Source organism: Pasteurella canis (assembly GCF_900454865.1).
Lineage (GTDB): Bacteria > Pseudomonadota > Gammaproteobacteria > Enterobacterales > Pasteurellaceae > Pasteurella > Pasteurella canis.
On record NZ_UGTV01000015.1, the window covers coordinates 1,778,358 to 1,893,700 of the forward strand.

Annotated in this window: 105 protein-coding genes, 1 tRNA gene, 1 rRNA gene and 1 pseudogene (1 of these 108 only partly in view); 43 read left to right on the plus strand and 65 right to left on the minus strand. The window is 37.6% G+C overall.

All coding sequences use genetic code 11. The features are described from left to right. Positions 1-62 precede the first annotated feature (62 nt). From DYE19_RS08960 to DYE19_RS08980, 5 genes are all read right to left on the minus strand, one after another. Positions 63-138 (minus strand) — tRNA-Glu (locus DYE19_RS08960). 122 nt (positions 139-260) lie between these two features. Next, positions 261-1,802, minus strand: a 16S ribosomal RNA gene (locus tag DYE19_RS08965). Between the two features lie 477 nt (positions 1,803-2,279). After that, a complete protein-coding gene (gene hemG, locus DYE19_RS08970) occupies positions 2,280-2,792 on the minus strand; it encodes a menaquinone-dependent protoporphyrinogen IX dehydrogenase (protein ID WP_049214376.1) in 513 nt (170 codons plus the stop codon). Next, positions 2,792-4,243 (minus strand): TrkH family potassium uptake protein, encoded by a 1,452-nt coding sequence (locus tag DYE19_RS08975; RefSeq protein ID WP_115323310.1) that lies wholly within the window; start codon positions 4,241-4,243, stop codon positions 2,792-2,794. The genes hemG and DYE19_RS08975 overlap by 1 nt, the downstream gene beginning before the upstream one ends. A 3-nt stretch (positions 4,244-4,246) precedes the next feature. Continuing rightward, positions 4,247-4,855 (minus strand): YigZ family protein, encoded by a 609-nt coding sequence (locus tag DYE19_RS08980; RefSeq protein WP_115323311.1) that lies wholly within the window; start codon positions 4,853-4,855, stop codon positions 4,247-4,249. Positions 4,856-4,932: 77 nt separating this feature from the next. On the opposite strand from DYE19_RS08980, the gene tusA reads away from it, so the two are divergent. Further along, on the plus strand, positions 4,933-5,172 hold the full coding sequence (tusA, locus tag DYE19_RS08985) for a sulfurtransferase TusA (protein WP_115323312.1): 240 nt from the start codon (positions 4,933-4,935) through the stop codon (positions 5,170-5,172). 58 nt (positions 5,173-5,230) lie between these two features. Here the strand turns inward: tusA and DYE19_RS08990 are convergent, their stop codons facing one another. The 13 genes from DYE19_RS08990 to zapB all read right to left on the minus strand — a co-directional run bounded on the left by DYE19_RS08990 (position 5,231) and on the right by zapB (position 16,029). Continuing rightward, on the minus strand, positions 5,231-5,659 hold the full coding sequence (locus tag DYE19_RS08990; RefSeq protein ID WP_049214372.1) for a F0F1 ATP synthase subunit epsilon: 429 nt from the start codon (positions 5,657-5,659) through the stop codon (positions 5,231-5,233). Positions 5,660-5,699: 40 nt separating this feature from the next. Continuing rightward, complete coding sequence (gene atpD, locus DYE19_RS08995; RefSeq protein ID WP_049214371.1) at positions 5,700-7,073, minus strand: F0F1 ATP synthase subunit beta; 1,374 nt, start codon at positions 7,071-7,073, stop codon at positions 5,700-5,702. A 17-nt stretch (positions 7,074-7,090) separates the two neighbouring features. Next, the gene (gene atpG / locus DYE19_RS09000; protein WP_049214370.1) at positions 7,091-7,960 is read right to left on the minus strand and encodes a F0F1 ATP synthase subunit gamma; all 870 of its coding nucleotides are present in this window, start codon (positions 7,958-7,960) and stop codon (positions 7,091-7,093) included. A 25-nt stretch (positions 7,961-7,985) separates the two neighbouring features. After that, entirely contained in the window at positions 7,986-9,527 is a 1,542-nt protein-coding gene (gene atpA, locus DYE19_RS09005; protein WP_049214369.1) for a F0F1 ATP synthase subunit alpha, read from the minus strand. Between the two features lie 12 nt (positions 9,528-9,539). Then, positions 9,540-10,073, minus strand: coding sequence for a F0F1 ATP synthase subunit delta (gene atpH / locus DYE19_RS09010; RefSeq protein WP_115323313.1), 534 nt, complete (start codon positions 10,071-10,073; stop codon positions 9,540-9,542). Between the two features lie 13 nt (positions 10,074-10,086). Further along, positions 10,087-10,557, minus strand: a complete 471-nt coding sequence (atpF, locus tag DYE19_RS09015) for a F0F1 ATP synthase subunit B (RefSeq protein WP_115323314.1) — start codon at positions 10,555-10,557, stop codon at positions 10,087-10,089. Positions 10,558-10,633: 76 nt separating this feature from the next. After that, positions 10,634-10,888 (minus strand): F0F1 ATP synthase subunit C, encoded by a 255-nt coding sequence (atpE, locus tag DYE19_RS09020; protein WP_049214366.1) that lies wholly within the window; start codon positions 10,886-10,888, stop codon positions 10,634-10,636. A 56-nt stretch (positions 10,889-10,944) separates the two neighbouring features. Continuing rightward, positions 10,945-11,739 carry a F0F1 ATP synthase subunit A gene (atpB, locus tag DYE19_RS09025; protein WP_115323315.1) on the minus strand — a complete coding sequence of 265 codons (795 nt, stop codon included), beginning with the start codon at positions 11,737-11,739 and terminating at the stop codon, positions 10,945-10,947. Positions 11,740-11,772: 33 nt separating this feature from the next. After that, positions 11,773-12,159, minus strand: coding sequence for an ATP synthase subunit I (locus DYE19_RS09030; protein WP_049214364.1), 387 nt, complete (start codon positions 12,157-12,159; stop codon positions 11,773-11,775). 138 nt (positions 12,160-12,297) lie between these two features. Next, positions 12,298-12,930: a 16S rRNA (guanine(527)-N(7))-methyltransferase RsmG gene (gene rsmG / locus DYE19_RS09035; protein WP_115323316.1), complete on the minus strand. Its 633-nt coding sequence runs from the start codon at positions 12,928-12,930 to the stop codon at positions 12,298-12,300. Next, positions 12,930-14,819, minus strand: coding sequence for a tRNA uridine-5-carboxymethylaminomethyl(34) synthesis enzyme MnmG (gene mnmG / locus DYE19_RS09040; RefSeq protein WP_115323317.1), 1,890 nt, complete (start codon positions 14,817-14,819; stop codon positions 12,930-12,932). The genes rsmG and mnmG overlap by 1 nt, the downstream gene beginning before the upstream one ends. Before the next feature lie 493 nt (positions 14,820-15,312). Then, positions 15,313-15,756 carry an FMN-binding protein MioC gene (gene mioC, locus DYE19_RS09045; RefSeq protein WP_115323318.1) on the minus strand — a complete coding sequence of 148 codons (444 nt, stop codon included), beginning with the start codon at positions 15,754-15,756 and terminating at the stop codon, positions 15,313-15,315. A gap of 54 nt (positions 15,757-15,810) precedes the next feature. Then, the gene (gene zapB / locus DYE19_RS09050; protein WP_049214360.1) at positions 15,811-16,029 is read right to left on the minus strand and encodes a cell division protein ZapB; all 219 of its coding nucleotides are present in this window, start codon (positions 16,027-16,029) and stop codon (positions 15,811-15,813) included. Positions 16,030-16,243: 214 nt separating this feature from the next. Between zapB and glpX the strand changes: the two genes are divergently transcribed. Beyond that, positions 16,244-17,257 carry a class II fructose-bisphosphatase gene (glpX, locus tag DYE19_RS09055; protein WP_115323319.1) on the plus strand — a complete coding sequence of 338 codons (1,014 nt, stop codon included), beginning with the start codon at positions 16,244-16,246 and terminating at the stop codon, positions 17,255-17,257. Between the two features lie 63 nt (positions 17,258-17,320). Here glpX and DYE19_RS09060 read toward each other — a convergent pair whose 3' ends face one another. Genes DYE19_RS09060 through DYE19_RS09085 form a run of 6 tightly spaced genes read right to left on the minus strand, consistent with a single transcriptional unit; the run spans position 17,321 to position 22,497 of the window. Continuing rightward, positions 17,321-17,614 (minus strand): ArsR/SmtB family transcription factor, encoded by a 294-nt coding sequence (locus DYE19_RS09060; protein ID WP_115322274.1) that lies wholly within the window; start codon positions 17,612-17,614, stop codon positions 17,321-17,323. Between the two features lie 8 nt (positions 17,615-17,622). Then, on the minus strand, positions 17,623-19,278 hold the full coding sequence (locus tag DYE19_RS09065) for a SulP family inorganic anion transporter (RefSeq protein WP_115322275.1): 1,656 nt from the start codon (positions 19,276-19,278) through the stop codon (positions 17,623-17,625). Between the two features lie 54 nt (positions 19,279-19,332). Further along, positions 19,333-19,857 carry a rhodanese family protein gene (locus DYE19_RS09070; RefSeq protein WP_049214356.1) on the minus strand — a complete coding sequence of 175 codons (525 nt, stop codon included), beginning with the start codon at positions 19,855-19,857 and terminating at the stop codon, positions 19,333-19,335. 18 nt (positions 19,858-19,875) lie between these two features. Continuing rightward, positions 19,876-20,757 carry an MBL fold metallo-hydrolase gene (locus DYE19_RS09075; RefSeq protein ID WP_115323320.1) on the minus strand — a complete coding sequence of 294 codons (882 nt, stop codon included), beginning with the start codon at positions 20,755-20,757 and terminating at the stop codon, positions 19,876-19,878. A 21-nt stretch (positions 20,758-20,778) separates the two neighbouring features. Beyond that, the gene (locus tag DYE19_RS09080; protein WP_049214354.1) at positions 20,779-21,135 is read right to left on the minus strand and encodes a DUF5368 family protein; all 357 of its coding nucleotides are present in this window, start codon (positions 21,133-21,135) and stop codon (positions 20,779-20,781) included. Positions 21,136-21,147: 12 nt separating this feature from the next. Next, positions 21,148-22,497: an NAD(P)/FAD-dependent oxidoreductase gene (locus DYE19_RS09085; protein WP_115323321.1), complete on the minus strand. Its 1,350-nt coding sequence runs from the start codon at positions 22,495-22,497 to the stop codon at positions 21,148-21,150. Positions 22,498-22,788: 291 nt separating this feature from the next. Between DYE19_RS09085 and gyrB the strand changes: the two genes are divergently transcribed. The 10 genes from gyrB to DYE19_RS09135 all read left to right on the plus strand — a co-directional run bounded on the left by gyrB (position 22,789) and on the right by DYE19_RS09135 (position 32,920). After that, positions 22,789-25,209, plus strand: coding sequence for a DNA topoisomerase (ATP-hydrolyzing) subunit B (gene gyrB, locus DYE19_RS09090; protein ID WP_115323322.1), 2,421 nt, complete (start codon positions 22,789-22,791; stop codon positions 25,207-25,209). 68 nt (positions 25,210-25,277) lie between these two features. Next, the gene (locus DYE19_RS09095; protein WP_115323323.1) at positions 25,278-26,135 is read left to right on the plus strand and encodes a DMT family transporter; all 858 of its coding nucleotides are present in this window, start codon (positions 25,278-25,280) and stop codon (positions 26,133-26,135) included. A gap of 143 nt (positions 26,136-26,278) precedes the next feature. Next, positions 26,279-28,042 (plus strand): ABC transporter ATP-binding protein/permease, encoded by a 1,764-nt coding sequence (locus DYE19_RS09100; RefSeq protein WP_115323324.1) that lies wholly within the window; start codon positions 26,279-26,281, stop codon positions 28,040-28,042. Continuing rightward, positions 28,035-29,693: a thiol reductant ABC exporter subunit CydC gene (gene cydC / locus DYE19_RS09105; RefSeq protein ID WP_005763903.1), complete on the plus strand. Its 1,659-nt coding sequence runs from the start codon at positions 28,035-28,037 to the stop codon at positions 29,691-29,693. The genes DYE19_RS09100 and cydC overlap by 8 nt, the downstream gene beginning before the upstream one ends. A gap of 176 nt (positions 29,694-29,869) precedes the next feature. Further along, positions 29,870-30,367, plus strand: coding sequence for a YbhB/YbcL family Raf kinase inhibitor-like protein (locus DYE19_RS09110; protein ID WP_049214348.1), 498 nt, complete (start codon positions 29,870-29,872; stop codon positions 30,365-30,367). Between the two features lie 137 nt (positions 30,368-30,504). Further along, positions 30,505-30,870 carry a DUF596 domain-containing protein gene (locus tag DYE19_RS09115; RefSeq protein WP_115323325.1) on the plus strand — a complete coding sequence of 122 codons (366 nt, stop codon included), beginning with the start codon at positions 30,505-30,507 and terminating at the stop codon, positions 30,868-30,870. Between the two features lie 85 nt (positions 30,871-30,955). Then, positions 30,956-31,321: a DUF596 domain-containing protein gene (locus tag DYE19_RS09120; RefSeq protein WP_049215862.1), complete on the plus strand. Its 366-nt coding sequence runs from the start codon at positions 30,956-30,958 to the stop codon at positions 31,319-31,321. Positions 31,322-31,553: 232 nt separating this feature from the next. Next, a complete protein-coding gene (locus tag DYE19_RS09125) occupies positions 31,554-31,895 on the plus strand; it encodes a DUF596 domain-containing protein (protein WP_255313150.1) in 342 nt (113 codons plus the stop codon). A gap of 232 nt (positions 31,896-32,127) precedes the next feature. Then, positions 32,128-32,469, plus strand: coding sequence for a DUF596 domain-containing protein (locus DYE19_RS09130; protein WP_228402687.1), 342 nt, complete (start codon positions 32,128-32,130; stop codon positions 32,467-32,469). 85 nt (positions 32,470-32,554) lie between these two features. Beyond that, on the plus strand, positions 32,555-32,920 hold the full coding sequence (locus DYE19_RS09135) for a DUF596 domain-containing protein (protein ID WP_115323328.1): 366 nt from the start codon (positions 32,555-32,557) through the stop codon (positions 32,918-32,920). A gap of 153 nt (positions 32,921-33,073) precedes the next feature. Here DYE19_RS09135 and DYE19_RS09140 read toward each other — a convergent pair whose 3' ends face one another. Next, complete coding sequence (locus DYE19_RS09140; RefSeq protein ID WP_049215860.1) at positions 33,074-34,813, minus strand: DUF4153 domain-containing protein; 1,740 nt, start codon at positions 34,811-34,813, stop codon at positions 33,074-33,076. A 136-nt stretch (positions 34,814-34,949) separates the two neighbouring features. Beyond that, positions 34,950-35,117, minus strand: a pseudogene (locus DYE19_RS09145) (maltose operon protein MalM); the annotation flags it as partial. A 309-nt stretch (positions 35,118-35,426) separates the two neighbouring features. Here DYE19_RS09145 and DYE19_RS09150 point away from each other — a divergent pair. Further along, a complete protein-coding gene (locus tag DYE19_RS09150) occupies positions 35,427-37,382 on the plus strand; it encodes a site-specific recombinase (protein ID WP_115323329.1) in 1,956 nt (651 codons plus the stop codon). A 68-nt stretch (positions 37,383-37,450) separates the two neighbouring features. On the opposite strand, the gene DYE19_RS09155 is transcribed toward DYE19_RS09150, so the two are convergent. The 3 genes from DYE19_RS09155 to DYE19_RS09165 all read right to left on the minus strand — a co-directional run bounded on the left by DYE19_RS09155 (position 37,451) and on the right by DYE19_RS09165 (position 39,461). Continuing rightward, positions 37,451-37,840: a RidA family protein gene (locus DYE19_RS09155; protein ID WP_049215857.1), complete on the minus strand. Its 390-nt coding sequence runs from the start codon at positions 37,838-37,840 to the stop codon at positions 37,451-37,453. A 61-nt stretch (positions 37,841-37,901) separates the two neighbouring features. Further along, positions 37,902-38,483, minus strand: a complete 582-nt coding sequence (locus DYE19_RS09160) for an aminotransferase class IV family protein (RefSeq protein ID WP_115323330.1) — start codon at positions 38,481-38,483, stop codon at positions 37,902-37,904. A 3-nt stretch (positions 38,484-38,486) separates the two neighbouring features. After that, positions 38,487-39,461, minus strand: a complete 975-nt coding sequence (locus DYE19_RS09165) for an aminodeoxychorismate synthase component I (RefSeq protein ID WP_115323331.1) — start codon at positions 39,459-39,461, stop codon at positions 38,487-38,489. A 107-nt stretch (positions 39,462-39,568) separates the two neighbouring features. Here DYE19_RS09165 and DYE19_RS09170 point away from each other — a divergent pair, with 107 nt between their 5' ends. Next, positions 39,569-40,135: an anthranilate synthase component II gene (locus tag DYE19_RS09170; RefSeq protein ID WP_115323605.1), complete on the plus strand. Its 567-nt coding sequence runs from the start codon at positions 39,569-39,571 to the stop codon at positions 40,133-40,135. Positions 40,136-40,179: 44 nt separating this feature from the next. Here DYE19_RS09170 and DYE19_RS09175 read toward each other — a convergent pair whose 3' ends face one another. The 4 genes from DYE19_RS09175 to DYE19_RS09190 form a co-directional block, all read right to left on the minus strand. Then, positions 40,180-41,190, minus strand: coding sequence for a YeiH family putative sulfate export transporter (locus tag DYE19_RS09175; protein WP_115323332.1), 1,011 nt, complete (start codon positions 41,188-41,190; stop codon positions 40,180-40,182). Positions 41,191-41,341: 151 nt separating this feature from the next. Then, positions 41,342-42,604, minus strand: a complete 1,263-nt coding sequence (locus DYE19_RS09180) for a sigma-54-dependent transcriptional regulator (RefSeq protein ID WP_115323333.1) — start codon at positions 42,602-42,604, stop codon at positions 41,342-41,344. After that, positions 42,597-44,579: a sensor histidine kinase gene (locus tag DYE19_RS09185; RefSeq protein WP_115323334.1), complete on the minus strand. Its 1,983-nt coding sequence runs from the start codon at positions 44,577-44,579 to the stop codon at positions 42,597-42,599. Before DYE19_RS09185 ends, DYE19_RS09180 begins: the two co-directional genes overlap by 8 nt. Beyond that, entirely contained in the window at positions 44,576-45,808 is a 1,233-nt protein-coding gene (locus DYE19_RS09190; protein ID WP_174694527.1) for an ABC transporter substrate-binding protein, read from the minus strand. The genes DYE19_RS09185 and DYE19_RS09190 overlap by 4 nt, the downstream gene beginning before the upstream one ends. A 375-nt stretch (positions 45,809-46,183) precedes the next feature. Here DYE19_RS09190 and DYE19_RS09195 point away from each other — a divergent pair, with 375 nt between their 5' ends. Genes DYE19_RS09195 through DYE19_RS09210 form a run of 4 tightly spaced genes read left to right on the plus strand, consistent with a single transcriptional unit; the run spans position 46,184 to position 51,056 of the window. Continuing rightward, complete coding sequence (locus tag DYE19_RS09195) at positions 46,184-47,173, plus strand: ABC transporter substrate-binding protein (RefSeq protein WP_115323335.1); 990 nt, start codon at positions 46,184-46,186, stop codon at positions 47,171-47,173. Positions 47,174-47,187: 14 nt separating this feature from the next. After that, complete coding sequence (locus DYE19_RS09200) at positions 47,188-48,276, plus strand: ABC transporter ATP-binding protein (protein ID WP_115323336.1); 1,089 nt, start codon at positions 47,188-47,190, stop codon at positions 48,274-48,276. Positions 48,277-48,278: 2 nt separating this feature from the next. Next, positions 48,279-49,976 (plus strand): ABC transporter permease, encoded by a 1,698-nt coding sequence (locus DYE19_RS09205; protein WP_115323337.1) that lies wholly within the window; start codon positions 48,279-48,281, stop codon positions 49,974-49,976. 21 nt (positions 49,977-49,997) lie between these two features. After that, on the plus strand, positions 49,998-51,056 hold the full coding sequence (locus tag DYE19_RS09210; RefSeq protein ID WP_115323338.1) for an ABC transporter ATP-binding protein: 1,059 nt from the start codon (positions 49,998-50,000) through the stop codon (positions 51,054-51,056). A gap of 122 nt (positions 51,057-51,178) precedes the next feature. Here the strand turns inward: DYE19_RS09210 and adhE are convergent, their stop codons facing one another. Further along, positions 51,179-53,803 (minus strand): bifunctional acetaldehyde-CoA/alcohol dehydrogenase, encoded by a 2,625-nt coding sequence (gene adhE, locus DYE19_RS09215; RefSeq protein WP_049215876.1) that lies wholly within the window; start codon positions 53,801-53,803, stop codon positions 51,179-51,181. A 248-nt stretch (positions 53,804-54,051) separates the two neighbouring features. On the opposite strand from adhE, the gene DYE19_RS09220 reads away from it, so the two are divergent. Together DYE19_RS09220 and DYE19_RS09225 are read left to right on the plus strand one after the other, a co-directional pair. Further along, positions 54,052-54,615: an acetate uptake transporter gene (locus DYE19_RS09220; protein ID WP_049215833.1), complete on the plus strand. Its 564-nt coding sequence runs from the start codon at positions 54,052-54,054 to the stop codon at positions 54,613-54,615. Between the two features lie 245 nt (positions 54,616-54,860). Then, positions 54,861-55,670 carry an alpha/beta hydrolase gene (locus DYE19_RS09225; protein WP_049215832.1) on the plus strand — a complete coding sequence of 270 codons (810 nt, stop codon included), beginning with the start codon at positions 54,861-54,863 and terminating at the stop codon, positions 55,668-55,670. Between the two features lie 28 nt (positions 55,671-55,698). On the opposite strand, the gene greB is transcribed toward DYE19_RS09225, so the two are convergent. After that, entirely contained in the window at positions 55,699-56,175 is a 477-nt protein-coding gene (greB, locus tag DYE19_RS09230; protein ID WP_049215830.1) for a transcription elongation factor GreB, read from the minus strand. Positions 56,176-56,343: 168 nt separating this feature from the next. Between greB and DYE19_RS09235 the strand changes: the two genes are divergently transcribed. Together DYE19_RS09235 and yqfB are read left to right on the plus strand one after the other, a co-directional pair. Further along, positions 56,344-58,659: a Tex family protein gene (locus tag DYE19_RS09235; RefSeq protein WP_115323339.1), complete on the plus strand. Its 2,316-nt coding sequence runs from the start codon at positions 56,344-56,346 to the stop codon at positions 58,657-58,659. A 10-nt stretch (positions 58,660-58,669) separates the two neighbouring features. Next, positions 58,670-58,984, plus strand: a complete 315-nt coding sequence (yqfB, locus tag DYE19_RS09240) for a N(4)-acetylcytidine aminohydrolase (RefSeq protein ID WP_115323340.1) — start codon at positions 58,670-58,672, stop codon at positions 58,982-58,984. Between the two features lie 317 nt (positions 58,985-59,301). On the opposite strand, the gene DYE19_RS09245 is transcribed toward yqfB, so the two are convergent. The 7 genes from DYE19_RS09245 to glpT all read right to left on the minus strand — a co-directional run bounded on the left by DYE19_RS09245 (position 59,302) and on the right by glpT (position 67,901). After that, positions 59,302-60,885 (minus strand): MFS transporter, encoded by a 1,584-nt coding sequence (locus DYE19_RS09245; protein ID WP_115323341.1) that lies wholly within the window; start codon positions 60,883-60,885, stop codon positions 59,302-59,304. Between the two features lie 82 nt (positions 60,886-60,967). Next, the gene (locus DYE19_RS09250) at positions 60,968-62,863 is read right to left on the minus strand and encodes an amidohydrolase (RefSeq protein WP_115323342.1); all 1,896 of its coding nucleotides are present in this window, start codon (positions 62,861-62,863) and stop codon (positions 60,968-60,970) included. Then, positions 62,844-63,125: a DUF1427 family protein gene (locus DYE19_RS09255; protein WP_115323343.1), complete on the minus strand. Its 282-nt coding sequence runs from the start codon at positions 63,123-63,125 to the stop codon at positions 62,844-62,846. Before DYE19_RS09255 ends, DYE19_RS09250 begins: the two co-directional genes overlap by 20 nt. 88 nt (positions 63,126-63,213) lie before the next feature. Next, positions 63,214-63,900 carry a hydrolase gene (locus tag DYE19_RS09260; RefSeq protein ID WP_115323344.1) on the minus strand — a complete coding sequence of 229 codons (687 nt, stop codon included), beginning with the start codon at positions 63,898-63,900 and terminating at the stop codon, positions 63,214-63,216. A 436-nt stretch (positions 63,901-64,336) separates the two neighbouring features. Then, positions 64,337-65,413: a glycerophosphodiester phosphodiesterase gene (gene glpQ, locus DYE19_RS09265; protein ID WP_115323345.1), complete on the minus strand. Its 1,077-nt coding sequence runs from the start codon at positions 65,411-65,413 to the stop codon at positions 64,337-64,339. A 27-nt stretch (positions 65,414-65,440) separates the two neighbouring features. Further along, complete coding sequence (locus DYE19_RS09270; RefSeq protein ID WP_115323346.1) at positions 65,441-66,367, minus strand: YncE family protein; 927 nt, start codon at positions 66,365-66,367, stop codon at positions 65,441-65,443. A gap of 88 nt (positions 66,368-66,455) precedes the next feature. Then, entirely contained in the window at positions 66,456-67,901 is a 1,446-nt protein-coding gene (glpT, locus tag DYE19_RS09275) for a glycerol-3-phosphate transporter (protein WP_049215811.1), read from the minus strand. Between the two features lie 293 nt (positions 67,902-68,194). On the opposite strand from glpT, the gene glpA reads away from it, so the two are divergent. Genes glpA through glpC form a run of 3 tightly spaced genes read left to right on the plus strand, consistent with a single transcriptional unit; the run spans position 68,195 to position 72,442 of the window. Beyond that, positions 68,195-69,886: an anaerobic glycerol-3-phosphate dehydrogenase subunit A gene (gene glpA, locus DYE19_RS09280; protein ID WP_115323347.1), complete on the plus strand. Its 1,692-nt coding sequence runs from the start codon at positions 68,195-68,197 to the stop codon at positions 69,884-69,886. Next, positions 69,876-71,162: a glycerol-3-phosphate dehydrogenase subunit GlpB gene (glpB, locus tag DYE19_RS09285; protein WP_049215874.1), complete on the plus strand. Its 1,287-nt coding sequence runs from the start codon at positions 69,876-69,878 to the stop codon at positions 71,160-71,162. The genes glpA and glpB overlap by 11 nt, the downstream gene beginning before the upstream one ends. After that, the gene (glpC, locus tag DYE19_RS09290; protein WP_115323348.1) at positions 71,159-72,442 is read left to right on the plus strand and encodes an anaerobic glycerol-3-phosphate dehydrogenase subunit GlpC; all 1,284 of its coding nucleotides are present in this window, start codon (positions 71,159-71,161) and stop codon (positions 72,440-72,442) included. Before glpB ends, glpC begins: the two co-directional genes overlap by 4 nt. A gap of 61 nt (positions 72,443-72,503) precedes the next feature. Here the strand turns inward: glpC and DYE19_RS09295 are convergent, their stop codons facing one another. The 3 genes from DYE19_RS09295 to DYE19_RS09305 all read right to left on the minus strand — a co-directional run bounded on the left by DYE19_RS09295 (position 72,504) and on the right by DYE19_RS09305 (position 74,668). Further along, positions 72,504-73,262, minus strand: coding sequence for a DeoR/GlpR family transcriptional regulator (locus DYE19_RS09295; protein WP_049215805.1), 759 nt, complete (start codon positions 73,260-73,262; stop codon positions 72,504-72,506). Positions 73,263-73,324: 62 nt separating this feature from the next. Beyond that, positions 73,325-73,789, minus strand: coding sequence for a rhomboid family intramembrane serine protease (locus DYE19_RS09300; protein WP_115323349.1), 465 nt, complete (start codon positions 73,787-73,789; stop codon positions 73,325-73,327). Positions 73,790-73,966: 177 nt separating this feature from the next. After that, positions 73,967-74,668 carry a YadA-like family protein gene (locus DYE19_RS09305; RefSeq protein WP_115323350.1) on the minus strand — a complete coding sequence of 234 codons (702 nt, stop codon included), beginning with the start codon at positions 74,666-74,668 and terminating at the stop codon, positions 73,967-73,969. Positions 74,669-74,779: 111 nt separating this feature from the next. Between DYE19_RS09305 and DYE19_RS09310 the strand changes: the two genes are divergently transcribed. Continuing rightward, positions 74,780-75,091, plus strand: coding sequence for a DUF5389 domain-containing protein (locus DYE19_RS09310; protein WP_115323351.1), 312 nt, complete (start codon positions 74,780-74,782; stop codon positions 75,089-75,091). On the opposite strand, the gene glpE is transcribed toward DYE19_RS09310, so the two are convergent. Further along, on the minus strand, positions 75,088-75,411 hold the full coding sequence (glpE, locus tag DYE19_RS09315) for a thiosulfate sulfurtransferase GlpE (RefSeq protein WP_115323352.1): 324 nt from the start codon (positions 75,409-75,411) through the stop codon (positions 75,088-75,090). The genes DYE19_RS09310 and glpE overlap by 4 nt on opposite strands. Before the next feature lie 182 nt (positions 75,412-75,593). Between glpE and DYE19_RS09320 the strand changes: the two genes are divergently transcribed. Then, positions 75,594-77,093: a helicase HerA-like C-terminal domain-containing protein gene (locus DYE19_RS09320; protein WP_115323353.1), complete on the plus strand. Its 1,500-nt coding sequence runs from the start codon at positions 75,594-75,596 to the stop codon at positions 77,091-77,093. A 102-nt stretch (positions 77,094-77,195) separates the two neighbouring features. Here DYE19_RS09320 and DYE19_RS09325 read toward each other — a convergent pair whose 3' ends face one another. Then, positions 77,196-78,509 carry an anaerobic C4-dicarboxylate transporter gene (locus DYE19_RS09325; protein ID WP_049215870.1) on the minus strand — a complete coding sequence of 438 codons (1,314 nt, stop codon included), beginning with the start codon at positions 78,507-78,509 and terminating at the stop codon, positions 77,196-77,198. 218 nt (positions 78,510-78,727) lie between these two features. Here DYE19_RS09325 and DYE19_RS09330 point away from each other — a divergent pair, with 218 nt between their 5' ends. From DYE19_RS09330 to DYE19_RS09355, 6 genes are all read left to right on the plus strand, one after another. Next, positions 78,728-79,168, plus strand: a complete 441-nt coding sequence (locus DYE19_RS09330; RefSeq protein WP_049215798.1) for a rhodanese-like domain-containing protein — start codon at positions 78,728-78,730, stop codon at positions 79,166-79,168. A 27-nt stretch (positions 79,169-79,195) separates the two neighbouring features. Then, positions 79,196-79,708, plus strand: coding sequence for a protein-export chaperone SecB (secB, locus tag DYE19_RS09335; RefSeq protein ID WP_049215797.1), 513 nt, complete (start codon positions 79,196-79,198; stop codon positions 79,706-79,708). Between the two features lie 106 nt (positions 79,709-79,814). Then, positions 79,815-80,828, plus strand: a complete 1,014-nt coding sequence (gpsA, locus tag DYE19_RS09340; protein ID WP_049215795.1) for an NAD(P)H-dependent glycerol-3-phosphate dehydrogenase — start codon at positions 79,815-79,817, stop codon at positions 80,826-80,828. Between the two features lie 27 nt (positions 80,829-80,855). Next, positions 80,856-81,641 (plus strand): serine O-acetyltransferase, encoded by a 786-nt coding sequence (gene cysE, locus DYE19_RS09345; RefSeq protein ID WP_049215793.1) that lies wholly within the window; start codon positions 80,856-80,858, stop codon positions 81,639-81,641. Positions 81,642-81,704: 63 nt separating this feature from the next. Further along, on the plus strand, positions 81,705-82,520 hold the full coding sequence (locus DYE19_RS09350) for a shikimate 5-dehydrogenase (RefSeq protein ID WP_115323354.1): 816 nt from the start codon (positions 81,705-81,707) through the stop codon (positions 82,518-82,520). 207 nt (positions 82,521-82,727) lie between these two features. Next, a complete protein-coding gene (locus DYE19_RS09355) occupies positions 82,728-85,178 on the plus strand; it encodes a TonB-dependent receptor (protein WP_115323355.1) in 2,451 nt (816 codons plus the stop codon). Positions 85,179-85,259: 81 nt separating this feature from the next. Here DYE19_RS09355 and recQ read toward each other — a convergent pair whose 3' ends face one another. Genes recQ through cyaY form a run of 3 tightly spaced genes read right to left on the minus strand, consistent with a single transcriptional unit; the run spans position 85,260 to position 88,323 of the window. Continuing rightward, entirely contained in the window at positions 85,260-87,155 is a 1,896-nt protein-coding gene (recQ, locus tag DYE19_RS09360; protein WP_115323356.1) for a DNA helicase RecQ, read from the minus strand. Continuing rightward, entirely contained in the window at positions 87,145-88,005 is an 861-nt protein-coding gene (gene pldA / locus DYE19_RS09365; RefSeq protein WP_082303079.1) for a phospholipase A, read from the minus strand. Before pldA ends, recQ begins: the two co-directional genes overlap by 11 nt. A 9-nt stretch (positions 88,006-88,014) precedes the next feature. Next, positions 88,015-88,323, minus strand: coding sequence for an iron donor protein CyaY (gene cyaY / locus DYE19_RS09370; RefSeq protein ID WP_115323357.1), 309 nt, complete (start codon positions 88,321-88,323; stop codon positions 88,015-88,017). A gap of 122 nt (positions 88,324-88,445) precedes the next feature. Between cyaY and lptM the strand changes: the two genes are divergently transcribed. Together lptM and lysA are read left to right on the plus strand one after the other, a co-directional pair. After that, positions 88,446-88,562, plus strand: coding sequence for an LPS translocon maturation chaperone LptM (lptM, locus tag DYE19_RS09375; RefSeq protein ID WP_115323358.1), 117 nt, complete (start codon positions 88,446-88,448; stop codon positions 88,560-88,562). Positions 88,563-88,572: 10 nt separating this feature from the next. After that, the gene (gene lysA / locus DYE19_RS09380) at positions 88,573-89,823 is read left to right on the plus strand and encodes a diaminopimelate decarboxylase (RefSeq protein ID WP_049215785.1); all 1,251 of its coding nucleotides are present in this window, start codon (positions 88,573-88,575) and stop codon (positions 89,821-89,823) included. Positions 89,824-89,892: 69 nt separating this feature from the next. On the opposite strand, the gene DYE19_RS09385 is transcribed toward lysA, so the two are convergent. The 3 genes from DYE19_RS09385 to DYE19_RS09395 are packed head-to-tail and all read right to left on the minus strand — an operon-like array spanning position 89,893 to position 93,298. Beyond that, the gene (locus tag DYE19_RS09385) at positions 89,893-91,197 is read right to left on the minus strand and encodes a sodium ion-translocating decarboxylase subunit beta (RefSeq protein WP_049215784.1); all 1,305 of its coding nucleotides are present in this window, start codon (positions 91,195-91,197) and stop codon (positions 89,893-89,895) included. A gap of 10 nt (positions 91,198-91,207) precedes the next feature. Then, a complete protein-coding gene (oadA, locus tag DYE19_RS09390) occupies positions 91,208-93,025 on the minus strand; it encodes a sodium-extruding oxaloacetate decarboxylase subunit alpha (protein WP_115323359.1) in 1,818 nt (605 codons plus the stop codon). Positions 93,026-93,043: 18 nt separating this feature from the next. Then, complete coding sequence (locus DYE19_RS09395; RefSeq protein ID WP_115323360.1) at positions 93,044-93,298, minus strand: oxaloacetate decarboxylase subunit gamma; 255 nt, start codon at positions 93,296-93,298, stop codon at positions 93,044-93,046. Positions 93,299-93,699: 401 nt separating this feature from the next. Here DYE19_RS09395 and tnaC point away from each other — a divergent pair, with 401 nt between their 5' ends. From tnaC to DYE19_RS09410, 3 genes are all read left to right on the plus strand, one after another. Further along, a complete protein-coding gene (tnaC, locus tag DYE19_RS11560; protein WP_223668404.1) occupies positions 93,700-93,777 on the plus strand; it encodes a tryptophanase leader peptide in 78 nt (25 codons plus the stop codon). 94 nt (positions 93,778-93,871) lie between these two features. Continuing rightward, entirely contained in the window at positions 93,872-95,287 is a 1,416-nt protein-coding gene (tnaA, locus tag DYE19_RS09405; RefSeq protein ID WP_049215778.1) for a tryptophanase, read from the plus strand. Between the two features lie 70 nt (positions 95,288-95,357). Next, entirely contained in the window at positions 95,358-96,584 is a 1,227-nt protein-coding gene (locus tag DYE19_RS09410) for an aromatic amino acid transporter (protein WP_049215776.1), read from the plus strand. Between the two features lie 161 nt (positions 96,585-96,745). On the opposite strand, the gene murP is transcribed toward DYE19_RS09410, so the two are convergent. Both murP and murQ read right to left on the minus strand, forming a co-directional pair. Beyond that, entirely contained in the window at positions 96,746-98,176 is a 1,431-nt protein-coding gene (murP, locus tag DYE19_RS09415) for a PTS N-acetylmuramic acid transporter subunit IIBC (protein ID WP_049215775.1), read from the minus strand. A 23-nt stretch (positions 98,177-98,199) separates the two neighbouring features. After that, the gene (gene murQ, locus DYE19_RS09420) at positions 98,200-99,105 is read right to left on the minus strand and encodes an N-acetylmuramic acid 6-phosphate etherase (protein ID WP_115323361.1); all 906 of its coding nucleotides are present in this window, start codon (positions 99,103-99,105) and stop codon (positions 98,200-98,202) included. Between the two features lie 117 nt (positions 99,106-99,222). Between murQ and DYE19_RS09425 the strand changes: the two genes are divergently transcribed. Next, positions 99,223-100,083 (plus strand): MurR/RpiR family transcriptional regulator, encoded by an 861-nt coding sequence (locus tag DYE19_RS09425; RefSeq protein WP_115323362.1) that lies wholly within the window; start codon positions 99,223-99,225, stop codon positions 100,081-100,083. Positions 100,084-100,135: 52 nt separating this feature from the next. Here the strand turns inward: DYE19_RS09425 and DYE19_RS09430 are convergent, their stop codons facing one another. Beyond that, positions 100,136-100,753 (minus strand): MarC family protein, encoded by a 618-nt coding sequence (locus DYE19_RS09430; RefSeq protein ID WP_049215769.1) that lies wholly within the window; start codon positions 100,751-100,753, stop codon positions 100,136-100,138. A gap of 72 nt (positions 100,754-100,825) precedes the next feature. Here DYE19_RS09430 and DYE19_RS09435 point away from each other — a divergent pair, with 72 nt between their 5' ends. Beyond that, the gene (locus DYE19_RS09435; protein WP_115323363.1) at positions 100,826-102,751 is read left to right on the plus strand and encodes an ABC transporter ATP-binding protein; all 1,926 of its coding nucleotides are present in this window, start codon (positions 100,826-100,828) and stop codon (positions 102,749-102,751) included. Between the two features lie 56 nt (positions 102,752-102,807). On the opposite strand, the gene DYE19_RS09440 is transcribed toward DYE19_RS09435, so the two are convergent. The 9 genes from DYE19_RS09440 to narQ form a co-directional block, all read right to left on the minus strand. After that, positions 102,808-103,422, minus strand: coding sequence for a hypothetical protein (locus tag DYE19_RS09440; RefSeq protein WP_115322273.1), 615 nt, complete (start codon positions 103,420-103,422; stop codon positions 102,808-102,810). Positions 103,423-103,513: 91 nt separating this feature from the next. Further along, positions 103,514-104,728, minus strand: a complete 1,215-nt coding sequence (locus DYE19_RS09445; protein ID WP_115323364.1) for an aromatic amino acid transporter — start codon at positions 104,726-104,728, stop codon at positions 103,514-103,516. Between the two features lie 225 nt (positions 104,729-104,953). Further along, complete coding sequence (rpoH, locus tag DYE19_RS09450; protein WP_049215762.1) at positions 104,954-105,799, minus strand: RNA polymerase sigma factor RpoH; 846 nt, start codon at positions 105,797-105,799, stop codon at positions 104,954-104,956. A 240-nt stretch (positions 105,800-106,039) separates the two neighbouring features. After that, complete coding sequence (locus DYE19_RS09455) at positions 106,040-107,365, minus strand: SLC13 family permease (protein WP_408581988.1); 1,326 nt, start codon at positions 107,363-107,365, stop codon at positions 106,040-106,042. 550 nt (positions 107,366-107,915) lie between these two features. Continuing rightward, positions 107,916-108,875, minus strand: coding sequence for a dicarboxylate transporter/tellurite-resistance protein TehA (gene tehA / locus DYE19_RS09460; RefSeq protein WP_115323366.1), 960 nt, complete (start codon positions 108,873-108,875; stop codon positions 107,916-107,918). Beyond that, complete coding sequence (locus DYE19_RS09465; RefSeq protein WP_049215757.1) at positions 108,872-109,183, minus strand: DUF2322 family protein; 312 nt, start codon at positions 109,181-109,183, stop codon at positions 108,872-108,874. The genes tehA and DYE19_RS09465 overlap by 4 nt, the downstream gene beginning before the upstream one ends. 11 nt (positions 109,184-109,194) lie before the next feature. Continuing rightward, positions 109,195-110,220 (minus strand): UDP-N-acetylmuramate dehydrogenase, encoded by a 1,026-nt coding sequence (murB, locus tag DYE19_RS09470; RefSeq protein ID WP_115323367.1) that lies wholly within the window; start codon positions 110,218-110,220, stop codon positions 109,195-109,197. Between the two features lie 11 nt (positions 110,221-110,231). Continuing rightward, positions 110,232-110,849, minus strand: coding sequence for a Type 1 glutamine amidotransferase-like domain-containing protein (locus DYE19_RS09475; protein WP_115323368.1), 618 nt, complete (start codon positions 110,847-110,849; stop codon positions 110,232-110,234). Position 110,850: 1 nt separating this feature from the next. Beyond that, positions 110,851-112,554 carry a nitrate/nitrite two-component system sensor histidine kinase NarQ gene (narQ, locus tag DYE19_RS09480; RefSeq protein WP_115323369.1) on the minus strand — a complete coding sequence of 568 codons (1,704 nt, stop codon included), beginning with the start codon at positions 112,552-112,554 and terminating at the stop codon, positions 110,851-110,853. Between the two features lie 194 nt (positions 112,555-112,748). Here narQ and napF point away from each other — a divergent pair, with 194 nt between their 5' ends. The 3 genes in view from napF to napA are tightly spaced (at most 44 nt apart) and all read left to right on the plus strand, a layout consistent with a single transcriptional unit that may run on beyond the window. Then, positions 112,749-113,294: a ferredoxin-type protein NapF gene (napF, locus tag DYE19_RS09485; RefSeq protein ID WP_115323370.1), complete on the plus strand. Its 546-nt coding sequence runs from the start codon at positions 112,749-112,751 to the stop codon at positions 113,292-113,294. Continuing rightward, on the plus strand, positions 113,287-113,559 hold the full coding sequence (locus DYE19_RS09490; RefSeq protein ID WP_049215748.1) for a chaperone NapD: 273 nt from the start codon (positions 113,287-113,289) through the stop codon (positions 113,557-113,559). The genes napF and DYE19_RS09490 overlap by 8 nt, the downstream gene beginning before the upstream one ends. A 44-nt stretch (positions 113,560-113,603) precedes the next feature. Next, a protein-coding gene (napA, locus tag DYE19_RS09495; protein WP_115323607.1) for a nitrate reductase catalytic subunit NapA crosses the window boundary here: on the plus strand, positions 113,604-115,343 show its 5' portion. 747 nt of this gene lie beyond the right edge of the window; the window shows 1,740 of its 2,487 coding nt (coding positions 1-1,740); the start codon lies at positions 113,604-113,606; its stop codon lies off the right edge, out of view.

A 115,343-nucleotide genomic window follows, 5' to 3' on the forward strand; every position in this document is an offset into this window, starting at 1 on the left:
CAGTTTTTCAGCTTGTTTCCAATTTTTTAAAGAACTAATAGACAATAAAAATCATCTTCAGATGGCGTCCCCACGGGGATTCGAACCCCGGTTACCGCCGTGAAAGGGCGATGTCCTAGGCCTCTAGACGATGGGGACAACATTTAAAGATGCTTTCCGCTTTGCCATTACTTATCAATTTTATCTTGATAACCTTTACCTTCTTTTTACACAATTCATCAAACAATCTGTGTGAACACTTGCTGTCGTCCCATTTTAGGTAAGGAGGTGATCCAACCGCAGGTTCCCCTACGGTTACCTTGTTACGACTTCACCCCAGTCATGAATCATACCGTGGTGAACGCCCTCGTTTCCGTTAAGCTATCCACTTCTGGTACAACCCACTCCCATGGTGTGACGGGCGGTGTGTACAAGGCCCGGGAACGTATTCACCGCAACATTCTGATTTGCGATTACTAGCGATTCCGACTTCATGGAGTCGAGTTGCAGACTCCAATCCGGACTTAGATGCACTTTCTGAGATTCGCTCAACGTCGCCGTCTCGCCGCCCTCTGTATGCACCATTGTAGCACGTGTGTAGCCCTACTCGTAAGGGCCATGATGACTTGACGTCATCCCCACCTTCCTCCAGTTTGTCACTGGCAGTCTCCTTTGAGTTCCCGACCAAATCGCTGGCAACAAAGGATAAGGGTTGCGCTCGTTGCGGGACTTAACCCAACATTTCACAACACGAGCTGACGACAGCCATGCAGCACCTGTCTCTAAGTTCCCGAAGGCACAAGCTCATCTCTGAGCTCTTCTTAGGATGTCAAGAGTAGGTAAGGTTCTTCGCGTTGCATCGAATTAAACCACATGCTCCACCGCTTGTGCGGGCCCCCGTCAATTCATTTGAGTTTTAACCTTGCGGCCGTACTCCCCAGGCGGTCGATTTATCACGTTAGCTTCGGGCACCAAACATAAAGTCCAATCCCCAAATCGACAGCGTTTACAGCGTGGACTACCAGGGTATCTAATCCTGTTTGCTCCCCACGCTTTCGCACATGAGCGTCAGTACATTCCCAAGGGGCTGCCTTCGCCTTCGGTATTCCTCCACATCTCTACGCATTTCACCGCTACACGTGGAATTCTACCCCTCCCTAAAGTACTCTAGACTCCCAGTCTGAAATGCAGTTCCCAAGTTAAGCTCGGGGATTTCACATCTCACTTAAAAGTCCGCCTGCGTGCCCTTTACGCCCAGTTATTCCGATTAACGCTCGCACCCTCCGTATTACCGCGGCTGCTGGCACGGAGTTAGCCGGTGCTTCTTCTGTAATTAACGTCAATGATATTATCTATTCAATAATACCCCTTCCTCATCACCGAAAGAACTTTACAACCCGAAGGCCTTCTTCATTCACGCGGCATGGCTGCGTCAGGGTTCCCCCCATTGCGCAATATTCCCCACTGCTGCCTCCCGTAGGAGTCTGGGCCGTGTCTCAGTCCCAGTGTGGCTGGCCATCCTCTCAGACCAGCTAGAGATCGCAGGCTTGGTAGGCCTTTACCCCACCAACTACCTAATCCCACTTGGGCTCATCTTATGGCAAGTGGCCTTACGGTCCCACCCTTTCATCTCTCGATTATACGCGGTATTAGCTGCAGTTTCCCACAGTTATCCCCCTCCATAAGCCAGATTCCCAAGCATTACTCACCCGTCCGCCACTCGTCAGCAAAAAAAGCAAGCTTTCTTCCTGCTACCGTTCGACTTGCATGTGTTAAGCCTGCCGCCAGCGTTCAATCTGAGCCATGATCAAACTCTTCAATTCAAAGTTCAATCGCTCAATAAACTGCTTAGCTAAAGTTTACACTTCTATTTAATATTAAGCTCTTAATATTAAATCAGTATGAATTTTCAGTTATAAGCACCTATTAAGACTTCAATAATTAAAATTTTTTTCAAAATGAAATCAATCAACAAGTGCCCACACAGATTGTCTGATAAATTGTTAAAGAACGTTGCATTTAAGCAAGGCTGAAAATAATAATAAATTACAGATTCACTGTCAAGCAATTTTAAGTAGAAATATTAGAAATTTTTCCTAAAAACAACTACCTTTCACTATTCATTGCCTTCCTTGCTTTGCGGTCGTGCATTATAGGCTTTTATTTTTCTCTGGCAAGTCCTTTTTTGTTAAAGATATGAAATTTAAACACAACTGCTATTTTTTTAAGCAATGTTATTGACTATTTATTTCTCTATTAACTAATTTATTATATTTTTGCGAGACTAATCACTAGGTCAATTATTTCATCATATTGAATTGCTCTGCAAACAGTCTCACTTTATCCCAATCAGTATATTCAATTTCTTTTGTTGTATCAGTTTCACCACCTGTAATTTTCATAATAAACTGAATCATTATTCGATCAAAAAAATTATAACGAGGATAAAATAATGCACCAGCAAATACAGCTTTTAAAGTCGGTTGCCATTGATTACGTAAAAAAAACTTTCTCACATAAACATTCGTTTCTGGAGTATCTTTTCCTTTCTTACGTGCCGTTAAGTTTACACCAAAAAAAGCTGTTCTTTTTTTGTTTAAAAGCGCGGTTGATTTTTGAATAAAATTACTCAAGATTGAATTAAAATGGCCATAACGTATTGAGGCTCCAATAATAATATTATCAAAACTTTCTATTTGTATATTTTCTGTTAATGCTTTAACTCTTACTTCACCTTGTAAATGGGCGGCAATATATTCGGCGATTTTTTTAGTCTGTCCATCATGACTTGAATATAAAATTAATGTTTTCATTATTCTTTCCAAAATGCTGGGCTAAATAAAACAAGTAATGAAAAAATCTCTAATCGCCCACAAATCATGGCGAAAGTCAGTATCCACTTAGCATTATCTGGGATACTAACAAAATTACTACTAACTTGCCCTAAACCCGGTCCTAAATTATTTAAGCAAGCAACAACTGCATTGAAAGCATTAAAAATATCAACTCCACAAGCAATTACACCAAATAAACAGAGCACAAACACAAGAGCATAAGCAGAAAAAAATGCCCAAATCCCTTCTAAAACTCGTTCAGGTACAATATTGCGTCCTAATTTAATTGGATAAACTAAGTTTGGATGTACAAAACGCTTAATTTCTCGATTCCATTGTAATGATAAAATTAAAATTCTTACTGCTTTTAAACCGCCTCCTGTCGATCCAGCGCATCCCCCTACAAAAGAAGAAAAAAGTAAAAGTATAGGTATAAAAGAAGGCCAATGAGTAAAATCTGTCGTTGTATAACCCGTTGTAGTAGAAATAGATACTGCTTGAAAAGCAGCCTCCTCTAAGCTATTTTCATGACCACTCCACCAAAGAAAAAGAAAACAAATCACAATAAGTACGATTTGAAAACTCATAAAAAATTTAAATTCAGGATCACGTAAATATATTCTAAGCGATTTACCACGTTTCAATTCTGAAAATGCAGCAAAATGCAATGCATAATTACAAGCAGAAATAAGCAAAAACACAATGGTAATAATATTAATTATACTATTATTAAAATACCCCATACTTGCATCATGAGTAGAGAAGCCACCGATAGATACTGTTGAAAAACTATGACTAATTGCATCAAAAATTGACATACCTGCTAACCAATAGGCAAATGCACAAAAAATGGTAAGTGATGTATAGATAAACCATAAAATTTTTGCAGTCTCTGCTATACGTGGACGCATTTTTTGATCTTTCAATGGACCTGACATTTCAGCACGATATAATTGCATTCCTCCTATCCCTAAGAGAGGAATAATTGCAACAGCTAATACAATGATTCCCATACCACCCATCCATTGTAATAACTGACGATAAAATAGAATTGCTTTAGGTAAATTATCTAATCCAGTAATGTTTGTCGCTCCAGTTGTTGTTAAACCAGAAAAAGATTCAAAAAAAGCGCCAGATAAACTAAGTTCTGGCTTTTCGAAAAGCATAAAAGGTATAGCACCGAGGCTACCTAATACAATCCAAAAAGCGACAACAATGAAAAAACCATCACGAGAACGTAATTCCTCCTTATGATGATGACAAGACCACCACAATGATAAACCTACAATTGAACTCATTACAAAAGTTTGTACAAATGCTTTACCACCACCATCGCCATATAATAATGCAACAAAAGCAGGCGCTAACATAGTGATAGAAAAACACATAACTAGGATACCGATAATTCGGATAATCGATAATATTCGCACAAATTACTCTCTTTTTAATTGTAGTTGTCCACTTGAACGTTCTATTATTTCTTGTTCAAAGATATTTAGTTTATCATCTCTAATACCTAGCTCAAAATCTACCTTTTCGCTATACATTTGACCAATTACTAATATTTCATATTTTTCAAACAATAATTTCAACCAATTAATCTGCGTGTAATCAGACCTTAATTTATAATTTTTATACTGTACTTTTAATGTTGTTTCTAAGTTTAGTAATGCTTGTTGAACACCGTTACTATAAGCTCTTACTAATCCACCAGTTCCTAATAGGACACCACCATAATAACGTACAATAACAGCACTTATCTCACCGATATCACTTCCTTGCAATACTGATAACATTGGTTTTCCTGCTGTACCAGCTGGCTCACCATCATCAGAAAAACCAAATTGTTGCGAATCTATTGGTGAACCGGCTACTGTTGCCCAACAATGATGACGAGCATTAGGATGTAGTTCTTTAATCTCTTGCCAAAATATTTTTGCTTCAGCAATACCTTCAGTATGACGTAAATAAGTAATAAAGCGGCTTTTTTTTATTTCTTCCTCAAAAACAACCGCACTTTTTGGAATGTTATATTCAATCATTCAATTTATTAAACTTTTAGGCTACCTGAGTTTGATGTATTATACCGCTTAAGTTTATTCAACAAACGATAAAATTCATGAATGAAATTACTGTTACTCAAACATTAGACACTTTAGGATTACGCTGTCCAGAACCTGTCATGTTAATAAGAAAACATATACGCTATTTAGAAAATGGAGATGTATTACTATTAATTGCAGATGATCCAGCAACAACAAGGGATATTCCAAGTTTTTGCCAATTTATGGAACATACTTTATTAAAAAGTGAAGTAGAAACAACTCCTTTTAAATATTGGGTAAAAAAAGGAAAATAGATATAAAAAATAAAAGACCACAAATAGGTGGTCTTTTATTTTTCAATGTTTGATTTAATTAGCGTTTATTTTTTACTAATTTTTCTGTCAATTCATAAGCACGTAGTTTCGCCAATTCTTTAGATAGTTTAGATGCCAACATTTCATAATTTGCATCACCATGACGAGAACGAATATTTTCTTCTGCACGTTTTTTCGCAGCTAAAATACGATCACCATCAAGTTCATCGCCTCGAATTGCTGTATCAGCTAATACAGTAACAATATTTGGCTGAACTTCTAAAAAACCACCTGAAACATAAACAACTTCTTCTTTACCATCTTCAAGAGTAAGTTTAACAATACCAGGCTTAATTGCAGTAAGTAATGGGGTATGACCTGCCAAAATACCAAGTTCACCTTCAATACCCGTTGCCTGAATACTCTTTACTAGACCAGAAAATATTTGTTGTTCCGCACTAACTACAGTTAAATTAAATACTGACATGTTTTCTCCTTCAAGCCTGGTTAGTTGCTTTCAGAAGCAATTATAATTTTGCTGCTTTTTCTAATACTTCATCAATGGTGCCTGCCATATAGAACGCTTGTTCTGGAATATGGTCATATTCACCCTCTAAAATACCTTTAAAGCCACGAATTGTTTCTTTCAATGGAACGTATTTACCTGGCGTACCGTTAAATACTTCCGCTACGAAGAACGGTTGTGATAAGAAACGTTCGATCTTACGTGCACGTGCCACTACTAATTTATCATCTTCTGATAATTCATCCATACCAAGAATTGCAATGATATCTTTCAATTCCTTATAGCGTTGTAATGTTGTTTGAACACCACGAGCTACATTGTAATGTTCTTCACCAACAACTAATGGATCCAATTGACGAGAAGTTGATTCTAACGGGTCAACTGCAGGATAAATACCTAATGATGCAATTTGACGACTTAATACGACTGTTGAGTCTAAGTGCGCAAATGTTGTTGCTGGAGACGGATCAGTTAAGTCATCAGCTGGTACATAAACCGCTTGAACAGAGGTAATAGAACCTGTTTTGGTCGAAGTAATACGTTCTTGAAGCACACCCATTTCTTCTGCTAAAGTTGGTTGGTAACCTACCGCAGATGGCATACGACCTAATAATGCTGATACCTCAGTACCTGCAAGGGTATAACGATAAATATTATCTACGAAAAATAATACATCTCTACCCTCGTCACGGAATTTTTCTGCCATAGTTAAACCTGTCAACGCTACACGTAAACGGTTACCTGGTGGCTCATTCATTTGCCCATAAACAAGAGAAACTTTATCTAATACATTAGAATCTTTCATTTCATGATAGAAATCGTTACCTTCACGTGTACGCTCACCTACCCCAGCAAAAACAGAATAACCTGAATGTTCAATCGCGATGTTACGAATTAATTCCATCATATTAACAGTTTTACCTACACCAGCACCACCGAATAGGCCAACTTTACCACCTTTTGCAAATGGACATACTAAGTCAATAACTTTAATACCCGTTTCCAAAAGTTCTGTACTATTAGATTGTTCTTCATAACTTGGTGGAGCACGGTGAATAGACCAATTTTCTTCCGCACCAATTGGACCTTGTTCATCAATTGGTTCACCTAATACATTCATAATACGGCCCAATGTTTTTGTCCCTACAGGTACAGAAATTGGACTATTCGTGTTGGTTACTGTTAAACCACGTTTTAAACCATCAGATGATCCCATTGCGATACAACGAACAATACCACCACCCAATTGTTGCTGAACTTCAAGGACTAAACCTGTTTCAACATTTAAGGCATCATATACTTTTGGTACTGCATCTTGTGGGAATTCAACGTCAATAACCGCACCGATGATTTGTACAATTTTTCCAGTTGCCATTACCGATCCTCTATTTGTTAAATTGCTGCTGCACCAGCAACAATTTCATTTAATTCATTTGTAATACTTGCCTGACGAGCTTTGTTATACACCAACTGTAAGTCATTGATTAAATTACCTGCATTATCAGTTGCTGCTTTCATTGCTACCATTCGAGCTGCCTGCTCAGAAGCCAAATTTTCTACTACCGTTTGATAAACTTGAGACTCTAAATAGCGAATAAGTAACGAATCAAGTAATACTTTCGCATCAGGCTCATATAAATATTCCCAAGCCTGTTGTTTTTCAGCTAATTTATCATCTTCTAATTCAGGTAAAGGTACAAGCTGTTGTAAAATTGGTTTTTGCGACATTGTATTAACAAACTTATTGTAAACAATATAAACCGCATCAACCTCACCTTCTTTATAGGCGTTAAACATACCATTTGCAACACCAAGCAATTCTTCAACTGATGGTGTATCTCCCATACCTGAAAGTTGACCTCTCACTTTCATACCAATAGATTGGAAAAAACTAATACCTTTAGATCCAATTAAACCTAGTTCTACACCTATATTTTGTTCTTTCCATTTTTTTATTTCGGTCATTGCAGTTTTAAATAAATTTACATTTAAACCGCCACATAAACCGCGATCAGTAGAAACAATTAAAATACCAACTTTTTTTATTTCACGTTCAATCAAAAACGGATGTTTGTAACCAATACTGGCTTTGGAGACATGACTGATCACATTACGTATTGCGACAGAATACGGACGTGAAGCAGACATACGTTCTTGCGTTTTACGCATTTTTGAGGCAGCAACCATTTCCATCGCTTTGGTAATTTTTTGTGTACTTTTTACACTCGCGATTTTGGTTCTTATCTCTTTAGCACCTGCCATCTTGTCTCTCCATTAAAGTGTTAACTTACCATGCACTATTTGCTTTGAAGCTATCCAAAATGTTTGTCAATGATTCTTTAATTTCATCATTGTAATTACCAGATTGGGTTAATTCGCGCATAAAATCTGCATAGTTATGGTTAGCATACTCTAAAAGAGCCGATTCAAATGAACCAATACGATCTAACTCGACTTCGTCTAAATAACCAAATTCCACTGCAAATAACACTAATGCTTGCTGCGCTACTGATAATGGAGAATATTGTTTTTGTTTCAATAATTCAGTCACTTTTTGACCATGAGACAATTGTTTGCGTGTTGCATCATCAAGATCAGAAGCAAATTGAGCAAAAGCAGCTAATTCACGATATTGAGCAAGCGCAGTACGAATACCACCAGCTAATTTTTTTACTACTTTAGTTTGTGCAGAACCACCTACACGAGATACAGAAATACCTGGGTTTACAGCTGGACGAATACCTGAGTTAAATAAGTTAGATTCTAAGAAAATCTGACCATCAGTAATCGAAATTACGTTTGTTGGAACGAATGCCGAAACATCACCAGCCTGAGTTTCAATAATAGGAAGAGCGGTTAAAGAACCTGTTTTTCCTTTCACTTCACCATGAGTAAAACGTTCAACATATTCTTCATTTACACGTGAAGCACGTTCAAGTAAACGAGAGTGTAAATAGAACACATCACCAGGGAAGGCTTCGCGACCAGGCGGTCTACGTAATAATAATGAAATTTGGCGATAAGCTACCGCTTGTTTTGACAGATCATCATAGACAATTAATGCATCTTCACCACGATCACGGAAATACTCACCCATTGCACAACCAGAATATGGTGCAAGGTATTGTAATGCTGCAGATTCAGATGCTGAAGCAACGACAACAATAGTATTTTGTAACGCACCATGCTCTTCTAATTTACGCACTACGTTAGCTATTGTTGAAGCTTTTTGACCGATAGCGACATAGATACATTTGATACCTGAATCACGTTGATTAATAATAGCATCAATCGCTAGTGCTGTTTTACCTGTTTGACGGTCACCGATAATTAATTCACGTTGACCACGACCTATTGGCACCATTGAGTCAACTGCTTTATAGCCAGTTTGAACTGGTTGATCAACTGATTTACGATCAATAACACCAGGTGCAATGACTTCAACAGGTGAAAAACCATCATTAACAATTTCACCTTTACCATCGATTGGTTCACCTAATGTATTTACTACACGACCTAATAAACCACGTCCGACAGGTACCTCTAGAATACGACCTGTACATTGGACTTCCATTCCTTCTGCTAAATCAGCATAAGGTCCCATTACTACTGCACCTACAGAATCTCTTTCAAGATTAAGTGCCATAGCATAACGATTACCTGGTAATGCAATCATTTCACCTTGCATTACTTCACTTAAACCATGAATACGGATAATACCGTCACTCACAGAAACGATTGTCCCAGTATTACGAGCTTCACTCACTACATCAAATTGGGCAATGCGTTTTTTAATCAATTCACTAATTTCTGTAGAATTTAGTTGCATCTTTTATTCCTCTTATAATTGCAGCTCATTTGCTAGACGAGCAAGTTGCCCACGACTACTGCCATCAATAACAAAATCATCTGTACGAATAATAACTCCAGCAATAAGTGAGCTATCTAAGCTACAATTTAATTTAACTTTACGAGCTAATCTTTTTTCCATTGCTGCGACAATTTTTTCAGATTGCGCTACATTTAATGGTTGAGCTGATATGACTTGAACTTCTACTATTTTTTGATGTTCTTCAACATAATGTTGAAATTCTTGATAAACCGCAGGAAGCACAATTAAACGCTTATTTTCAGCCATTAACCGAATAAGATTTTGCCCATATTGATCAAGCTGGTCGCCACAAATTGATATAACAGTATCAGCAAGCTTATTAGAAGAAAATGAACTATTCAAAAATGTTTGCATTGTTTCATCTTTAATTAACTCAGATGAAAATTTTAACATTTCTGCCCATTTTTCAACCGTACTTTGCTCTACTGCAAAATCAAAAGCTGCTTTGGCATAAGGGCGAGCTATTGTAGTTAATTCTGACATAAGCCCAACCTTCTTATAGTTCTGCAACTAATTTATCAATAATGTCATTGTTTGCCGCTTCATCAACTGTACGACCAACAATTTTCTCAGCACCAGCAATAGCAAGTGATGCAACTTTAACGCGTAATTCTTCTTGAACACGTTTGCGTTCAGCAGCCACTTCCGCATAGCCTTGTTCAATAATTTGAGCTTTAGCTGCTTCTGCCTCTGCTTTCACTTCTTCTAAAATTTCATTACGGCGTTTATTCGCTAAATCAATGATCTGCTGAGCACGTACTTTAGCATCTGTTATTTCTTGCTCTACTAAAGCCTTGGTATCAGCTTGTTCTTTTCTTGCTGCTTCAGCAGATGCAAGTGCATTTGCTATTGCACGCTGACGCTCTTCAATCGCTTTAATAATTGGTGGCCAAACAAATTTCATACAAAATGTAACGAAAATTGCAAAGGCAATAAGTTGACCAATCAGTGTTGCATTTAAATTCACAACCACTCCTCCCTAATAATTATTGTTTAGATTACTCGATATGAGTAATTATTTGCTGTTATTTGCAAACCAACAATTATTTTAATAATTCGATGAATGGGTTAGCGAAGATAAATAACAATGCAATACCTACAGCAATCATTGAAATCGCATCTAGAAGGCCTGCAACGATAAACATTTTAATTTGTAAGCTACCAGCTAACTCAGGTTGACGAGCTGATGACTCTAAAAATTTACCACCTAAGATAGCAAAACCTAATGCAGTACCTAATGCAGCAACAGCAAGAAGAATTGCAGATGCGATGATCGTTGTAGTAATTACAGTTTCCATAATTTTCTCCATAAGATTGAAATTTAGACCTAACGTCCAGTTTTGTTTATAAAAAATTAGTGTTCAGTTTTGTTATAACCCATACTCAAATAAACAACTGTTAACATCATAAAAATAAATGCTTGCAGTGTAATAACTAAGATATGGAAAATTGCCCAAACTAAATGCATGAAAACACCCATTGAATTTAAAGCAAAATTATTTGCCATATACATTACAGCAATCAAAATAAAAATAAGCTCACCTGCATACATATTACCGAAAAGACGGAATGCTAAGGAAACAGGTTTTGCTAATAATGTTACTGATTCAAGTGCTAAGTTAACTGGAATTAACAATGGATGATTAAATGGATGAAGCGTATATTCTTTTACAAAACCACTCATACCTTTCGATTTAATAGTATAGAAAATAATTAAAAAGAATACGCCAATAGAAAGACCTAATGTACCGCTGATATCTGCTGTAGGTACTGCTCTTAGATATTCAATACCAAATAAATGCGCTAACTGTGGTAAAAAATCAACTGGGATTAAGTCTATCGCATTCATAATGAATACCCAGCAGAAAATAGTTAATGCTAATGGACCAATTGTACTACGTGGACCTTGAAAATTTTCTTTTACAATCCCATCAACCCAATCAACCATAATCTCAACAAAACATTGCAATTTACTTGGTACATCAGAAGTAGCTTTTTTTGCTACACGTGAAAAAATAAAAAGAAAAATAATACCTGAAACAAGAGAGAAGAAAAGTGTATCTAAATGAACATGCCAAAAAGAATCGCCTGTTGTAAGGAACGATAAGTGGTGGCTAATATATCCAGCTGTTGTTAGTTCTGCTGCCATGATTATTCCTTTTAATAATATTTTGTGAAAATTCTATATTTTTACGTATTTATCAACCAAAAATGGAAGAATGTTATTCAATATAATCGCAATAAAATAACCGCTAAAAAATGCTATTGGCTGCATTGAGGAAAAAAATTTAAATGTTGCTATAATACAAACAATCGTCAATAGGAATTTAATCCCTTCCCCATAATAAAAATAAGTTATTTTATTAGAAAACTGTTGTTTTTTTCTAAAAAAAACTAAAAATACAAACACACAATATGGCAAGAAAATAGCCATCGCACCAAGATAAAAAGAAATAGCCGTTTGCCATTGCCAACTCATTAAAACTAATGCTGTTATTAGTAAAATAAAACATTCAGCAATAATTGAAATTTTATACTTTTTCTTTGCTTGGGCTATTACTCTAGACATTATCTATACTGCTATTCTTGGTAAATAGCTAAATCAAAACAAAATTATGCCAGATTATACGCTAGTTTCAATTCGATTAAAATTCAAAAAATGTGAAATTGATCACAAAATTATATTTTTTAAACATTTATTTAAATTTTACTTAACAATTACTAAATGCCTTTCCCCTACAAGGGTTGGTACTTGTAGTTCTATTACTTTTTCAACTGTGAATTTAGGGTCTAATTGAAGAACTTCTTCTTGATTGTAAATTCCTTTTAAAGCATAAAAATAACCTTGCTTATTTGGTAAATGTTGACACAAATCAGTCATATCTTTTAAGGAAGCAAATGCTCGACTTAATACACCATCAAATAATTGTTTTGGTTGATAGTCCTCAACACGACTCAGTACAGGTTCAACATTAATAATCCTTAACTCACGTAATGCATTACGAATAAAACTTATTCTTTTACCTAAACTATCCAACAGTACAAAATGTTTTTCTGGATTAATGATTGCCAAAGGTAATCCAGGCAAACCAGGTCCTGTACCCACATCAATAAAACGATTACCTTGTAAATGAGGACTCACAACTAAGCTATCTAAGATATGTTTAACTAACATATCCATTGGATCACGTACTGAAGTCAGGTTATAAGTTTTATTCCATTTATGTAAGAGTAAAACCAACTTTACTAATTGTACTTTCTGTTGATCGGTTATCGAAAGTGCGGTTTGTTTTAATAAAATTTCTAACTTATCAACTAATTTTTGTTCAAGATTAGACATTATTCACCCCGTTTTAACATACCCTGCTTTTTCAAGTTGACGAGTAAAATTGAAATTGCAGCTGGGGTAATGCCTGAAATACGCGAAGCTTGCCCAATAGATACTGGACGATGTTGTTCTAATTTCGCACGCACTTCATTAGATAAACCAGAAACGACTGAATAATCAAAATTTGCTGGAATTGTGGTATTTTCGTGGCGTTTTTGACGCTCAATTTCTTCTTGTTGATGTTCAATATAACCTTGGTATTTAATCGCAATTTCCACTTGTTCAACTGCTTCTTTATCTTCCATTGCAGGTTGGAATGGTGTAAGTGCGGTCAAAATTTGATAATTAATTTCAGGACGACGTAATAAGTCTTCACCACTTGCTTCACGGACTAATGGGCTACTTAGCACTTGATTTGCTTCTTCCAAATGTTCTGAACGTGGATGCAACCAAATTTGACGTAAACGTTGACGCTCTAATTCGATATTTTCCATTTTTTGATTAAATCTTGCCCAACGCTCTTCACTAATCAAACCTAATTTCTGTGCAATTGGTGTTAAACGACTATCTGCATTGTCTTCACGCAATAATAAGCGATATTCAGCACGCGAAGTGAACACTCGGTAAGGCTCTCTTGTACCTAAAGTACAAAGATCATCGACTAATACACCAACATAAGCCTGATCACGACGTGGGAACCAAGCATCTTTTTCTTGTACAAATAAACCAGCATTAATACCTGCTAACAAACCTTGTGCAGCGGCTTCTTCATAACCAGTTGTCCCGTTAATTTGACCAGCAAAGAATAAACCTGATATAGATTTAGTTTCTAAGGTTGGTTTGAGATCGCGTGGATCAAAATAATCATATTCAATTGCATAACCTGGTTTAACAATACGTGCTTTTTCCATCCCTTTCATTGAATTCACGATCTTCATCTGCACATCAAAAGGTAAACTAGTTGAGATCCCGTTTGGATAGATCTCATTACTAGTTAACCCCTCAGGTTCAAGATAGATCTGATGTGAATTGCGTTCAGAGAAACGCATAACTTTATCTTCGATCGATGGGCAATAACGTGGACCGATCCCTTCGATAATTCCTGCATACATTGGACTGCGATCCAAATTATTACGGATCACTTCGTGCGTTTGTTCATTAGTATGGGTAATAAAACAAGGAATTTGACGAGGGTGTTGATCTACTGATCCCATAAATGAAAATACAGGTAATTTTTCATCGCCGTGTTGTTTTGCTAAGATAGAAAAATCAATGGTTCTCGCATCAATACGTGGCGGTGTGCCTGTTTTTAAACGATCCACTCGTAAATTAAGATCGCGCAAACGTTCTGCAAGCATTACAGAAGCAGGATCGCCTGCACGACCACCTGTATAGTTTTCTAAACCAATGTGGATCTTACCTGATAAGAATGTACCCGCAGTTAAAATCGCAGCTTTTGCACGGAATTTCAAACCCATTTTGGTTTCAACACCTGAAACACGATCCCCTTCTAAAATAATATCAGTGACTTCTTGTTGGAAAATATCTAAGTTTTCTTGATTTTCTAAAGCAATACGTACTGCTTGACGATATAAAACACGGTCAGCTTGAGCTCGTGTCGCACGGACCGCTGGGCCTTTACTGCTGTTTAATGTGCGAAATTGGATTCCTGCTTGGTCAGCGGCTGTTGCCATTAATCCACCCATTGCATCAATTTCTCTGACTAAATGACCTTTACCAATACCACCAATTGCAGGATTACAAGACATTTGACCTAATGTATCTATATTATGGGTAAGAAGGAGTGTTTTTAGTCCCATACGTGCTGGCGCAAGTGCAGCTTCTGTTCCTGCATGGCCTCCGCCAATCACGATCACATCATAATTTTCAGTATAAAACATAATAACCTTTACTAATTTATCTTGTATTTTTCGATCTTTTGATCCTTTATTTTGCTGGTTGGCTATTCTACTGAAATTTACAGATCCTTAAAAGAAACATTTTATGATCTAGAATGAGTTAGGATCTGAAAAAAGGATCATACGTTAATGAAAATAAGATCTTTTTATATAAAGAGATCTTATTATTGCTATTATTAAGATCATTAGAATCTGTGATTAAGATCTTTTTCCTATTTAAAATGAATAAGTTAGATCTTATTTTATCCTGTTAAGATCTCTCTTTTTAAGGTTAAAAAACTTGTGTAAAAAAAGCAAAGTTATCCACAATATAAAAATAAATCAATTTTATTCATTGCATAAAAACAGATTTTATACAGTTTTAAACTGACTTATCCACAGTTATAACAATATTTGAGTGCTTAAATGACAAACAAAAAGAGAATAAAAAATGATATGCAAAAAACTTAGCATATCATTTTTATAGAGGAAAAAACTACAATTGATTGGTGAATTGAGGTAACCATTCTTCTGCGGTTTGTTCAGGATCGTTAATATGTAACATATCCATTCTTAAAGAATCACAAAGTTGTAAAGCCTCTTTAGCTAACAGTAATTGTTCAACTTTATTTACTGCATGACAGAAAGTGTCATAGTCAGAATTTCCTAACCCGATCACCGCAAATCGTAAACTTGTTAAAGGTTTTGAATGAAAAGCCAATTTTTCAAATAATGGCTTAATATTATCAGGTAATTCGCCCGCGCCGTGAGTTGAAGTGACAACTAACCAACATTTTTCATTGATAACGTCTTCAATACTTGGTCCGTGTTCTAATCGGACTTCATAGTCTTGTTGCTCAAGCACATCAGCAATATGTTCTGCGACATATTCTGCACCGCCTAGCGTGCTTCCCGTAATAATACAAATTTTGGGTTTCATTAATTCCTCCTAAAAATAAGGCTTAGAAAAACTAAGCCTCAATGAAAAAATCAATTATACGTTGTCAATTTTACCTAACAATGAACGTAAACGTTCTTGCCAGTTTTGGTGCTCACTCTTTAATTGCTCATTTTCGTTGCGTAATGCATCATAAGCTTGTTCTGATTGATTATTTTTTTCTTTTAATTCTTCTATTTCTAATTGAAGCAATTGAATAGTTTCAACTGCTTGTTTAATTTTTTCTTCTAGTTGATCTAAAATTTCTAAAGACATAAAAGCTTCCTCTACTATGTGATAAGTCTGGTTATTCTACTCTAGTTAACTTTGATTGTTAAACGGATGAATAAAATTTCCTTGCAACATTAACATAATTTCTAATTTCATTCGAAAAAATTATTATCATTTTTTTATTTTTAATTACGCAATCGATTGCTAAATGCTAAAATAGCGCTGAGTTTTGATCAACTAAAATAGAGGATAAATAAATATGAATAGAGCATTAGCCATTGAATTTTCAAGAGTCACTGAAGCAGCAGCATTAGCAGGATTTGCTTGGTTGGGGCGTGGTGATAAGGAAGCGGCAGATAATGCTGCAGTCCAAGCAATGCGTCTAATGTTAAATCAAATTGAAATGATAGGTGAGGTAGTTATTGGAGAAGGAGAAATTGATCAAGCACCTATGCTTTATATTGGTGAAAAAGTAGGTGTTGGTAAAGGTGAGGAAGTTTCTATTGCTGTTGATCCAATAGAAGGAACACGAATGACAGCTATGGGACAAGCTAACGCATTATCTGTACTTGCTGCAGGTGGTAAAAACACCTTTTTAAAAGCACCAGATATGTATATGGAAAAATTAGTTGTTGGTCCAGAAGTAAAGGGAATGATTGATTTAAGTTTACCTTTAGAACAAAATTTGCGCCGAGTTGCATCTAAAATGGGTAAACTTCTTTCTCAATTAACTGTGATTACATTAGATAAACCACGTCATCATGAAACAATCAAAAAAATGCAACAGTTAGGTGTGAAAGTACTTGCTATTCCTGATGGTGATGTTGCTGCTTCTATTTTATGTTGTTTACCTGATGGTGGGGTAGATATGTTGTATGGTATTGGTGGTGCGCCAGAAGGCGTGATTGCTGCGGCTGCAGTACGTGCTTTAGGCGGTGAAATGCAAGCGCGTTTATTACCTCGTCATCAGGTAAAAGGTAACACACCTGAAAATCAAGCGATTGCTGCAGATGAAATTCATCGTTGTCAGGCAATGGGAATTGAAGTTAATCAGGTATTAAAATTAGATGATTTGGTTCGTGATGATAACTTAGTTTTTTCCGCGACAGGTATTACAAATGGTGATTTATTGAAAGGAATTCATCGTAAAGGTAATTTAGCTACAACAGAAACCTTATTAATTCGTGGTCGTTCACGTACTATTCGTCGTATTCAATCTGTTCATTATTTAGATAGAAAAGATACTGCGCTTTATCGAATTATTGGTGCATAATTTATTTTTTTTTATAAAAAAGCACTATTTTTATAGTGCTTTTTTAATTTTTTCCAATATTAATTATTCTTTTTCACAGAAGAATTTATGAAGAAGATGCATTATTTCGAGTACTTTAGGATCAGCAATATAATATAATCTTTCTCTATGTCGTTTTTCACAATCAATTAATTTTTTTTCTCTTAATACAGAGAGTTGATTTGATACAGAGGCTTGAGGTAATCCTGTTAACTTAGTAATATCAGTTACATTGCGTTTTTGGTCTAGAATGCAACATAAAATCATTAGTCTATTAGGATTAGAGAATGATTTTAAAAAAGAGGTTGCTTCATCACATTTCGAGAATATTTCTTCCATTATTTTTACTATACTCCAGTATGGTTTTTATTTTCTGTATTCTTTTTATTTATTAAATAAGCATATTCGACTTTTCTAAAATGGGAATAAATTTGGCTATTTATATTAATTAAATAGAGTTTTTTATTTATTTTATTCATTTGGCTGTTAATTGAAATTAAACTTTTTAAACAAGATAGATCAAGGTAATTGACTTGTGATAAATCTAAAATAAAACAAACTATTTTTTTATCTTTATTTAAAATAGTATTAATTTTATTTTCTATATAATCAATGTTAGCAAAATATAAATTACCTTCAATTTTTAGAATAACACTCTCTTCTTTACAGCAGTCATATTGTTTGTATGATATGTCATTTTGATTAATTTGACTAATTTTAGGTTGGATAGTTCGATAAATATATGCTACCAAAGAGATAAGAATACCAGTTGCAAGCCCTATTTCCATTCCTTTAATCAGAGTTAAAATAATAGTTGTAAGCATAACTACTCCTTCCAGCTTATCGTAGCGAAAGGCTTGTTTTAGTGCTGAATAATCGATCATTGGGATAACTGCAATAATAATTGTCACAGATAGGATACTCAGTGGCATATAGTATAAAAAGTCGGAAAACCATAAAATGGTCATTAATGTACCGAATGCAGTAAAAATACTCGCTAATTGTGTTTGAGCACCAGCTTCTTCGTTGACAACAGAACGTGAAAATCCTCCCGTTACTGGCATTCCGCCACTTAATGCAACACCAATATTTGCTATACCTAAACCAAAGAGTTCTTGGTTAGCTTTGATTTGTTCATGTTTTTTTGTTGCTAATAATTTACCAATTGAAATGCTGCTGGCGAAGCTAACGAGACTAATTAAGAATGCGCCAGGTAAAAGTGCGTTGAGTTTTTCAAGAGAAATACTATTCCAGTGAATAAAATCAAATTTAGAGGGGATTTCTCCAACAATTTTGGTATTTTGAAAAAATAGCTGCCAGTACCATATGAAAAATGAAAGTAGCGCTATCACGATGACAGGTGAAAAGCGTCTTAGACTTTGTGAAAGCGTGTTATTTGATATATAACGTGAAAAATGCTTGATTGAATAAAGTAAGCCAAATCCAATGAGACTTAGACAAAATGTGATCCAATTAATATGTTGCAGATCGGCATATAAGGAAACAATAAGATCGTATAAGTTATCACCTTGTGCCTGAATGCCCAGTAAATGTTTAATTTGACTAAAGATAATAATAATTGCAGATGCAGTAGTAAATCCTATGTTGACAGGATTACTTAAGAAGTTAGCCAAAAATCCTAGACGTAAACTACTCATAATAATTAGGATTATGCCTGATAATAGTGCTAATAAAATTACAGTTGTCAAATAGTCTGCAGAGTTAGGGTCTGCATAAGAACTGGCAATGGAAGCGGTCATTAATGATGTAATAGCAATAGGGCCAACAGAAAGTGTTCGACTACTACCAAATAAAGCATATAAAAGCAGTGGTGCAATACTGGAATAAAGACCAATATACGGTGGAACACCTGCTAAAAGTGCATAAGAAAGTGATTGTGGCACTAGCATAAGGGTAACCACAATGGCAGCTAAAAAATCTTGTCTAAATAATGTAATATTATAGTGAGAAAGCCAATGTGTAATAGGCAGATAACGTAACATAGAGAATTAGATAAGAAGGAAGTAGAAGTCTTTTGACTTCTACTTTTTATATTTTTATTGACGATTCCAAGGCATAAATGCTAACAAACGTGCCATTCCACAGAATCCTGTTGTTCCTGCTAATAATAAACCTGCACCAACAAAAGCGCATAATCCATAAAACACAGGTGATACTTGCCAACCTAAAATTGCCCCGAGCAATGTTAAACCTCCTGCAGCAATTTGGACTTGTCTCATCATTTCTAAAGGTTGAGAACGATTGAGGCGAGTTGGCTGGTTGTTGGCCTTCCAAGCATCAATTCCACCTTCTAAAATAAATGCTTGTTTGCCAGAAGTCAGCGCAGAGAGCAAACTGCTTGCTTGCTGTGTGCGACGTCCAGAACGACAATGGAAAATAACCACATTCGCATTAGCGGCATTTCCTTTTAATCCTTGACTCTCCAGTTGTGATAATGGTTGAAGCTCTGCGGCTTCAATATTTTCTCTTAAATATTCATCAGGTTGTCTGATATCTACTAATACTGCACCTTGTTTGAGTTTTTCACATACTTCATTGGTGCTAATTGTTTGAATAGTCATTTATTTTTCCTATATAAGTTAAGATTTGAATAAATTAATTGGAACTTTGAGATAAACTTGACCATTATCTTCTGCTGGTGGTAATGATCCTGCTCGCATATTGACTTGCACAGAAGGAATGATCAGTTTCGGCATAGAAAGTGTTGTGTCGCGATCTTGTCGCATTTTAACAAATTGAGCTTGCTCAATCCCATTATGAATATGGATATTTTGCTCTTTTTGTGCTTTTACAGTAGTTTCATAACAATATTCTGTTCGACCTTGCGGTAAATAATCGTGACACAAGAACATACGTGTTTGTTCTGGTAAGGCAAGCAATTTTTGTACAGATTGATATAAGACATTTGCATCACCGCCAGGAAAATCACAACGGGCTGTACCATAGTCTGGCATGAATAATGTGTCTCCCACGAATACGGCATCACCAATTAAATAACTGACACAGGCAGGTGTATGACCAGGTGTGTGTATGACAGTTACATGAAGATGACCAATTGAAAATTCGTCACCATCACAGAATAATTGATTAAACTGACTGCCATCACGAGCAAATTCTGTTCCTGCATTAAAGGCTTTTCCGAATACATTTTGTACCGTAGTAATATGTTGTCCTATACCCGTTTTTCCACCTAATTTTTCTTGTAAATAAGGTGCTGCTGACAAATGATCTGCATGAACATGCGTTTCTAAAATCCATTCAACCTTCAATTTATGCTGTTTAACATAATCAATAAGGTTGTCGGCAGATTCTGTACTGATATAGCCTGCTGAATAATCTAAATCCAAGACTGAATCAATAACTGCACATGCCTGACTTTTTGGATCGCTTACAACATAACTGTAAGTATTTGTCGCTTTATCAAAAAAAGCTTTTACTTCAGGTGCAATGACGTTTTTCATTATCCTATCCAATCATTAATCTTATTTACAAGAACAGCGACCTACTTTTAAGAAACCTGCAATGGTATACAATAAAATGGCGCTCCCTAAGAATCCACCAATATAAGCTAAGATAACCAAGATCAGATCGATTGGTCCACCTAAATTGCTAATTGAAGATTCAGAAATTGAAAATAAAAAGAACAGTGCAATGACCCCACCAAATAAGCCTAAAAAGCTGCTACCTTTTAAACGGCAAGACACCACGCCTTTTTCTTTGATTAATAAATAAAAGAAAGAACCTAAGACCACCACTACAACGAAGAGAAGTGGCCAAAAGAATGAGCCTAACATAATTTGGGTTACCGCCCAGAGTGTATCAAATTGCATTTCTTTCATTGTTAATTCTCCTTAAGCTAATCCGCGTAACATGCCTAAATAAGTTGGTTTTAAACCTAATGTTTTAATTGCCCATGTTGCCCATAATTCTTCTAACGGTGCAATGATGCCAGGGAAAGATGGCGTCAAGTGATTGTTATAGTCAAATTCAATTAACATGCCTTTACCCAGTTGAGTAATCATTGGGCAAGAAGTGTAACCATTGTAAACTTCATCACAAGGTTTTCCCGCTAACTCGGCTAATAAATGTTCTACTGCAACAGGTACTTGCCATTTAACACTGGCTGCGGTTTTTCCTTTCGGTACACCTGCGACATCACCTACTGCAAACACGTTTTTATAACGGCGATGACGTAGATTGTGTTTTTCAACTTCAACCCAACCATCTGCTGCAAATCCGCCTTCTTGCCAAGCTAGTGGTGAGTTACGCACTGCATCGGGTGCTCTCATTGGAGGTACAACGTTAATAAAATCATAATTAACGTCGACTTTTCCTTCAGGGCTGTTAAATGTTGCAATACGTTTAGCAGGATCAATCGCGGTTAACACGCGGTTATAATCTACATGGATATTTTTTTCAGCAAACAGCATTTTTAATTTTGCATCGACGATAGGTACACTGAATAATGTCTTATTGTGAGCGTTATAAAGCAGTTTAGATTTGTCGAGTGTGCCTCTTCTTTGTAAGTAATCACGAACAATAAAGGCATATTTTAACGGGGCACCAGCACATTTCATTTCTGTTGCAGGACGTAGGAAGACAGCGTCTCCCCCTTTATTTGCAAATTCATCTAATAATTGCCATGTTTTATAGGCACTAGATGGACTGTGATAAACACTACCTAGACCATTTTTGCCAATAAGATTAACATCCATCCCTTCTATTGCGTCGTAATCTAGTTTTAGACCTGTTGCAACAAATAAATAATCGTAGGTGATTTTCTCGCCTGTTGAGGTTGTTAGACTGTTGCTATCTGGATCAAATTCATTCACTGACGCTTGAATCCATTTTACGTTTTCAGGCAAATAATCCGCTGTTTGAGAGACAACATAATTTTCAGGTTTGATTCCCCCTGCAACAAGGGTAAAACCTGGTTGGTAATAGTGTGCGATACGAGAGTCAATTAAGGTAATTTTAGCCGTAGGATCAAGTCGAGCAGCTAGTCGAGAAGCAATCGTCAATCCCGCAGCACCCGCACCCGCTATAACGATATTGGCAGAAGAAGAAATTTTAGGCAAGTTTGCTTTTACACTGCTTGGTAATAGTAATCCAGTACCCCCAATTGCACTGAAGGTGCCCATTGCTAAACCTGAACGTATAAACTGACGTTTACTTTGATTAATCTGATCAAATTGACTCATTATTATCTCCCTTATATTTGGTTATTTTAATATTTTATTTTATAAATATTAAATATATCCAATATGAGAATTAAATCAATAGAAATGTGAATAAATTGTTTTAATTTTGTTAATTTTTATTTTTTAAATAATATTGAGCGAGAAATATTGAGTAGTTTTAGGGGGCGTTATTAAATGATTGATACATTAGTACCAAAATGGTCATAAAACCAACCGTAGTTATTTTTAGCCATTTCTTCAAATTTTTGCTATAATCACAGCAATTTTTTACCGTTTTAAAAGAGAGAAACAATGTCAAATAATACCCCTGAAAATTATGGCGCGAATAGTATTAAGGTCTTGAAAGGACTCGATGCTGTACGTAAACGTCCTGGTATGTACATTGGGGATACAGATGATGGTACGGGTTTACACCACATGGTGTTTGAAGTGGTAGATAATTCAATTGATGAAGCTTTAGCTGGCTATGCCAAAGATATTACGGTAACTATTCATACTGATAATTCAGTGTCTGTACAAGATGACGGTCGTGGTATTCCTGTTGATATTCACCCAGAAGAAGGGGTTTCTGCTGCGGAAGTGATCATGACTGTATTGCACGCAGGCGGTAAATTTGATGATAACTCATATAAAGTATCTGGTGGTTTACATGGCGTGGGTGTATCAGTTGTAAACGCATTGTCTGACAAATTGCAATTAACTATTCGTCGTCAAGGCAAAGTCCACGAACAAATTTATCATTTAGGTGAACCTGAAGCACCATTAGCAGCCATTGGTGAAACAGATCAAACAGGCACCTCAGTTCGTTTCTGGCCAAGCCCAACAATTTTTAACAACATCGAATTTGAATACGACATTTTAGCAAAACGCTTGCGTGAATTGTCATTCTTAAATTCAGGTGTATCGATCAAGTTATTTGATAAACGTAACGATAGACAAGATCACTTCCATTATGAAGGTGGTATTCAAGCCTTCGTTGAATATTTAAATCGTAATAAAAATCCAATTCACCAAAAACCATTCTATTTTTCAACCGAGAAAGACGGCATTGGTGTGGAAGTATCAATGCAATGGAATGACAGCTTTAACGAAAACGTATATTGTTTCACAAACAACATTCCACAACGTGATGGTGGTACGCATTTAGCAGGTTTCCGCGGTGCGTTAACCCGTAGTTTAAATAACTATATGGAAAACGAGGGGCACAATAAAAAATCAAAAGTGGCAACATCAGGTGATGATGCGCGTGAAGGTTTAGTGGCGATTATTTCGGTGAAAGTGCCTGATCCAAAATTCTCTTCACAAACGAAAGATAAATTAGTGTCTTCTGAAGTGAAAAGTGCGGTGGAATCGGTGATGAATGAATATTTGCAACAATATTTATTAGAAAACCCATCTGATGCCAAAATTATTGTGGGCAAAATTATTGATGCGGCTCGTGCGCGTGAAGCGGCGCGTAAAGCACGTGAAATGACTCGCCGTAAAGGTGCATTAGATTTAGGTGGTTTACCAGGTAAACTAGCTGACTGTCAAGAACGTGACCCCGCGTTATCTGAATTGTATCTGGTGGAGGGTGACTCTGCGGGCGGTTCAGCAAAACAAGGGCGTAACCGTAAAAACCAAGCGATTTTGCCATTAAAAGGGAAAATCCTGAACGTAGAAAAAGCACGTTTCGACAAAATGTTATCTTCTGCTGAAGTGGGTACATTAATTACTGCACTTGGCTGTGGTATTGGTCGTGATGAATATAACCCAGAGAAATTGCGTTATCACAGCATTATTATTATGACCGATGCGGACGTGGATGGTGCACATATTCGTACTTTACTGTTGACATTCTTTTATCGTCAAATGCCAGAGTTGATTGAACGTGGGCATGTTTATATTGCACAACCACCTTTATATAAAGTGAAAAAAGGCAAACAAGAGCAATATATCAAAGATGATGAAGCGATGGTGCAATATGAAGTTGCTTTAGCGTTAGAAAATGCTGCACTTTATGTGAATGAAAATGCGCCTGCGATGAATGGATTAGCTTTAGAAACTTTAGTTTCTGAATATAATGCTGTTCAGAAAATGATTGCACGTTTAGCACGCTATTATCCTGAAGCTGTATTGAAAGAACTTATTTATCATCCTGAATTAACAACAGAATTAATGGCACAAGAAAGTGCCGTAGAAACTTGGATTTCAACATTAGTTGAAAAGTTAGCGGCAAAAGAAACTAATGGTAACCATTATAGCTATCGACTTGTATTTAATAATGAACGGCATTTACATGAAGCAGTATTGACAGTACGTACTCATGGAATTGATACAGATTATTTCCTCAATTTCCAATTTGCTACAGGTAGTGAATATGCCCGTATTATGAAATTAGGCAAACAATTAGTTGGTCTAATTGAAGAGGGAGCTTATATTACACGTGGCGAACGTAAACTAGGCATTACTTCATTTGAACAAGCGATAGAATGGTTAGTGAAAGAGTCACGTCGTGGTTTAATGGTACAACGTTATAAAGGATTAGGTGAAATGAATCCTGAACAACTTTGGGAAACCACAATGGATCCAAATGCACGTCGTATGTTAAAAGTATCTATTAAAGATGCTGTCGCGGCAGATCAATTATTTACCACATTAATGGGTGATGAAGTGGAGCCACGCCGTGAATTTATTGAAAGTAATGCACTACATGCGAATTTAGATATTTAAAAAAATTTATTTCAATCTATTAAAGTGCGGTTAAAATAAATCCAATTTTAACCGCACTTTTTTATATCATGTTTTATCAAATTCTAGCTTTATGTATTTGGGCGAGTTCTCTCGTTGCGGGTAAATATGCATTTACTATGCTTGATCCTGTACTCACTGTTCAAGTACGCTTAATTATTATTTCATTTCTTATTTTTCCGTTGTTTTTACGTCATTGGAAAAAAGTAGATAAACACTGGCGTAGTCAATTGTGGTGGCTTGGTTTTATTAATTACCCTGTAATTTTTTTATTACAATTTATTGGTTTGAAATATACCTCTGCAGCAAGTGCAGTGACAATTATTGGTTTGGAACCATTATTAATAGTTTTTATTGGACATTTCTTTTTTCAAGATAAAGCCTGTTGGTATCATTGGTTATTCGGTGTGATCGCTTTCTTAGGTGTTGCTATGTTAATTATTGGTGGTGGAGATACAGGTGAAATCAGCCTGTTAGGTTGTGGCTTAGTATTATTAGCTGGTATTTGTTTTTCTGCGAGTTTACGTTGGACTAAAAAGATGATTACACATATAACAGCACCTGCCTATACCGCAATTTCAGTTGTATTAGGTGCAATAACGTGTTTACCTTTTACACTGCTACTAACACAAGATTGGCAAATAAATTGGAATTGGCAAGGGATTGCTGGATTACTTTATCTTTCTATTTTCTTTAGCTGGATTGCTTATTGGTTATGGAATAAAGGACTCAATGCTACTCATACTAATTTAACAGGATTATTAACCGCACTTGAACCTATTTTTGGTGTCTTTTTAGCAATTATATTACTAGGTGAATCGATTTCATTATTATCTTGGTTTGGCATTGTTGTTATTATTAGTGCAACATTAATAGCCAGTCTTATGCCTAAACTAAGTAAAAAATAATTCTATTTTTTATTGCTTAAATAGTCAGTAAGTTTGAGTAAGCTTGCTGGCTTGTTTTTTTTATTTTTAATAAAAGCAATTCTCATTTGTGTTAGAATAATGCGCTTTGATTTGAACTAAGATTTTTTAAGGACAAATATTTTATGATGATCGATAAACGATTGATAAATACAGTGTCTGATAGCAAAAAATGGGTCGCCAAAACAGTGTTATGGAGCTGGGTTGCACTAGTAGCGAGCATAGTAAGTGTGGTCATTTTTGCGCTGTGTTTAGAACAAGCCTTTGAGCAAACATTAACACTTGGCACATTGTTTAGCTATGCAATTAACTTAGTTGTTGCCCTTGCAGTACGGGCTTTTGCAGGCAAGATGTCAGTAAAAGCCTCTTATCAAGCCAGTACCAACGTTAAACATGAATTGCGCACGCTTATTTTCCAAAAATTAGCTGCAATGCCGTTAAATCAAGTCAACCAACAATCTACCTCATCAATTATCCAAGTGGCATCAGAAGGGGTCGAACAGCTAGAAATCTATTTTGGTCGCTATTTACCACAACTGTTTTACAGCCTGCTAGCACCATTAACCTTATTTATTTTCCTTGTTTGGTTTAATGCGCCAACTGCGTTAATTTTATTAGTTTGTGTGCCCTTAATTCCGATGTCGATTATTGCAGTGAATAAAATTGCAAAACGTTTACTGCATAAGTATTGGTCTATTTATGTGGGATTGGGCAGCAGCTTCTTAGATAATTTACAAGGGTTGATTACCTTAAAAATCTATCAAGATGACGGCTACAAAGCGAAACAAATGGATATTGAGGCGGAAAAATTCCGTACTATTACAATGAAAGTACTCACCATGCAGCTCAACTCCGTATCCTTGATGGACTTGTTGGCTTACGGTGGTGCAGCAATCGGTATTTTGACCGCACTTCTACAATTCCAATCAGATAATTTAGGCATTTTCGGTGTGATTTTATTTATCTTATTGGCTTCAGAGTTCTTTATTCCATTGCGTTTGCTTGGCTCGTTCTTCCATGTGGCAATGAACGGCAAAGCTGCCTCAGACAAAATTTTCACATTATTAGATACACCAGTAGAAACCAACGAAAGTGAGGTGGCTTTTAAAGCAGAAAACCAAGTTCAGGTGGATATCCAAAATTTACACTTTGCCTATAACGCTGAAAAACAAGCGATTAATGGTTTAGATTTGACGATTCAACCAAAACAATTAACCGTTTTTGTGGGTAAAAGTGGCTGCGGTAAATCCACTTTAGTGTCCTTATTAATGGGCTTCCAGAAAGCACAACAAGGCAAGATTTTATTCAATCAGCAAGAAATTCAAGATCTTGATCGCCACTCGTTCTATCATCACGTGTCATTAGTCAGTCACAGCTCTTATGTGTTCAAAGGCACCTTGCGTGAAAATATGTTAATGGCGAACCTAAACGCCACAGATGAACAAATTTACGATGTGTTAGAACAAGTTAACCTTGCCAACTTTGTACGTGAAAATGGCGGTTTAGATATGGCATTGTTAAGCCGTGGCAGTAACTTATCTGGCGGACAAATTCAACGTTTAGCCCTTGCACGTGCCTTATTACATAATGCAAGTTTCTACATTTTCGATGAAGCCACCAGCAACATTGATGTGGAAAGTGAAGAAATTATTTTGAATTTCATTCAACGTTTAAAAGCAGAAAAAACTATTGTGATGATTTCCCACCGTTTAGCAAATGCCGTCAAAGCGGATCAAATTTATGTATTACAACAAGGAGTATTAGCAGAGCAAGGCAACCACGAAAGTTTAATGGCGACAAATGGCATTTATGCGGAAATGTTCAATCAACAACGCAACTTAGAGAATATCCGCGAAAATACTCGCAACGGAGGGCAACAATATGCGTAAAAATGGTTTTGCCATTATGTGGCAATTATTGAAGTTAGTGACACCATTAGCCCATATTATGAGCTTCACCATTATTATGGGAGTACTTGGTTTTTTAGCTGCTATCTTCATTATGGTGCTTGGTGCGATGGGCTTATCTAACTTATTGGATTTCCCAACTCATCTCAGTTTTTCGCAAATTTTGACCGCACTTATCGTCTTAGCGGTAGCACGCGGCATCTTACGCTACCTTGAACAAATGTCAGGGCATTACATTGCGTTCAAATTGTTAGCCTTATTACGTGATAAAGTGTTCACTGCCTTGCGTAAACTAGCATTTGTGAAATTACAGGGTAAGCAATCAGGGCAATTATTATCATTAGTGACCAATGACATTGAATTGTTAGAAGTGTTCTATGCACACACTATCGCCCCAATTATGATTGCATTCTTAACCTCAAGCTTTTTATTGGCAGTGTTTACGCACATTTCTTTGTGGTTTACGCTAATTGCATTTTTAGCCTATATCACCATTGGTTTAATTCTACCAATTATCACGACAAAAATGGCCCGTGAAGACGGGCGTATTTACCGTGAGCTCGTAGGTGAAATGAACGATTATTTTCTCGATAGCATTCGTGGAATGAAAGAATTGCAACTGTTTGGTAATGAAAAAGAGCGTTTGGCTGGCATTCACCAACGTAGTGAAAAAATCGACCAAGCCTTTTTAAAAATCAAACAACAAGAAGGTAAAGTGCGTTCTTATACAGAAATTGCGGTTTCTGCTTTCAATATCCTGATTTTAATCGCTGGCGTAGTGCTATATTTGAATCAACAAATCAACTTTGCAGGTTTATTAATCGCAGTGATTCTATTGATGTCCAGCTATGGGCCTGTGATTGCGTTAAGTAATTTGTCTAATAACTTATTGCAAACCCTAGCCAGTGGTGAGCGTGTACTGGGTTTATTAGCCGAAGAACCGCACTTAAAAGACGTGGTGAAAGGCGTTGATTTAACCGATGCGAACCAACTTGATGTTGAACATTTAAGTTTTGCTTATGATAACGAACAAATCCTTTCAAATGTGAATTTACGTTTAACTAAAGGCGAAATTTTAGGCATTCACGGACGTAGTGGCAGTGGCAAAAGTACTTTATTGAAATTGATTATGCGTTTTTACGATCCACAATCAGGGACAATCCGCATCAATGGCAAAGATTTAAAAGAAATTAATACCCTCAGCTTGCGTGATAATATCGCTTACATCACCCAACAAACCTATATTTTCAATGAAACTATCTATGAAAATATTTTGATGGCAGATCGCCGTGCAAGCAAAGAACAAGTAATTGAGGCAGCGAAAAAAGCTTCGATTCACGACTTTATTATGAGCTTACCAGAAGGTTATGACACTAAAGTCACCGAGCTAGGCAGTAACTTATCGGACGGTGAAAAACAACGTATCGGCATTGCTCGTGCGTTCTTGCACAATGCGCCAATTATCTTACTGGATGAGCCAACCAGTAACTTAGACAGCTTAAACGAAGCGATTATTTTGCAGTCATTACTCAATGTGAAATCGGAAAAACTAATTGTATTAGTCAGCCACCGCGCTTCAACAATGGCAATCTGCGATCAAGTGATTCATATTGAGAACGGACGAATGTCGTAAGCTCACGCTATTCTTTACTCTCAATCCCTTAACATTAAGTGCGGTCTGTTTTTTCAAAATTTCTAAAAAATCGACCGCACTTTTCTTTTTCTTAAATTACAAATAATCTAGCGAAATTTTCATCAATTCCAGTTATAGTAGAAAGTGCCTGTTTAACTACAAACTAAGGAGAAATGATGAAAGTCACCAGTTCAGCCATTAAAAATGGGGCATTTGAAGACAAATTCGGTAAGCGAGGTAGTCAATTTAGCCCAAATGGTATGCCAACTTATTCTATTCCTTTTGAAATTAGTGATGTTCCTAAAGGGACGCAATCTTTTGCAGTCGTGTTAGAAGATAAAGATGCGATTACGGCGAGTGGTTTCGTTTGGATTCATTGGTTAATCGCTAATTTAGAGCGCACTTCTGTGCAAGAAAATGAAAGTTTAACTGCGACTGATTATGTGCAAGGGGCGAACTCGTGGGCAAGCGTGTTAGGCAAATTTGATATTGCTGAAGCCTCTGTTTATGGTGGAATGGCACCGCCAAATTGTCAACATCGCTATGAATTGATTGTGTATGCTTTGGATTGCACATTAGATCTGGAAGCAGGATTCCGCTTTAATGATCTTCATTTTGCAATGCAGGGGCATATTTTGGATCAAGCCGTTGTGATGGGGACTTATGATGTTTAGCTAATAGATTTTATTGCAAATATTTCAAGTATATTCTTTTTTATTTTTGTATAAAGTACGGTGTGTTTTGACTAAATTTGAACATACTTGTTTGATTAAACAGCAAAGATCAATATTCCTGTGATTGTAGGTGATATATGTTAGAAAAAATGTCAGAAGCGCAATATAAAAGAATTGTTGAAAACAATAGGGGACTTACATTAATTGGTATGTTTTCCAGTTTTCAAGTGTGTTTCGGCGATATACAAGATAAACCCGAAATCAAAGAAATGTTTTTAGAATTGATGGCAGATTTAATGAAAACAGGGGAACTCAAGTTAGCGACTCAAGGCAAATTCCTCGAAGGGTCGATTGAAGAACAGATTGATGTATTTCGCCAAGCTTGGCCAGATCATTATGATGAAAATGAATTAGAATATGATATTGATAATACATGGTGGATTACTTATGCCCCAGCAGGTGCAGTGTGGATTTGCGAAGATGGTTATGAAGAATGGACTTAGCGAGATAAAAGTGCTAGATGATAGTGTTAAATTATGGAGAATGAATAAATTTGAACTGAAATTTCAATAAAGTAAGGAGGTGAACATGTTAGAGAAAATGTCAGAAGCGCAATATAAAAGAATTGTTGAAGAGAATCGGGGACTTGTTTTAGATGGTTTATTTGCTAATTTTCAAGAGTGTTATGGTGATATACGAGATAAACCCGAAATCAAAGAAATGTTTTTAGAATTGATGGCAGATTTAATGAAAACAGGGGAACTCAAGTTAGCGACTCAAGGCAAATTCCTCGAAGGGTCGATTGAAGAACAGATTGATGTATTTCGTCAAGCTTGGCCAGATCATTATGATGAAAATGAAATGGAATATGATATTGATAATACATGGTGGATTACTTATGCCCCAGCAGGTGCAGTGTGGATTTGGGAAGATGGTTATGAAGATTGGACCTAACTAGATAAAAGTGCGGTGTGTTTTGAAAAAGTTTTACGCTTTGAGGAATTGACTGTTTTTTGTATAAGATGAGGTTATATCGTCGATTGAGTTTGCGCTGGTGTTTACATGAACGAATATGTTTCTCATTTTGTTGCTAACGCGTTCGTCAGAGAAGAACGCTATCCAAGGGGGGAAATCAATAGAGTTAAAGTTTCAATAACCATAGTGGAGAAGGAATATGAATCCTAATATGAAAAAGAAAATATTGGAAAAATCTAAAGGATTACCTCTTTTCGCATTATTAGCGGAATTTGAAGATTATTTTGGTTCAGTAAAAGATTCAGATGAAACAAAAGAATTATTTCTTTCTTTTATTGCAGAATTAATGCATGACGGCGAATTGAAATTTGCAATACAAGGCAAATTCCTCGAAGGGTCGATTGAAGAACAGATTGATGTATTTCGCCAAGCCTGGCCAGATCATTATGATGATAAGGAATTGGAATATGATATTGATAATACATGGTGGATTACTTATGCCCCAGCAGGTGCAGTGTGGATTTGGGAAGATGGTTATGAAGATTGGACCTAACTAGATAAAAGTGCGGTGTGTTTTGAAAAAGTTTTACGCTTTGAGGAATTGACTGTTTTTTGTATAAGATGAGGTTATATCGTCGATTGAGTTTGCGCTGGTGTTTACATGAACGAATATGTTTCTCATTTTGTTGCTAACGCGTTCGTCAGAGAAGAACGCTATCCAAGGGGGGAAATCAATAGAGTTAAAGTTTCAATAACCATAGTGGAGAAGGAATATGAATCCTAATATGAAAAAGAAAATATTGGAAAAATCTAAAGGATTACCTCTTTTCGCATTATTAGCGGAATTTGAAGATTATTTTGGTTCAGTAAAAGATTCAGATGAAACAAAAGAATTATTTCTTTCTTTTATTGCAGAATTAATGCATGACGGCGAATTGAAATTTGCAATACAAGGCAAATTCCTCGAAGGGTCGATTGAAGAACAGATTGATGTATTTCGCCAAGCTTGGCCAGATCATTATGATGAAAATGAAATGGAATATGATATTGATAATACATGGTGGATTACTTATGCCCCAGCAGGTGCAGTGTGGATTTGCGAAGATGGTTATGAAGAATGGACTTAGCGAGATAAAAGTGCTAGATGATAGTGTTAAATTATGGAGAATGAATAAATTTGAACTGAAATTTCAATAAAGTAAGGAGGTGAACATGTTAGAGAAAATGTCAGAAGCACAATATAAGAGAGTAGTTGAAAACAATAGGGGGCTTGCGTTAGATGGTTTATTTGCTAGTTTTCAAGCGTGTTTCGGTGATATACAAGATAAACCCGAAATCAAAGAAATGTTTTTAGAATTGATGGCAGATTTAATGAAAACAGGGGAACTCAAGTTAGCGACTCAAGGCAAATTCCTCGAAGGGTCGATTGAAGAACAGATTGATGTATTTCGCCAAGCTTGGCCAGATCATTATGATGAAAATGAAATGGAATATGATATTGATAATATATGGTGGCATGTATATGCGCCAGCAGGCGCAGTGTGGATTTGCGAAGATGGCTATGAAGAATGGACTTAGCGAGATAAAAGTGCGGTGTGTTTTGGCTAAATTTGAACATACCGCTTTTTTTAGGTTAGATGCAAGTGTGGATATTTGCGAGAATAAGAAGAGAAAGTGCAGCTTGTCTGAATGCAAAAAACTCGTCAAAACTGACCGCACTTTCTCGCGTTGTTAAGGGGCGAGGTAGAATTCGATATAGCCACCTTGATAAACATAGCCTTTAATTTCACCATGTTCTTCATATTTAAAATCAATATCACGGAAAATTAATAGCCCCCCTTCTTCTGTTGGCACTTTAGTAAGCTTTTCAGCTAAAGGAAGCAATTCCTCTTGTTGGTATTTTTGGTGAATGTCCAATCCTGCAGATTTAAATACCTCTGCAAAGTAACTTTCACTGAAGTTATATTGATAGCCAGAATCTTCATCGATAAGCGCAAAATGACGCTGGAATAATTGAGATTTATCTTGTTCCGATGCTTCATCTTGCGATTTTGTATCGCTATAACCATTGATTAAATAGAGTTTTTGATAAGACTGAATATCAATCGCTTGTTTATAGTTTCTGTTTGTGTCATACGCATAAAAGCTAATGGTGGCATATTTATCTTGATAATTATTATTGTAGATAATTTGGTTGTAGTAAAAACCAGATAAGTAATCAAGATTTTCTTTACCGTATTTCGCGATTGCTTGTGGGTTAGTTTTTATATAAGGCACAATAATCTCATCTAATAATTTATATTTTTCAGCTTGCTCACGACTTAATTTTTTCGCAAAATTTTTCTCAAAAATTTTTGAGCTAATTTTTCCTTGTTGATCGAGAAGATTCAGCTCAGTCAACACGCGTTCAAAGCGCACAAGTTGATTTTGTTGAGTTAGATGATAAGGTGAGGTAACTATCATACCAGCGAAAATGACAGTACAAGTGAGAAGTGTAAACCAGCGATATTGTAACCAACGTGGGTGCATAGAACATATTACAAACACTGTAATGATACTCGCAATCATGACTAAGAAAACCCTCATTTCAGTCAGACCATAAGTGGTAATACGTTCGCTGATACCTAACCACAGTAAAATCAATGGCGCAATAGAAAGGTAGCTGAAATAGCGATAGAACCATGTCCATTTAGGTTTCGTCAATAATAAACGTAGCGCATGGCACAAAAGACCTAGCGCGATATAAGGCATAATAATGTAGGCGACTCCCCCTTTTGGTAACTCAAAATGAAGGAGAATTTTTGCTAAATAAAGATACACAAGGAAGGTATAAATGATGACAACAGGCGAGAAAATAAAATTAATCACCAGTTCAATGACATAGTGAAAACGTTCATTTGGGACATTGTTTGCTAAACGTTGCTCAAAAATAAGAAATAAAATGGGCGTGAAGAAGAACGTAGTAAATAGAATCGTTTTAGGTATTACATTGAACGTTAAAATGCTTAGATTAAACAGATATTCAACACTAGTAAAAATGAGTAATACAAAAAGACAAATAATGCATGCAATGGCAATAGACAGAATAAGTTGTACAAAACGAGATATTGTATAGTAGATAAAGTGTCGATTATCTTTCGTAAGTGGATAAGTAATAAATAACAAAAAATGAATAAGTAATAATCCCCAATAAGCATAGTTATCATAAATATCACGTTCAGCAAAATAAAAAGCGAAGGTGATAGCAATAGCGTAGCTGATTGTGATCCAATGAGCATACTTAATTTTTTGCAACATTAATGTTGTTGAAAAATAAATTGGTAATAATAAAATCAAGATGGCATAAGCGGAAATGTTGTTATCTTGAATGAAAGGAATACATGAAGTGCTGATTAAAATAAATACTATTGCGAGTGGATATTTCTTTAGCAGGTCTTTGGTACTTTCGATCAGAGAGTGCATGATATTCATTTTGTTTCCTTAAAATTAACGCTCAAAAATTAATAAAATCATTCTAATGTTTTTATGACTCTCTGAATAGATCGAATAAAAAAGCCACAGTGAACTGTGGCGAAAATCCATAATGAAAAAGACAGTTATATGATGTTTATTTAGAGGAAACGTGTTGTAAGAAAATTTTACGTAGTGAAGTTAAACCTAATTTTTCTGCTTCATTAACTAAATTCAGCGCACGATTAATATCATTTTGTTTTAGCGCGTTCTTCACAGATTGATTAAAATAGGCTTCTGTCTCTTTATCCACAGCTGTTGCCACCGTTTGAGCTGACAGTGTAATTGATTGTACTTGCTCAATAGCTGTTGCCAAATCTTCAGGCGGATGTATCACTCCACCTTTTTTACATCCACATTATTCAATCGACCACATGATATAACAGTCTCTAATAAGCGATTTATGAGTGAAATAACACCAAAATAGACCGCACTTTTGTTTCTATTGCACAACTAAGATGTTTAGTTGATCGATGATTAGTTTTTCATTGTGCGTTGAATGTGCTATTTTTACGTCCTTAACCATTGGGCTTTATCGTGCCAATTTTTATTTTATGCAACTAACTAGCACTTTATGATCGAAAAATACAAGTTAAACCAAGAAAATATTATTCCTTTTTTAACAACACATATTGAGCAACAAAATACATTTACTGTATTAAATGGCTTATGCCAGTGGTTACGTTTGGGAGGGAAAAAAGAGGCGCCTCAGCGTTTATCTTATTTAATACAAATTTTACAAAATGATGTGGCGTTAGCTGGAAAGATCGCTTCATTATTATGTCAGTGGATTTGCCAAATGCGTCTTTATCCACTTTTTATTAGTTGTGGTTTACTTGGTCGAGAAGGCTTTGGGCGTGAGATACAGAAACGTTTATATGAACGTTTTAATCCTTCTTTTAAAGATTTAAATGACTTACGTGATATTTTCTTTGTTTTATTTTGCGAAGAAAGTGATGAAGAATGGTTACAAGCAACAGCAATCCAAGATTGGATCAAATTATTAGATATATTACAGCAACAGAGTACAGAAAAAGAGCGTGAGAATGTACATAATCATTTACGTTATGAAGGCTTTTTTGCGATTGAAATGCTGGCTATTTGGATTGCGGCAGAAGAACTTGAACCTGAATTAATGCGACTTGATCCCACTTTACTTGATGCTGATTCGCCTTTTGTTGCGCTACATCGAGAGGTGGCGAATTGGGTAGCCTCACATCGTCAAAATCGACAATATGATGATGCTCATTTACAAGTGATGTTTGATCAATGTCGAGAGCAAATTGATCGCATCCATCGCCGTGGTGCAAGTGCAGGTTCAACATTAGGTGTCGCGCATTTATTAACACGTCTTGATCAAACATTAACTCGCTTAGCTACTTTAATGGATATTTTTCAGCAGGATCGCCTTTTACCACATCGTATTTTGGTGTTTACGGGAGAATTAGCCATTGCTTCTGCACGTAGTCATAGTGCGGTAGATTTATGGAAACAGAGTGTCAAAATGTTGGCGCGCAGTATTACCCAAAATAAAAGTGATCATGGTGAGCATTACATTACGCGTGATAGAAAAGAATATCGTAATATGTTTTTTTCAGCAGCAGGTGGTGGCATTTTAATTGCTTTTATGGCGCTATTTAAGCTGTATTTAGGTGATCTGATTGAAGACCGAGTATGGCGTGGTATTGCTGAAGGATTGAATTACGGTATTGGTTTTACAATTATTTTCATGTTGCATGGCACTGTGGCGACGAAACAGCCTGCAATGACTGCGGCTCGTTTTGCAGAAACTGTGGATAATGGACAAGGTAAATCTGTTAACCTGCAATTGGCACAATTACTCATTGATGTATTTCGCTCGCAAACGGTAGCCGTATTAGGTAATGTCACGCTCGCTATTTTAGTCGCTTGTTTGCTAGCCATAGGTTATCAGTATTATGCTGGCATGCCTTTACTCACAGACGCAGAGATTGCATATCAGCAAAAATCTATTGATCCAATGAAAGGGTCGTTATGGTTTGCAGCGATTGCAGGTTTTTGGTTGTTTTTTTCGGGGATTATTTCAGGTTATTTTGATAATCGCAGTAATTATTTGAATTTAAAAATGCGTTTGCGTAACCACCCCATTTTACGTCGTATTTTAACTCGTAATATGCGCTATAAATTTGCAGAATATTGGCATGATAATTATGGTTCGATTATGGGTAACTTGTGTTTCGGTTTATTGTTAGGTTTAACAGGTTTAGTCGGATATTTGTTAAATTTACCACTTGATATTCGCCATGTAGCGTTTTCTTCTGCCAATTTGGGTTATATGGCGATCAGTGGCGATTTCACTTGGCAGCTGTTTTTACAAGGATTGATACTGGTGTTATTGATCGGGATTGTGAACTTAGCCGTAAGTTTCTTTATTGCACTTTGTGTCGCATTACGTTCATTAGATGCACAAATTGAAAGCTGGTGTGATATTGGTAAGTGTGTTTGGAAATTGATTAAACAACGCCCATTGTCATTATTTTTTCCATATTAAAGAGTGAATGAAAAACAAGAAAAAAGACCGTCCTTGAAAAAGATGGTCTTTTTTAATTTGGACTTTACTTAATTTTTGACTGCAATAGCTTCGATTTCAATACCTACATCTTTTGGTAAACGAGCAACTTCAACACATGAACGTGCTGGGAAGTTAGGGTGATTGTTTTCTTTAAAGAAACGTTCATACTCCGCATTTACTGCGGCAAAGTCATTTAAATCCTTGACAAATACCGTGGTTTTCACAATATTTGCGACTTGTAATCCCGCTTGTTCAATGATGGCTTTGACATTTTCTAAAGATTGACGTGCTTGTGCCACGATATCAGCTGGTACCTCACCCGTTTTGGGATTCACTGGAATTTGCCCAGAAGTTAACAACATATTCCCTAAGTCAACTGCTTGTACATAAGGGCCAATTGCTGCTGGGGCATTGTCAGTATGAATCACTTTCGTCATTTCTCTCATCTCCTTTTGCTGATTAAAAAAGTATTTTTATTGTACGCTGTTCAACGAAAATTTACAGTGGATTGAGTGCATTAATTAAACGGATTTCATCAAATGTTGCGATATCTTCTAATAAGATCGTACATTGCTGGATTTTATTTTCCGCTAATAATTTTGTCCGTTGCGTGCCAGCTAATAACGGCGTATCAGGCGTAAACCAATGTTTACCTCGACGAAAGACCAGATTTCCAATGGTACAATCCGTTACTTTACCTTGTTTGATGATCATGATTTCATCACAATCACCTTTTTGTTGTAGCAATTGAGCTAACGGAGTCCGATCAGCATATTTCAAACCATATTCAATATCGTTACAAATTACTGGCTGAAAAGTGCGGTAAGTTTTACGCTGATAAGCAAAGTACTGCACTTGTAATTCAGTGGCATTATAATCAATACGGCAACGAATCAACGGAGCATATTGAGTCTGCTCAAGTGCGGTTTGAATTTGAATAACTTGGGCAAAATCATGAACATTGACTGCCTTTTTTGCATAAAATTGCTTTAAGCTGTCAATATAGCGTTGCTGATGTAAGGCAAGATGTTGAATCTCACCGTTGACAATTGCAATTGTTTCAAACAGAGAAAACAGCATTGTTTATCCTAATGGTACATAGACTTTTTGCAGTAATTCTTGGTATTCATCTTCTAACTCACTTAAGATAGTAATTCCTCCGCCACTACGGAAATAATACTCATCATCGGCTTGTTCAATGAAGCGAATTGCTACCGCACTTTGCAATGACTCACCATCAAAAAGACCAAAAATTCCCGTGTAATAACCTCGAGGTTGTTGTTCTGCGGTTTGAATAATATGTACCGTTTTTTCTTTTGGTGCACCGCTAATAGAGCCTGCGGGCAATAATGCTGCTAAAATAGAACCGATATTTTCTTGCCAATTTTCTGCTAAATTACCTCTGATTTCTGAACTTGTCTGCAAGATCGCGCCTTTTTGCGTTTCGATTTTTTCTACATAACGAAAGCGAGTGACTTCTACTTTCTCTGATACGGTTGCTAAATCATTACGCATTAAATCCACAATAGTATAATGTTCTTGGCGTTCTTTTTCAGAATCTAACAACTGTTTTTCAGCATCGGGTAAAGTTGCATCAATAGTACCCTTCATCGGATAAGTGAAAATTTGATTATGATGAATATTGACAAAGCATTCTGGTGAAAAACAGACAAAACGATTTTGATAGTATAGTTTATAGGGGGCTTTTGTTTGCTGGAAAATCTGCGCCAGACTCAAATTTGTCTCAATTTTCGTAGGATACGTGAGATTCAATAAATAAGAATTGCCTTTTTGTAGTTCTTCTTGCACTAACATAAAGCCATGCTGGTAAACGGTTTTTTCTATTGGAAATTTGTTTAATCTAAAAGGCTCGCAAGAGGTTTGTGTTTGCCAATTGATATTATGTTGACCTTTAATTGCAAAAAACAGCCCTAAACTTGCAGCTTGTGTTAAAGGGCAAATGATCGGTTGTTGCTGTTCAAAATCAATCAGAAAGAAAAATGGTTGGCGTTGTTTACCATATTGATTGGCTTGTTGAATAAAAGAATGAAAACACATAGATTTATCTGTGATTAAAAAATAAGTGGAAGTGTAACGGAAAATCAGACAAAAATCCGCTTTTTCCTTTATACTTTGCTTTCTTCTTAACAGGATATAGTATGGATATGAAACGGCTGCTTATTATTAATAATCAAGATTCTTTTACATATAACTTAGTAGATTTAATTCGTCGATTAACAGTGCCTTTTGAGGTGGTTAATGTGCAAGAATTGGACCTATCTAAGGTAGAGAATTATAGTCATATTCTGCTCTCTCCTGGCCCTGACGTGCCTCGTGCTTATCCTCAATTATTTGCAATGTTAGCCAAATATTATCAAACTAAGTCGATTTTAGGCGTGTGTTTAGGTCACCAAACCCTGTGTGAATTTTTTGGTGGCGAACTATATAATTTAGATAAAGTACGCCATGGGCGAATTCAGCGTTTGAAAGTGCGGTCAAATTCGCCTTTATTTGAAGGGCTTCCCTTAGAATTTCAAATTGGCTTATATCATTCTTGGGCGATTCGTGAGCAATCTTTCCCAGATTCTCTTACTATCACAGCCCATTGTTCCGAAGAGGTTGTTATGGCATTTCAACACAAATCTCTACCGATTTACGGTGTTCAATTCCACCCTGAATCCTTCATGACAGAATATGGTGAACAACTCTTACGAAATTGGTTAGAAAGCTAAATTTTTGAAAAAACAGACCGCACTTTTCTGATTTTTTCTAGTGTTTACAACAGCTGACTTATTCCCATATTGACAAAAAATCCACCAATTACTAACCAGCATAGTACTAGTGCACCTAAAATAAGCGGTTTGATGCCTGCTTGTTTAATGGCACTAATGTGAGTGGTTAAACCTAGAGCCGTCATCGCCGCGATGAGTAATAGCCCGTCAATTTGTACAATCCACTTTACAATATGAGCAGGAATGAGTGAGAAAGAGTTAATAACTGCCATTAAAATAAAGAGAAAGGCAAACCAAGGAATCGTGATTTTATTGCTTTGTGGATTATCACTTTGTTTCGTGAGTAACCAAGAAATAAAGAGTAAAAATGGTGCAAGCATCATTACACGGATCATTTTTGATATAACTGCTGTATCCGCAACGGCTGAACTGATGTTACCGCCTGCTGCATAAACTTGGGCAACTTCGTGTACACTCGAGCCAATATAAATACCAAATTGATGCTCACTTAACCAATTTGCAAGATAAGGATACATAGCTGGATATAAAAACATGGAGATTGTACCAAAAATGACAATCACAGCGACAGAAACTGACACTTGATGTGATTCTGCTTTTGTCACAGGTTGCATTGACATAATCGCGGCAGCACCACAAATACTACAGCCACCTGCAGTTAAATAAACAATTTGTTTATCCATGTTTAAATAACGAAGTCCAAGCCAAACAGTAAGAGCAAAAGTACTGATTAACATAATCGCATCTGTGGCGATAGCATTAACACCTACGGCGCTAATATCTTGAAAGGTTAAACGGAAACCATACAAAATAATACCTAGACGTAATAGTGTGCCTTTGGCAAAGATGACACCTTGTGCGGTATATTGTGAAAATTTAGGATAAAGCGTGTTGCCAAGGAAGATGCCTAATAGAATTGCGATAGTGAGAGCACTTAGTTTTGCATGGAGAGCGAAAGTGCTTTTAGAAAGTATATCGACAATAAATGTGAGTATTGCAACAAAGATTAAGCCGATATACAGAGTTTTATTTTTCATTACAACGATCCTAATGAGTGAGGATAAGAGAATAAATTTAGAGCAAAAGGATAAAAGGATTTTGCCTGAATGTAAAATTGATTATGACGCTATTAGAGGATTTATCTTGTTTGAGACAACGCAGTCAAGTGTCTAGAGCGTTACATTCGGTTTAACTCAGTTTATAGTTTTTCTTATCAATGCCATATTTTCGCATGCGTAAGTATAATTTTTTACGTGGGATATCTAAATAATTCGCTACTTCATTAATTCTCCCTTGATAGAAAATTAGGGCTTCTTCAATAATTTGTTTTTCATATTCGTTAATTTGCTCATCTAATGGCTTAATATTCTCGGTTTTAATTGATGATGTGATGAAAGTTGGTGTTGAGGTTTGTTCAGCCAGCAATCCAATTGCATAGAGTTCAGCTACATGAATTAATTCTTTGACATTACCTTGCCACTGTTGATTGAGTAAATGTTGGCGTAGTTTTTTCGATGGTTCGACATAGTCTTTATTCAATCTAGCACAACTTTTGTGCACATAATGGCAAAAGATCGGTACTATATCCGTAGCATGTTTTTTTAATGGCAAGAGTTCAAGCTGAGTATGTAAAAATAAGTAATATAATTCTGCGATCAGCGTTTGCGCTTGAATCAAGTGAAGTAAAGGAACATCACTAATCACAATTAAGCGAAATGGATAAGCCTGATGATTGAGTTTGTTAGCGAGTAGCTGTTGCTCGTTGGCAGGTAAATGATGAATATTTTTTAATACTAATGTACCTTGCTTCACGTCATTAATGAGATTTTCAATATTAATAGTGCTTTGTTCTAAGCATTCTATACTGATAAAAGGCGCTTGTTTACGTTGACTTAGTTTATGTAAGTAAGTTGCTGATAAGTGGCGTCCTGTCCCTGTTTCTCCCCATAAAAAAACAGGGACATCAATATCAGCAAGTTTTTGTAATTGATTGCGAATAGTACAAATCCAGTCACTTTGTCCAATAAAGCTTTCATTTAATTTGGCTAATTGCCAGTAACGGTTCTCAATTAATGCAGCCCGTTTTTCTAACGCATGTTCTACTTGAATTAATAAGTTTTCTGGTGAAATGGGTTTTTCCAGAAAGTTAGTTGCGCCTTTCTTGACCGCCTCTACTGCCATAGGGACGTCGCCATGTCCTGTGATCATGATAATAGGGAGCTGTGGATCGCGTTGAGTCATATGTTCCAGTAACGTGAGCCCTGAAATATTGGGCAGCAGTACATCGCAAAGAACGACTCCAATCCAGTTATCCGGGATTTGAGATACGATATCTACAGGATCGGCACAGGTAAGCACTTGATAGCCTTCTTCACGCAATAAATCTTGGTAAGAGTCGAGAATATCAATGTCATCATCAATAAGCAGTACGTTATATGCTGAGTTAAACATCTTGTGTGACCTTAAAAGTTAAAATAATTAATGCGTTATGTTCTAATGTCGAGGCAATACGTAGTTCGCCTTGACATTGCTCCATAATTGATTGACTAATAGATAGTCCCAAACCTAAATTAATAGATTTACTGCTAGCAAAAGGTTGTAGGAGTTTTTCCGTCAATGGCCAACCTTTACCATTATCTGATACCCATAAGCGAATACAGTTTTCATCTATGTTTGCGATTTCAATGCAAATATGGGGAGCAACATGTTCAATAGCCTCGAGGGAATTTAAGAATAAATTGACAAAAACCTGCTCGATTAAAACATCTTCTCCGAGTATATAGGGTAGTTGAGCTGGTATAGTTAAGCGACCTTGGCGATTTTTATGTTGTGTTTCTAATAGTTCCCATGCACTTTGTATGCAGTCTGTTAAATTCACAGCCTGTATTTTCCCCGATCCTTGTCGTGAAAACTGACGTAGGCGTTTGACAATGAGGGCGGTACGTTCGACTAAATGGTTTATTTTGTCTAAATAAGTCAAGACCGCATCTATATTTTGTTTTTTGACCGCTCTTTTGGCACTAAATAAGTAAGCATTCATTGCATTAAGTGGCTGAGTAATTTCATGACTGATTGACGTTAAGGTTTTACCGACAGCAGCTAATTTTGCGGCTTGCGTTAATTCATTTTGTGTATTTTCTAACGCTGTCTGGACTTTAATACGATAGTCAATTTCATCAAGTAAAATTTGGTTACGTAATTCTAATTCTTGTGTTTTTTTCTGCATTTCAAATAGAAATAAGCGTAGGAGTTTTGCAATGCGCCCTAGTTCATCGTTGCCATAAATAGCAATTTTGACATCATCTTCTCCATTAGTCAGTTGCACCACCGCTTGGTTAAGTTGTTGAAAGCGTTTTAGTAAACGTAGACGAATATAAAAAAAGTTAACAGCAATCACAAAAATACAAGCAAGGAGCATCGCGAGAAGAATTAATACGCCATTAAATTGGGTACTTTTTTCTACGATATTATGTAATAAATGAAGCTGATTTTTACTGTTACCAATTTGTGTGTTAATGCGTTGCCGAAAAGCATCAAATACACTTTCACTTTGTGTAATCAATTGTTGCTGCTGTTGGTGTAGGTCCGTTCTGAGTGAAAATAATGTGGGTAATTCTTGTGGATTTAAGCCAAAACGGATGAGTTCCGTTAAAATTTGTTGAATCGTAATAATCGATGAGTGCTTATCCAATAAGGCAATGCGATTATTAATAAGTAAAGAGAGATAACTTAAATAATTATGTAATCGTACAGCACTGTTTTGGCTTGGCTCAGTAATTTGTGTACGTAGCTCAGTAATAATTTGTTCTTCATAGTTAGTAAAATCATAAACTAGCAGCAATTCTTGTTGTAACTTTTTCAATTGTTCAACTTTTTGTGTATTTTGTGGGTGTAGTGCGATGTTATTAGCAAGAGTTGATTGTTGCCAACTCATTTCTTGTAATAATGCGGTAAATTCATTATGAAAATCATTATGTAGCCAATTGATTTTGGAAACAGTTTTGTTCAGTTCTTCGTTTAAAGTGAGTGTTGCAGTGATATTCGCTGAGATTTGTTCCAATAACTGGGATTGTTGATGCAATAAATCAGTTAACTGGTCATCAAGATTTTCATTTAACTCAATGATTAATTCTTTTAAGGTCGTGAGCTGTTGTTTAGCATTGTTATAACGAGCGACTTTATCGTTAGTATTTTTAACATTAACTAGATGAACAAAGGCATTTTGTAAAATATTAATTTGCTCTTCTGTTTGGAATGCGGCTTGTACTTTAGGGAAGTCTTGATCGAGCGCAAAATTAATTTCACTACGTTGTTGTTGCCAAGTATATAACCCTACACCACCAACAAAGAGGCACAGTAATACACTCACTAAAAAAGAGAGCTGTAATCCAGTACTGAGATCTAAATGCTTAAACCATGTTTTCATTCTAAATCTTCCAAAGCTTTAACAAAGGCGACTTGTTGGGCAATGAAAAAATGTTGCCAATTTAACAGTTCTTGTGTGCGATTAAAGTGGGTTAAATAAACCTCATCTTCTGCTTGTGCAGCGGAGACAGGAAGTGCGGTCAGAATTTGGCGTAATTCGGGTAAAGGGCGATTAAGGGCTTGTTCTTTTTGTTGTAACAAACGCCAATGCTCCTGAAGTAAGCCCAAACGATGTGTAATATGTTGTTCAAATAAAAGTTTAACCAATTGTTGTCGTTTAAGTAATAGCTCGTAATTAATTGGTGGTTGTTGAAATAACTGTTGTTGCAATGCGGCTTTCGGGTGTGTTGTAGGTAGAGGTGCAATAGGATATTTGCTCATTTGAACATCAGTTAAAATACGTTGACCTGTCTCGCTTAGTAGAAATTGAATGAATTTGATTGCCTGTGGCTTTTTACTACTTTCAGCCACAATTGCGATAAATGTAGGTGACGCAGGAAAGTGTGGAAAGTAGCGAAAAGCGAGATGAGCATGATTTTGTTGGGTCAAAATATGGGCATAATTATCAATAGTGATGCCAACCGCACCAAGATTGGCTTGAACTTTATCAACGACACCGAAGCTACGAGCAGAAATCGTACCTACATTTAGCATAATCTGTTCAATTAATGCCCATCCTTCTTGCCAACCATGTTTCTGTAATAATGCTTCTAACATAATGTGATTCGTATCAGAGCGAGTTGGACTACTGATGACAATAAGTCCTTGTAAATCAGGATGTGTTAGATCTTGCCAAGATTGTGGTAATGGGCGTTCAACCTGCTGTAATAAGGTTGTATTAAATAACATACCGTAGCCAGAAAGGGCAAATGCCACGGTGGTGGGTTTGAGCATATTGGGTAGAAAGCCTGTGTTATCTTGTAATGTAGTGGGTAACGGAAAAAGCTTGTTTCCTATTTGTAAGTTATAAAACAACATGGGGGAAGAGCTTAGAATTAAATCTACTTCACGGGCTTTTTCAGTTGAGAGTAGTTGATTCAGCGATGCACTCGTGCGATTTAACGTGGTGATAGGTATCGTATTTGGTTGCTTATTCCATTCACTTACTAGATGCTGGATACCTTCTAGTGCAAAAGTCGTGCCGATCACAAGCTCATTCGCTTTTATAGGTAAAGCGAGAAATAAGCTGACGAGACAGATGGTTAATTGCTGAAGTAATTTGGTGCACATGATCTTCACCTTGCTTGACATCAGTTGCCTTGTCATATTACCCAAAATTTTCGTAGCTATGTGCTTTTTTTTGTGATCGAACTCAAAAAAATAAAATTTAAATTTTAATTACTTAGCTTATTTTTTGAGTCATTTATAGGCTTTTTTTCTACTCATTTCTCCCCACCATACTATGATAACTAAAATGAGTTAGATTTGACCTATTGTACTCTTAGAAATGAGTCGGTTTTGACTCCTTTTGGTGTAATAGTGCTGTCTTTTTTTTTGTTATTTTGAGCGTTATTGTAGGTTAAGTTTCATACAGAGTATGAGCTAGGCTAATCAGTATTATCAATTAATTGACTTGATAAATAACGAGAGAGGAAGGGGTAGATTATGAATAAAAAATTATCTTCAGCCATTATTGCACTTGGATTAGGTATGGCGGTGGTTAATGTTGCACAAGCGAATGAACAACTCATTGTATACACTTCAATGAAAGAATCTTTAATTGGTGCATTAAAAGCAAAATTTAATGAAAAACACCCTGAGGTTGCAATGGATTATCAATCAGCGGGTGCAGGAAAATTGATGGCAAAAATTGCAGCAGAAAAAGAATCTGGTCAAATTATGGCTGATGTGATTTGGACTAGTGAAGTACCTGATTTCTTTAAAATGAAAGCAAACGGTATGTTAAAAACCTATGTTTCCCCTGAAGTTGAGCATATTGTTAATCCGTTACCTGACTTTGATGGGTCTTTTACCCCAATTCGTTTAGGGACATTAGGCATTGCTTATAACACAAGATTTGTTAAAGAGCCACCAGTAGAATGGGCGGATATTACTGGCTCAAAATATAAAGGTGCATTTGGGATTGCTAATCCAGCATTATCTGGTACCTCTTATATGAGTGTTGCCTTATTGAAGTCGACATTTGGTTGGGAGTTTTTTGAAAAAATCAAAGCCAATAAGGGCAAAGTGGGTAAAGGATCTGGCCAAGTTATCGATGATACCGCTTCAGGTGACTTATTAGCTTCATTAGCAGTGGACTATATTACAAATGATAAAATTAAAAAAGGCGCTCAGCTTAAATTAGTTTATCCAAAAGAAATGTTAGTGATTCCAAGTCCAGCAGCGATTTTCAAAGGCACGAAGAATCCAGCTTCCGCACAAAAATTCATTGATTTCTTATTATCTGAAGATGCACAAAAAATTATTGCTCATGAGGGAACTTTGCCTGTACGTAAAGGAATTACGACTTTAGAAGGTATGCCAACGGTAGAAGATGCTATTAGTCGCGCTATTCCAATTGATTATCAAGCTATCTTGACAGAGAAAGAGGAAACCGTGAAAAAATTTGCCCAAATTCTGCAAGGTCGTCAATAAAACAGGAGTGCTTTATGGCAACAATCACCTTTGAAAAAGTCAGTAAAGCATTTGGCTCAAATGAAGTGCTAAAAGATTTATCGCTTGTAGTAAAAGACGGTGAATGTTTTACCCTTCTTGGACCATCTGGTTGTGGGAAAACCGTGTTATTGCGCTTACTTGCAGGCTTTGAAGTGCCAGATGCTGGGCGCATTTTAATTGATGAACATGTTGTTTCTGATCCCGTAGCGGGTATTGATATTCAGCCAGATCAGCGCAGTTTAGGCGTAGTCTTTCAAGACTACGCAGTTTGGCCACATATGACGGTATTTGACAATATAGCTTATCCGTTAAAGTTGAAAGCATTAGATAAAGCAGTGATTCAGCAACAAGTGATGGATGTTGTTGATTTAGTCAATTTAACAGGGTTAGAACAGCGTTTACCTTCACAGCTTTCTGGTGGGCAACAACAGCGTGTTGCATTAGCGCGAGCATTAGTCGCAAAACCTTCTTTGATGTTACTTGATGAACCATTAAATAACTTAGATGCGAATTTGCGAGAAGAAATGCGCTTTGAGATCAAAGAGTTACAAAAGAAATTAGGTATTACTATTTTATATGTAACACATGATCAGGAAATTGCACTCGCTATTTCAGATCGTTTAGCCATCATGGATAAAGAGGGTCATATTCAACAAATTGGTACACCATGGGAAATCTATGAGAAATCTGCCAATGAGATGGTATTTCAGTTTATGGGATTAGCCAATTTTATTCCCGTACGTTATGAACAAGGACAGCATTTGGTTGGGCAAGGTATGCAAAGGATCGAATGGGCAGACCTACCTGCTGAGAATGGGAAACTAGGTTGCCGCCCATCAGATATTATATTAAACAAGACAGGTAGTGGGTTAAAAGGCAAGATTGTACGAGCCAGTTTCCTTGGTGCAATTATGGATTACATGATTGATATTGATGGTGTGTTATTGCGTACAGAAGTTTCAACAAATACCGCCTTGCAGCATGATTTGATGTTTACTGAGGGGGATAATTGTGTGGTGAATTTCCACGATTTACTTTGGTTTGCTGACGAACAACAAGCTGTTCAGCAAGGGAGGGAATAACAATGACAGCGGTTATTCAGAAAAAAAGTCCATTTAATGTGGCAAATGCAATTCTTGCCCTATCTATTGGTATTTTAGTGATTGTTGTCGCAGTGCCTGTGCTATTAATTTTTATTAATTCTTTTTGGGTTAATGGGCAATTTAATATCACTGATGTGGTGATGATTTTAAAACAACAAGAAACTTATGAGGCATTACTAAACTCTTTATTTATTGCGGTTGGTGTGACAATCATGAGTACCATCGTCGGGACGTTTTTTGCTTGGTTAGTTACACGAACGGATTTACCTTATAAAGGTTTTATGAAAGTAATGTTCTTAGTACCGTTTATGTTACCTTCTTTCATTGGTGCATTAGCTTGGAAAATGTTACTTTCTCCTCGTGCAGGCTATATTAATCGTTTCTTCATGGATACCTTTGGTTTAGAAGAACCGATTTTCAATATTTATAGCTACGCTGGTATTATGGCAGTAGAAACCATGTACCTTTTCCCATTTGTCTTTATTCAAGTGTGTGGCGCACTTGAACGAATGGACCCAACACTAGAAGAATCGGCACGGATTTCTGGTGCTAGTTTATTTACGATTACTCGCAAAATTACGATTCCATTAGTGATGCCAAGTATTGTGTCAGGTGCATTACTGATCATGCTGTATTCTATGGCTCACTTTGGTACAGTTGCAGTATTAGGGGTTGAAAATGGAATTTTTAATATCCCAACGTTGATTTATGAACGCATTCACCAAAGTGCGGGAAGTTTTGAAGCTATTCGTACAGGTACTGTTTTAGCAACAGTACTGGTTGCTACAGCAGCATTAATCATTTGGTTGCAAAATAAAATTCTAAATCGAGGACGTTTCCAAATTATTGCAGGAAAAAGTTTCCGTCCTGTTGAAGTAAAGCTCAGAGGGTTAAGAATGCCATTATTAATCATCTGCTTGCTTTATATCGCATTCACTATTGTCTTACCGACAGTGACTATCTTTATTGTGGGTGGATTAAAAACCTACGGCTTACCAATTACTTGGGAAAACCTCACGTTAGATAATTATAAATTTATCTTGTTTGATTGGCAGTTGACTAAAGATGCAATTCGTAACAGTGTCTTGCTCGGCTTAGCTGCTGCGGTGATCACTATGTTTGCAGGCGTGATGATTTCTTATGTCATCGTGAAAATGCGTGTAAAAGGGAAAGGCATTTTAGAGTTTTTAGGTATGTTGCCATTCTCTGTACCAGGCTCAGTGATTGCGTTAGGGGTGATCTTAGCTTGGAGTGGTAAGTTTGGTATTAATTTATACAATACCGTTTGGATTATTTTGATCGCATATATTGCACGCTATATGGCATTCTCCTTGAAAGCTAACTCTGCTGCATTAGAGCAAGTCCATGATTCATTAGTTGAAGCCGCGCGCGCTTGTGGTGCAAGTATGTGGCAGTCTTTAAAAGATGTGGTTGTACCTTTAGTTCGTCCAGGTATGATTGCTGCATTTTTCTTAATCTTCCTCCCTGCATTACGTGAGTTAACCGTCTCTGTCATGTTATATGGACCTTCTACACGGACGATTGGTGTCGCGATTTATACTCTCAACGAAGATGGTGAAACGGTTTATTCCGCTGCACTAGCAGGTATCGCGTTGATTATTATTGTGTTTGGGCAAACGGTAATTAAACGTTATGCCGAGAAGAAAACACAGAAATAACCGAATTTTAAGGAGAAAACTATGAGTTATATTCAACTTAATCATGTAATGAAAAAATTCGGTGATGTCATTGCGATTCCAGATTTAAGTTTGTCGATTGAAAAAGGCGAATGTTTTTCTATGCTAGGTCCTTCTGGTTGCGGCAAAACTACCACATTACGTATGATTGCGGGTTTTGAGGATCTGGATGGTGGAGAAATTCGTGTCGGGGAGCGTTTGCTTTCGTCTAAAGTGACAAACTTCTATTTACCACCTGAAAAGCGAAACTTTGGTATGGTATTCCAAGCCTTTGCAGTTTGGCCACATATGACAGTGTATGACAATGTTGCCTTTCCTTTGACGTTGAAAAATTTGTCAAAGCAAGAAATCGAAACACGTACTAACGAGGCACTAAAGCATACTAATTTATTGAAAGTAGCAGATAAAAGCCCAGATGATCTATCGGGTGGTGGTAAGCAACGAGTTGCGTTAGCACGTGCGCTGGCATTGAATCCTGATGTGATGTTATTAGATGAGCCTTTGTCGAGTTTAGACCCGCATTTAAGGGAAGAAATGCGTTTTGAAATTAAGGCATTACAACGTAAATTTGGTTTTTCAATTATTTATGTTACTCATGACCAAGCAGAGGCTATGGCGTTATCAGATCGTATTTTGGTAATGAAAAAAGGGATGATTGAACAAATTGATACACCGTTAAATGTCTATAATAATCCTGCCAATAAATTTGTATTTAATTTCATTGGGCTTTCTAATCAGCTAAATGTTAGTTTGTCTGCACAAGGTGTATCTTTTGCAGGGATTGAAAGACATTTTACGATTAATCCTGCACCTGCTAGCGAACTGATTCAGCAAGGTCAGGCTATTTTAGCGACTCGTCCATCAGAAATCGACTTTGTAAATCAAGGTGGTATTCCTGGTGTCGTAAAACGCCGTTCTTATTTAGGTGAGGTTGTTGATTACAGTATCGTAATTGGTCAACAAGAATTGCGTATACAGAAAGGACGACGTGACGCAGGTCCAAAAGAAGGAGAAGCTTGCCAGATCGCATTTAGCCGCTTGCATTGGTATCCAGCTGAGTAAGGATTGGTTTAAATAACGCAAATAAAGCGCTGCGAATGCAGCGCTTTCTATTTGTTTACTTAAAAAGTGCGGTATGAATTTATGAAATTTTTACCGCACTTTAACTTTAGCCGATAGCTAAATTAGTATTGATTTGCCTGATAACCATGATATGCATTAGTTAAAATCACTTCCATATCCGCAACCACTGGCAAACGTGGGTTTGCTGGTGAACACTGATCTTCAAAAGCCGCTAACGCAATTTGGCGACGTGCATCCATCCATTCTTGTTCGTTAATACCTTGTTCTTTGAAAGACATTTTAATACCGACACGCTCAGCTAGTTCATAACAGGCTTGAGCAAATGCTTTCACCCCTTCTTCTGGTGTTGAACATGGTAAACCAAGCATACGAGCAATATCTTGGTATTTTACATCCGCTTTGTAATAATTATATTTTGGCCACGTTGCTGTTTTTTGTGGACGAGTGCCGTTATAACGAATCACATGTGGCATTAATACGGCATTAGTACGTCCATGTGGAGTATGGAAACGCCCCCCAATTTTGTGTGCGAGAGAGTGGTTCATCCCTAAGAAGGCGTTAGCAAATGCCATACCTGCCATAGTTGAAGCATTATGCATTTTCTCACGAGATTCAGGATCTTTTTCTTTGACAGAGCGTTCTAAATGTTCAAACACTAATTTAATCGCTTGTAGGGCTAAGCCGTCTGTAAAGTCATTAGCAAGCACAGATACATAAGCTTCTGTAGCATGAGTTAATACATCTAAACCTGTATCTGCTGCGACATGTGCTGGGACACTCATGACAAATGCAGGGTCAACAATTGCTACAGTCGGTGTCAGTGAATAGTCAGCAATTGGGTATTTTTTGTCGCCTTCTGTAATTACTGCAAATGGAGTGACTTCTGAACCTGTTCCTGAAGTTGTTGGAATACCAACAAAGCGTGCTTTGCGACCTAATTGCGGGAATTTGAAGGCACGTTTACGAATATCCATAAATTTCTGTACTAAGTCACGGAAGTCCACTTCGGGTTGTTCATAGAATAACCACATGACTTTTGCAGCATCCATCGCAGAACCACCCCCCAATGCAATAATTGTATCTGGTTGATAATTGCGGATTAACTCAGCACCACGACGAACGGTTTCAATAGATGGATCAGGTTCAACATCGGCGAATAATTGATAAGTGACATGATTACCACGCGCAGTAATTTGTTTGGCAATTTTTTCCACAAAACCTAAATCCACCATCGTACGATCAGTGACGATGACAACTCGTTCCATGCCTTTCATGGATTGTAAATATTGAATTGAATCACGTTCAAAATAGATTTTTGAAGGTACTTTAAACCACTGCATGTTATTTCTCCGTCTTCCCACACGTTTAATATTTAATAAATTGACCGCACTTACGTTGTTGCCTACGGAGTTTTTACCGTAAGAACCACAACCAAGGGTGAGAGAAGGGAGGAAAGAATTATAGACATCACCGATACCACCGAAGGTAGAAGGTGAGTTCCAAATAACACGAATCGCTTTTACACGCTCTCCATACGCTTTCGCAATATCTGCATTTTTCGTATGAATTGCTGCGGAGTGACCTAAACCATGGAAATTCACCATTGCTTCTGATAAAGCAAATCCTTGTTCAGTCGAAGTCGATTTTAAGATAGCCAATACTGGTGATAATTTTTCACGAGTCAGTGGTTCTTTTTCACCGACCTCTTTACATTCTGCTGCTAAAATATTAGTTTTTTCTGGCACTTTAAAGCCTGCTTGTTCAGCAATCCAAGTGGCTGGTTTACCTACTACATTAGCATTTAATTTTGCACCACCACAGTTTGCACTATTTGCTTTCACACCAAAAATGAATTCTTCTAGCATTGTTTTTTCTTTTTTATTAACAAAGTACACACCATAAGATTTCATTTCTGCCACAAATTCATCATACACCTCCTGATCAACAATTGCTGCTTGTTCAGATGCACAAATCATGCCGTTATCAAAGGCTTTTGACATCACTATATCGTGTGTCGCTTGTTTGATGTCAGCTGTTTTTTCAACATATGCAGGCACGTTACCCGCCCCTACACCTAATGCAGGTTTTCCACAAGAATAGGCGGCTTCCACCATTGCATTACCACCAGTGGCAAGAATTGTGGCAATACCAGGGTGTTTCATTAATGCGGCAGTTCCTTCCATTGATGGTTTTTCTATCCATTGAATACAATCTTTAGGTGCGCCTGCCTCCACTGCTGCTTGATAAACAATTTGTGCAGCATGAGCAGAAGATTGTTGGGCAGAAGGATGGAAAGCAAAAATAATTGGGTTACGGGTTTTGAGTGAGATAAGCGCTTTAAAAATAGTAGTTGAAGTTGGATTTGTTGTAGGTGTAATACCACAAATAACACCGACAGGATCCGCAATTTCTGTAATACCCGTGACATCATCTTCACTAATTACCCCAACGGTTTTTAAATTACGCATATTATTCACGACATATTCACATGCAAACAAGTTTTTCGTGGCTTTGTCTTCAAAAACACCACGTCCTGTTTCTTCATACGCATGCATCGCAAGTACACCATGTTGATCCAATGCGGCAACAGAGGCTTTTGCTACAATATAATCTACTTGTTGTTGATTAAGTTGGCGAAATTTTTCTAGCGCCACTAATCCTTTTTCAACCAGTAGATTAACTTCTGATTGTGCTGGGCTAAGCGTATTTTCAGCAGTATGACTCATCATAATTTCTCCTAAAGATTTATAAAATTGAATTATTTAAACTGAAAAAATTATAGTCATTTATATACCTAAAAAGTAGCATAATCGGCAAAATCCACGGAAATTGTGATTTTGATCAACTTTTTTTGGTGTGCTTATTTTGTACACAATATTTTTTCTTATCCCTCTTTATTTCTCGTTAAAGATCATGGATACTATCGCCCTTTTTATCAGCCGATATTTTTTATTTATTTCTAAGGAAACTTGTTATGTCATCAGCAAAAAATTATGCAAATCCAGGTCCATTAGGCCTATGTGGTTTTGCGTTAACAACGTGGTTATTAAGTCTCATTAATGGTGGTTTTTTTGACGCACAAAATTTAGGTCTTGTATTTGGTATGGCATTTGCTTTTGGTGGTACTGCACAAATTATTGCAGGCATGTTTGAATATAAGAAAGGTAACACTTTTGGCTTCACCGCCTTTATTAGTTATGGTGCATTTTGGTGGTCATGGGCATTGTTTGTTATCTTCTTTAAAGGGAATACGACGCCACAATTTGTAGGTTGGTATTTAGCAGTTTGGGGAACATTTACTTTAATGATGTTCTTAGCTTCTTTTAGCAAACCACGTGCATTACAAACGATTTTCTTCTTCTTAACCTTAACTTTTTATGCATTAGCGATTGGTGATGCAACAGAAAACCACAGCATTGTGAATTTCGGCGGTTATTTAGGTTTAGTGACTGCTTTGTGTGCATTTTATTTAGCCGCAGCAGAAATGTTGATTGACTCCTATGGTCGTGAAATTCTGCCAATTGGAGCAAAAAAGTAAGGTATTCATAATTCATAGAGGGGGCTTGATGTAGGCCCCTTTTTTATTGATCTATTCTGATTTATGTGCGGTTCGTTTTGCCTCAGTTTTCTTGTCTACTGAAATCGGCTTATACCTTCTTGATATAAAATCTCGCAGTAAATTGTTTGCTTTATGTACAACAGGGATCTATATTGATTATTGAGAATATTAGGCTTTATCTCATTTTTAGATATCTACGCTGACATAAATAAGAGAGGCTATTTATGAAAAAAGTGCTTTTAATTTCTAGTGTTGTTTTAGGGCTTTGTTACTCCACAACGAGTGTAGCGTTTAGTGAAAAAAATATTGACGTTTATAGCCAAGCGATGAACAAAAATATACCTGTTACAGTTGTTTTACCTGAGGGTTATACTGAAGCGAAAAAATACAGCACGATTTATACACTGCACGGTTGGTCTGGTAATAACCGCAATTATCCTGAAAAAACAGGCTTAGGTAAATTGGCGGACAAATATGGTGTGATCTATGTTTCACCAGATGGCAACTATGATAGCTGGTATGTAGATAGTGAACTCAAAAAAGATTCTAAATATTACACTTTTGTGGCAAAAGAGTTAGTTGACTATATTGATAAGCATTATGCGACAGAGCCAACTAAAGAGCAGCGAGCGATTACTGGATTAAGTATGGGGGGATTTGGTGCATTATACATTGGCATTAAAAATCAACATGTATTTGGTCAGATTGGGAGTATGAGTGGTGGTGTGAATATTGAACAATTTAAAAACAATTGGGGAATTGCAGCAGTAGTCAATGATCATTGGCATGACTATAACATTAAGGATTTAGCGCATAGTCTCATTTTTACGAAAAGCCAGATCATTATCGATTGTGGTATTGACGATTTCTTTATTGAACCAAACCGTGAATTACATCGAAAATTATTGGATTTAAATATTCCGCATACTTATACCGAAAAACCAGGTGGACATACATGGGCTTATTGGACGGATTCCATTGGACAGCACACCCATTTCTTTACACAGCATTTTGCCCAGCATAGAACCAAATAGTCTAAGAAGAGGCACGACCATGTGCCTCTTACTTTTCATACCAAATTCGATTGATATAAAAGATCACTAAGCCAGAGGGAGTTTCAACTTTAATTTCATCATCAATGGCTTTACCAATCAGCGCTCGCGCAACAGGCGAATCAATTGAAATCCAATTTTTCGCAGGATCAAACTCATCACAGCCGACAATCCGATATTGTTTTTCTTCACCGACTTCATTTTCCAGCGCTACCCAAGCACCAAAAAAAACTTTACCTTCTTGTTTAGGGTGGTAATCAACAATTTGCAAGACTTCTAAACGTTTAGTGAGAAAGCGGACACGACGATCGATTTCGCGTAAGCGCCGTTTACCATAAATATATTCGGCATTTTCACTGCGATCGCCTAATGCCGCGGCATCAGAAACCGCTTGTGTGACTTTAGGGCGCTCATCCTTCCACAAAAATTTTAATTCCTGATCTAACGTGTTCCAGCCTGAACGAGTAATATAATTTGATTTTGCCATATATTTTCTCTTGTCTAATGAGGAGATTATGCCTTTTCAATATGGATTAAATAGAGGCTAGTTTAGCATTATTTTTCCCGTGCAAAAATGAGAAAAACTATCAATTAACCCTAAAAAACAGTATCCTATTGCCAATTTTTATCATGTTATTTTTAAAGAAGTCGTTCTATGTTAAATCAACAAATTAGTCAAATTATTGCCACAGAGCTAACCGTACAGCCACAACAAATTCTTGCAGCAATTCAACTTTTAGATGATGGTAATACCATTCCTTTTATTGCGCGCTATCGTAAAGAAGTCACTGGTGGCTTAGATGACACCCAACTACGCCACTTTGAAACCCGTTTAATTTATTTGCGTGAGCTTGAAGATCGCCGTCAAACTATTTTGAAATCCATTGAAGAACAAGGCAAATTAACAGACGAGCTACGCACCCAAATTCAGCAGGTCCAAAGTAAAACCGAATTAGAAGATTTATATCTCCCTTACAAACCAAAACGCCGCACTAAAGGGCAAATTGCGATTGAAGCAGGCCTTGAGCCATTGGCGGATTTACTTTGGAACAGCCCAGAAAATGATCCTGAAACCACCGCACTTTCTTTCGTCGATAGTGAAAAAGGTGTATCAGATAGCAAAGCAGCATTAGACGGAGCAAGATACATTTTAATGGAGCGTTTTGCCGAAGATGCGACACTTTTAGCGCAAGTTCGCCGCTATTTACAACAAAGTGCGGTATTAGTTTCAAAAGTTTTAGAAGGCAAAGAAGCAGAAGGTGCTAAATTCCAAGACTATTTTGATCATCAAGAACTCTTTAAAAATGTCCCTTCACACCGTGCACTGGCGATGTTCCGTGGACGCAATGAAGGTTTCTTACAGTTAAGTTTAAATGCGGATCCTGAACAAGAAGAAGGTGCACGTCAAAGTTACTGTGAAGAAATTATCCGCCAACATTTAGGTGTACGTTTTACAGGACAGCCCGCAGATAAATGGCGTGAACAAGTGATTGCTTGGACGTGGAAAATCAAAGTTGCATTGCACTTAGAAACAGAATTAATGGGCAGCTTACGTGAAAAAGCGGAAGAAGAAGCGATCGATGTTTTCGCCAGAAATTTAACCGCACTTTTAATGGCAGCCCCAGCAGGCGCGAAAAATACCATGGGCTTAGACCCAGGGTTACGTACAGGGGTAAAAGTTGCTGTTGTGGATAATACAGGTAAATTACTGGCAACGGATACGGTTTATCCACATACGGGACAAGTAGAACGCGCGGCACTGGCGATTTATCAGCTTGGTAAAAAACATAATGTAGAGCTGATTGCGATTGGTAACGGTACAGCATCGCGTGAAACAGAACGCTTTGCCAAAGACATTATGAAACAATTCACTGACTGGCAAGCGCAAACTGTGGTGGTGAGTGAAGCGGGTGCATCGGTGTATTCGGCTTCTGAATTAGCAGCAGCAGAATTCCCAGAATTAGATGTTTCCTTGCGTGGTGCGGTGTCGATTGCTCGTCGTTTACAAGACCCATTAGCCGAGTTAGTCAAAATCGAACCGAAAGCGATTGGTGTAGGACAATATCAACACGATGTGAACCAAAGCCAATTAGCCCGCAAACTCGATGCGGTAGTGGAAGACTGCGTGAATGCAGTAGGAGTCGATTTAAACACGGCATCTGCCCCATTATTGGCACGTGTGGCAGGGATGACCAAAACTCTTGCACAAAATATCGTGGCATACCGTGATGAAAACGGGCGTTTTGACAGCCGTGATCAACTGAAAAAAGTGCCTCGTTTAGGGCCGAAAGCGTTCGAGCAATGTGCAGGGTTTATGCGTATCGCAGAAGGTAAAAATCCACTTGATGCGTCGGGCGTTCACCCAGAGGCTTATCCTGTGGTCGAGAAGATTTTGCAAGCGACCGAGCAATCAATCCAAGATTTAATGGGTAATGCGAGTGCTGTTCGTCAGCTTGATGCGAAGAAATTTATTGATGACCAATTCGGTTTGCCAACCGTACAGGATATTTTCAAAGAGCTTGAAAAACCGGGTCGTGACCCGCGTGGTGAATTTAAAACTGCGACCTTTATGGACGGCGTGGAAGAAATCAGCGACTTGAAAGCGGGTATGATTTTAGAGGGTACTGTGACTAACGTGACTAACTTTGGTGCTTTTGTGGATATCGGTGTGCATCAAGACGGTTTAGTGCATATCTCGTCACTTTCCGATAAGTTCGTGGAAGATCCGCACCAAGTGGTGAAAACGGGCGACATTGTGAAAGTGAAAGTGCTTGAAGTGGATGTACCTCGTAAACGTATTGCCCTAACTATGCGTTTAGAGGAAAGTGCAGTGAAAAACTCCGACAAAACAGACCGCACTTTATCGGCAAAATCACGTAGCAACCCTTCCACAAAAGGTCGTGATCGCTCAGCTGGCAATAACGCAATGGGCAATGCCTTTGCTGATGCGTTGAAGAATTGGAAGAAGTAAGGAAAATAATATGGATATGAACAAAATCACCTTCTTTACTCGCTTTGAACAAGATATTCTAGCCAGTCGTAAAACGATTACCATTCGTGATAAATCAGAATCGTATTTTCAGCCAAATCAAATTTTGGCTGTTTACACCAATGAGACCGATCGATTTTTTGCCAAAATCAAAGTGCTATCAGTGACACCAATTCATTTTGATGATTTGTCAGAACAACACGCCCAGCAAGAAAATATGACCTTGCCAGAGTTGCGTCAGGTGATTAAAGGCATTTATCCGCAAGATGAGCAATTTTGGGTGATTGAATTTGAGTTAGTGAAGTAATATTAGATATGAATAAAGTGCGGTCAGAATGTTTAACATTTCTCAGCATTATGTAGCAGTTGCAAAAAGACCTATCGCACTAAAAAATCTACAATCCTTGTAAGTTTAACGACTGACAAGGATTTTTTATCAGTATAAAACCTCAGTATTGTTTGCCAGTTCAACGAAAAATCAAAGAGAGTAAAAATGAGCGATTTGTTGGCAAAGTGACACGTAAAATATGTGGATGCCGTCTTATAAATACAGTATGAGGAGTGTATTATGGAATAAAAATAGAGCAAGTGACTCAAATCCTTTGCTCTATTTAATAGTCGTGATTAATGTATTTTCTGCGCACCGACAAAATGCTTCACTTTCGGTTTATCGCCTTGGTGGAAAGCATTGACTTCTGCTTGTAAATCAGCATCTGCTTGAGAAACTCGGTGGTGCTGGCGTAAATGCTCAGCCCAACTTTCCACAAAGAACCATTCGATAAAATGATTTGGTTTTTCCACATCTTCCAATACGCCCCATGCATAAGCGCCATCTTTACGGCGTTGTTCGGCAAGTTGGTGTAACTTACTTAAGAAAGCTGATTGGTTTTCTGGGTTGATTTGGTATTCCACCTGAATCATTACTGGTGAGCGGTCAAGTGCCACATCGGAATGGGTATGCGGTTGCTCCCAATGGTTCGACGGGTTGAGATCGTCTTCGCCCTGTGGCAATTTTTTGCGGTATGCCAACGCATTAGCTATAACTAAGGCAACACCCGCTACCACTAAGGTGCTTGGTAAGCCGATGTATTGTGCCACCGCTCCCCAGCTTAAACTACCCAAGGTCATCGCCCCGTTGAACACCGTTAAGTAAATTGCTAAGGAACGACCACGTACCCAGTTCGGTAAGATAGCTTGAGCAACGCTGTTTAACGTGGTGAGTGCCGTTATCCAAGCGAAACCAAGTAGGCAAAGTGCCGGAATGGCTGTCCATTTGGGCGGTGAGAGAGCTAAAAAGCCCATCACAATAGCACTAAGAATAGCGGCACCGAGTAAAAGTTGGTCGGAATTTAGTCGTCTTCTTAAACGCGGTAATAAAACTGCCCCGATAATAGCTCCCACGCCCACTGCCGCTAATAAAATACCGTAAAAACCTGCGGTGCCTTCTAATAATTGGCGAGCCACTAAAGGCAACAACGCCCATACTGCACTGGCGAATAGGAAAAAGAAAATCGCTCTAAATAAGATGATATGTAAGGCTTTGCTTGAACGTGCGTAACGTAACCCCGCACGAAATGCCCCAGTGAAATTCTCTGCCAGTTCGTCCGTTTCTTTTTTCGCCCGTTTCCACCAGATCAAAGCGGCAATCACGAAAGCATAACTGATCACATCAATGCCATAAGCAAACGAAGCACCAAGTTGGGCTAAGACGACACCGCCAATGGCTGGCCCGATAGCACGAGAGATGTTGATACCTAATGAATTGAGTGCAACGGCATTTTTTAAATCAGCACGAGAAACCAATTCAGGCACAATGGCTTGCCAAGTCGGTGCCATTAAGGCGGCACCAACGCCACCGATAAAGGTGAATAACACTAAGGTAGTGACGGATTGCAAACCTGTGGCAGAAAGGAACATCAAGCTTGCGCTACTAAATGCGAGGATAAATTGAATGCCGATAAGGAATTTTCGTCTATCTAAAATATCCGCCATCACGCCCGCAGGAATGGCGAGTAGGAAAATTGGCAAGGTGGTTGCTGCTTGAATAAGGGAAACTGCAGCAGGTGATGCAGAAAGATCGGTAATTAACCAGCCACTTGCTACATCTCGAATAAAGCTCCCCACGTTACCCAAGACGGTGGCAATCCATAACACTAAGAAGAGCTTTTGTTTTAGCGGTGCAAAACCGCTTTGTTCTGATACGCTCATTTTATCTCCAAAACAAGCGGTCGGAATTGGGGGAGAATTTGCACGTTGTATTTAAAATTGCCCAAAACCGACCGCACTTAACTTATACCATCCAACAAGAACAGCCTAATGCACCGAAGAAACTTTTTAGGTCTGAACTTGGAATAGATGATCCCCAAGCTTTTGCGTGATCATGTCCATGTAATCCGCAAGAGCTTGCACAACCACAGCTAGCAATGGCTTGTTGGCGAATTGGTGAAAGTGAGTTTTTGCCTGCACCTTCAGGATCGCCCCAAGCGGCAAAGCCTTTAAATTTGCGAGTTGGTGACCAATCTGGCATCGCTGGCGGAAGTGGATTTTCATCTAAGGAAGCAAAGTCGCCATCACCAAACACAATACGCCCACCCACAACGGTTAAATGTGAGGTTAAGAAAGAAATCTCATCTTCTGGAACAGTAAAGTAATCTTTACTTGGCACGATGAAATCCGCAAATTGCCCTACTTCAATACGTCCACGTTTGCCTTCTTCATTAGAGAACCAAGCCACATTTTCCGTCCACATACGCAGAGCCGTTTCACGATCAAGTAAGTTGCGTTGTGGATATAAACGAGTGTCACCAACGGTTTTACCTGTAGTAAGCCAAGAGAGCGATACCCAAGGGTTATAAGAAGCAACACGGGTTGCATCTGTCCCTGCGGATGTTTTCACTCCGCTTTCCAAAATGCGTTTGACTGGTGGTGTTGCTTCTGCGGCAACCGCGCCATAACGCTCGACAAAATATTCCCCTTGATATGCCATACGATGTTGTACAGCAACGCCACCGCCTAATTCAGCAATACGGTCAATGGATTTTTGTGAAATGGTTTCTGCATGGTCAAAGAACCAGTTAATGCCTTGTAATGGAATATCCTTATTTACTTTCTCAAACACATCTAAGGCACGAGAAATCGTTTCATCGTAAGTGGCGTGTAAACGCCAAGGCCATTTGTTTTCGGCAAGAATACGCACTACTTCTTCCAAATCGCCTTCCATTTCAGGTGGCATATCTGGACGCGGTTGGCGGAAGTCTTCAAAGTCTGCCGCTGAGAAGACCAACATTTCCCCCGCACCATTGTGACGGAAATAGTCTGTACCTTGCTTATATTTCACCGAAGATGTCCAACGTAAGAAGTCTTCTTTCTCTTCTTTTGGTTTTTGCGTAAATAAGTTATAGGCAATACGCACGGTGAGTTGATTTTCGTCTGATAATTTTTGAATCACTTCATAATCATCAGGATAGTTTTGGAAACCACCGCCCGCATCAATCACGCCCGTTACGCCCAAGCGGTTCAGTTCACGCATAAAATGGCGAGTGGAATTGAGCTGATACTCAAATGGTAATTTTGGTCCTTTGGCAAGGGTTGAATATAAAATCATCGCATTCGGTTTAGCTAATAACAAGCCCGTTGGATTGCCCTTACTATCACGCAGAATTTCACCGCCCACAGGATTTGGCGTATCTTTGGTATAACCCACCGCTCTTAATGCGGCACCATTTAATAGTGCACGATCATAAAGGTGCAAAATAAAGACTGGCGTATCTGGTGCAATAGCGTTGATTTCTTGAATAGTTGGCAGGCGTTTTTCTACGAATTGATGTTCCGTAAAACCACCGACCACACGCACCCATTGCGGTGCAGGCGTAATATCCACTTGAGCTTTGAGCATTGCCATTGCATCAGCAAGGCTACGTACGCCGTCCCAACGTAATTCTAAGTTGTAATTCAAACCGCCACGAATAATGTGGGTATGGTTATCAAATAAGCCTGGCAGAACACCCTTGCCTTTCAAGTCGATACAACGTGTTTTTTCAGTGGCAAGTGGCATCACTTCCGCATCGCTACCTACTGCTAAAAATTTGCCGTTTTTGATCGCAACCGCTTGAGCAACAGGTTGTGCACGATTAAGCGTGGTGATTTTTCCGTTATAGAAAATGAGATCAGGAATTTGTGCTGTCATTCTTTTCCCCTTTTATGTGTAATGAATGTTTACCTGGTAATTGACCCAGAACATGCTCCGTTGTTTGAGTGGCGTGGCAGGCATTCACAAAATCATTGCCTTTAAACAGCTGTTTTGCGACGGGGATAATTTGCTCGCCGAGTAAAATTCCGAGCAGCCCGACTAATGCCACAATAGGTGGTGCAGGAGAGCGAACATCTAAAGCATAATAGATGACGCCAACTAAGACACCTACACCAAATGTGAGAAGATAAAGTTTCATTCGATCACCTATAAAACAAGCGGTGTGATTTTGACAAATTTTTGCAAAATCACACCGCACTTTATTAAGCGTTAAATTTTAAGCGATATTATTTCGCAGGGTTTGGACCGATACGCTTACCATGTTCAACACGCTCAGGTGCTTTGTGAACCATGGTGTAAGCATAATCAACGCCCATACCGTAAGCACCTGAATGCTCTTTCACGATATCAAGCACTGCATCATAGGTATCTTTCTTCGCCCAGTCACGCTGCCATTCAAGCAATACTTGCTGCCAAGTGACAGGAATAATGCCTGCTTGAGTCATGCGGTCCATCGCATATTTGTGTGCTTCTACTGAAGTACCGCCTGATGCATCTGCAACCATATAGATTTCATAGTTGCCTTCTAAGGCTGCACATAAAGCGAAACTTAAGTTACACACTTCTGTCCATAAACCTGCAACGATCACTTTTTTACGACCATTTTTTGCTAACGCATCGCGCACGTTTTGATCGTCCCAAGAGTTCATTGAAGTACGCTCAAGGATTTTGTGATCAGGGAATACCGCTAATAATTCTGGGTACGTGTGACCAGAGAAACCATCAGTTTCAACGGTGGTAATTGTTGTTGGAATATTAAATACTTTTGCTGATTTTGCTAATGCAACCACGTTATTTTTTAAGGTTTGGCGATCGATTGATTGAACACCAAACGCCATTTGTGGTTGGTGATCAATAAAAATAAGTTGGCTGTTTTCTGGGGTTAAAACCTCAAGAAATTTACGATTTGACATGGTCATTCTCCATTAAAAAATAAAAATACTTTCGCAGTAACAAATCGGCCGACCTGTTGAGCGCTAAGTATAATTATTTTCAAATGATGAATAAATGTATTGTTTATTGATTGTTTATTTATTATTTTGAAATAATATGGGTTTGACTGCATTAAATTGTCTTTCTTTTTACTGATTATGTCCTGATACTATTGTTTGCAAGAATAAGGAAAATAATGGAAGATGGGAAAAGATAGTCGTTTTAAAGAGACATAAGTTAAAATCAACGAAAAGAAATGCCCTTAACTTTGTTTTTTGAAGTTAGGGGCATTAAAGTTTTACTGTGGTTAAGACGAGGTTTTGGTCTTTGTACAACGACGACATAATACAAAACATTGTCAAAATTGACCGCTTTTTCATCTCCTTTTGTAATACTATTTTAATACTTGAATGACGATTATTTGTGTTTTTTCAAAAACTCGACACCTGTATCAGGGAAGTCTGTGAACACCCCTGTAGCACCTGCTTTATTTAATAACGCATCATACATTTGGTTCACATCAGTGAAGAAGGCAGGTAGGGCATCTTTACGTACTGTGTATGGGTGAAGCTCCATTTTGTAGTTAGCTAATTCTTTCACTAATGGTGTGTAAACAATGTTACCTACTTTCGATTTTTGATCATCGATCAACATGTACCAGCCTGGTCCTACACCATCTGCATATTTAGCGACTTCAGCCATAGCACCTGGTTTGAACATCCAATCGTAGTTGTAGTTAATCCATTTACCTTGTGCATTTTTCTCTTCGGTTTCATGCCAATCAGTATAGGCGACTAACTGAACAAGTTTAATATCCATACCCATTTTTGGCAGTAATTCGGTTTTAATGCGTTTTAGCTCGTTGAAATCGAAGGTTTGTAGGTAAACCATATCGTCTTTAGTATCATAACCATATTGTTTTAACACTTTTAATGTGGCAGTAGCTATGTCTTTGCCTTCTTGATGGTGTAACCATGGAGCTTTGATTTCTGGATAGATACCAATTTTTTTACCCGTAGATTTTTCTAAACCTTGGATAAATTCAATTTCATCTTCAAAAGTATGAATTTTGAAGTGCGATTTCCACAAAGGGAAACGATTTGGATACACTTGAACTTGTTTTCCGTTTTCCATTTTGAAATTCTCGGTCATTTCTAGACTTTGAATTTCTTTTAAAGTGAAGTCAACTACATAATAACGACCATCTTTTCTTGCTCGATTTGGGAATTTTTTTGCCACATCAGTTAAGCCATCTAAGAAATGATCGTGAATGACAATTAAGCGATTATCTTTGGTCATCGCTAAATCTTGTTCTAAATAATCGGCTTGTTGACCAAATGCTAATGCTTTAGATTCAAGAGTATGCTCAGGTAAATAGCCACTTGCACCACGGTGAGCAATAATTAATTTGTCACTACTACTCATCATAGTTTGGCTTGAACAAGCTGCTAATGTTGAAACCGCAATTGCGGTAGCGATTGCTTTTAATTTCATAGATAGGTCCTCTTGTTAATCAAGTTATTATTTTTCACATCTTGGTTGCATATCGTAGAAATAAAGCTCGTTAATTTCACGATCATAACCAGGATAGAAACCTTTTGGCATACCTAAAACAATTTGTTTGCCACGGTTGGAATGGATAATCATTTGTTTAGTCATTGGATTAACCACTAATCCTTCAATTTCACCATAATCTTTTACATCATCTAAGGTGCGTTCTAAGACAACACGTCCCTCATTATGTTTATCTGAAATCTCGACGCGATATAAATGATCATGTTCTTTTTCGTCTGCTGTGCCGTCATCAGCTGTGAGGTATAATTTCCCTTCATACGCAAATACCCCTTGAATCCATTGTGGAACAGGTTGTAAATGTACTTTACGTTTATATTTACCTGTTTCGAGATCATATTCGTATAAATATCGACCACTCTCTTCACCGACCCAAGACGCCATCCAAATACTTTTATTCACAGTATCCACTGTAATCCCTGACACTTCTACTTGACCTGAGTCGGGATTAAAGTCAAAAGCACGTTTTAACGCGAGTGTATCTGCATCATGAATTGCAATTTGGATATTAGTGCCTACACCATCGGCAAACCATTCTGATGAAACGTACAATTCATTGTTGTAAATATCGATGTCTCCGATGTGATTAGCTTCTTTTTGATAACCGATGAAAGGGGTTTTATTTTCATAAAGTAACTTACCATTCATATCGTATTTGGCGAGTGTAGTACTACCAGACACATAAAGGTATTTACCATCGGTTGTGATACCTTGTCGACCGTTAACCTCCATGACTTTATTTAATTTGTATTCATATTCAGGTAACGCTGTTTTATAGGGTAACTGACAAGTGTCCGCTGCCATCGCAGTTTGTGCTAAGCCTAATGATAAAGTGGCAATGAGAGAGAAAGAAAAGGTGAATTTAGTGAGCTGCATAAGGATTCTCCTTTTAATTTGTGTTGGCGTAAGTTATATAAAAAAAGGAAGAATGTGTTTCACATATCTTCCTTTTTTCTTACCTTACTTATTTACCGTAATGATCATCAAGTCTTGCTTTATGTTTGCTTTCTTCGATCATCGTGATAAACATTAATAAAATAGCTAATACACCACCAGCGATCATGACATAGAAACCACCGTCCCATCCATAGAACTCTGCTGCCCAACCCACTACAGCTGAAGCAGATACAGTACCACCTAAGTAACCGAATAAGCCTGTAAAGCCTGCTGCAGTACCTGCCGCTTTTTTAGGTGCAAGTTCAAGTGCATGTAAACCGATTAGCATTACTGGACCATAAATTAAGAAACCGATAGTTGTCATTAAGATAAAGTCAGTTAATTGATATGGGTTTTCATACCATGCATGGCCTTCATAGAGTGCTAATTCAGATTCTGGTGTAGCAGGGTTCATCCAGAGTGCAACTACAGCAATGGTAGTTAAAATCATGAAAATGAAGCCAGTCAAACCACGTTTACCTTTAAATACATGGTCAGATACCCAACCACAAAGTAGTGTGCCTGGAATAGCGGCTAATTCATAGATAGTGTATGCCCAAGCGGTTCCTTTGATGTTGAAGTGTTTGACTTCACCAAGATACACTGGAGACCATTTTAATACGCCATAGCGGATTAAATAGACGAACACGTTAGCGATTGCGATGTACCATAATAGTTTATTTTTCAATACATAAGTCACGAAGATTTCTTTTGTTGTTAAATCGTGTTCATATGTTTTTTCATTATAGTCATCTGGATAGTCATTACGCCATTTTTCAATTGGTGGTAAACCACAAGATTGTGGTGTATCTTTCATCACGAAATAGATAGGAATTGCGGCGATCATGGCAGCAATACCTGGATAGTAAAGTGCTTGTTGCCATACGTCCTTAGCGGTGGCTTCAACCCCATGAGTACTGAAGTAAATTGCACTCGCGAGTAACACCATTGCACCAGGTACCATTCCCCCTAAGTTGTGCGCAGTATTCCAAATTGAAACGATAGAACCACGTTCTGATTTAGACCACCAATGTACCATTGTACGACCACATGGAGGCCAACCCATTCCTTGGAACCAACCATTTAAGAAAATAAGCACGAACATCACAGCAATACCTGATGTTGCCCAAGGCATTAAGCCCATCATTGTCATACATAAACCAGAAAGTAAAAGACCAAATGGTAGAAAGACTTTTGGATTTGAGCGGTCAGAAATAGATGCCATAAAGAATTTAGATAAGCCGTATGCTAAACCTGCACCAGTACCGATAATACCAAGTTCAGCTTTGTTATACATACCAGCTTCAATCAATCCTTTTTGTGCTAAGTCAAAGTTTGCACGTACAAAATAATAAGCAGCGTAACCAAAAAAGATGCCTGCAAAAACTTGCCAACGCAAGAAACGGTATCTGGCATCTATTTTGTCTGCTGGCAGCTCCGGAATATGCGGAGCGGGTTTAAATGGACCAAACATACAATTCTCCAATAGGTTAAACGAAACAAAAAAACGAAAACATTCTCTTAACAAGAATCTTACACAGATAATAAGGGAAAAGAAAAAACTGAAAAGCGAAATTGTGCTAATTTGTGAGTGATTTCACAAAAAATATTGTGGGATTGCACAGTTTAGAAAATAAATTGTGATGTTTATCACAATTGAGTTTTCTTTTTCGATCAAATGATTGTTTGTTTGTGCGTGTTTAGCCTAAAATGACAGCAGAAGTATCGTTTATTTGAGCGTTTTTTTGTTTATGTGGGAGAGGAAAGATGAAAATATCACCTCAAATGTATAAAAATACCGCAGATACAAGTCCTATTAGTACAGATGTGATTATCATTGGTGGCGGTGCCACTGGCGCAGGGATTGCTCGCGATTGTGCGTTGCGCGGTATTGATTGTATTTTATTAGAACGGAGAGATATTGCGACAGGAGCAACAGGTCGTAATCATGGATTATTACATAGTGGCGCAAGGTATGCTGTGAATGACCAAGAGTCCGCAAAAGAATGTATTGAAGAAAATAAAATTCTGCGCAATATCGCTCGTCATTGTGTTGATGAGACAGAAGGTCTATTTATTACCTTACCTGAAGATGATCTGGATTATCAGAAAAAATTTATTGAGAGTTGTACTGCTTCTGGAATTGAAGCAGTTGCAATAGAACCAGATTTAGCAAAACGGTTAGAACCTTCTGTTAATCCTGAATTAGTTGGTGCTGTCGTTGTACCTGATGGCTCAATCGATCCTTTCCGATTAACGGCTTCGAACATGTTAGATGCAACTGAAAATGGTGCGCGTGTTTTTACTTATTGTGAAGTCACAAATTTAATTCGAGAAGGGGGGCGAGTTATTGGCGTGAGCGTTTACGATCATAAATATAAAGTACAACGTCAATTTTTTGCCCCAATTGTTGTAAATGCAGGAGGAATTTGGGGACAAGGAATCGCTGAATATGCGGATCTGAAAATTCGTATGTTCCCTGCTAAAGGCGCATTGCTTGTAATGGGACATCGTATTAATAAAATGGTGATTAACCGTTGTCGTAAACCCGCAGATGCCGATATTTTAGTACCAGGTGACACTATTTGCGTGATTGGCACCACCTCAAGCCGCATTCCTTATGATCAAATTGACAATATGATTGTCACGCCCGAAGAAGTCGACATTCTTTTCCGAGAAGGTGAAAAACTTGCCCCATCATTGCGCCATACTCGAGTATTACGTGCTTATGCTGGTGTTCGTCCACTAGTTGCAACAGATGATGATCCGTCAGGACGTAATGTGAGTAGAGGGATTGTCTTACTTGATCATGCTGAACGTGATGGATTGGAAGGATTTATCACTATTACTGGCGGTAAGTTAATGACTTATCGTTTGATGGCTGAATGGGCAACCGATTTAGTCTGTAAAAAATTAAATAAAACGGCGGAATGTACTACCGCAAAACAAGTTTTACCAGGCTCTAGTGAGAGTCGATTGGAAACCAATAAACGTGTTATTTCTTTACCTAGTACCATTCGTTATTCTGCTGTTTATCGTCATGGATCTCGTGCCACACGTTTATTACAAACAGAACGTCTTGATCGCACTTTAGTATGTGAATGTGAGGCAGTGACAGCTGGTGAAGTACGTTATGCGGTTGATGAATTAAGTGTGAATAATTTAGTCGATTTACGTCGTCGTACTCGGGTGGGTATGGGTACTTGCCAGGCTGAGCTTTGTGCTTGTCGAGCTGCAGGTTTAATGTCTCGTTTTGGGGTTGCTACCCCTCGTCAATCCACAACACAGCTTGCTTCTTTTATGGAGGAGCGTTGGCGTGGTATTGAGCCGATTTGTTGGGGAGAGGCTACGCGTGAGGCTGAATTTACTTCTTGGGTTTATTACAGCCTGCTTGGTCTTAATGATGTACAACCGCTTGCACAACAAGCGCAGCAAGGGACGGATGACAATGAATTTTGATGTAGCAATTATTGGAGGAGGGCTTGCGGGGTTAACATGTGGTATTGCTCTCCAGCAACAAGGTAAACAATGTGTCATTATTAATAATGGCCAGGCAGCGATTGATTTTTCATCGGGTTCGATGGATTTACTTGGACAGTTACCAAGCGGTCGCCAAATTCAGCATTTTGAGCAAAACTATACCGCACTTTATCAGCAATTACCGCAACATCCTTATTGTGTGATAGGTAAAGAAAAGGTCATGGCAAATGCGCTTAAGTTTGAACAATTAGCGCAGCAATTAAATCTTGGTTTAGTAGGCTCAAGCGAAAAAAACCATTTACGTGTCACGCCATTAGGCAGCTTACGCCAGACTTGGTTATCGCCTAACAGTGTGCCTACTGTGGCTGAGGGGGAGATTTTCTCTCATCGTAAAATTGCAATACTCGGTATTGAAGGCTACCACGACTTCCAACCACAATTATTAGCCGATAATTTAGTTCAAAATCCACAATTTGCCCATTGTGAAGTAACTACGGGCTTTTTGAGTATCCCTGAACTAGATCATTTGCGTAATAACTCTCGTGAATTTCGTAGTGTAAATATTGCTCAGCTCTTAGAACATAAATTAGCATTTAGTGATTTAGTACGCGAGATCAAAGAAGCGGCGCAAGGAGCAAAAGCAGTCTTTTTACCTGCTTGTTTCGGTTTAGAAACACAAGCGTTTTTTATAGCACTTAAAGAAGCAACACAGCTAGAGCTGTTTGAACTGCCAACATTACCGCCATCTTTGTTAGGCATGCGTCAACATAAACAACTTACTCAATATTTTAAACAATTGGGTGGATTTATGATGAATGGTGACAAAGTCATTAAGGCAAATGTAGAAAATAACCAAGTAAAACAAGTCTATACTCATTTACATCAAGAAGTACCAATTACAGCAAAACATTTTGTTCTTGCCAGTGGTAGTTTTTTTAGTAAAGGGCTAGTCGCTGACTTTGACAAGATTTATGAACCTATTTTCAATGCTGACATTATTGGATATACACAATTTGACTCGTCTAATCGGATGACATGGACGCATCATCGTTTTGCAGAATCACAGCCTTATCAGGCTGCTGGAGTGATAATTAATGCTCAATGCCAAGTACAAAAGAGCGGTCAGTCTTTTGAGAATTTATATGCAATCGGTAATGTGCTTGGCGGCTTTAATGGGATTGAATTGGGCTGTGGATCTGGGGTTGCTGTGATTACGGCATTTGTCGTTGCAGAGCAGATTGGGGGGGCTATATGAATATTCAACAGCTAATTGAAAGTGCGAAACAAGGTGCTGCAGCACCAGTGGTACATCAACATATTGATGAAAGTTTTGAAAGTTGTATTAAATGTACTGCTTGTACAGCTGTTTGTCCTGTTTCTCGCCAAAATCCATTTTATCCAGGTCCAAAACAAGCGGGACCAGATGGCGAACGTTTACGCCTAAAAAGTGCGGAGTTGTATGATGAAGCCTTAAAATACTGTACTAATTGCAAGCGTTGCGAAGTTGCCTGTCCTTCAGATGTAAAAATTGGTGATTTAATTGTTCGTGCTCGAAATAATAATGTTGAACGTCAAAATAAGCCTCTCATGCATAAATTGCGTGATGCGGTTCTCAGTAATACCGACATTATGGGCAAAATGAATACGCCATTTGCACCTATTGTGAATACTATTACGGGATTAAAAGCAACTCGTTTCTTGCTTGAAAAAACATTAAGTGTCAGTAAGCATCGTACGTTACCAAAATATTCTTTTGGTTCTTTCCGTAATTGGTATTTAAAACACGCAGCAGATGAACAAGCATTATATCAAGACAAAGTAGCCTATTATCATGGCTGTTATGTCAATTATAACAATCCACAACTTGGTAAAGAGCTTATCCAAGTATTTAATGCACTTGATATTGGTGTGGTATTACTGGAAAAAGAAAAGTGCTGTGGCTTACCATTATCCGTAAACGGCTTTCCTGAGAGAGCGAAAAAACAAGCGGAGTTTAACTTAAAATATTTGGGTAAAACGGTTGATGAACGTGGTTTAGAGGTTGTAGGGACTTCTTCTAGCTGTACCATGAATTTACGTGATGAATATCATCACATTTTAGGTATGGATAACCAAAAAGTACGCCCACATGTACATATTGTGACACGATATTTGTATCAATTACTACAAGCAGGGAGAACCTTTCCATTTAAAACACTGCCATTACGCGTGGCTTATCATACTGCTTGCCATGTGGAAAAAGCAGGTTGGGCACCTTATACATTAGAGGTGTTGAAACAAATTCCAGGTGTTGAAATTGTGATGTTACCATCACAATGTTGTGGAATTGCAGGTACTTATGGTTTTAAAGCTGAAAACTATGAGGTTTCACAAGCTATTGGTAATCCATTATTTAATTATATTAATGAAGGTGGATTTGATTACGTGATATCGGAATGTGAGACTTGTAAATGGCAGATTGATATGTCAACTCAATTGACCTGTTTACACCCAATTACTTTATTAGCAATGGCATTAGGAAACAATGATAAATAGGAACTATGCGTAAGCAATTTACGCACATTTATGGGGGCAATTGCCCCCTTTTTTACAGATTTTATTGACAAATATGCAATTTAACATGGTTAGCTTTTAAAATTTCCAAAATCGGATCAGGTGGATTCGCATCTGTGAACACATGCTCTACATCTGCGATAGAACCTAAACGAACCATGGCTCGACGTGAAAATTTAGAATGATCTGTGACCAAAAATGTTTTACGCGAGCTTTCAATTATTGCGCGTTTTACTTGGACTTCGTGGTAATCGTAATCCAGTAGTGAACCATCTAAATCAATCCCACTGATACCCAAAATCCCAAAATCCAAACGGAACTGTGAAATAAAAGCAACTGTTGCTTCACCAATAATCCCCCCATCTTGGCGTAATGAACCACCAGCTAAAATAATATCAAAAGTATCATTTTGCATTAAAATGTAGGCGGCATTGATATTATTTGTGACGATACGTAATTTTTGATGATTCAATAGGGCATTCGCAACAGCCTCTGGAGTCGTACCTATATCAATAAATAAAGAAGCACCATTGGGAATCAAATTTGCGACTTGTTGTGCAATACAATTTTTCCCTTTTAAAAAGAAGTGCTTACGGTCAGCGTAATCACTATTTTCTGCGGTAGAAGGAGATGCTGCTCCTCCATGGTGGCGACGGATAACGTTTTTTTCAGCTAACTCATTTAAATCACGACGGATAGTAGGTGGGCTGACATCTAATAAAGCGACAAGTTCTTCTGTACTGACATAGCCTTTTTGTGTGACTAAATCGACAATTTTTTGATGGCGGATCGATTGTTTCATGTTCTGTCTTTCACTTGTTATGGTTAAGTGCACTGACATTTTAGTCTATTTTATAACACAGATCATCTTTTTACTGTGTGTTTGGGGGTGAGCCATGCGAGCACCATACCAATAATTAGACCTGAAATATGCGCAGTGTTACCCATTTCAATACCAAAAAAAGGGCTAATAAATCCTGTAATAATACCAAGTACTAGCATCATCGAAAATCCTGTTGGCAAATTGAAATATTGCTTAGAGTGTAATTTATCAAATACAAAAACGTAGCCTAATACAGCGTAAACTACGCCAGATAACCCGAAAAAATAAGGACCAGAAGCAATATTTTGTGCAACGCCAGTGAGTAGTGCTGCAATAAAGAATATTTGGCAAAGTTTTGCTATGCCAAAATAACGTTCAATAGTGTGTCCAAATAGCCACCACCAGACTAAATTAAATGTGATATGTGTTGGTGATAAATGCACTAATGTATGAGAAAAATAGCGCCAAATTTGGTGAGATTGGTGTGAGTCTTCAGGATAGTGCATCGACTCTAGAATAAATTGTTCGTATCCGATTAATTGTAAAAGATAAATAACAAGACAGAGGGAGGTGATTTAAAATAAAAATGATTAATTAGAATAATGATGAGAGGAGCCAACTCTTTTTATATTGCAGTATATAAGAAAACAGCCCAGTTTTCATTGGGCTGTTTTTTTATGCGTTTACCATGCAAAATTAATGGCGGTATTATACGTCAAACGGCTATTAGGATTAACCGCAATCCCAGCACGTGTCGAGACATTTTTACTGAAGCGATAGCCCATACCAACGGCAAGTGCAACTTGGGTATGGTATCCACCTACTGATGCGGTAAAATTAACAGTATTATTCGCATCAGGTTGGAATAAACCACTAAGCGCAGCTTGGCTTGCAAAGCCAGCATTCATTTTTTTATCTAGTCTATAAATATTTTTATGTAAGGCTTGAAGTTGGTTTCCAATCTGTTTTGTTTGCTTTAAGTGTGCTGTATTTTGCAAAGATAATTTAGAAGATAGCAGCGCAATTTCATCCGTAGTGTATAATGCTAATTCAGATAGACCCTCAGCATTTTCTGTGCTTTTGCTATTTTGATGGGCGATTTTTGAAGAAAAGTCGTTTAAGATTTTCTCAATCGTTTGTAGTTGACTGTAAACATCTGATTTAATGTTATCTACGTCTTTACTGAGGAGTGCTAAATCCCAAGAGTTTTCTTTAACCTGTGAGACTGTAGACATATAACTTGGTTGGCAATCTGTTGCTTTTGATTTTTCACAATATTCATCTGTAAAGTTCGGACTATGTTGACTAGAACTTGGTTGAGGTGCACTTAAAACTGTATGTGAGATAAAACAAGAAAAACAAATTACAATCTTTGAAAATTTCATAAATAATACTCCATTATTAAAAACAACATTACTTTTTTCAAGACAATGAATTATATCATTAGATTTATGAAAAATACATTATTTATTAATGAGTTATGATAAAGAGGAAAAATGAATAGAAAAAATACACCTGTATCGTTTAGTGGGTTTAGTTGGGCGATTGCGCTATTTTGTTTGCCAATATTATTATGGCCTTTGGCGTTGACAATTTCGCCTAATTTACTCAAAAGCCCTCATTTAACTGAAAGTGAAATGACATTTATGTCAATTTTTTTATGGGTTTATCCTTTTGGTTTGGCGATTATTGCACGTGTTGCTTATCGAATTAACCAATATAATCATGCAGTTGCACGTAATTTATTGATAATAAGTGCGGTCATTTTTTATGGCCTTTTGTTTTATGTTGCCAGTGGGTTTAATTAACCCACTGTTTTTATAGGTAAGCCCGCCCGCTGCCATGCTTCAAAGCCTCCTGTCACACTATAGACTTCGGTATAACCTTGTTCGATTAAATACATTGCTGCACCACGACTACTCACACCGTGATAACAAATCACAATGACAGGATGATCATCTTCATGCGCCAACTCAAATTCTCCATAAGTTTGGTTAGTCAAGTGAAAGGCATTTTCAGGGTGGGCAGCGGCAAAATGCAACGTATTGCGAATATCTAATAAGACAGCATTACGTTGTTGCATTAATTGCCATGCTTGTTGTGGAGAAAGTTCGGAAAATTGTGACATAAGTGTTTCTTTAAAGATGTTTAAAAGTTGGTCAATATAGCATTTTTATTACGAAAGAAAAACACTGTATCTATATGGGATTAATTTGTGAGAAGCTCGTGATTTTTAGACCGCACTTTTTGACCCCGTGTCATTTTTTTCTTATTATGCAATCACTATTTTTTTATTTAAGGGCAACTTTTATGCAATATCTTTTATCACAAACGGAACAAGGGCAACAACTTGGTATCACTGCGAAAATGGCAAACCGTCATGGTTTGATCGCAGGCGCAACTGGTACAGGAAAAACAGTCACATTACGCACAATGGCAGAGGCGTTTAGTGATGATGGCGTGCCTGTGTTTTTAGTTGATGTGAAAGGTGATCTATCAGGCTTAGTAAAAGCAGGTCAATTTCAAGGCAAAATTGCAGAGCGCATTACACAATTTGAATTAGGCGGCGAGGCGTATTTGAACGGCTATCCTGTTTCATTTTGGGACGTATTTGGTGAAACGGGCATTCCATTAAGAACGACTATTTCTGAAATGGGACCATTGTTGCTTTCTCGTTTGCTGAATTTAAATGCGACACAAGAGGGATTATTGAATTTAGTTTTCCGTGTAGCAGATGATAAAGGATTATTGCTGATTGATTTAAAAGATTTGCGCGCGATGCTTAAATATGTTGCTGATAATGCCAAAACCTTTCAATTAGAATATGGTAATGTTTCTGCAGCGAGTGTGGGGGCGATTCAGCGTGCCTTATTAACGTTGGAAAATGAAGGGGCCGAAAATTTATTTGGAGAGCCTGCATTAAATCTAGATGATTGGTTGCAAACCCGTGATGGGCGCGGTGTTATTAATGTATTAAATTCAGAAAAATTGATTAACTCGCCAAAAATGTATAGTGCTTTTTTATTATGGTTAATGGCAGAGTTATTTGAAACTTTACCTGAAGTGGGTGATCTAGAGAAGCCAAAATTTGTGATGTTCTTTGATGAAGCCCACTTGCTTTTTGATGGTGCACCTGCGGTCTTAGTTGATAAAGTAGAGCAAGTTGTACGTTTAATCCGCTCTAAAGGCGTTGGGGTATATTTTGTGACACAAAACCCATTAGATTTACCTGATACTGTTTTGGGACAATTGGGTAATCGTGTACAACATGCTTTGCGTGCTTTTACACCACGCGATCAGAAGGCTGTTAAAGCAGCAGCAGAAACCTTCCGTACTAATCCGAAAATTAATGTGACAGAAACGATTACAACATTAGGCGTTGGACAAGCACTTGTGTCTTTCTTAGATGAAAAAGGGATGCCATCACCAGTAGAAATCGCTTATATTTTCCCGCCACGTAGCCAACTTAAACCGATTTCAGTGGAAGAGCGCACTGCTTGGGTGAAAGATGATGAGATTTATCCATTTTATCGTGATCTAATCGATAATGAATCTGCGTTTGAAGTGTTAAGCCATCAAGCGGATTTAGCCGCCGTTGCACAAAAGCAAGCAGAACAAGCACAATCTGAAGAAGAAAATGGTCTAATGGGCAGCTTAAGTCGAATGCTTTTTGGGACGAAAAAGCGTGGTGAAAAATTGACTGTGACTGAGGAAATTGTTAGTGGTGTAGCTAAATCTGTTGGACGTAACATTCGTAATCAAGTCACGAAACAAATTATGCGTGGTATTATGGGCGCATTGAAGAAGTAAAGTGCGGTCAGTTTTTCAGATATTCTGCTTTTGTTTCTGTGATTAGAACATAAAAAGCGCGTGGATCAATTGAACCACGCGCTTTTATTTTTGAATGATAACTTATAGGAATAAATTAGCAAACAATAAACCAAAGCCTAAGCTGAATGCCATGCTGAGTAAGCCTGGTAGCATGAAGCTGTGGTTAAATATAAATTTACCGATACGTGTTGTTCCTGTGGTATCAAAGTCAATTGAGGCAATGATTGGACCATAGTTAGGGATGAAGAAATAACCGTTTACAGCAACAAATGTACCAATCAAGATTGGCGCTGGAATGCCTAATGCAATACCGAGTGGGAATAATGTTGCTACTGTTGCACCTTGGCTGTTCACTAATACAGAGAGGGCAAAGAGTGCAAACGCAAATGTCCAAGGTGCACTTTCTACTAAGTATTTCACGGCTTCTTTGACTTCAGTGATATGTGCTTGCATTAAAGTATCACCTAACCAAGCAATACCGAAGATAGCGATTACGGCACGCATACCTGCATGGAATACAGAACCTTTTGTCACGGCTGTACCATCTGGTTTACAAACTAACATAATAAGTGCACCAGCAGATAGCATCACGATTTCAATTGTATGTGCCATGCCCATTGCTTTACCGTCAAACGCTGGACGTAAGCTTGGGAATGTCCCCATTAATACGACAAGTAATGCTGCTGTTAAGAAGATGGCAACAGAAACTTTGGCTGATTTAGACACTTCAATTTGATCAATAGCAGATTGAGCTTGACTTTCTTTTGCGTATTCAGGGCTTTGTAGTCTCGCTAAATAAATAGGATCTTCATGTAATTCTTTACCCATTTTATTGACAAAGAGACAAGCTGCAAAAAGTCCTAATACTGTTGCAGGAATAGTGATACTTAATACATTACCAAGTGTGATGCCCTGTGGCTCTAAGTAATTCACGACTGCAACAACGGCAGCAGCAATTGGACTTGCGACAATAGCAAATTGAGATGCAATTACAGCCATTGATAATGGGCGTTCTGGACGAATGCCATTATGACGGCTGACTTCTGCAATAACAGGAAGGACTGAATAAGCTACGTGACCTGTACCTGCTAAAACTGTAAATGTCCAAGTGACGGCTGGGGCCATAAAGGTAATATATTTTGGATTTTTACGTAAAATACGTGCTGCGATTTTGATCATATAGTCTAAACCGCCAGATGCTTGCATTGCGGCAGCAGCAGAAACGACAGCCATAATCATGAACATAACATCGATTGGCAATCCTGCTGGTTTTAAGCCAAAACCAAATGAGAGAATAGCAAGACCCAATCCCCCCATGACACCAAGTCCAATACCACCAATACGGGCACCAACTAAAATACATAGTAAAACTATGCCAAATTGAATAAAGAACATCATAATGTATCCTTAGTATGTTGTTAGTTTAGATAAAAGTTAAGACAAGAAACGAATAGATAATATACATACTACGTATAAAATTGTGGTTAATATAGCAATAAATAGGTAGGCTATCTATAATATAGATCAATTAAAATTTGAATACTTTCTTTGAAAGATGAAGAAACTACGGTTATACTTAGAACCCTATTTTAAAACCTAATACTGAGAAAAAAATGCAAGAATTTATTCCAATGGCAAAAGACTTTGCCCAAAATCATACATTAATGGTATTGGCTTGGGTAATGGTATTTTTTACAGTCATTTATACTTTTATTAAAGACTTTACTTCTAAAGTGAAAGTGGTTACTAACGCAGAAGCGGTAAGTTTAATGAATAATCAAGATGCGGTTGTAGTGGATTTACGCTCAATAGACGAATTTGCTCATGGCCACATTATTAATAGTCTCAATATTTTACCAGCAGAAATTAAAAAGAATAATGTGGGTAAGATTAATCAACATAAAGACACACCTGTTATTTTAGTGTGTGCAACAGGTATGAGTGCAAGCACATCTGCTGATTTACTCGTTAAACAGGGTTTTAACCAAGTTTATACTTTAAAAGAGGGGATCTCGGGATGGCGCGCTGCAAATTTACCTTTAATTAAAAAATAAAACTCATTAAATCATAAGGACTTAACAATGACTGAAGAAAATAAAGCAGTAGAAAAAGAAGAACAAGAAGTTCAACCTGTATTACAGATTCAACGTATTTATATCAAAGATGTATCGTTTGAGGCGCCAAATTTACCACATATTTTTCAACAAGACTGGGCACCTAAATTAGGTTTTGATTTAAGTACCGAAGCAAAACAAGTCGGTGACGATTTATATGAAGTTTGTTTAAACATTTCTGTTGAAACGACAATGGAAGGCACTGGTGATGTCGCATTCATTTGTGAAGTCAAACAAGCTGGTGTGTTTACTATCAGTGGTCTAGAAGATATGCAAATGGCACATTGTTTAACTTCACAATGTCCAAGCATGTTATTCCCATATGCGCGTGAATTGATTTCAAGTTTAGTTAATCGTGGAACATTCCCGGCATTGAATCTTTCTCCAGTGAATTTTGACGCATTGTTTATGGATTATTTACAACGTCAAGAGCAACAAGCTGAACAAAACACTGAAGAAGAAAACAAAGAAGTTCATTAATCAATCTCTTTCGCTCTCGTTTCGAGAGCGAAATTTTATCACTTACTTTAGCTAAGATGATGTCTATTTTCCTCACTCAATTTCATAATTTTTCGGGAGTACAAGTATGAATACAACTGTTGCCACTTCTCCAATTACTGTGCTTGGTGCTGGTTCGTATGGTACCGCATTGGCTATTGCATTTTCTCGAAATGGATTTCCCACTTACCTCTGGGGTCACGATCCTGCTCATATGCAGCGTTTGAGTGAAGAGAGACAGAATAATGCTTTTTTACCTCATATCGATTTTCCTGAAGCATTGCATATTGAGGCAGACTTATCTAGTGCAATGAGCCGCTCCCGAGATTTATTAATTGTTGTCCCAAGCCATGTTTTTGGTGAGGTGATTGATAACATAAAACCTCATTTACGACCAGATCATCGTATTGCTTGGGCTACTAAAGGATTAGAACGTAATTCAGGGCGTTTATTGCAGGAGGTCATTGAGGAGAAACTTGGTACACAGTATCCATTAGCTGTACTATCAGGACCGACATTTGCGAAAGAGCTTGCTGCGGGTTTGCCAACTGCAATTGCATTAGCATCTAATAACGAACAATTTGCTTTAGAGTTTCAAGCACGTATTCATTGTAGTAAGCATTTTCGAGTCTATATCAATCAAGATATGATAGGGGTGCAATTAGGTGGCGCGATTAAAAATGTGATTGCAATTAGTGCAGGGATGTCAGATGGGATGGGATTTGGTGCTAACGCGAGAACCGCATTAATTACTCGTGGTATTGCTGAGATTAGCCGTTTAGGTGCTTCTTTAGGTGCAAATCCAAATACATTTATGGGGATGTCTGGATTAGGAGATTTAGTGTTGACTTGCACTGATGATCAATCGCGTAACCGTCGCTTTGGCATTATGCTTGGTCAGGGTTTTGCTGCACAAACGGCAATGGATAATATTGGTCAAGTTGTAGAAGGTTTTTACAACGCAAAAGAAGCCTATTTACTTTCGCAGCGACAAGGTGTCGAAATGCCAATTACTGAACAAGTTTATCAAGTCTTGTTCTGTGGAAAAAATGCACAAGAGGTTGCAGCAACGTTACTTGGGCGTGAGCGTAAAGTGGAATAATTGAAGAAATAAAACAAGGACAAAAGAATGCCGTTAGAAGTGTGGGATCATATCCGTCAGGAGGCTAAAGAGCTCGTTGAAAATGAGCCTATTTTAGCCAGTTTTTTTCATGCGACTATTTTAAAACATCATAATTTGGGGAATGCATTAAGTTATATCCTCGCAAACAAACTTGCTAATCCTATTATGCCAGCTATTGCATTGCGCGAGATCATTGAAGAGGCTTATCAAGCCCAACCTGATATTATTGATAGTGCCGCTTGCGATATTCGTGCTGTACGTCAGCGAGATCCCGCAGTCGAATTATGGTCAACGCCATTGCTATATTTAAAAGGCTTTCATGCATTACAAAGTTATCGTATTACTCATTATTTGTGGCAGCAAAATCGTAAAGCATTAGCCGTTTATTTACAAAACCAAATTTCAGTCGCATTTGATGTCGATATTCACCCAGCCGCAATAATTGGTTGTGGCATTATGTTTGATCATGCAACAGGTATCGTGATTGGTGAAACTTCTATCGTTGAGAATGATGTTTCTATTTTGCAAGGTGTAACGCTTGGCGGTACGGGGAAAGAATGTGGTGATCGTCACCCTAAAGTGCGTGAAGGAGTAATGATTGGTGCTGGTGCTAAAATTCTTGGTAATATTGAAGTGGGCAAATATGCAAAAATTGGTGCTAACTCAGTCGTTATCCAACCCGTGCCAGAATATACTACTGCAGCTGGCGTACCTGCAAGGATTATTGGGCGGGATAAACAAGCAAAACCTGCTTTTGAAATGAATCAATACTTTAATGGTGATAATAATTAATAATACAATGATATGAAAGTGCGGTTTATTTTTGCACTTTTTTAGTCAACAAGAGTAAAAGAAATGATTAATAAAGATACTAAACTCTGTATTTCCTTAGCAGGTAGACCGGGTAATTTTGGTACAAGGTTTCATAATTATTTATATGAAAAATTAGCACTTAATTATATCTATAAAGCATTTACAACAGCTGATATTGAGCATGCGATAAAAGGTGTACGTGCATTAGGAATTCGTGGTTGTGCTGTCTCTATGCCTTTCAAAGAAAGCTGTATGCCCTTTATTGATGAAATATCTGAATCAGCTCAAGCGATTCAATCGGTCAATACTATTGTTAATGAGAATGGTTACTTGAAAGCATATAATACGGATTATATTGCAATTATAAAGTTGATTGAAAAATATCAATTATCGCCTCAAGCGCATGTGCTTGTTCAAGGAAGTGGTGGAATGGCAAAAGCAGTTGTCGCTGCATTTAAACATAAAGGCTTTGAGCATGTTAGTATTTATTCACGTAATGAAATAACAGGCAAAATGCTTGCCAGCTTATATGGTTATCAATATCTGGATCAGTTGGTTAATCAAGTCGCAGATATTTTAGTTAATGCGACACCAATAGGTATGGAAGGTGGTAAGGAAGTGAATGAATTAGCATTTCCAGCATTTATTATAGAACAAGCAAAAGTTGTATTTGATGTTGTTGCTTCTCCAGAACAAACACCTTTAATTCAGTATGCAACTCAGCAGGGAAAACACACTATTTCTGGCGCAGAGGTTATTGTATTACAAGCTGTTGAGCAATTTGAACTCTACACTCAACAACATCCTAATGAGCATCTTATTAAAGAAGCAGCAGAATTTGCTCGTCAATTAGTTTAATTGAGTAAAGTATTTCTTTCTTTTTATGACCATATTAAAAATATGGTCATTTTTCTTTTTTTAGCCTGAGATAAATAAAATATCAGTTTTTTCTTTTCTTTTTTTCATTCTGACGTTAATATGCGAATCTTATTTTTTGAAGAAAAATAAGATGCTGTTTTTTTCTTGATATTCATTGTTTATTATTTTTACTGAGAAAAGATTTTTATGAAAAACCAACGGGATACCTATAATTTAAAACCAACTGCAATTTTTTTATCTACATTATTAGCAAGTAATTTGGCTTATTCAAATAACTTAAATAATGAAGTTATTTTACTTGATGAAATTAGTGTGCAGGGACGAAATACAACAGTTTCTAGTGATCCACTATCTGGTGCGCCAAAACAAAATGATATAGTGGTGAGTAAAACAAAATTAAAAGCTAATTCAAGCACATTAGGTAATGCATTAGCTGGTGAATTGAGCGTTCATAGTAACCAATTTGGTGGCGGTGCTAGTGCCCCTATTATTCGGGGACAAGAGACGGTTCGTTTAAAAATTTTACAAAATGGTTCTGATGTGATTGATATGTCGCAACTCTCACCAGATCATGCAATCGGTGTGGATACATTATTGGCAGAGCAAGTTGAAATCGTACGAGGTGCTTCAACACTACTTTATGCCACAGCATCGCCAGCTGGAGTGATTAATGTTGTAGATAAACGAATCCCAACCAAACTGCCTGAAAAAGGTTATGAAATTGATTTGAGTACACGTTATAACACTAATAGCCATGAGAAATTAGGTACGGCAGGGATTACGGTTGGTCTTGGTGAACATATTGCTTTACGATTTGAAGGACTTGGGCGTGATTCAAACGATTATCATGTGCCTTATTTTAAATCTGATAAAGTACTTAAGTATGCACCTGATACTTATAATAAAACCAAAACTCATATGTTTGGGCTCTCTTTTATCGGCTCTAAGGGGTATATAGGTGCATCTTATAATGAGCGTGCGGAAAAATATGGTATTCCTGGGCATAATCATTTACATGATAGTTGTGGACCTCATATTTGGGGAGGAAATGCTAAAAATACTTATTATTTAAATTTATATCCACATTTGATGGGTGATGCTGATTTAACAGAGCCACATAACTTTCACTGTGGTAGTAATCATGTACATGATTCAGGTTTTAGCCATGATCAGCCTTATGGTGTACCACATGATCATTCTATGGCTGGTCCTTATGTGAAACTTAAGTCAAAGCGCTATGATATTCGTGCAGAATTAAAATCTCCACTAAAATATATTGAGAAAGCGCGTTTGAATTATTCATCAACAGATTATTTCCATGATGAGCGTGATGGTGCAATACCTGTCAATTTATTTAAAGCAAAAGGATATAACCTACGTCTTGAATTATTCCATGAACCGTTTAACGGATTAACGGGTGTATGGGGGGTACAATACCAAGAACAAGTGAGTAGTGCGAATTTACCACGTGTCCCGAAATGTTCTCTACTTTATGAGATAGTGCCTTATGGTCAGAAACCCAAAATTCAGCCTCGCTGTGCCCCTAAAATTACGAATGAACAACGTAAATCAGGTTGGGTTCTACCAAAACATGAGTTACAACAAGTTGGTTTTTTTGCAATGGAACAATTCCGTTGGAAAGATTTCTTATTTGAAGCGGGAATTAGAACAGAAAAACAAAAAATTGCGATTGAATATGATTTAGCTGCAATTGCAGATGCTAAAGGCCTTGCTGATGGTTCAAAATGTCTTCTCGCGATTTTATGTAATGGCAGTAATACGAGAAAACCAATAAGAAAAGTAAATGATCCTGATCTTTCACCTCGAACTGAGAGAGCCACATCGTATTCATTATCAACAACATGGTATTTAGCACCTGAATATTCATTAATGTTAACTTATTCCCATAATGAGCGATCACCAACGGCCATGGAGCTCTATCACCATGGACGTAATTTAGCGACAAACTCATTTAAATATGGTAATAAAGATCTTAAAAAAGAAGTCTCAAATAATACGGAGATCAGTCTTGCTTATACAGGCGAAAAATTAAGTTACAATTTGGGTGTTTATTATTATCGTTTTAAAAATCGCATTTTTTCACAGATTTTACGCCGAGAAGGAAACTTGACTCAAACTCGTTATACTCAATCTCAGGCAAAATATTATGGCGCAGAAGGACGTATTGATTATGCGATTACACCTGAAACTACAGTTGGTATATTTGGTGATTATGTGCGTGGTAAATTATTTGACTTACCACCAACATACAAGCCCGATGATTTACATGTTAATTTGATTGCAACGCCACAGCCAGATCAAGATGCGCCTAGAGTACCGCCTGCACGTTTAGGGGTTCGTGCAAGTTCAGCATTGACAGATCATTTGTCAGGAACGATGGAATATATTTATGTGTATAAACAACATAAAGTTGCACCAAGAGAAAATCAAACGGCTGCGCACAGTATGTTAAATGCAGGTTTAGAATATGCGAATAATTTAGCTGCAGTGAATTATCAATTCTTTATTCAAGGCAATAATTTATTGAATCGTCGTGTTTATTCACATTCGTCATTTCAATCTTTTGTTCCACAAATGGGACGTAATTTTGTAATTGGTTTGAATGTGAATTTCTAATCATTATTTCATGAGAAAAAAGCATCACTTAATAAGTGGTGCTTTTTTATTTATATAAACGAATGATGATAAATTGTATTTCTATTCTAATACGAGAGGAACACTATTCTTTTGACGTGTTTCTTTATGTGATTTGATAAGTTGTATAAAAGGTTGAGCAAAGCGTTCTAGTTTGATGGCACCTATACCATTTATCTCAAGCATTTCAGCTTTAGTAGTTGGTTGGTATTGAGCCATTTCTTGTAAAGTTGCATCATTAAATACAATGTATGATGGAATATTTTCTTTATCGGCAATTTGTTTGCGTAAGAAGCGTAGACGAGCAAACAGATCTTTATCGTAATGATTATGGGCATTTTTTTGTGGTGCGATAGCTGCTTGTAATGAAGAGATACGAGGCATAGCAAGTTGAAGAGGTCGTTCACCACGTAAGAAAGGTTTTGCATTTTCTGTTAATTGTAATGTCGTATTGAAATGATCAAGAACTTGTTTTACTAAGCCTAAATGAATCAGCTGGCGAATCACTGATTGCCAATGCTCTGCACTTTTTTCTTTACCAATACCGTAAACGCTTAATGTTTCATGACCATTATCTTTGATTTTTTGATTATTTAGACCGCGTAAAATGGCGATGATGTAATGCATACCAAATCGTTGCCCTACGCGATAGATAGTAGACATGACTTTTTGTGCATCAATTAAAGCATCATATTGTTTTGGTGGATCTAAACAAATATCACAATTCTGACAAGGTGTTTGATGGTGTTCACCAAAATAATTGAGTAAGACTAAACGGCGACAAGTTTGACTTTCAGCAAATTCACCAATAGCTTGTAATTTCATCGCCTCAATTTGACGCTGTGGCGTATCGGGCTTTTCTAATAAAATTTTATGCAACCAAGCATAATCCGCTGGTTCATAAAATAGTACCGCTTCAGCAGGTAAATCATCACGTCCAGCACGCCCAGTTTCTTGATAGTAGGCTTCAATGCTACGAGGTAAATCAAAATGTGCAACAAAACGTACATTCGATTTATTGATACCCATACCAAATGCAATTGTTGCAACAACGACTTGTACATTATCACGTTGAAAAGCTCGTTGGACTTGTTCACGCTGACTTGCTTCCAATCCCGCATGATAGGCTTGAGCAGATATACCTTTGTTCCTAAGACTTTCTGCAATTCTTTCCACTTTGTTACGGCTATTACAATAGATAATACCGCTTTTCCCTTTTTGTGCTAACACAAAACGGCATAATTGTTCCATTGGTTTGTATTTTTCGACCAAGGTATAACGAATATTAGGACGATCAAAACTACCAATGTATATGTAGGGATCATGCAAGTTGAGGTGTAAGAGGATGTCTTTACGTGTGGCATGATCAGCGGTTGCAGTTAATGCCATAATTGGTGCGTTAGGAAAACAGCTTTTTAAACCACCTAATTGGCTATATTCAGGGCGAAAATCATGGCCCCATTGTGAAATGCAATGTGCTTCATCAATTGCAACAAAACTCACCTGACAATGGGAAATTAAATGAAAAAAGCTGTTAGTCATTACTTTTTCAGGCGAGACATATAAGAGTTTTAGGCGACCTGACATGATCTTATTGTGCACAGCTTGTTGTTCAGAGAATGTTTGGCTCGAATTGAGATAATCTGCCTCAATACCATTAGCAAGTAGTTGATCGACTTGGTCTTTCATTAATGAAATGAGTGGTGAAATGACTAATGTTAAGCCCTCAAAACATAAAGCGGGAATTTGATAGCATAATGATTTGCCATTACCTGTTGCCATAATGACGAAGCTATCTTTACCTTGTAATGTCGCATTGATGACTTCTTCTTGTCCAAGTCGGAAATGTTGATAACCAAAAACAGAATGTAAGACATCAAGTGCGGTCCGTTTTAACGCAATTTGATTAAAATCGACCGCACTTTTTGTTATATGTTGTTGCACTTCATTAGAACACATTATTTAATGAAATACCTATACCAATACGTTGAATATTTTTTTGATAATCGACTAAAGATTCACCATAGCCCGTATAATACTGAGTATAGAAACGAATATTTTTAGTGATTGGATAGCTATAGCTTGCCTCTAAACCACCTTTGTTAGACGTTGGATTATAATGTCCTGATAGTTTTATTTGATGATTTTGGTAATAATATCCTACAGCCAAGTCAGCATAGCCTCGATATCGACTGATATCAGGATTACCATCTGTTTTGGCTTTTTCAGGAATCCGCCACCAAGGTTTAATTTCTATTGTCCAGTTGCCTTTTGTAGCTGACATACGCGCATAAATACGATTCCAACTGCGTGATAATTTTTCGCGATCGTTACGACCATTTGATTGGTGATTAATACCTGTTTCGATATCTTGCATTTCCCAACCTAAGGGGAGGAGATGATGCGTTTTCCACGCTAGAAAAAGTTGTGGCTCGTAATTACTTTCTCTAAATGGAGATGAGTCATCGACATTACTTAGTTGAAACCACGATTTTTGTGTATAAGAAGCTGCTAATACAGAGTTTTTTCCCAAAATACCACGCCAAAGTGGCAATGCTAAACTAATTTTAAACTTAATTTCATCTTTACGTGTCTTATCTTTTTTTTGAAAGTTACCGTTCGAATAAGTTGCCATTAAATAGTTTTCTTCATAGCCCAACAGACCCACAAAATCATCTGATTTTGTTAGTAGCACTTGTGTTTTGCTTTGATAAGGACGAAACTTTTCTGTACCTTGTGCTAAGGTCGTTGTACTGAAAATGACACTGAATACACCAGTGAAAAGGAGCCATTTTTGTTTGATTTTCATGCTTTATCCTTAGCGAAAATGCACAGATTCTCCATGCGCCGCACAAGCCTGTTCTAAACAATCCCAAAATTTTTTGCCATCACTACTCACCCATTCATTGTTTTTAAAACTAAAATGGAATCCACCAACGCGACTGGCGAGCCATAATTCTAATAATGGTTCTTGTTTATTGATAACAATTTGACTGCGATCTTCAAAGGTGATGCTAAAAACAGAACCTTGTGTATCACAATCTACATCGCAATCTTGTGCTTCTAATTGTTCTTCAATTGTCGCCCAAACTTGCTCAATATTTTGATGAAATTCCGTAATGTTCATAAATTCCTCTTATTCATCGTGCTAAAAATAAAGATTATAAAGATTTTCGTATTATTGTGATAGCACAAAGGGAGATTTAATGGTAAAAAGTGTTGTCAATGTCAACAATAAAGGATAATAAAATGAAAAAATGGGTTTCCGCTTTCGTCTTAACTGCGCTTTGTGTCTTAACTGTAAGTTGTGGTGTAAAAGGGCCTCTTTATTTTCCAGAAAAAACACAACAAGACACAGTAAAATAGCAGGTAAGCAATGGATTATTTTCAATATCAGGCACAGCAATTAATGGCAGAAAACATATCTGTCCAAGAAATTGCTAATCAATTTGGTACACCACTTTATATTTATTCGCGTGCAACCTTAGAACGTCATTGGCATGCTTTTGATAAAGCGTTAGGTGATCATCCACATTTAATTTGTTTCGCTGTCAAATCTAATCCCAATATTGCACTTTTAAATGTGATGGCTCGTCTAGGATCGGGGTTTGATATTGTATCACAAGGTGAATTGGAACGAGTATTAGCAGCAGGTGGTGATGCCAGTAAAGTGGTCTTTTCTGGTGTAGCTAAGACGCATACTGAAATTGCTCGCGCTTTAGAAGTTGGAATTCGTTGTTTTAATGTGGAGTCTCTTGCCGAATTACGACGTATCAACCAAGTTGCTGCTGAAATGGGTAAAATTGCCCCCATTTCATTACGCGTAAATCCTGATGTCGATGCACGCACACATCCCTATATTTCAACAGGTTTAAAAGAAAATAAATTTGGGGTGAGTGTTGAGCAAGCTCGTGAAGTTTATCGTTTAGCAAGTCAGTTACCACATATTCAAATTACAGGTATGGATTGCCACATTGGTTCTCAGCTAACTGAATTACAGCCTTTTCTTGATGCGGCTGATCGTTTAATTGTGTTAATGGAACAGTTAAAACAAGATGGTATTTCTCTTAAACATTTGGACTTAGGTGGTGGTTTAGGCGTGACTTATACAGATGAGATGCCACCACATCCAACAGAATATGCCTCAGCATTATTAGAGAAATTACAAGCCTATAAAGATCTTGAGATCATTTTAGAGCCCGGGCGTGCTATTACTGCAAATGCTGGAATTTTAGTCACAAAAGTGGAGTACATAAAAAGTAATGAAAGCCGTCATTTTGCAATTGTTGATGCAGGTATGAATGATATGATTCGTCCAGCTTTATATCAGGCATATATGAATATCATTGAAGTTGACCGCACTTTAGTACGAGAAAAACAGATATATGATGTCGTTGGACCAATTTGTGAAACCTCAGATTTTTTAGGCAAAGAACGGGAGTTAGCGATCGCTGAGGGCGACTACCTCGCACAACGTTCAGCAGGTGCTTATGGGGCAAGTATGTCATCAAATTATAATTCACGTTCGCGTACAGCAGAAGTCATGGTAGATGGTGATAGAGTTCACCTCATTCGTCGTCGTGAAAGATTAGATGAATTATGGGCGCTGGAACAACTCTTGCCTTAAGTCAACAAAGATAAAAAAGAGCGGTTAACATTTTTTAGATGTTAACCGCTCTTTGATCTTTTTTATATGTTACATCATTGCTGAAACATATTTTAACATCACTCCAGCAGCGATTGCTGAACCAATAACGCCTGCAACGTTCGGTCCCATAGCATGCATGAGTAAGAAGTTTTGGTGATCTTCTTCTAAGCCAATTTTATTCGCAACGCGTGCTGCCATTGGTACAGCCGATACACCAGCAGCACCAATTAATGGGTTAATTGGGTATTTGCAGATTTTGTTCATCAATTTTGCCATCAAGATACCACTTGCTGTCCCAATAGCAAAAGCAACAACACCTAGCAGTAATATGCCTAATGTTTGTGGTTGGAGGAATTTATCTGCAACTAATTTTGAACCCACAGATAAGCCGAGGAAAATTGTCACAATATTGATTAACGCATTTTGTGCGGTATCATTTAGACGTTCTACTACCCCGCTAGTACGTAATAAGTTACCAAAGCAGAACATACCAAGTAATGGTGCTGCATCAGGTAACAGTAATGCAACGAGAGTGACTAACACAATTGGGAATAAAATTTTCTCACGATTACTTACATCACGTAGTTGTACCATGCGAATTTTACGTTCGGCTTTAGTTGTCAGTGCCTTCATGATTGGTGGTTGAATAAGAGGTACTAATGCCATATAAGAATAAGCAGCAACCGCAATAGCACCTAATAATTCAGGTGCGAGTTTACTTGAAAGGTAAATAGCGGTTGGACCGTCAGCTCCACCAATAATCCCAATTGCTGCAGCCTGTGGTAAGGTAAAGCTGATGAGCCCTGTCCAGTTTAATAATAATGCACCGATGATGGTTGCAAAAATACCAAACTGAGCTGCTGCACCAAGTAATAATGTACGTGGATTAGCAAGTAATGGACCAAAATCAGTCATAGCACCAACACCCATAAAGATAATGAGAGGGGCAACGCCATAGCCGATAGCAACTTTATAGAATAAAGCTAATACACCTGCAGTATATCCCATGTCACCTGCCATCACTTCTAATTCATTTTGGACAGAAGGTAGTGCATTAGTTATCGCTAACTTAATTGCTTCAGGATCCGCTATTGTATTGAGTTTTGCTGCTACAATTGCTAGCTGTTCAGTATTGCCTGAATGCAATAAATTATCTAAAGCACTCATTGCTAGCCCTGCTTCAGGGATATTTGACAACAGTCCACCGAAGCCAATTGGTAACAGCAATAAAGGCTCAAATTTTCGAGCAATGGCGAGCCAGAGTAGCACTAAGCTGATCAGCATCATTAATGCTTGACCTAACTCAAGATGCATAATTCCCATGCCCCGCAATAATGAAAGAATACTTTCCATAACAACCTCGTTAGCTTAATGTCATTAGCGTGTCACCAACAGCGACTGTATCACCGGCTTTTACGCTAATGCTTTGTACTGTACCAGCTTGGCTTGCACGAATTTCTGTTTCCATTTTCATTGCTTCTAAAATCAATAACACTTCTCCTTCCGCAACTTGTTGACCTTCTTTTGCGACCACTTTCCAGATATTACCCGCCATTGGTGCAGTGACAGGTGTGCCACTAGTAGCGGCTGGAGTAGCCTGATGTACAACCTGTGGTGTTGGTTGCGCTGGTGTGGTTGGTGTAATATCGCTTACCTCACCACCATCAGTCACTTTCACTACGAATGATTTACCTTCTAATTCCACAGTATATACAGCAGGACCAGTACTCGCAGCGGCTTTTGTTGTTGGTGCCGTTGGTTTTTCTACTGGTTTCGCTGTTTCTAATGTTGGTGCTGGCTCGAAGGCATCTGGATTACCACGATTTTCAAGGAATTTCCAACCAATTTGAGGGAAGAGAGCCACAATAAGGACATCATCGATTTCATTTTCAGCAAGCTTGATACCTTTTTCTTTTGCTTGTTGTTTAATTTCATCGGCTAATTTGTCCATTTCTGGTGCAATATGATCCGCAGGACGATCAGTGATTGCTTGTGCACCATCAAGTACTTTCGCTTGTAATTCAGCATTAACTGGTGCAGGTGTACGACCGTATTCGCCTTTTAAAATACCCGCAGTTTCTTTAGCTATTGTTTTATAGCGTTCGCCCATTAATACGTTGATCACCGCTTGTGTACCGACAATTTGCGAAGTTGGGGTAACTAGTGGAATAAAGCCTAAATCTTCACGTACGCGAGGAATTTCTTTTAAGACCTCATCAAGCTTATCAGAAGCATTTTGCTGTTTTAATTGACTTTCTAAGTTAGTTAACATCCCACCTGGTACTTGCGCTACTAGAATACGGCTATCTGAGCCTTTAAGCTGCCCCTCGAATTTGGCATATTTTTTACGGACTTCACGGAAATAAGCCGCAATATGTTCAAGTTTATTAATATCTAATCCTGTATCATATTGTGTGCCTTGTAATGTAGCTACCAATGCTTCAGTTGATGGGTGACCGTAAGTACCACTCATCGAAGAAATTGATGTGTCAATACCATCAATACCTGCCTCTACTGCTTTGAGTAACGCCATTTCTGCCATACCTGTGGTTGCATGGCAATGTAAATGAAGCTGAACATCATAGCGTTGTTTGATTTCGCTCACTAATTTATAGGCTTCTACTGGTGTTAAGATACCAGACATATCTTTAATGACGACAGAATCTACCCCGATTTCTAATAGCTGTTCAGTAATATTTAACCAAGTTTCTAAATTATGTACTGGACTTGTGGTATAACTTAATGTGCCTTGTGCATGTCCTCCATTACGTTTTACTGCTTGTAATGCTTGTTTCATATTACGTGGGTCATTCATGGCATCAAATACGCGGAAGACTGACATACCATTTTTTACAGAGCGCTCTACAAAGCGATCAACCACATCGTCGGCATAATGGCGATAGCCTAATAAATTTTGACCACGCAATAGCATTTGTAATGGTGTATTTGGCATTGCTTGTTTTAGCTCACGCAAACGCACCCAAGGATCTTCGCCTAAAAAACGAATACAGGCATCAAAAGTTGCTCCACCCCATGCCTCAAGTGACCAGTAACCAATTTGATCAAGCTCATGTGCGATTGGCAACATGTCATCAAGGCGCATACGCGTTGCGAAAAGAGATTGATGAGCATCGCGTAATACGACATCAGTAATAGCAATTTTTTTGTTTTGAGTAGTCATTTTTTATTTCCTTTTAAGTTATTTGAGCCCTTGTTGGCGACGGTGATGTATGACCGCTGCGATGATAGCAGGACGTAAATGTGCTAAATCGTGAGTATCTGATTGTGTTGTTGTTTTTGTTGTGGGAGTTGAAACAGGTTCTGGAAAGAAACGATTGACCAACTTAGACATGAGTTCAATAGCGTAAATCAGGATAAATAAAAATAGCATTACAAATCCTACACCAGCAAACATCAGATTTAAGCCTTCTTGCAGAAGTTCTGCATTTGTCATTTTAAGACTCCTTTTTTTAAATAATAATGTGGAATATTACTTCTTTTTGCGTAGAAAAAGTTTGATATGGGTCACAAAAAAGAAGAGCGGTTAATTTAATCCAAGTTTTATTGGTCTAGGTCAAAATTTACACATGATTGATGTCACAAATTATCCCTTATGCTATTTAAGAATATTATTTTGGGTTGGTTATATTCTTTTGAAATAAAAAGAGTTTTGCTTTTATATCGTATTTTACTTTGAGGAAATATTTTTATTTTATAGTCTATTATTTTTGTGATTAGACTCACAACTCTTATATTTTAGTGATGACAAATTAATCATTAGTGGTTAATTTACAACCGAGATTCATTCTCAACCATAAGCTGTTATCTTTTACTAAACAAAAGGATAATTTTATGATGTCAATTTTATCACCTAATCAAGTTTGGATTATTGTCGATCCAAAATTATCATTCTTTTTTCCCATAATGTTCTAATCCTCAATTTTTCATTTATTTACCCAATTTAAGATAAAGAATAAATGCCTATTTATTCTTAGATATTGTTTATCTCAATTTTAAGGATTTTATTATGGAAAACTTCAAACATTTACCAGAACCATTTCGTATTCGTGTTATTGAACCTGTAAAAAGAACAACACGTGCATATCGTGATGAAGCAATTTTAAAAGCAGGTATGAACCCATTTTTATTAGATAGTGAAGATGTGTTTATTGATTTATTAACGGATAGTGGTACTGGTGCTGTCACACAAGAAATGCAGGCAGCCATGTTACGTGGAGACGAGGCTTATAGTGGTAGTCGCAGTTACTATGCTCTTGCTAATGCAGTGAAAGAGATTTTTGGCTATGAATATACGATTCCTACTCACCAAGGGCGTGGTGCGGAACAAATTTATATTCCTGTATTAATTAAAAAACGTGAGCAAGAAAAAGGCTTAGATCGCAGTAAAATGGTGGTTTTCTCCAATTATTTCTTTGATACCACACAAGGTCATAGTCAAATCAATGGCGCTACAGTTCGTAACGTTTATACTAAAGATGCGTTTGATACCAGTGTCAATGCGGATTTTAAAGGGGATTTCGATTTAGAAAAACTTGAACAAGGTATTAAAGAAGTTGGTCCAGAAAATGTACCTTATATTGTTTGTACGATTACTTGTAACTCAGCAGGTGGTCAACCTGTATCACTTGCAAATATGCGTGCGATGTATGAAATTGCACAGAAATACGATATTCCTGTAATTATGGACTCTGCACGTTTTGCAGAAAATGCATATTTTATTCAACAACGTGAAGCAGGTTATAAAGAGTGGACAATTGAACAAATTACTTATGAAAGTTATAAGTATGCTGATGCATTAGCAATGTCTGCGAAGAAAGATGCGATGGTACCTATGGGGGGGCTATTGTGTTTCAAAGATAAACGAATGGAAGATGTGTATAACGAATGTCGTACGCTTTGTGTAGTACAAGAAGGCTTCCCAACTTATGGTGGTTTAGAGGGCGGTGCTATGGAGCGCTTAGCAGTAGGTCTACGTGATGGTATGCGTCAAGATTGGTTAGCTTATCGTATTAATCAAATAGAATACTTAGTGAATGGTTTAGAAGAAATAGGTGTTGTTTGTCAACAGCCAGGTGGACACGCGGCATTCGTCGATGCAGGTAAATTATTACCGCATATTCCAGCTGATCAATTCCCTGCTCAGGCATTAGCATGTGAACTCTATAAAGTAGCAGGTATTCGTGCGGTAGAAATTGGCTCATTCTTATTAGGGCGTGATCCAAAAACGGGTAAACAACTTCCTTGCCCAGCTGAGTTATTGCGTTTAACTGTACCGCGTGCAACCTATACGCAGACACATATGGACTTTATTATTGAGGCATTTAAGCAGGTAAAAGAAAATGCAGAAAATATTAAAGGGCTAACCTTTACTTATGAGCCAAAAGTGTTGCGTCACTTTACGGCACGCTTAAAAGAAGTATAAAAAACTTAATGCAGTTTCTGAAAACAGAAACTGCATTTTTCATTTTATTTCATAAAAAAGGAAAAGCATTATGAAAAAGACGCCTTCAATTTTCGGTGGTGCCTGTATTATTGCCAGTGTGTGTGTCGGCGCAGGAATGCTAGGCTTACCAAGTTCTGGTGCAGGTGCATGGACAATTTGGTCCATTCTTACTATCTGCTTTACGATGTTAACAATGACAGTTTCAGGTTGGTTATTGTTAGAAGCTTATAAACATTACGATCTTCGTGCTTCATTTAATACTGTAACTAAAGCGATGCTTGGTAATTCAGTAAATCTGATTAATAACTTAGCTGTTTATTTTGTGGGTGGTATTTTGCTTTATGCTTATACGACTGCTTCAGGTGGTATTTTAAGTGGATTAGCAGCGCCATTTTTTGAGCTCGATGCACGTATTTGGTCTGTCATTTTTGTTTTAGTTTTTTCGTTCTTTGTCTGGCACTCAACACGTATTGTTGACCGTGTATCTGTGATACTAATCGTGTTTATGTCATTGTCATTTGTGTTTAGTGTATTTGGTCTGACTGTAAATATTGATTTAGCGACTTTATTTGATACAAAAGGGGCTGATTCAAATTATGCAATGTATGCGATGGGACTGTTACCTGTGGCATTAACTTCATTTGGTTATCACCATTCTGTTGCAACAATGCGTGCTTATTATAGTGATGAGTATAAAGCAAAATACGCTATTTTAGGGGGGACGGCGATTGCGTTAGCACTTTATTTATTATGGATTATCTCAATTTTTGGGAATTTACCACGTGATCAATTTGGTCCTGTACTTGAAAGTGGTGGTAATTTAGATGTCTTACTTGGTGCGCTCAGTAATGTGATTGAATCAGCATCAGTAAAACAAGCAATTAATGCATTTTCTATCGCTGCTATTTTATCTTCATTCATTGGAGTTGGCTTAGGAGTATTTGATTTCTTAGCAGACTTCTTTAAGTTTGATAATAGCAAACAAGGTCGTTTTAAATCTTGGGCAGTCACTTTTTTACCACCATTAATTTTATCAGTTTCTTTCCCACTTGGTTTCTTAAAAGCGATTGGTTATGCAGGTGCAGTTGCAACAATTTGGACTTGTATCATCCCAGCATTACTCGCCAGAAAATCACGTACGATGCCAAATGGCGATATAGGATTTAAAGTTGCTGGCGGTAATTTCACAATTGTTGTTGTAATCCTATTTGGTATTGCTACAGCATTATTCCATTTCCTTGCGATGTTTAATATGCTACCAGTGTTTAAAGGCTAACTGATATTTCCAATTATAATAAGGGGCTATGCCCCTTTTTTGCGGATACATAAAAGTGCGGTCAATTTTGTTAATATTTTGTTGGAATAAAATGGGCAGATTATATCTGCCCAACTAAAGTCTTAGGAAAGGTATATTGTATAATGAAGTACAACAATGAATTAACTTAAATCAACATCTTTTGTGGCAAAGAAATAAGTTGTAATAAAGCCTGTAGCGTAAGCAACTACTGTACCGAATAAGTAAGTCAGAATAGCAGGGAAAACACCAATCGGCGATGTCATTAATGGTGTTGCTAATAGGCCAGATGGACCGAATACGGTATTTAATCCCATTGGATAGCCTAAATAAGCAATTAAACCAATTGTGAATCCGCCAGCTGCCCCTCCGATACACGCTGTGATAAAAGGTTTTACCCGTGGTAATGTCACACCATAAATTAATGGCTCACCTATACCTAAGAAACCAGGAATAATAGCTCCTCTAATTTGAGTACGTAATACGGCATCTTTATTCGCTTTGAAGTACAGTGCTAGCGCAGCTCCGACTTGACCTGCTCCCGCCATTGCTAATATCGGGAAAAGTGCATTAAAGCCTTGTGTCTCGACTAACGCAAAGTACACAGGAACGAAGCCTTGATGGATACCAAGCATGACGGATATTAAGAATAATCCTGCTAATATTGCAGAACCGAATGGATTACCATTAAGGTTTGAGAATAGCCAAGACATGCCATTAAATAAATAAACGCCAATAGGCATGATAAATAAGAATGTGAAGCAGCCCATGATCAGAAGTGTGACAGTTGAAGTGAGAGCCATGTCTAAACTATCTGGAATAAATTTTCTAACAAACCGCTCAACTTTAGCGCCCACAATTGCTGCAATCAATACTCCAATAATATTACCACGGGGATCAATGGTTAAACCAAAGAAATTACTAAGACCTGAGTAAATGCCTTTGGTGGCTTCTGGGTTATAACCAAGAATAAAGAGTGAGGCGAGAATTGCGCCATTTACCCCTGAACCACCGAAGGCTTTTGCTGCGTTATAACCAATTAAAATGCTCAAGAAACTAAACAAGCCTTTACTGAACACTTTCATATAGGCAATTAAATCAACTAAAAAGCCGTTTGGGTTTTCTACACCAGTAACAAAAGCTTGTTGTAAAACAGTTGCGAGACCAAGTAATAAACCAGCCCCGATAAAACCAGGAATCAGAGGGGTAAAGATAGTGGCAAACTTAGCAAAGAATTGGTGAATATTGCTTGTTTGCGTTGATTTAATTTGTTGTTTTTGTTCTCGAGCGATGTCTTTGAGTGATGGTGAGGAGATTTCGCTATCTACCATACTTTTCAATAGTTCTGCAGCTTTAGCTGCTTTACCTGGACCCAGAATGATTTGTAATTGCTCATCGGCTTCAACTACGCCTAACACTCCGTCGATTTTTTTAAGCTCATCTATCTTAACTGCAGATGATTGCTGTAGTGTCACCCGTAAACGGGTCATGCAGTTAGTGACAGTTTGAATGTTGCTCTTTCCACCTAATAACTGCATCAGCCTGTGGATCATCGCATTATCTATGATTGCCATAATCTTCTCCTTTTTAACTTGCCTTATTTGACTGAAGTTAATGCTTGGTGAATAAAACCATTGGATTCAGCCAAACAATTTTTGGCTTCTTCCGCTGACATATTGAGCAACAACATTACAATAGCCACTTTACATTGACCTCCAGACTGTTCTAATGCTTGCTCTGCTTGATTGTAATCACATTGCGTTACCTGCATTACAATATTTTTTTGTCGCTCAACTAATTTAGCATTCGTTGCTACGACATCAACCATTAAGTTACCAAATACTTTACCTGTTTTAATCATGGCACCTGTAGTAAGCATATTGAGGATAAATTTTTGTGCGCTACCCGCTTTCATCCGAGATGATCCTGTGATGACTTCTGCGCCTACTATTGGTGTAATAGCAATTTGAGCAAGATTGGCAAGAGAGGAATCTGGGTTACAGCTAATTCCAACGGTCACACAACCTAGTTGGTTTGCATATTCAATGCCAGCCAGTACATAAGGCGTGCGCCCACTTGCTGCAATACCAACTAGTACATCTTGCTTACTTAATTGAATATCTTTTAAATCTTGTACACCTGCGCTCCGATCATCTTCAGCATTTTCTACTGCTTTTAAAATTGCTGATTGACCACCCGCAATTAAACCGACGACTTGTTCATGTGGTGTACCAAATGTAGGCGGGCACTCACTAGCATCTAATATTCCTAGACGCCCTGATGTTCCCGCGCCTAAATAAATTAATCTCCCCCCTTTCATAAAAGTTTCAGCAATAGCATCAACTGCTTTAGCAATTTCAGGTAAGACTTTCTCGACTGCTAAGGAAACTTTTTGATCTTCCTGATTAATTACTGCTAACATATCTAAAGTTGAAAGTTGATCGATATTTGTACTGAATGGGTTTCGACTTTCTGTTACGAGTTCGTTAATTGTATTTTGCATAAAAAATTCCTTAAATAGCTTTACCTTGGATTATTTTATTCCAAACGAGATGATCTTAGGGAATTATTTATTCATTCTGTGAGCTTGCTCACTTTTTATCCGTTATTTTGAGGAGCTATGGGATTTTTAATTAAATTGAAGCATGCCTATCATTCACTTTCGCCTAATGAACAACGTATTGCGGATTTTATCTTGAAGAATCCAAATATTGTAAAATCCTCTTCATCAAAGGTACTTGCAGCGCAAGTTGAGGTGAGTCAATCTGCGATCATTAAATTTAGCCAGAAATTGGGAGCGGATAAGTTTAGTGATTTTAAGTTAGCGATTAGTGAAGAATTAATTCGACAGGAAGCACAACAAGAAAAGCGTATTCATTTACATGACACGATTACTGATCAAGATGATTTAACCGAAATTGCCGAGAAACTTTTTCTAGAAAAACAACAAGCTTTAAAAGAAAGCTTGAGTTTAAATCCTACTAAACAGATTGCCGCTGTTATCCAATGTTTATTATCGGCTAAGCGGATTCAATTAATGGGAATTGGCAATTCTGCCTTGGTTGCTAAGGATTTATTCTATAAGCTGACTAAAATTGGGCTTCCCGCTGTGACTGAAACGGATACGCACGCACAACTTGCAATGAGCCAAAGCTTGACATCACAAGATGCTTTATTTTTGATTTCATTTTCAGGTCGTCATCGAGAAATTTTATTGGCAGCAGAGAATGCACGAGCCCATCAAGTCAAAATCATTGCATTGACAGCATTACAAACAAATCCCCTACACCAGCTGGCTGATTATGTTCTTTATTCAGTGGCTGATGAGTCTAAATTCCGTAGTTCTTCTATTGCCTCTCGTACCGCACAACATGCTATTACCGACTTGCTATTTATGGGCATTGTGCAACAGAAAGACGATGCGAATGCATTGATTTTAGAAAGTCGAGAGTTGATTGGGCAGTTGAATAAGTTTCGTTAGAGAGAAGTGCGGTAGAAATTTTCACAATTTTGACCGCACTTATTTTGAGTCGCTATACTACTTGTGTAAAGAAGTCGCGAATACCGACTAACATATTGTTAATTGCGACAGCAGCGAGAATTAATCCCATTACCCGACTAATCACTGCCGCGCCAGTGTTACCTATTAAGCGTTGGATTTTATTTGCCATCAGTAACAAGATGTAGGTAATAAACAAAATGCTTAACATAATAATTGTTGTGATGACTTGATCAAAAAAACTAAAACGGTGGTTATCTGTTAATAATACAATGGCCATCATTGCCCCAGGAGAGGCTATAGAAGGTACTGCAAGAGGATAAACTGCCAATTCACTTAAACTAGATGACATACGCATCTCATGTTCTGGTTTTCCCTCACCAAAAATCATTGTTAACGCAAATAAAAGGAGTACCAAGCCACCTGCAATTTGGAAAGCTGTAAGTGGAATTTGCATTGCTTCTAATAAACCCTGACCTAAAATTAAGAAGAACATTAAAATACCACTTGCAATAACAACTGCTTTTAAGGCAATTTTTCGTCTATCTTCAATTGACAGGCCGACGGTCTTGGTTAAGTAAACGGGTACTGAACCAATAGGATCTATAACTGCCCACAATACGACAAACTGCACGATGAGTGAATCAAACATTGGCAACTCCGATAAAAAAGTAGAAAATACCCCATTCTATAATAAAAGTTGAACGAGACATACTGACAAGCAATGCTTTTTTTTACAAATTTAACTTTAAAACGCGGGCAATCTATTTTGCTCGACAATACCTCTGCTGCGATTAATCCTGGACAAAAAGTGGGTCTGGTGGGGAAAAATGGTTGTGGAAAGTCTTCTTTATTAGCCTTACTCAAACAAGAGGTGAGTGCGGAAGGGGGAGAGGTCAGTTTTCCAAACAATTGGGCGTTGTCTTGGGTGAATCAGGAAACGCCAGCATTAGATACTACTGCATTAGACTATGTGATTGAGGGGGATCGTGAATACTGCCGCTTACAGCAGGCATTAGCTCTTGCTAATGAAGAAGGTGATGGACATCAAATTGCCTATTTACATGCACAACTTGATGCAATTGATGCATGGACGATTCATGCACGTGCTGCTGCTTTATTACATGGTTTGGGTTTTAGTCAAGATGAATTACAACGCCCAGTAAAATCCTTTTCAGGTGGCTGGCGGATGCGTTTAAATTTAGCACAAGCCCTACTTTGTCCTTCCGATTTATTATTGTTAGATGAGCCAACTAACCACCTAGATTTAGATACTGTGATGTGGTTAGAGCGTTGGCTAGTACAATATAAAGGTACATTAGTATTGATTTCCCACGATCGTGATTTTCTTGATCCGATCGTCAATAAAATTTTGCATATTGAGAATCAAAAGCTTAATGAGTATACAGGGGATTATTCTTCCTTTGAGATACAGCGAGCCACAAAACTGGCGCAACAAACGGCCCTTTATCGTCAACAACAGCAAAAAGTCGCACATTTACAGAAATATATTGATCGTTTTAAAGCAAAAGCCAGCAAAGCAAAGCAAGCACAAAGCCGAGTAAAGGCACTAGAACGAATGGAGTTGATTGCGCCTGCTTATGTAGATAATCCATTCCATTTTGAGTTTCGTGATCCATTGGCTTTGCCAAATCCTCTGCTGTCGATGGAACAAGTTAGCGCAGGCTATGTGACGGAAGATGGCAAAAGTGTGGTCGAGATTTTAGAAAAAATTAAGTTGAATTTAGTACCAGGCTCACGAATTGGCTTGTTAGGTAAAAATGGAGCAGGTAAATCAACATTGATTAAATTATTAGCAGGTGAGCTATCTGCGCTGGCTGGACAAATACAGCTTGCTAAGGGTGTACAATTGGGGTATTTCGCTCAGCATCAATTAGATACTTTACGTGCAGATGAAAGTCCATTATGGCATTTGCAAAAATTAGCACCACAGCAGACGGAACAACAACTAAGAGATTATCTTGGTGGTTTTGCATTTAAGGGTGATAAAGTCAATGAGATAGTTGGCTCTTTTTCTGGTGGAGAGAAAGCTCGTTTAGTGTTAGCGCTTATCGTCTGGCAGCGTCCGAATTTATTGTTACTTGATGAACCGACTAACCATTTAGATCTTGATATGCGCCAAGCACTTACTGAAGCATTAGTAGATTATCAAGGCTCATTAGTTGTGGTCTCTCATGACCGCCATTTATTACGTAATACAGTAGAAGAGTTTTATTTAGTACATGATAAAAAAGTAGAGCAGTTTTCAGGTGATTTAGACGATTATCAAAAGTGGTTGAATGAATTGTCTCGTGTGCCAGACTCAAAGCTAGTACCACAAGCTGAGCAAGAAAATAATCAAAGTAGTGTGAATCGTAAGGAGCAAAAACGTCGTGAAGCAGAATTAAGACAACAGACGGCTCCGCTACGCAAAAAACTACAACAATTTGAAATGCAGATGGACAATTTATCAACTAAGTTAGTAGAGATAGAAACACAGCTTGGCGAAAGTGAGCTGTATTTAGCGGAAAATAAAGATAAGTTGACTACGCTGTTAGCTGAACAAGTCAGTCATAAGAAGCAATTAGAGGAGATTGAAATGCAATGGTTAGCTCTTCAAGAGGAGCTCGAAGAACTGCTTGCTGAGTAAAAAGTTATTACTTTTTTAAAGATAAAGGGCTTATTTGATGAAATAAGCCCTTTTGTTTATTTTTTTCTATTGAGTTGAGATTTAAAATAGTCCTCAATATTATCTACTATGATTGCTCCACGATTGACGCTTTTACCTCTTACATGCTCATTAATAATATTGATAAATGGAACAGAGGCTTTAATTTTTTCATCATGTACATTGGGATTACCAGGAACAAGTGCTAATGCATCGCACATCACTAAAATAGCCTCTGCGACATAACTATCTGGAATTGGACGACCAAGGTTAATGTCTTGGTTATTGGACTCAATTAATTTACCTGTTGCATCATAGATCGCTTTCGTTTTAATCACGGTTTCTTTAGTATTGCAGTTTGTTGCTATACGCTCAATAGCATAAGCACCATTTAATAACGTGGCGATTAAAGCAGTACGTGTATCACCAAAAGTATCAATACTTGATAATCGAATAAAGAACATGGGGTTATTGCCAATCCATTGGCTCCGTAAAGCTTCGGTTCGGTACATATACGAAACGTAAGAGCTTGTATTAGTCACGTTTTCAATTGCAGGTGGTTCAACATAAATAGACGTATTTGCTGATGTGATTGTCGAACTAAGTAATGTGCCGATACATAAAGTTGTACTGAAAAAAGTTCTGATATTCATATTTTATTCCACTTGACCTGTATTTTATTTGCTCACTATAACATTCTTATTGAATTTTTATAGTCAATTTTCTTCAGGCAGAAGGAAACGCTTAACCTACAACTTGTGGTAAATAGCCTGCTCTCGTAATAAACGGAATCAATGTAATTGCCACACCAAGTATAAGAACAAGCACTAGTACAGGTGTACCGCCACTGACTCGATAAGGTAGGTTAGGGTGTATCTGACGAACCTTCCAAACTAAAGCAACAGGTAACACTACAGCATAGAAAGCGAACATCTGACCTGCATAACTGAGGGCTAAGACGAACCCTTGTGGGTAGAAAAAAGCAAAAAGTAATGGTGGTAGAAAGGTTAATATGCCTAGTATCATTCGATTTCCTGAAATATTAAAGACACGTTTTAATAGATCTTCAATACATTCAAATAACCCTAATGCCACGCCTAAGAACGAAGTAATTAAAGCTAAAGCTGAGAAAATTTTCACGGCTTGCGCTAACATTGTGCTGCCTGTAATTTGAAAACTAGCATTCACTAAGCCATTTAACGTTGGATCTTGTTGTAAAATATCTAAAAAATGAGATTGGCTCAGCACACCATGAGTCGAAAATTGCCACACAATATAAAAGACCAGAGTGATAGTTGAACCTGTGAGAATAGCAAATCGTAATGCTTTCACGTTGCCTTGTAAATAATGGTTTAAACTTGGAATTGAACCATGGAAACCAAAAGAAGTGAAAAAAATCGGACTTGCTGAGAGTAATAAGGCTTTATCAATAGGCATCGCCATCAGATTATTGACAGTAACTTTAGGTAACATCAGACACAGTACAAATACAAATGTTGTGAGCATGATGAAAAATAATAAGCGATTTATACCATCAACACTTTTTGTACCAATAATAACAAATGCACCAAAAAATAAAGTAAATATACCAATAGCGATTTTGGATGTTGTATTCTCATTGACAATAGTAGGTAGGCTTGAAGCAAGAATTGAACCCCCGCCTGTAACATAAGCAGATAATAATGCATATAAGAAAACGAGTAATACTGTTGTTGCAACAATTCGTCCGAAACGACCAAAGTATTGTGCGGCTAATGTGCCAATACCTGCATCTGCGTCAGTAGTTTGATAGACTTCGACAAATAAGAGTGCAGTACAAGTGAGTAATGCCCACAGTGCAATTAATAAGACCAAAGTAAAGCTAAAGCCAATGCCTGCTGAAGTGAGAGGCATTGCAAGCATCCCTGCACCAATCATAGTGCCTGATACAAGCAGTGTACTGCCAGCTGTTTTATTCACGATAGTTTCCTTTTTTAATCAAAATGATTAATTGTAAACATATATTTACATTTTTTATAGATGTATATTTATATTAGCAATAGAGAAATAATAAAGCCAGTTTTATTCTTATTTTGATATAAGATAATGATGGATATTTTTTGTAATGAAATGTTTACATTCTTATCGAAGGTAATAAAAAAGCCAAAGTACAAAACTTTGGCTTTTTCTGTATGTTAAACTTTATTAAAAGTTAACCGCACTTTTCAGTTTCTTCAGTGCGTTAGCTTCAAGTTGGCGCACACGTTCTGCTGAAATATTATATTTTGCAGCTAGATCTTGCAATGTTGCTTTATTTTCATCTAACCAACGTGCTTTAATAATATCTAGGCTACGTTCATCTAACCCTTCTAAAGCAACAGTTAATTGCTCAGTGGCTTGTGTTTCGTAATTTTCATTCTCTAATTCTGCTGCAAAATTAGAGGTTTTATCTTCTAAATATAATGATGGTGAGTAGGTTTCTTCATTGTCATCTGTTGGTAAGTCAAAAGCAACATCTGAACCTGTCATCCGTGATTCCATTTCCATCACATCTTCAGGAGAAACACCAAGTTCATTTGCGACCATCTCTACTTCATTTTCATTAAACCAACCTAAGCGTTGTTTCGTTTTACGTAGATTAAAAAATAATTTACGTTGTGCTTTCGTGGTTGCTACTTTTACAATACGCCAGTTGCGTAATACATATTCGTGAATTTCTGCTTTGATCCAATGTACAGCGAAAGAAACTAAACGCACCCCTACTTCAGGATTAAAGCGTTTAACGGCCTTCATCAGACCAATATTACCTTCTTGGATTAAATCCGCTTGAGGTAAGCCATAGCCTGAATAACCACGCGCTACATGGATAACAAAACGAAGATGTGAAAGAATCAGCTTTTTAGCCGCTTCCAAATCTTCTTGATAATACAAACGCTCCGCTAATTCCTTTTCTTCCTCAGCGGTAAGCATTGGATATTCATTTGCAGCACGAATATATGCTTCAATACTGCCTTGTGGAACCAACATCATGGTTTGTGTTTCTTTGTTCATTGTTTTCCTTCTTAGAAAGTGAAAGATAAATTTCCGAGTGTAGTTATAACATAAAATCCCATGAGAGCCAATTTTTCATACTCTTTATGGAATGGGTAAAGATTAGACTATAAATTTACCTTAAAGTTCCAATTATCGTATAGAAAAGGAATAGATGTATTTATAGGTTATGTCGAATATTATACCGCACTTTGTCTTAAAGTGCGGTATGTTTGAGATGAATATCAATGATACTATATTTTATAAGAAGGTAGATAACGCAAGTACCCATAAAATACTTAAAACAGGTCCTAAGAAACCAATAACGACACCACCTAAACGGAATTCAGCTTGTTTGATTAAGCCTGTACTGAATGCAATAGCATTTGGTGGCGTTGAAACAGGAAGGAAGAGTGCACAAGAGGCACTTAAACCAATTACGAGTGGTAGGATCATCGGATTAATATCTACGCCACCAACCATAGCTAATAAAGAGACACCCATTGGGATTAAGATCGTTGTTGCTGCTGTATTACTCATGAAGTTAGATAAGATCACTGTAATAAAGCCAAATAAGACTAGGAGCATCATAAAGCTTACTTGAATATGGCTAATTTGTTCAACAAAGTGCGCTGCAATGCGTTGTTCTTCAATTGCTAAACCTAATGCAAGCCCACCCGCAACTAGCATTAAGGTATCCCAAGGTAATTGGCGGATATCTTTTTCGCCTAAAACTCCTGTCATAGTCAGTCCAACAATAGGAATCCCTGAAGCAGCGGCGACAGGAATGCCAATCCATTTAGATGTCAACCAACAGAATAACGTAATAGCAAGAATAACCAAGACAATCGTTTTATGCAGTATTTCGATGCGATTAGAATGGACTTGTGTAGTTTCTTGTAAAAAACTAAAATCGAGACTTTCAGTTTTATCCACTTGGTATTTTTTGACTAATACACGCCAAAAAATGAACAGTAAAACTAAAGCAAGTGGTGTACCTACCATCATCCATTCTAAAAATGAAATAGGATGACCTAATTTTTCAAGCGCACCAACGGCAATAGCATTAGGTGCTGAACCGATAATGGTTCCCATACCTCCAACGGAGGCTGCCGCAGGAATACCTAAGAGCAAGGCTTTAGATAAATTAGAGCTTTTATCTAATCGAGTAAATAAAGGACTAATCGTAGCGATCATCATAGCTGTTGTTGCTGTATTACTCATTAACATCGACATTGTCGCAGTCACTAGCATTAAACCCCATAACACATAAACAGGATTATGACCAAATTTAGGTAATACTGCTTTGAGCAGCAGCAGGTCAAGTTTGGTTTTTTTCATGGCTTCTGCAAGGAAAAAGCCGCCAAGAAAGAGCCAGATGACACTATCAGACCAAGTTTGTAGATATTGAATCGCATCGTAGGCTTCGCTTTTTCCCATAATCAACACTAGGAAGCCAACGATTAAGATACTGACTGAGAAGGGGGGGATTGCTTCAGTGACCCATAGACTAATTGCAAAAAATAGTAAGAACAGCACGTAGTTTTGTACTTTAGTGAAACTTGCATCAGAAAGTAGCATAGTCATGATAGCGGCAAAAATAATAGATAAACAGAAGAAAACAAAATGCCTGTTCTGCGCTATTTTTATTACTTGTAAGCATTGCTTGATGTCCATAGGTGACCTCGTTCATAAGATTGAAAATAAAATTGATTGTAATCAAAAGGCAAGTGTGATTTCCTGATCTTGTTCAAAGAAAGTACTACTTTTTGAGCAGGATTTGAAGATTTTTGCATGAAAACACCAAAAGCAAGACAAATTTAAACTTTTACTCCAATAAGCAAAAGTGTGAGGTCGATAGATAATTGAATATGAGGGAGGGCGAAGGGGGATATTTGTCGTAGCAAGCAAGAAATCCACTACTGAAAAGTTTAAACAAACGAGTATATGCTGCAGCGTGATATAAATATTTTTATCTCTTCCTACATTTGTTATCAACTCTTCCTCGTTTGGGGAGGTGAAATATAATAGATTTTATAGTTTATTGAACTAGCCTGTATTTATTCAATGGAGAGGTGTTAGAAAAGCAAATACTTGAGCGAGTATCACTTTAATCGCTCAAGTATTAAGTAGGTCGTCATTTTATAAAGAATTTACTTGTGAAGAGCAAATAAAATGTACGGATAAGCATAAACCCGATACTTAAGTTTGCGAGACAGAATAGTGCTAGCCCAAGCCCTGAAAAAAGAGGATCTGCTGCTTGTTGGTACATAAATAAACTGACTTTTGCCATAGAGGCGAGACCAAATGAAAATGCCCACATAGCGGGGGTAAAGCCCTGAGCAAAAATCCAAGGCAGTAAGCGAATTAAAAAGAGTAATTGCAATAAACCATAACCGATAAGCATTTTGGCAAAGAAGTCGATTTCACCATTGTTAATGGCTAAATACGCAGAGCAACCAACAAATGCAGGTGCAAGTTGGATACCAATACCAAGACGCAGAGGCTCAGGGATAGGTTGTAAAGTGCGTAAACGTTGTAATACTGCAGGCTCTAACATTAACCAAGAAAAAAAGCCTGCTCCAAAGAAGAGCATGCCGAGTTCATCGTATCCTAACGTACCTAATGCAGTTGCACTGACAAAATTAGTGGCGACAGTTGGTAAATAAATGACAGGTGTCGTGTATTCAGCTTGATGAGTGCCTCGCCACATCCCTGCAATATAATAAGTGGCAAATGAGAGTTGAGTGATAATGCCAATACTGATTAATAGTATCGCTACAGGCATCGAATAAAGCATTAACCCTATTCCAATAAGCGTTGTAGTTATTGGGATTAAGCTAATAAAGCTACCTAAGATAGGATGTTGTAAGTCTACTTTAAAATCAGATAGACTACGTGTCCATTTGTAAAGATAGGCACAAACAAAGCAAAACCAGATTAGAGTCGCTAGGCTAAATACACTTTCACTGATGATTGTTGCAAAAAACCAAGTTGGCACAGCATAACGCCATGCAAGGCTCAATGCAGAAAGTCCAAGAACAATTCCAAAATAGTTAATTGGAATAGGAAAAGAGATTGAAGATTGTGTTGTCATGATTGCGGTACTAAGTGGTATTCTAGATCATTGGCAATGACATGGAATAGTAAGTCAATATTAGGGTGTTTTCCTGTGTTTTGTTTCGCATCTTCTGTATGTTCGGCGAAAAGTGCTAGCCCTTTTTGTGCTGAAATGCGGTTTAATTTCCCATTAAACTCCTTCGCTAATGCATAATAAACACGTAATGAGCCTAATTTTCCAGTCACAGCAGGAATGTAATGGACTTGTGTCGAGCCAGCCATAATCGCGAGTCCTGTTAAATGCTCAATCGTGGGTAAGCGAGTTAAAATTGTGTTGAAATCCATGAGTTATCTCCTTAACTAATTGCTTGTTCACTGTCGACTTCACCATTTTCATCAATAAAGCGAACTTCGGGTTGTAACCAGACAGCAAAACGCTGTGCAACTTTTTGACGTACATGATGGGCTAATTCCACAATATCAGAGCTTGTGGCATTGTGTTTGTTAATTAACACTAAGGCCTGTTGTTGGTGAACGGCTGCACCACCAACTTGATAGCCTTTGAGATCGCATTGATCAATTAACCAGCCAGCAGCAAGCTTAATATAACCATCTGGTTGCGGAAAATGTGGAATAGTTGGATATTCTTGCTGTAAGTTGTCAAAATCTGCTTTTGAAACCACTGGATTTTTAAAGAAACTGCCCGCATTACCAAATTCGGCTGGATCGGGTAGCTTGCTGCGGCGTACTGAACATACTTCGTCAAAAATTTGCTGAGAAGTGACCGCACTTTGATCTAAGTTCGCTAATGAACCATACTTTAAGACGGGTTTCCAATCTTTTGCTAGCTTTAAACCCACAGCAACAATCACATAACCATTAACATAGTCATGTTTGAATATGCTATCACGGTAACCAAACTGGCATTGTTCGTGGCGTAAACGGAATTGTTCACCTTTGCTCAGATCAAGCACATCGACATAATCACAAACATCTTTAAACTCAACTCCATAGGCGCCAATGTTTTGGATTGGTGCAGACCCAACACAACCAGGGATTAACGCTAAGTTTTCTAAACCGTTTATACCCGCTTTTAATGACCATTTTACAAGTTGATGCCAGTTTTCACCGCCATTGACATGTAAATAATGAAATTGGTTATCTTCGCTGTGTTGAATACCGAGTAAGCGATTGAGGAAGACTGTGCCGTTAAAATTGCGTAAAAAGAGAACATTACTGCCCTGTCCTAAAAATAATGTAGGTTGTCCAGCTGCTTGGCATGCTGACCATTGTTGCTGAAGTTGTTCAATGCTTGTAACTTCAACAATCTGTTGAGCATAGACAGGTAATGAAAAAGTGTGAAACTCTTGTAGACTTTGCATAGATTATCCTGTTAGTTTTGAGTTTTGATTTCTACAATATCATTATTCACAACGATTGCTTGCGTATTGGTAATTGGTATTAAATTTAATGTTGCCGAATAAGTGTCAATAATATGTTGTGCTGCTTCTATAAAAGGGAAGTTTGTATAATGTGGTACAGGGTAAAACTTGACTAAGTTTAATGCTTTGTTATCAACTAAATCAGCTGCTGGCTCTCGAGAGTCCATGAGTTCAACATAATTAATATCTGGTGAGACAATCATTGCGCCAGCAGACTCTCCAATATAAAGCTTCCCAGCATTGACCTGTTGAATAATTAATTTATCTGCACCACTTCGTTTTAACTCTTGTAACAAAAAGAAAGTATTTCCCCCACTGACATAGATAAAATCATTGTGATTGAGTTTGTCACTGATTTGTGTAAAAGTTGCTTTTGTAACATCAAGTTCATCTATTTGAGCGCCTTGTTGGATGAAGGCTTGTTTCGCGTTCTCGACGTAAAACGTGATTTTCTCTACATTACTTGCTGTGGTAATGAAAGTAATCGTTTTTCCTCGAATATCACCAATAAAGTGGATAAATAAGTCCATCACATCAGCAAATGATGAGGATAAAAATAACGTTTTCATTTTACATTCCCATTTGGTTTAAAGTAATTTTTACTTCTGTTCCACCTGAAGTGCGGTTAGAAATGTGTAAACTTGCATTTAATTGTGCGGAACGTTCATTCATGATATTCAAGCCATAGTGTCCATCTGGCTCGTCTAAACTTGGAATACCAATCCCATCGTCACGAACAATCAATTCATATTCGCCGTCTTGATTAGTATGTGCAATCACTTCAATTAAGCTGCCTTTTGAATGTTTAATCGCATTTAATATAGATTCTCGCACAATTTGTAATACATGGACGAGCTGTTGTGCATTAAAACTTTGTGAAGGCAAGGAGCAGTGTACTGTCATTTGCATTTCTGTTTGTCCTCGTAGAGAATCCACGACTTGCTCTAATGCTAATTTAAGATTGGCTTCTTGTATAGTCAGACGGAAAGTCGCTAATAGCTCACGAAGTTGTACATAACCATCACGTAATGCTTGCTCAAAATTTGCAATAAGACTCAAGCTTTTGGTTTTTGCATTTTCATCATCTTGTTTTAAGTTATGTTTTAATAAAGTCAGTTGAATTTGTAAAAATGCGAGAACTTGAGCCAAGGAATCATGTAATTCACGCGCGATAATTGAGCGCTCCTCCATTAATAGTAATTGTTGTTGTTGGCGCTGTATTTTATGAAAGTAAAGTGTTCGACTTAAGATTTGAGCAATATTACGCATTGTACGTGGGTCAGGACAAGGTAAACCAGCCTGCCAGTAAAGTACAGCTAATTTTTCATTTTCAATGGTTAATTCTACTTGTTGGCAATCTTGGTTAGCTTGTTTATTGCCAAAGGCTAAGTTCCAATGTTCTGCACCATCAATAATGAGTGAGAGGTAGCGTAAATGCTCACTAATAAAGATATTTTTGAGGACTTGTTGTAATGTGAACTCATCAACATTATTGATGGTTAATTGTTGCGAACTTTCGTATAACATCGTTAAAGAGCGGTTAGTTTGACGGAGTTTTTGCGTTTTTTCATTCACACTTTCCTCTAATGAAGAATACAGTTTTTCTAATTCACTCGACATCTGTGTAAAAGCACGCGCTAAACTCCCTAGCTCATCTTGTTTCTTGGTATTGACCTTAACGTGGTTAAATTGACGCATTTGAACTTGAATACTGGCACGCGTTAGCTGTGTTAAAGGCAATACTACTTCTTTGCGTGCATACCAGACAATATAAGAAACCATGACAATAATTGAGAACATGGACAAAGACATGACTAAGACGGCAATGATCCATTTTTGTTCAGCAAAACGTTGTAATGTAAAAACAAATTGATCTACTTGCGCAACGTAATCTGTGATTTCAGTTTTATAAGCAGCAATATCTCGATGTCTGGCATAGCGCTCCATACTTTCCCAGCGCTTAATTAAATTATGGTAAGAAGACTTAACTGCATTAGGAACGAACCATTGGTGAGCAATTTCTAACAAGGCTTGTGAGTGTAGACTTACTCGATACTGGCGTAGGCTTGCTTCAACGAGTTCAGGGTGTTGCTCCAATTCGTATAATAGACGATAACTCTGCATACGTAGCGAGCCTGATATATTAATTGACTCTGCATCAGACTTATTACTCGCCATAATCATTAGACTTAATGAAGTGATTACACCTGCAAAAATAATCACAATAAATAAGTAATTAGCAAGTTTTGTCGAAACCGAATGTTTGATGTTCACAAGATACCTTTTGATATTGAACTGAGAAACGTAGTTTAGCAAAAAAATGTTTGTTTTTTTACCTGTAAATAAAAATTGATCTAGCACAAGAAAAATGGTGTTTTTTCTTTAAATACTCAATTTGGGTAGTATGAATCTCGACCCCTCTCTCCATAATGACAAGTCTAGAAAAAGCTAAATGAAAGGAATGTGTAATGACCGTTGAAAACTTACCTCGTCGCCATTTTTTACGTGGGCAGTTTTTAACTTCACTCCAATCAGAACAAGTAAAACAACAGGGTTTTCAAGGGATCCGTTTACCTTGGTCTGTAGAAAATACACGTTTTATCCGAGATTGTACGCGATGTGATGCCTGTATTGATGTTTGCGAAACGAAAATTCTAATAAAAGGTGATGGTGGTTTTCCTGAAGTGCAATTTAGCCGAGGAGAATGCACGTTTTGCCAAAAATGTATAGAAGCTTGTTCGCAGCCTATTTTTAGGTCCACAAATGAGCCAGCATGGTCACATAAAATTGAGATTAGTGCGAACTGTTTGACGCAAAAATCTGTTGAATGTCGAAGCTGTGAAGATAGTTGTGAAATGCGTGCAATTCGTTTTAAACGACAGTTAGGTGGTGTTTCACAGCCAATCCTTGAGCTTGAAAGTTGTAATGGTTGTGGCGCATGTATTAAAGGTTGTCCTGTGTCAGCAATCAGCGTGTTATTTACGGTAAATGAATTGGAAAGAATAAATGACTGAACAAATTACAATGGAAAATGCAGTAGATTGGCATGTATGTGGCTTAATTGTACAAGGTAAGCCAAACAAAATTGATGCAATTCAGACCGCACTTTTAGCGATGCCACATACTGAAATTCCCGTGTTTGATGCAGAAAAGGGGAAACTTGTTGTTGTCATGCAATCACACGATAAACATGTATTACATGAGCAAATGGAAGCGACAAGAGATATTGATGGCGTCATTGATGTATCGCTGGTTTACCATCAACAAGATGAAAATTAATAAAACATAGAACGATTCAATATAGTGGGGGAAACGCTATGAATATGACTTTAAGTCGTCGTGACTTTATGAAAACAAATGCTGCAGTTGCTGCGGCAACAGTAGCAGGATTGGCTATTCCAGTCAAAAATGTAGAGGCGGCTACTGATAAAACCATCAAATGGGACAAGGCACCTTGTCGTTTTTGTGGAACAGGGTGTAGTGTTTTAGTCGGAACACAAAATGGTCGTGTTGTTGCTTCACAAGGTGACCCAGATGCAGAAGTGAACCGTGGTTTAAACTGTATTAAAGGCTATTTTTTACCGAAAATCATGTATGGTAAAGACCGCTTAACTTCACCAATGTTGCGTATGAAAAATGGTAAGTTTGATAAAAATGGGGAGTTTACGCCTGTTTCTTGGGATCAAGCATTTACCATCATGGCAGAAAAATTCAAAAAAGCGCTGAAAGAAAAAGGTCCTAATGGTGCAGGGATGTTTACTTCTGGTCAATCAACCATTTTTGAAGGAATTGCCAAATCAAAATTATTCAAAGCGGGCTTACGTTCAAACAATATTGACCCCAATGCACGTCACTGTATGGCATCAGCGGCAGTTGCGTTTATGCGTACTTTTGGTATGGATGAGCCAATGGGTTGTTATGATGATATTGAAAAAGCAGATGCCTTTGTACTTTGGGGTTCTAATATGGCGGAAATGCACCCAATTTTGTGGTCACGTATTTCTGATCGTCGTTTATCTCACCCTCATGTAAAAGTTGCTGTCCTTTCTACTTTTGAGCATCGTTCATTTGAATTAGCTGACTTAGGCATAATTTTCACACCACAGGCAGATCTCGCCATTATGAATTACATTGCGAATTATTTAATTGAACATAACGCAATTGATCATGACTTTATTCAGAAACATACGAAGTTTAAACGTGGTGAAACAGATATCGGTTATGGCTTAAGAGAAACGCACCCATTGGAGCAAGCTGCGAAAAATGTCAAAACTGCTGGCAAAATGCACGACAGTGATTTTGAAGAATATAAAAAACTCGTTGCTCCATACACGCTTGAAAAAACACACGAAATTTCTGGTGTAGCAAAAGATCAGCTTGAAGCATTAGCGAAAATGTATGCTGATCCAAATTTAAATATTGTTTCATTCTGGACAATGGGTTTTAACCAACATACTCGTGGTGTATGGGCTAACCACTTGATTTATAACATTCATTTATTGACTGGTAAGATTTCAAAACCAGGTTGTGGTCCATTCTCATTGACAGGCCAACCATCAGCTTGTGGTACGGCACGTGAGGTGGGTACATTTGCACACCGCTTACCAGCAGATTTAGTGGTGACTAATCCAAAACATGTTGAAAAAGCAGAGAAGCTTTGGAAATTGCCAAAAGGTGTGATTCAAACACAAGTAGGTTACCATGCTGTTGCACAAGACCGAGCCTTAAAAGATAAGAAAATGAATGTGTTATGGCAAATGTGTACCAATAACATGCAAGGCGGTCCAAATATTAATCAGGAGCGTTTTCCGGGTTGGCGTGATGAAGAAAACTTCATTATCGTTTCAGATCCTTATCCAACAGTTTCTGCATTAGCCGCCGACTTGATTTTACCAACTGCAATGTGGGTAGAAAAAGAAGGTGCTTATGGTAATGCTGAGCGTCGTACACAATTTTGGTATCAACAAGTGAAAGCGCCAGGTGAGTCTAAATCTGATGTATGGCAATTAGTTGAGTTTTCTAAATATTTTACTACTGATGAAATGTGGCCTGCAGAAGTCTTG

Coding starts and splice junctions, on each gene's coding strand:
- DYE19_RS09225 (WP_049215832.1), top strand. CDS start 54,861: ATGAAAAAAGTGCTTTTAATTTCTAGTGTTGTTTTAGGGCTTTGTTAC.
- yqfB (WP_115323340.1), top strand. CDS start 58,670: ATGGATATGAACAAAATCACCTTCTTTACTCGCTTTGAACAAGATATT.
- DYE19_RS08990 (WP_049214372.1), bottom strand. CDS start 5,659: ATGTCAGTATTTAATTTAACTGTAGTTAGTGCGGAACAACAAATATTT.
- tnaA (WP_049215778.1), top strand. CDS start 93,872: ATGGAAAACTTCAAACATTTACCAGAACCATTTCGTATTCGTGTTATT.
- DYE19_RS09305 (WP_115323350.1), bottom strand. CDS start 74,668: ATGAAATTTTCAAAGATTGTAATTTGTTTTTCTTGTTTTATCTCACAT.
- DYE19_RS09430 (WP_049215769.1), bottom strand. CDS start 100,753: ATGTTTGATTCACTCATCGTGCAGTTTGTCGTATTGTGGGCAGTTATA.
- DYE19_RS09425 (WP_115323362.1), top strand. CDS start 99,223: ATGGGATTTTTAATTAAATTGAAGCATGCCTATCATTCACTTTCGCCT.
- tehA (WP_115323366.1), bottom strand. CDS start 108,875: ATGACAACACAATCTTCAATCTCTTTTCCTATTCCAATTAACTATTTT.
- DYE19_RS09330 (WP_049215798.1), top strand. CDS start 78,728: ATGCAAGAATTTATTCCAATGGCAAAAGACTTTGCCCAAAATCATACA.
- glpE (WP_115323352.1), bottom strand. CDS start 75,411: ATGTCACAATTTTCCGAACTTTCTCCACAACAAGCATGGCAATTAATG.
- DYE19_RS09165 (WP_115323331.1), bottom strand. CDS start 39,461: ATGTGTTTTCATTCTTTTATTCAACAAGCCAATCAATATGGTAAACAA.
- glpA (WP_115323347.1), top strand. CDS start 68,195: ATGAAAATATCACCTCAAATGTATAAAAATACCGCAGATACAAGTCCT.
- DYE19_RS09065 (WP_115322275.1), bottom strand. CDS start 19,278: ATGTTACGTTATCTGCCTATTACACATTGGCTTTCTCACTATAATATT.
- murP (WP_049215775.1), bottom strand. CDS start 98,176: ATGGCAATCATAGATAATGCGATGATCCACAGGCTGATGCAGTTATTA.
- DYE19_RS09250 (WP_115323342.1), bottom strand. CDS start 62,863: ATGACAGCACAAATTCCTGATCTCATTTTCTATAACGGAAAAATCACC.
- glpB (WP_049215874.1), top strand. CDS start 69,876: ATGAATTTTGATGTAGCAATTATTGGAGGAGGGCTTGCGGGGTTAACA.
- zapB (WP_049214360.1), bottom strand. CDS start 16,029: ATGTCTTTAGAAATTTTAGATCAACTAGAAGAAAAAATTAAACAAGCA.
- atpE (WP_049214366.1), bottom strand. CDS start 10,888: ATGGAAACTGTAATTACTACAACGATCATCGCATCTGCAATTCTTCTT.
- DYE19_RS09135 (WP_115323328.1), top strand. CDS start 32,555: ATGTTAGAGAAAATGTCAGAAGCACAATATAAGAGAGTAGTTGAAAAC.
- DYE19_RS09490 (WP_049215748.1), top strand. CDS start 113,287: ATGACTGAACAAATTACAATGGAAAATGCAGTAGATTGGCATGTATGT.
- cyaY (WP_115323357.1), bottom strand. CDS start 88,323: ATGAACATTACGGAATTTCATCAAAATATTGAGCAAGTTTGGGCGACA.
- DYE19_RS09115 (WP_115323325.1), top strand. CDS start 30,505: ATGTTAGAAAAAATGTCAGAAGCGCAATATAAAAGAATTGTTGAAAAC.
- secB (WP_049215797.1), top strand. CDS start 79,196: ATGACTGAAGAAAATAAAGCAGTAGAAAAAGAAGAACAAGAAGTTCAA.
- DYE19_RS09410 (WP_049215776.1), top strand. CDS start 95,358: ATGAAAAAGACGCCTTCAATTTTCGGTGGTGCCTGTATTATTGCCAGT.
- rpoH (WP_049215762.1), bottom strand. CDS start 105,799: ATGAACAAAGAAACACAAACCATGATGTTGGTTCCACAAGGCAGTATT.
- DYE19_RS09160 (WP_115323330.1), bottom strand. CDS start 38,483: ATGCTGTTTTCTCTGTTTGAAACAATTGCAATTGTCAACGGTGAGATT.
- DYE19_RS09150 (WP_115323329.1), top strand. CDS start 35,427: ATGATCGAAAAATACAAGTTAAACCAAGAAAATATTATTCCTTTTTTA.
- napF (WP_115323370.1), top strand. CDS start 112,749: ATGACCGTTGAAAACTTACCTCGTCGCCATTTTTTACGTGGGCAGTTT.
- DYE19_RS09475 (WP_115323368.1), bottom strand. CDS start 110,849: ATGAAAACGTTATTTTTATCCTCATCATTTGCTGATGTGATGGACTTA.
- DYE19_RS09180 (WP_115323333.1), bottom strand. CDS start 42,604: ATGTTTAACTCAGCATATAACGTACTGCTTATTGATGATGACATTGAT.
- atpB (WP_115323315.1), bottom strand. CDS start 11,739: ATGGCAGCAGAACTAACAACAGCTGGATATATTAGCCACCACTTATCG.
- DYE19_RS09060 (WP_115322274.1), bottom strand. CDS start 17,614: ATGGAAGAAATATTCTCGAAATGTGATGAAGCAACCTCTTTTTTAAAA.
- DYE19_RS09300 (WP_115323349.1), bottom strand. CDS start 73,789: ATGCACTATCCTGAAGACTCACACCAATCTCACCAAATTTGGCGCTAT.
- pldA (WP_082303079.1), bottom strand. CDS start 88,005: ATGAAAATCAAACAAAAATGGCTCCTTTTCACTGGTGTATTCAGTGTC.
- tnaC (WP_223668404.1), top strand. CDS start 93,700: ATGTCAATTTTATCACCTAATCAAGTTTGGATTATTGTCGATCCAAAA.
- atpD (WP_049214371.1), bottom strand. CDS start 7,073: ATGGCAACTGGAAAAATTGTACAAATCATCGGTGCGGTTATTGACGTT.
- DYE19_RS09205 (WP_115323337.1), top strand. CDS start 48,279: ATGACAGCGGTTATTCAGAAAAAAAGTCCATTTAATGTGGCAAATGCA.
- DYE19_RS09030 (WP_049214364.1), bottom strand. CDS start 12,159: ATGTCTAGAGTAATAGCCCAAGCAAAGAAAAAGTATAAAATTTCAATT.
- DYE19_RS09395 (WP_115323360.1), bottom strand. CDS start 93,298: ATGACAAATGCAGAACTTCTGCAAGAAGGCTTAAATCTGATGTTTGCT.
- DYE19_RS09130 (WP_228402687.1), top strand. CDS start 32,128: ATGAAAAAGAAAATATTGGAAAAATCTAAAGGATTACCTCTTTTCGCA.
- gpsA (WP_049215795.1), top strand. CDS start 79,815: ATGAATACAACTGTTGCCACTTCTCCAATTACTGTGCTTGGTGCTGGT.
- DYE19_RS08980 (WP_115323311.1), bottom strand. CDS start 4,855: ATGATTGAATATAACATTCCAAAAAGTGCGGTTGTTTTTGAGGAAGAA.
- DYE19_RS09155 (WP_049215857.1), bottom strand. CDS start 37,840: ATGACGAAAGTGATTCATACTGACAATGCCCCAGCAGCAATTGGCCCT.
- DYE19_RS09110 (WP_049214348.1), top strand. CDS start 29,870: ATGAAAGTCACCAGTTCAGCCATTAAAAATGGGGCATTTGAAGACAAA.
- DYE19_RS09325 (WP_049215870.1), bottom strand. CDS start 78,509: ATGTTCTTTATTCAATTTGGCATAGTTTTACTATGTATTTTAGTTGGT.
- DYE19_RS09245 (WP_115323341.1), bottom strand. CDS start 60,885: ATGAGCGTATCAGAACAAAGCGGTTTTGCACCGCTAAAACAAAAGCTC.
- DYE19_RS09100 (WP_115323324.1), top strand. CDS start 26,279: ATGATGATCGATAAACGATTGATAAATACAGTGTCTGATAGCAAAAAA.
- DYE19_RS09070 (WP_049214356.1), bottom strand. CDS start 19,857: ATGACTATTCAAACAATTAGCACCAATGAAGTATGTGAAAAACTCAAA.
- DYE19_RS09095 (WP_115323323.1), top strand. CDS start 25,278: ATGTTTTATCAAATTCTAGCTTTATGTATTTGGGCGAGTTCTCTCGTT.
- cydC (WP_005763903.1), top strand. CDS start 28,035: ATGCGTAAAAATGGTTTTGCCATTATGTGGCAATTATTGAAGTTAGTG.
- murQ (WP_115323361.1), bottom strand. CDS start 99,105: ATGCAAAATACAATTAACGAACTCGTAACAGAAAGTCGAAACCCATTC.
- tusA (WP_115323312.1), top strand. CDS start 4,933: ATGAATGAAATTACTGTTACTCAAACATTAGACACTTTAGGATTACGC.
- recQ (WP_115323356.1), bottom strand. CDS start 87,155: ATGTGTTCTAATGAAGTGCAACAACATATAACAAAAAGTGCGGTCGAT.
- glpC (WP_115323348.1), top strand. CDS start 71,159: ATGAATATTCAACAGCTAATTGAAAGTGCGAAACAAGGTGCTGCAGCA.
- hemG (WP_049214376.1), bottom strand. CDS start 2,792: ATGAAAACATTAATTTTATATTCAAGTCATGATGGACAGACTAAAAAA.
- DYE19_RS09185 (WP_115323334.1), bottom strand. CDS start 44,579: ATGAAAACATGGTTTAAGCATTTAGATCTCAGTACTGGATTACAGCTC.
- rsmG (WP_115323316.1), bottom strand. CDS start 12,930: ATGTCTAATCTTGAACAAAAATTAGTTGATAAGTTAGAAATTTTATTA.
- DYE19_RS09295 (WP_049215805.1), bottom strand. CDS start 73,262: ATGAAACAATCGATCCGCCATCAAAAAATTGTCGATTTAGTCACACAA.
- cysE (WP_049215793.1), top strand. CDS start 80,856: ATGCCGTTAGAAGTGTGGGATCATATCCGTCAGGAGGCTAAAGAGCTC.
- DYE19_RS09235 (WP_115323339.1), top strand. CDS start 56,344: ATGTTAAATCAACAAATTAGTCAAATTATTGCCACAGAGCTAACCGTA.
- DYE19_RS09120 (WP_049215862.1), top strand. CDS start 30,956: ATGTTAGAGAAAATGTCAGAAGCGCAATATAAAAGAATTGTTGAAGAG.
- oadA (WP_115323359.1), bottom strand. CDS start 93,025: ATGACTACTCAAAACAAAAAAATTGCTATTACTGATGTCGTATTACGC.
- DYE19_RS09190 (WP_174694527.1), bottom strand. CDS start 45,808: ATGTGCACCAAATTACTTCAGCAATTAACCATCTGTCTCGTCAGCTTA.
- DYE19_RS09350 (WP_115323354.1), top strand. CDS start 81,705: ATGATTAATAAAGATACTAAACTCTGTATTTCCTTAGCAGGTAGACCG.
- DYE19_RS09435 (WP_115323363.1), top strand. CDS start 100,826: ATGCTTTTTTTTACAAATTTAACTTTAAAACGCGGGCAATCTATTTTG.
- DYE19_RS09200 (WP_115323336.1), top strand. CDS start 47,188: ATGGCAACAATCACCTTTGAAAAAGTCAGTAAAGCATTTGGCTCAAAT.
- DYE19_RS09320 (WP_115323353.1), top strand. CDS start 75,594: ATGCAATATCTTTTATCACAAACGGAACAAGGGCAACAACTTGGTATC.
- DYE19_RS09465 (WP_049215757.1), bottom strand. CDS start 109,183: ATGGATTTCAACACAATTTTAACTCGCTTACCCACGATTGAGCATTTA.
- DYE19_RS09085 (WP_115323321.1), bottom strand. CDS start 22,497: ATGAGTCAATTTGATCAGATTAATCAAAGTAAACGTCAGTTTATACGT.
- DYE19_RS09075 (WP_115323320.1), bottom strand. CDS start 20,757: ATGAAAAACGTCATTGCACCTGAAGTAAAAGCTTTTTTTGATAAAGCG.
- DYE19_RS09210 (WP_115323338.1), top strand. CDS start 49,998: ATGAGTTATATTCAACTTAATCATGTAATGAAAAAATTCGGTGATGTC.
- DYE19_RS09440 (WP_115322273.1), bottom strand. CDS start 103,422: ATGAATATCAGAACTTTTTTCAGTACAACTTTATGTATCGGCACATTA.
- DYE19_RS09125 (WP_255313150.1), top strand. CDS start 31,554: ATGAAAAAGAAAATATTGGAAAAATCTAAAGGATTACCTCTTTTCGCA.
- DYE19_RS09455 (WP_408581988.1), bottom strand. CDS start 107,365: ATGACTATGCTACTTTCTGATGCAAGTTTCACTAAAGTACAAAACTAC.
- atpH (WP_115323313.1), bottom strand. CDS start 10,073: ATGTCAGAATTAACTACAATAGCTCGCCCTTATGCCAAAGCAGCTTTT.
- lysA (WP_049215785.1), top strand. CDS start 88,573: ATGGATTATTTTCAATATCAGGCACAGCAATTAATGGCAGAAAACATA.
- adhE (WP_049215876.1), bottom strand. CDS start 53,803: ATGAGTCATACTGCTGAAAATACGCTTAGCCCAGCACAATCAGAAGTT.
- DYE19_RS09385 (WP_049215784.1), bottom strand. CDS start 91,197: ATGGAAAGTATTCTTTCATTATTGCGGGGCATGGGAATTATGCATCTT.
- mnmG (WP_115323317.1), bottom strand. CDS start 14,819: ATGTTTTATACTGAAAATTATGATGTGATCGTGATTGGCGGAGGCCAT.
- mioC (WP_115323318.1), bottom strand. CDS start 15,756: ATGAAACCCAAAATTTGTATTATTACGGGAAGCACGCTAGGCGGTGCA.
- DYE19_RS09255 (WP_115323343.1), bottom strand. CDS start 63,125: ATGAAACTTTATCTTCTCACATTTGGTGTAGGTGTCTTAGTTGGCGTC.
- DYE19_RS09080 (WP_049214354.1), bottom strand. CDS start 21,135: ATGAAAGAAATGCAATTTGATACACTCTGGGCGGTAACCCAAATTATG.
- glpX (WP_115323319.1), top strand. CDS start 16,244: ATGAATAGAGCATTAGCCATTGAATTTTCAAGAGTCACTGAAGCAGCA.
- DYE19_RS09175 (WP_115323332.1), bottom strand. CDS start 41,190: ATGAAAAATAAAACTCTGTATATCGGCTTAATCTTTGTTGCAATACTC.
- atpG (WP_049214370.1), bottom strand. CDS start 7,960: ATGGCAGGTGCTAAAGAGATAAGAACCAAAATCGCGAGTGTAAAAAGT.
- DYE19_RS09170 (WP_115323605.1), top strand. CDS start 39,569: ATGAAACGGCTGCTTATTATTAATAATCAAGATTCTTTTACATATAAC.
- DYE19_RS09195 (WP_115323335.1), top strand. CDS start 46,184: ATGAATAAAAAATTATCTTCAGCCATTATTGCACTTGGATTAGGTATG.
- DYE19_RS09140 (WP_049215860.1), bottom strand. CDS start 34,813: ATGAATATCATGCACTCTCTGATCGAAAGTACCAAAGACCTGCTAAAG.
- greB (WP_049215830.1), bottom strand. CDS start 56,175: ATGGCAAAATCAAATTATATTACTCGTTCAGGCTGGAACACGTTAGAT.
- glpQ (WP_115323345.1), bottom strand. CDS start 65,413: ATGAAATTAAAAGCAATCGCTACCGCAATTGCGGTTTCAACATTAGCA.
- DYE19_RS09270 (WP_115323346.1), bottom strand. CDS start 66,367: ATGCAGCTCACTAAATTCACCTTTTCTTTCTCTCTCATTGCCACTTTA.
- gyrB (WP_115323322.1), top strand. CDS start 22,789: ATGTCAAATAATACCCCTGAAAATTATGGCGCGAATAGTATTAAGGTC.
- DYE19_RS09355 (WP_115323355.1), top strand. CDS start 82,728: ATGAAAAACCAACGGGATACCTATAATTTAAAACCAACTGCAATTTTT.
- glpT (WP_049215811.1), bottom strand. CDS start 67,901: ATGTTTGGTCCATTTAAACCCGCTCCGCATATTCCGGAGCTGCCAGCA.
- murB (WP_115323367.1), bottom strand. CDS start 110,220: ATGCAAAGTCTACAAGAGTTTCACACTTTTTCATTACCTGTCTATGCT.
- atpA (WP_049214369.1), bottom strand. CDS start 9,527: ATGCAACTAAATTCTACAGAAATTAGTGAATTGATTAAAAAACGCATT.
- lptM (WP_115323358.1), top strand. CDS start 88,446: ATGAAAAAATGGGTTTCCGCTTTCGTCTTAACTGCGCTTTGTGTCTTA.
- DYE19_RS09260 (WP_115323344.1), bottom strand. CDS start 63,900: ATGTCAAATCGTAAATTTCTTGAGGTTTTAACCCCAGAAAACAGCCAA.
- DYE19_RS09310 (WP_115323351.1), top strand. CDS start 74,780: ATGAATAGAAAAAATACACCTGTATCGTTTAGTGGGTTTAGTTGGGCG.
- DYE19_RS09220 (WP_049215833.1), top strand. CDS start 54,052: ATGTCATCAGCAAAAAATTATGCAAATCCAGGTCCATTAGGCCTATGT.